117 protein-coding genes, 1 tRNA gene and 2 pseudogenes (1 of these 120 only partly in view) are annotated in these 107,553 nt (G+C 71.4%); 58 read left to right on the top strand and 62 right to left on the bottom strand.

From position 1 onward, the window contains the following. The 3 genes from JTN19_RS16375 to JTN19_RS16365 form a co-directional block, all read left to right on the top strand. Positions 1-263 carry the final stretch of a YifB family Mg chelatase-like AAA ATPase gene (locus tag JTN19_RS16375; protein WP_206934800.1) on the top strand. The gene continues 1,261 nt to the left of window position 1, outside the view, so only the last 263 of its 1,524 coding nucleotides appear in the window; its start codon lies off the left edge, out of view; its stop codon occupies positions 261-263. After that, positions 260-1,921 carry a gamma-glutamyltransferase family protein gene (locus tag JTN19_RS16370; RefSeq protein ID WP_206934798.1) on the top strand — a complete coding sequence of 554 codons (1,662 nt, stop codon included), beginning with the start codon at positions 260-262 and terminating at the stop codon, positions 1,919-1,921. Before JTN19_RS16375 ends, JTN19_RS16370 begins: the two co-directional genes overlap by 4 nt. Positions 1,922-2,057: 136 nt before the next feature. Then, complete coding sequence (locus JTN19_RS16365) at positions 2,058-2,525, top strand: peptidase S1 (RefSeq protein ID WP_206934797.1); 468 nt, start codon at positions 2,058-2,060, stop codon at positions 2,523-2,525. 49 nt (positions 2,526-2,574) lie between these two features. Here the strand turns inward: JTN19_RS16365 and JTN19_RS16360 are convergent, their stop codons facing one another. Then, complete coding sequence (locus JTN19_RS16360) at positions 2,575-2,907, bottom strand: DUF1491 family protein (RefSeq protein ID WP_206934795.1); 333 nt, start codon at positions 2,905-2,907, stop codon at positions 2,575-2,577. A gap of 86 nt (positions 2,908-2,993) precedes the next feature. Between JTN19_RS16360 and JTN19_RS16355 the strand changes: the two genes are divergently transcribed. After that, a complete protein-coding gene (locus JTN19_RS16355; protein ID WP_206934793.1) occupies positions 2,994-3,242 on the top strand; it encodes a hypothetical protein in 249 nt (82 codons plus the stop codon). Positions 3,243-3,291: 49 nt separating this feature from the next. Here JTN19_RS16355 and JTN19_RS16350 read toward each other — a convergent pair whose 3' ends face one another. From JTN19_RS16350 to tsaD, 7 genes are all read right to left on the bottom strand, one after another. Beyond that, positions 3,292-4,032, bottom strand: coding sequence for a metallophosphoesterase family protein (locus JTN19_RS16350; protein WP_206934790.1), 741 nt, complete (start codon positions 4,030-4,032; stop codon positions 3,292-3,294). 43 nt (positions 4,033-4,075) lie between these two features. Beyond that, complete coding sequence (locus JTN19_RS16345; RefSeq protein WP_340643348.1) at positions 4,076-5,482, bottom strand: sensor histidine kinase; 1,407 nt, start codon at positions 5,480-5,482, stop codon at positions 4,076-4,078. A gap of 51 nt (positions 5,483-5,533) precedes the next feature. After that, on the bottom strand, positions 5,534-6,214 hold the full coding sequence (locus JTN19_RS16340; protein ID WP_206934787.1) for a winged helix-turn-helix domain-containing protein: 681 nt from the start codon (positions 6,212-6,214) through the stop codon (positions 5,534-5,536). Positions 6,215-6,366: 152 nt separating this feature from the next. Further along, positions 6,367-7,425, bottom strand: a complete 1,059-nt coding sequence (locus JTN19_RS16335; protein WP_340643347.1) for a trypsin-like peptidase domain-containing protein — start codon at positions 7,423-7,425, stop codon at positions 6,367-6,369. A gap of 139 nt (positions 7,426-7,564) precedes the next feature. Then, positions 7,565-8,203 (bottom strand): trimeric intracellular cation channel family protein, encoded by a 639-nt coding sequence (locus tag JTN19_RS16330; RefSeq protein ID WP_206934782.1) that lies wholly within the window; start codon positions 8,201-8,203, stop codon positions 7,565-7,567. Between the two features lie 2 nt (positions 8,204-8,205). Beyond that, complete coding sequence (locus JTN19_RS16325; RefSeq protein WP_206934781.1) at positions 8,206-9,420, bottom strand: MFS transporter; 1,215 nt, start codon at positions 9,418-9,420, stop codon at positions 8,206-8,208. 32 nt (positions 9,421-9,452) lie between these two features. Next, complete coding sequence (gene tsaD, locus JTN19_RS16320) at positions 9,453-10,493, bottom strand: tRNA (adenosine(37)-N6)-threonylcarbamoyltransferase complex transferase subunit TsaD (protein ID WP_206934778.1); 1,041 nt, start codon at positions 10,491-10,493, stop codon at positions 9,453-9,455. Positions 10,494-10,518: 25 nt separating this feature from the next. On the opposite strand from tsaD, the gene hemC reads away from it, so the two are divergent. Genes hemC through JTN19_RS16300 form a run of 4 tightly spaced genes read left to right on the top strand, consistent with a single transcriptional unit; the run spans position 10,519 to position 14,418 of the window. Continuing rightward, positions 10,519-11,514, top strand: a complete 996-nt coding sequence (gene hemC / locus JTN19_RS16315) for a hydroxymethylbilane synthase (RefSeq protein ID WP_206934776.1) — start codon at positions 10,519-10,521, stop codon at positions 11,512-11,514. A gap of 19 nt (positions 11,515-11,533) precedes the next feature. Beyond that, on the top strand, positions 11,534-12,217 hold the full coding sequence (locus JTN19_RS16310; protein WP_206934774.1) for a uroporphyrinogen-III synthase: 684 nt from the start codon (positions 11,534-11,536) through the stop codon (positions 12,215-12,217). A gap of 53 nt (positions 12,218-12,270) precedes the next feature. Further along, positions 12,271-13,179 (top strand): COG4223 family protein, encoded by a 909-nt coding sequence (locus tag JTN19_RS16305; RefSeq protein WP_206934771.1) that lies wholly within the window; start codon positions 12,271-12,273, stop codon positions 13,177-13,179. Positions 13,180-13,182: 3 nt separating this feature from the next. After that, entirely contained in the window at positions 13,183-14,418 is a 1,236-nt protein-coding gene (locus JTN19_RS16300) for a heme biosynthesis HemY N-terminal domain-containing protein (protein ID WP_206934769.1), read from the top strand. Between the two features lie 15 nt (positions 14,419-14,433). Here the strand turns inward: JTN19_RS16300 and JTN19_RS16295 are convergent, their stop codons facing one another. The 3 genes from JTN19_RS16295 to JTN19_RS16285 are packed head-to-tail and all read right to left on the bottom strand — an operon-like array spanning position 14,434 to position 17,976. Further along, complete coding sequence (locus tag JTN19_RS16295) at positions 14,434-15,411, bottom strand: NAD(P)H-dependent glycerol-3-phosphate dehydrogenase (protein ID WP_206934766.1); 978 nt, start codon at positions 15,409-15,411, stop codon at positions 14,434-14,436. Then, positions 15,404-16,222 (bottom strand): 23S rRNA (adenine(2030)-N(6))-methyltransferase RlmJ, encoded by an 819-nt coding sequence (locus tag JTN19_RS16290; RefSeq protein ID WP_206934763.1) that lies wholly within the window; start codon positions 16,220-16,222, stop codon positions 15,404-15,406. Before JTN19_RS16290 ends, JTN19_RS16295 begins: the two co-directional genes overlap by 8 nt. Then, positions 16,219-17,976: a glucan ABC transporter ATP-binding protein/ permease gene (locus tag JTN19_RS16285; RefSeq protein ID WP_206934760.1), complete on the bottom strand. Its 1,758-nt coding sequence runs from the start codon at positions 17,974-17,976 to the stop codon at positions 16,219-16,221. The genes JTN19_RS16290 and JTN19_RS16285 overlap by 4 nt, the downstream gene beginning before the upstream one ends. A gap of 130 nt (positions 17,977-18,106) precedes the next feature. Here JTN19_RS16285 and JTN19_RS16280 point away from each other — a divergent pair, with 130 nt between their 5' ends. The 3 genes from JTN19_RS16280 (at position 18,107) to JTN19_RS16270 (ending at position 20,484) form a co-directional block, all read left to right on the top strand. Further along, positions 18,107-19,108, top strand: a complete 1,002-nt coding sequence (locus JTN19_RS16280) for a tripartite tricarboxylate transporter substrate binding protein (protein WP_206934757.1) — start codon at positions 18,107-18,109, stop codon at positions 19,106-19,108. Positions 19,109-19,193: 85 nt separating this feature from the next. Further along, the gene (locus JTN19_RS16275) at positions 19,194-20,177 is read left to right on the top strand and encodes a Bug family tripartite tricarboxylate transporter substrate binding protein (protein WP_206934753.1); all 984 of its coding nucleotides are present in this window, start codon (positions 19,194-19,196) and stop codon (positions 20,175-20,177) included. A 4-nt stretch (positions 20,178-20,181) separates the two neighbouring features. After that, positions 20,182-20,484: a hypothetical protein gene (locus JTN19_RS16270; RefSeq protein WP_206934752.1), complete on the top strand. Its 303-nt coding sequence runs from the start codon at positions 20,182-20,184 to the stop codon at positions 20,482-20,484. Positions 20,485-20,581: 97 nt separating this feature from the next. Here the strand turns inward: JTN19_RS16270 and JTN19_RS16265 are convergent, their stop codons facing one another. The 3 genes from JTN19_RS16265 to JTN19_RS16255 form a co-directional block, all read right to left on the bottom strand. Then, on the bottom strand, positions 20,582-22,036 hold the full coding sequence (locus JTN19_RS16265; protein WP_206934749.1) for a M81 family metallopeptidase: 1,455 nt from the start codon (positions 22,034-22,036) through the stop codon (positions 20,582-20,584). A 59-nt stretch (positions 22,037-22,095) separates the two neighbouring features. Continuing rightward, complete coding sequence (locus JTN19_RS16260) at positions 22,096-22,410, bottom strand: hypothetical protein (protein WP_206934746.1); 315 nt, start codon at positions 22,408-22,410, stop codon at positions 22,096-22,098. Positions 22,411-22,517: 107 nt separating this feature from the next. Further along, positions 22,518-23,648 (bottom strand): M20/M25/M40 family metallo-hydrolase, encoded by a 1,131-nt coding sequence (locus JTN19_RS16255; protein ID WP_206934743.1) that lies wholly within the window; start codon positions 23,646-23,648, stop codon positions 22,518-22,520. 27 nt (positions 23,649-23,675) lie between these two features. On the opposite strand from JTN19_RS16255, the gene JTN19_RS16250 reads away from it, so the two are divergent. Continuing rightward, a complete protein-coding gene (locus JTN19_RS16250; protein ID WP_242531209.1) occupies positions 23,676-24,407 on the top strand; it encodes an aspartate/glutamate racemase family protein in 732 nt (243 codons plus the stop codon). 230 nt (positions 24,408-24,637) lie between these two features. On the opposite strand, the gene JTN19_RS16245 is transcribed toward JTN19_RS16250, so the two are convergent. Then, a complete protein-coding gene (locus JTN19_RS16245) occupies positions 24,638-25,573 on the bottom strand; it encodes a tripartite tricarboxylate transporter substrate binding protein (protein WP_206934740.1) in 936 nt (311 codons plus the stop codon). Between the two features lie 52 nt (positions 25,574-25,625). Then, complete coding sequence (locus JTN19_RS16240) at positions 25,626-27,065, bottom strand: NAD(P)-binding domain-containing protein (protein WP_206934739.1); 1,440 nt, start codon at positions 27,063-27,065, stop codon at positions 25,626-25,628. 194 nt (positions 27,066-27,259) lie between these two features. Between JTN19_RS16240 and JTN19_RS16235 the strand changes: the two genes are divergently transcribed. Continuing rightward, entirely contained in the window at positions 27,260-27,541 is a 282-nt protein-coding gene (locus JTN19_RS16235; RefSeq protein ID WP_206934737.1) for a YbaN family protein, read from the top strand. Between the two features lie 111 nt (positions 27,542-27,652). On the opposite strand, the gene JTN19_RS20445 is transcribed toward JTN19_RS16235, so the two are convergent. From JTN19_RS20445 to JTN19_RS16215, 5 genes and pseudogenes are all read right to left on the bottom strand, one after another. Then, on the bottom strand, positions 27,653-28,432 hold the full coding sequence (locus tag JTN19_RS20445) for an NAD(P)/FAD-dependent oxidoreductase (protein ID WP_340643346.1): 780 nt from the start codon (positions 28,430-28,432) through the stop codon (positions 27,653-27,655). Positions 28,433-28,551: 119 nt separating this feature from the next. Then, positions 28,552-28,989: pseudogene (locus JTN19_RS20440) on the bottom strand (NAD(P)/FAD-dependent oxidoreductase); the annotation flags it as partial. 7 nt (positions 28,990-28,996) lie between these two features. Beyond that, positions 28,997-29,761 (bottom strand): short-chain dehydrogenase/reductase, encoded by a 765-nt coding sequence (locus tag JTN19_RS16225; protein WP_206934735.1) that lies wholly within the window; start codon positions 29,759-29,761, stop codon positions 28,997-28,999. Continuing rightward, positions 29,762-30,385, bottom strand: coding sequence for an FMN-binding negative transcriptional regulator (locus JTN19_RS16220; RefSeq protein ID WP_206934733.1), 624 nt, complete (start codon positions 30,383-30,385; stop codon positions 29,762-29,764). 22 nt (positions 30,386-30,407) lie between these two features. Further along, positions 30,408-31,328, bottom strand: coding sequence for a DUF429 domain-containing protein (locus tag JTN19_RS16215; protein WP_206934731.1), 921 nt, complete (start codon positions 31,326-31,328; stop codon positions 30,408-30,410). Positions 31,329-31,337: 9 nt separating this feature from the next. Between JTN19_RS16215 and JTN19_RS16210 the strand changes: the two genes are divergently transcribed. After that, positions 31,338-31,889, top strand: a complete 552-nt coding sequence (locus JTN19_RS16210; protein ID WP_206934729.1) for a cytochrome b — start codon at positions 31,338-31,340, stop codon at positions 31,887-31,889. A 10-nt stretch (positions 31,890-31,899) separates the two neighbouring features. Here the strand turns inward: JTN19_RS16210 and aat are convergent, their stop codons facing one another. From aat to aroQ, 5 genes are all read right to left on the bottom strand, one after another. Further along, positions 31,900-32,568, bottom strand: coding sequence for a leucyl/phenylalanyl-tRNA--protein transferase (aat, locus tag JTN19_RS16205; RefSeq protein ID WP_242531208.1), 669 nt, complete (start codon positions 32,566-32,568; stop codon positions 31,900-31,902). A gap of 91 nt (positions 32,569-32,659) precedes the next feature. Beyond that, on the bottom strand, positions 32,660-34,000 hold the full coding sequence (gene accC, locus JTN19_RS16200; protein WP_206934728.1) for an acetyl-CoA carboxylase biotin carboxylase subunit: 1,341 nt from the start codon (positions 33,998-34,000) through the stop codon (positions 32,660-32,662). 4 nt (positions 34,001-34,004) lie between these two features. Then, on the bottom strand, positions 34,005-34,151 hold the full coding sequence (locus tag JTN19_RS16195) for a hypothetical protein (RefSeq protein ID WP_206934725.1): 147 nt from the start codon (positions 34,149-34,151) through the stop codon (positions 34,005-34,007). 5 nt (positions 34,152-34,156) lie between these two features. Further along, a complete protein-coding gene (gene accB / locus JTN19_RS16190) occupies positions 34,157-34,636 on the bottom strand; it encodes an acetyl-CoA carboxylase biotin carboxyl carrier protein (protein ID WP_206934723.1) in 480 nt (159 codons plus the stop codon). Further along, positions 34,636-35,088, bottom strand: a complete 453-nt coding sequence (aroQ, locus tag JTN19_RS16185) for a type II 3-dehydroquinate dehydratase (RefSeq protein WP_184385604.1) — start codon at positions 35,086-35,088, stop codon at positions 34,636-34,638. The genes accB and aroQ overlap by 1 nt, the downstream gene beginning before the upstream one ends. Before the next feature lie 139 nt (positions 35,089-35,227). On the opposite strand from aroQ, the gene thiS reads away from it, so the two are divergent. Together thiS and JTN19_RS16175 are read left to right on the top strand one after the other, a co-directional pair. Next, positions 35,228-35,470, top strand: a complete 243-nt coding sequence (thiS, locus tag JTN19_RS16180; protein WP_206934722.1) for a sulfur carrier protein ThiS — start codon at positions 35,228-35,230, stop codon at positions 35,468-35,470. Between the two features lies 1 nt (position 35,471). Beyond that, entirely contained in the window at positions 35,472-36,263 is a 792-nt protein-coding gene (locus JTN19_RS16175; protein WP_206934721.1) for a HisA/HisF-related TIM barrel protein, read from the top strand. A 3-nt stretch (positions 36,264-36,266) separates the two neighbouring features. On the opposite strand, the gene JTN19_RS16170 is transcribed toward JTN19_RS16175, so the two are convergent. The 3 genes from JTN19_RS16170 to JTN19_RS16160 all read right to left on the bottom strand — a co-directional run bounded on the left by JTN19_RS16170 (position 36,267) and on the right by JTN19_RS16160 (position 39,159). Continuing rightward, positions 36,267-37,211 carry a Bug family tripartite tricarboxylate transporter substrate binding protein gene (locus JTN19_RS16170; RefSeq protein ID WP_206934720.1) on the bottom strand — a complete coding sequence of 315 codons (945 nt, stop codon included), beginning with the start codon at positions 37,209-37,211 and terminating at the stop codon, positions 36,267-36,269. Then, positions 37,208-38,056 (bottom strand): class A beta-lactamase, encoded by an 849-nt coding sequence (bla, locus tag JTN19_RS16165; RefSeq protein WP_408901888.1) that lies wholly within the window; start codon positions 38,054-38,056, stop codon positions 37,208-37,210. The genes JTN19_RS16170 and bla overlap by 4 nt, the downstream gene beginning before the upstream one ends. 146 nt (positions 38,057-38,202) lie before the next feature. Next, the gene (locus tag JTN19_RS16160; protein WP_206934718.1) at positions 38,203-39,159 is read right to left on the bottom strand and encodes a Bug family tripartite tricarboxylate transporter substrate binding protein; all 957 of its coding nucleotides are present in this window, start codon (positions 39,157-39,159) and stop codon (positions 38,203-38,205) included. A gap of 72 nt (positions 39,160-39,231) precedes the next feature. Here JTN19_RS16160 and JTN19_RS16155 point away from each other — a divergent pair, with 72 nt between their 5' ends. Continuing rightward, on the top strand, positions 39,232-40,518 hold the full coding sequence (locus JTN19_RS16155) for a replication-associated recombination protein A (protein WP_206934717.1): 1,287 nt from the start codon (positions 39,232-39,234) through the stop codon (positions 40,516-40,518). 19 nt (positions 40,519-40,537) lie between these two features. Here the strand turns inward: JTN19_RS16155 and JTN19_RS16150 are convergent, their stop codons facing one another. Continuing rightward, entirely contained in the window at positions 40,538-42,049 is a 1,512-nt protein-coding gene (locus tag JTN19_RS16150) for an aldehyde dehydrogenase family protein (protein WP_206934716.1), read from the bottom strand. A gap of 101 nt (positions 42,050-42,150) precedes the next feature. Here JTN19_RS16150 and JTN19_RS16145 point away from each other — a divergent pair, with 101 nt between their 5' ends. Then, entirely contained in the window at positions 42,151-42,654 is a 504-nt protein-coding gene (locus tag JTN19_RS16145) for a pyridoxamine 5'-phosphate oxidase family protein (RefSeq protein WP_206934714.1), read from the top strand. A 12-nt stretch (positions 42,655-42,666) separates the two neighbouring features. Here JTN19_RS16145 and JTN19_RS16140 read toward each other — a convergent pair whose 3' ends face one another. Then, positions 42,667-43,641: a Bug family tripartite tricarboxylate transporter substrate binding protein gene (locus JTN19_RS16140; RefSeq protein WP_206934712.1), complete on the bottom strand. Its 975-nt coding sequence runs from the start codon at positions 43,639-43,641 to the stop codon at positions 42,667-42,669. A 105-nt stretch (positions 43,642-43,746) separates the two neighbouring features. Here JTN19_RS16140 and JTN19_RS16135 point away from each other — a divergent pair, with 105 nt between their 5' ends. The 6 genes from JTN19_RS16135 to JTN19_RS16110 all read left to right on the top strand — a co-directional run bounded on the left by JTN19_RS16135 (position 43,747) and on the right by JTN19_RS16110 (position 48,795). Next, the gene (locus JTN19_RS16135) at positions 43,747-44,322 is read left to right on the top strand and encodes a YdeI/OmpD-associated family protein (RefSeq protein WP_206934710.1); all 576 of its coding nucleotides are present in this window, start codon (positions 43,747-43,749) and stop codon (positions 44,320-44,322) included. A gap of 45 nt (positions 44,323-44,367) precedes the next feature. After that, entirely contained in the window at positions 44,368-44,919 is a 552-nt protein-coding gene (locus tag JTN19_RS16130) for a P-loop NTPase family protein (RefSeq protein WP_206934708.1), read from the top strand. Next, positions 44,916-46,121, top strand: a complete 1,206-nt coding sequence (locus tag JTN19_RS16125) for a CaiB/BaiF CoA transferase family protein (protein WP_206934706.1) — start codon at positions 44,916-44,918, stop codon at positions 46,119-46,121. Before JTN19_RS16130 ends, JTN19_RS16125 begins: the two co-directional genes overlap by 4 nt. Then, positions 46,118-46,957: an alpha/beta fold hydrolase gene (locus JTN19_RS16120; protein ID WP_206934705.1), complete on the top strand. Its 840-nt coding sequence runs from the start codon at positions 46,118-46,120 to the stop codon at positions 46,955-46,957. The genes JTN19_RS16125 and JTN19_RS16120 overlap by 4 nt, the downstream gene beginning before the upstream one ends. A 149-nt stretch (positions 46,958-47,106) precedes the next feature. Beyond that, positions 47,107-48,432: an NAD(P)/FAD-dependent oxidoreductase gene (locus tag JTN19_RS16115; RefSeq protein ID WP_206934703.1), complete on the top strand. Its 1,326-nt coding sequence runs from the start codon at positions 47,107-47,109 to the stop codon at positions 48,430-48,432. A 15-nt stretch (positions 48,433-48,447) separates the two neighbouring features. Beyond that, on the top strand, positions 48,448-48,795 hold the full coding sequence (locus JTN19_RS16110) for a DUF5368 domain-containing protein (protein WP_191085716.1): 348 nt from the start codon (positions 48,448-48,450) through the stop codon (positions 48,793-48,795). 18 nt (positions 48,796-48,813) lie between these two features. Here JTN19_RS16110 and hemB read toward each other — a convergent pair whose 3' ends face one another. From hemB to JTN19_RS16085, 5 genes are all read right to left on the bottom strand, one after another. Continuing rightward, positions 48,814-49,824 carry a porphobilinogen synthase gene (hemB, locus tag JTN19_RS16105; RefSeq protein ID WP_206934700.1) on the bottom strand — a complete coding sequence of 337 codons (1,011 nt, stop codon included), beginning with the start codon at positions 49,822-49,824 and terminating at the stop codon, positions 48,814-48,816. Positions 49,825-49,882: 58 nt separating this feature from the next. Further along, positions 49,883-51,169: an O-acetylhomoserine aminocarboxypropyltransferase/cysteine synthase family protein gene (locus tag JTN19_RS16100; protein ID WP_206934698.1), complete on the bottom strand. Its 1,287-nt coding sequence runs from the start codon at positions 51,167-51,169 to the stop codon at positions 49,883-49,885. Between the two features lie 64 nt (positions 51,170-51,233). Next, a complete protein-coding gene (locus JTN19_RS16095; protein WP_206934696.1) occupies positions 51,234-51,665 on the bottom strand; it encodes a hypothetical protein in 432 nt (143 codons plus the stop codon). Positions 51,666-51,679: 14 nt separating this feature from the next. Further along, positions 51,680-53,116: a pyruvate kinase gene (gene pyk / locus JTN19_RS16090; protein ID WP_206934693.1), complete on the bottom strand. Its 1,437-nt coding sequence runs from the start codon at positions 53,114-53,116 to the stop codon at positions 51,680-51,682. A 10-nt stretch (positions 53,117-53,126) separates the two neighbouring features. After that, complete coding sequence (locus JTN19_RS16085; protein ID WP_206934690.1) at positions 53,127-54,428, bottom strand: glycerate kinase type-2 family protein; 1,302 nt, start codon at positions 54,426-54,428, stop codon at positions 53,127-53,129. Positions 54,429-54,526: 98 nt separating this feature from the next. Between JTN19_RS16085 and JTN19_RS16080 the strand changes: the two genes are divergently transcribed. From JTN19_RS16080 to JTN19_RS16055, 6 genes are all read left to right on the top strand, one after another. After that, entirely contained in the window at positions 54,527-55,843 is a 1,317-nt protein-coding gene (locus JTN19_RS16080; protein WP_206934686.1) for an LLM class flavin-dependent oxidoreductase, read from the top strand. A gap of 78 nt (positions 55,844-55,921) precedes the next feature. Further along, complete coding sequence (locus JTN19_RS16075; RefSeq protein WP_206934684.1) at positions 55,922-56,908, top strand: Bug family tripartite tricarboxylate transporter substrate binding protein; 987 nt, start codon at positions 55,922-55,924, stop codon at positions 56,906-56,908. Next, complete coding sequence (locus JTN19_RS16070) at positions 56,908-57,378, top strand: DUF427 domain-containing protein (protein ID WP_206934682.1); 471 nt, start codon at positions 56,908-56,910, stop codon at positions 57,376-57,378. The genes JTN19_RS16075 and JTN19_RS16070 overlap by 1 nt, the downstream gene beginning before the upstream one ends. A 51-nt stretch (positions 57,379-57,429) precedes the next feature. Then, complete coding sequence (locus JTN19_RS16065) at positions 57,430-58,509, top strand: tartrate dehydrogenase (RefSeq protein ID WP_206934680.1); 1,080 nt, start codon at positions 57,430-57,432, stop codon at positions 58,507-58,509. Between the two features lie 51 nt (positions 58,510-58,560). Continuing rightward, positions 58,561-58,911 (top strand): DUF1244 domain-containing protein, encoded by a 351-nt coding sequence (locus JTN19_RS16060; protein ID WP_191085706.1) that lies wholly within the window; start codon positions 58,561-58,563, stop codon positions 58,909-58,911. 64 nt (positions 58,912-58,975) lie between these two features. Then, positions 58,976-59,275, top strand: coding sequence for a DUF2312 domain-containing protein (locus JTN19_RS16055; RefSeq protein ID WP_184385649.1), 300 nt, complete (start codon positions 58,976-58,978; stop codon positions 59,273-59,275). A 7-nt stretch (positions 59,276-59,282) separates the two neighbouring features. On the opposite strand, the gene JTN19_RS16050 is transcribed toward JTN19_RS16055, so the two are convergent. The 4 genes from JTN19_RS16050 to JTN19_RS16035 form a co-directional block, all read right to left on the bottom strand. Next, positions 59,283-59,777: a response regulator gene (locus JTN19_RS16050; RefSeq protein ID WP_242531207.1), complete on the bottom strand. Its 495-nt coding sequence runs from the start codon at positions 59,775-59,777 to the stop codon at positions 59,283-59,285. 16 nt (positions 59,778-59,793) lie between these two features. Beyond that, positions 59,794-60,867 carry a sensor histidine kinase gene (locus JTN19_RS16045; protein ID WP_206934678.1) on the bottom strand — a complete coding sequence of 358 codons (1,074 nt, stop codon included), beginning with the start codon at positions 60,865-60,867 and terminating at the stop codon, positions 59,794-59,796. After that, complete coding sequence (locus tag JTN19_RS16040) at positions 60,854-61,411, bottom strand: methanogen output domain 1-containing protein (RefSeq protein ID WP_206934676.1); 558 nt, start codon at positions 61,409-61,411, stop codon at positions 60,854-60,856. The genes JTN19_RS16045 and JTN19_RS16040 overlap by 14 nt, the downstream gene beginning before the upstream one ends. A gap of 244 nt (positions 61,412-61,655) precedes the next feature. Continuing rightward, a complete protein-coding gene (locus tag JTN19_RS16035) occupies positions 61,656-62,201 on the bottom strand; it encodes a hypothetical protein (RefSeq protein ID WP_206934674.1) in 546 nt (181 codons plus the stop codon). A 121-nt stretch (positions 62,202-62,322) separates the two neighbouring features. Here JTN19_RS16035 and ispH point away from each other — a divergent pair, with 121 nt between their 5' ends. Genes ispH through rnhA form a run of 3 tightly spaced genes read left to right on the top strand, consistent with a single transcriptional unit; the run spans position 62,323 to position 64,771 of the window. Next, on the top strand, positions 62,323-63,318 hold the full coding sequence (gene ispH, locus JTN19_RS16030; protein ID WP_206934672.1) for a 4-hydroxy-3-methylbut-2-enyl diphosphate reductase: 996 nt from the start codon (positions 62,323-62,325) through the stop codon (positions 63,316-63,318). Between the two features lie 15 nt (positions 63,319-63,333). Next, on the top strand, positions 63,334-64,305 hold the full coding sequence (locus tag JTN19_RS16025; protein ID WP_206934670.1) for a homoserine kinase: 972 nt from the start codon (positions 63,334-63,336) through the stop codon (positions 64,303-64,305). Between the two features lies 1 nt (position 64,306). Continuing rightward, positions 64,307-64,771, top strand: a complete 465-nt coding sequence (rnhA, locus tag JTN19_RS16020; protein ID WP_206934668.1) for a ribonuclease HI — start codon at positions 64,307-64,309, stop codon at positions 64,769-64,771. A 62-nt stretch (positions 64,772-64,833) separates the two neighbouring features. On the opposite strand, the gene JTN19_RS16015 is transcribed toward rnhA, so the two are convergent. The 12 genes from JTN19_RS16015 to JTN19_RS15960 form a co-directional block, all read right to left on the bottom strand. Then, entirely contained in the window at positions 64,834-65,175 is a 342-nt protein-coding gene (locus JTN19_RS16015; protein ID WP_206934666.1) for a hypothetical protein, read from the bottom strand. Positions 65,176-65,177: 2 nt separating this feature from the next. Beyond that, positions 65,178-66,581, bottom strand: coding sequence for an amidase family protein (locus tag JTN19_RS16010; RefSeq protein WP_206934664.1), 1,404 nt, complete (start codon positions 66,579-66,581; stop codon positions 65,178-65,180). 56 nt (positions 66,582-66,637) lie between these two features. Beyond that, positions 66,638-67,009, bottom strand: coding sequence for a cupin domain-containing protein (locus JTN19_RS16005; protein WP_206934662.1), 372 nt, complete (start codon positions 67,007-67,009; stop codon positions 66,638-66,640). Beyond that, complete coding sequence (locus JTN19_RS16000; RefSeq protein WP_206934660.1) at positions 67,006-68,175, bottom strand: acyl-CoA dehydrogenase family protein; 1,170 nt, start codon at positions 68,173-68,175, stop codon at positions 67,006-67,008. The genes JTN19_RS16005 and JTN19_RS16000 overlap by 4 nt, the downstream gene beginning before the upstream one ends. A gap of 276 nt (positions 68,176-68,451) precedes the next feature. After that, complete coding sequence (locus JTN19_RS15995) at positions 68,452-69,228, bottom strand: enoyl-CoA hydratase/isomerase family protein (RefSeq protein ID WP_206934658.1); 777 nt, start codon at positions 69,226-69,228, stop codon at positions 68,452-68,454. A gap of 29 nt (positions 69,229-69,257) precedes the next feature. Beyond that, positions 69,258-70,367, bottom strand: coding sequence for an acyl-CoA dehydrogenase family protein (locus tag JTN19_RS15990; RefSeq protein ID WP_340643345.1), 1,110 nt, complete (start codon positions 70,365-70,367; stop codon positions 69,258-69,260). Beyond that, positions 70,364-71,008, bottom strand: coding sequence for a 3-oxoacid CoA-transferase subunit B (locus JTN19_RS15985; protein WP_191085698.1), 645 nt, complete (start codon positions 71,006-71,008; stop codon positions 70,364-70,366). The genes JTN19_RS15990 and JTN19_RS15985 overlap by 4 nt, the downstream gene beginning before the upstream one ends. A 46-nt stretch (positions 71,009-71,054) precedes the next feature. Further along, positions 71,055-71,735 (bottom strand): 3-oxoacid CoA-transferase subunit A, encoded by a 681-nt coding sequence (locus JTN19_RS15980; RefSeq protein WP_191085697.1) that lies wholly within the window; start codon positions 71,733-71,735, stop codon positions 71,055-71,057. Between the two features lie 135 nt (positions 71,736-71,870). After that, positions 71,871-72,686: an isocitrate lyase/PEP mutase family protein gene (locus tag JTN19_RS15975; protein WP_206934656.1), complete on the bottom strand. Its 816-nt coding sequence runs from the start codon at positions 72,684-72,686 to the stop codon at positions 71,871-71,873. A gap of 115 nt (positions 72,687-72,801) precedes the next feature. Further along, positions 72,802-74,163, bottom strand: a complete 1,362-nt coding sequence (gene der, locus JTN19_RS15970; protein WP_206934654.1) for a ribosome biogenesis GTPase Der — start codon at positions 74,161-74,163, stop codon at positions 72,802-72,804. After that, positions 74,160-75,545 carry a PQQ-like beta-propeller repeat protein gene (locus tag JTN19_RS15965; protein WP_206934652.1) on the bottom strand — a complete coding sequence of 462 codons (1,386 nt, stop codon included), beginning with the start codon at positions 75,543-75,545 and terminating at the stop codon, positions 74,160-74,162. The genes der and JTN19_RS15965 overlap by 4 nt, the downstream gene beginning before the upstream one ends. Beyond that, positions 75,545-76,195, bottom strand: coding sequence for a tetratricopeptide repeat protein (locus tag JTN19_RS15960; protein ID WP_206934649.1), 651 nt, complete (start codon positions 76,193-76,195; stop codon positions 75,545-75,547). The genes JTN19_RS15965 and JTN19_RS15960 overlap by 1 nt, the downstream gene beginning before the upstream one ends. A 93-nt stretch (positions 76,196-76,288) precedes the next feature. Between JTN19_RS15960 and JTN19_RS15955 the strand changes: the two genes are divergently transcribed. From JTN19_RS15955 to JTN19_RS15940, 4 genes are read left to right on the top strand one after another with little or no spacing between them, the layout of a single operon-like run. Beyond that, the gene (locus tag JTN19_RS15955) at positions 76,289-76,687 is read left to right on the top strand and encodes a hypothetical protein (protein WP_206934647.1); all 399 of its coding nucleotides are present in this window, start codon (positions 76,289-76,291) and stop codon (positions 76,685-76,687) included. A 43-nt stretch (positions 76,688-76,730) separates the two neighbouring features. Continuing rightward, a complete protein-coding gene (locus tag JTN19_RS15950; protein WP_206934645.1) occupies positions 76,731-77,306 on the top strand; it encodes a helix-turn-helix domain-containing protein in 576 nt (191 codons plus the stop codon). After that, the gene (locus JTN19_RS15945; protein WP_206934643.1) at positions 77,303-77,824 is read left to right on the top strand and encodes a GNAT family N-acetyltransferase; all 522 of its coding nucleotides are present in this window, start codon (positions 77,303-77,305) and stop codon (positions 77,822-77,824) included. Before JTN19_RS15950 ends, JTN19_RS15945 begins: the two co-directional genes overlap by 4 nt. Further along, positions 77,821-78,039 (top strand): hypothetical protein, encoded by a 219-nt coding sequence (locus tag JTN19_RS15940; protein WP_206934641.1) that lies wholly within the window; start codon positions 77,821-77,823, stop codon positions 78,037-78,039. Before JTN19_RS15945 ends, JTN19_RS15940 begins: the two co-directional genes overlap by 4 nt. Before the next feature lie 251 nt (positions 78,040-78,290). On the opposite strand, the gene JTN19_RS15935 is transcribed toward JTN19_RS15940, so the two are convergent. Next, a complete protein-coding gene (locus JTN19_RS15935; protein WP_206934640.1) occupies positions 78,291-79,607 on the bottom strand; it encodes a dihydroorotase in 1,317 nt (438 codons plus the stop codon). Between the two features lie 88 nt (positions 79,608-79,695). Between JTN19_RS15935 and JTN19_RS15930 the strand changes: the two genes are divergently transcribed. Next, complete coding sequence (locus JTN19_RS15930; RefSeq protein WP_206934638.1) at positions 79,696-79,899, top strand: DUF1289 domain-containing protein; 204 nt, start codon at positions 79,696-79,698, stop codon at positions 79,897-79,899. Between the two features lie 260 nt (positions 79,900-80,159). Here JTN19_RS15930 and JTN19_RS15925 read toward each other — a convergent pair whose 3' ends face one another. Continuing rightward, the gene (locus JTN19_RS15925) at positions 80,160-81,023 is read right to left on the bottom strand and encodes a tetratricopeptide repeat protein (protein WP_206934636.1); all 864 of its coding nucleotides are present in this window, start codon (positions 81,021-81,023) and stop codon (positions 80,160-80,162) included. A 78-nt stretch (positions 81,024-81,101) separates the two neighbouring features. Here JTN19_RS15925 and JTN19_RS15920 point away from each other — a divergent pair, with 78 nt between their 5' ends. Beyond that, positions 81,102-81,971, top strand: a complete 870-nt coding sequence (locus JTN19_RS15920; RefSeq protein ID WP_206934634.1) for an SDR family oxidoreductase — start codon at positions 81,102-81,104, stop codon at positions 81,969-81,971. Here the strand turns inward: JTN19_RS15920 and JTN19_RS15915 are convergent. Beyond that, positions 81,921-82,679, bottom strand: a complete 759-nt coding sequence (locus tag JTN19_RS15915; protein WP_206934632.1) for an alpha/beta hydrolase — start codon at positions 82,677-82,679, stop codon at positions 81,921-81,923. The genes JTN19_RS15920 and JTN19_RS15915 overlap by 51 nt on opposite strands. A gap of 83 nt (positions 82,680-82,762) precedes the next feature. On the opposite strand from JTN19_RS15915, the gene JTN19_RS15910 reads away from it, so the two are divergent. After that, positions 82,763-83,929, top strand: coding sequence for a glycosyltransferase family 4 protein (locus tag JTN19_RS15910; protein WP_206934630.1), 1,167 nt, complete (start codon positions 82,763-82,765; stop codon positions 83,927-83,929). Here the strand turns inward: JTN19_RS15910 and JTN19_RS15905 are convergent. After that, on the bottom strand, positions 83,860-84,705 hold the full coding sequence (locus JTN19_RS15905) for an NYN domain-containing protein (RefSeq protein ID WP_206934628.1): 846 nt from the start codon (positions 84,703-84,705) through the stop codon (positions 83,860-83,862). The genes JTN19_RS15910 and JTN19_RS15905 overlap by 70 nt on opposite strands. A gap of 128 nt (positions 84,706-84,833) precedes the next feature. Between JTN19_RS15905 and thrS the strand changes: the two genes are divergently transcribed. The 18 genes from thrS (at position 84,834) to JTN19_RS15815 (ending at position 101,059) form a co-directional block, all read left to right on the top strand. Further along, a complete protein-coding gene (thrS, locus tag JTN19_RS15900; RefSeq protein WP_206934627.1) occupies positions 84,834-86,786 on the top strand; it encodes a threonine--tRNA ligase in 1,953 nt (650 codons plus the stop codon). A gap of 68 nt (positions 86,787-86,854) precedes the next feature. Next, positions 86,855-87,379 (top strand): translation initiation factor IF-3, encoded by a 525-nt coding sequence (gene infC, locus JTN19_RS15895; protein WP_206934625.1) that lies wholly within the window; start codon positions 86,855-86,857, stop codon positions 87,377-87,379. A 342-nt stretch (positions 87,380-87,721) separates the two neighbouring features. After that, positions 87,722-89,092 (top strand): signal recognition particle protein, encoded by a 1,371-nt coding sequence (ffh, locus tag JTN19_RS15890; RefSeq protein ID WP_206935007.1) that lies wholly within the window; start codon positions 87,722-87,724, stop codon positions 89,090-89,092. A 21-nt stretch (positions 89,093-89,113) separates the two neighbouring features. Further along, the gene (rpsP, locus tag JTN19_RS15885) at positions 89,114-89,449 is read left to right on the top strand and encodes a 30S ribosomal protein S16 (protein ID WP_191085681.1); all 336 of its coding nucleotides are present in this window, start codon (positions 89,114-89,116) and stop codon (positions 89,447-89,449) included. A gap of 26 nt (positions 89,450-89,475) precedes the next feature. Then, complete coding sequence (gene rimM, locus JTN19_RS15880; protein WP_206934623.1) at positions 89,476-89,982, top strand: ribosome maturation factor RimM; 507 nt, start codon at positions 89,476-89,478, stop codon at positions 89,980-89,982. After that, positions 89,979-90,686: a tRNA (guanosine(37)-N1)-methyltransferase TrmD gene (trmD, locus tag JTN19_RS15875; RefSeq protein ID WP_206934621.1), complete on the top strand. Its 708-nt coding sequence runs from the start codon at positions 89,979-89,981 to the stop codon at positions 90,684-90,686. Before rimM ends, trmD begins: the two co-directional genes overlap by 4 nt. Positions 90,687-90,709: 23 nt before the next feature. Continuing rightward, positions 90,710-91,105 (top strand): 50S ribosomal protein L19, encoded by a 396-nt coding sequence (rplS, locus tag JTN19_RS15870; RefSeq protein WP_206934619.1) that lies wholly within the window; start codon positions 90,710-90,712, stop codon positions 91,103-91,105. A 68-nt stretch (positions 91,106-91,173) separates the two neighbouring features. Then, positions 91,174-92,604 (top strand): 3-isopropylmalate dehydratase large subunit, encoded by a 1,431-nt coding sequence (gene leuC, locus JTN19_RS15865; protein WP_206934617.1) that lies wholly within the window; start codon positions 91,174-91,176, stop codon positions 92,602-92,604. Between the two features lie 3 nt (positions 92,605-92,607). Next, positions 92,608-93,219: a 3-isopropylmalate dehydratase small subunit gene (leuD, locus tag JTN19_RS15860; protein ID WP_206934615.1), complete on the top strand. Its 612-nt coding sequence runs from the start codon at positions 92,608-92,610 to the stop codon at positions 93,217-93,219. Positions 93,220-93,301: 82 nt separating this feature from the next. Next, positions 93,302-94,414, top strand: coding sequence for a 3-isopropylmalate dehydrogenase (leuB, locus tag JTN19_RS15855; RefSeq protein WP_206934613.1), 1,113 nt, complete (start codon positions 93,302-93,304; stop codon positions 94,412-94,414). A 92-nt stretch (positions 94,415-94,506) separates the two neighbouring features. Then, a tRNA-Arg gene (locus JTN19_RS15850) sits at positions 94,507-94,582 on the top strand. 133 nt (positions 94,583-94,715) lie between these two features. Continuing rightward, positions 94,716-95,180, top strand: a complete 465-nt coding sequence (locus tag JTN19_RS15845) for an Rrf2 family transcriptional regulator (protein ID WP_206934611.1) — start codon at positions 94,716-94,718, stop codon at positions 95,178-95,180. After that, a complete protein-coding gene (locus JTN19_RS15840; protein ID WP_206934610.1) occupies positions 95,170-95,874 on the top strand; it encodes a class I SAM-dependent methyltransferase in 705 nt (234 codons plus the stop codon). Before JTN19_RS15845 ends, JTN19_RS15840 begins: the two co-directional genes overlap by 11 nt. A gap of 163 nt (positions 95,875-96,037) precedes the next feature. Beyond that, positions 96,038-97,489 carry an NAD(P)-binding domain-containing protein gene (locus JTN19_RS15835; protein ID WP_206934608.1) on the top strand — a complete coding sequence of 484 codons (1,452 nt, stop codon included), beginning with the start codon at positions 96,038-96,040 and terminating at the stop codon, positions 97,487-97,489. Then, positions 97,489-97,914, top strand: coding sequence for a carboxymuconolactone decarboxylase family protein (locus tag JTN19_RS15830; protein ID WP_206934607.1), 426 nt, complete (start codon positions 97,489-97,491; stop codon positions 97,912-97,914). The genes JTN19_RS15835 and JTN19_RS15830 overlap by 1 nt, the downstream gene beginning before the upstream one ends. Beyond that, positions 97,914-98,507, top strand: a complete 594-nt coding sequence (locus tag JTN19_RS15825; protein ID WP_206934605.1) for a peroxidase-related enzyme — start codon at positions 97,914-97,916, stop codon at positions 98,505-98,507. Before JTN19_RS15830 ends, JTN19_RS15825 begins: the two co-directional genes overlap by 1 nt. Beyond that, the gene (locus JTN19_RS15820) at positions 98,504-99,757 is read left to right on the top strand and encodes an aspartate aminotransferase family protein (RefSeq protein ID WP_206934603.1); all 1,254 of its coding nucleotides are present in this window, start codon (positions 98,504-98,506) and stop codon (positions 99,755-99,757) included. The genes JTN19_RS15825 and JTN19_RS15820 overlap by 4 nt, the downstream gene beginning before the upstream one ends. A 42-nt stretch (positions 99,758-99,799) precedes the next feature. Next, complete coding sequence (locus tag JTN19_RS15815; protein ID WP_206934602.1) at positions 99,800-101,059, top strand: FkbM family methyltransferase; 1,260 nt, start codon at positions 99,800-99,802, stop codon at positions 101,057-101,059. A 12-nt stretch (positions 101,060-101,071) separates the two neighbouring features. On the opposite strand, the gene JTN19_RS15810 is transcribed toward JTN19_RS15815, so the two are convergent. The 6 genes and pseudogenes from JTN19_RS15810 to JTN19_RS15785 form a co-directional block, all read right to left on the bottom strand. After that, positions 101,072-102,136 carry a mandelate racemase/muconate lactonizing enzyme family protein gene (locus JTN19_RS15810; protein WP_206934600.1) on the bottom strand — a complete coding sequence of 355 codons (1,065 nt, stop codon included), beginning with the start codon at positions 102,134-102,136 and terminating at the stop codon, positions 101,072-101,074. Continuing rightward, positions 102,136-103,125 (bottom strand): ABC transporter ATP-binding protein, encoded by a 990-nt coding sequence (locus JTN19_RS15805; protein ID WP_206934598.1) that lies wholly within the window; start codon positions 103,123-103,125, stop codon positions 102,136-102,138. Before JTN19_RS15805 ends, JTN19_RS15810 begins: the two co-directional genes overlap by 1 nt. Continuing rightward, complete coding sequence (locus JTN19_RS15800) at positions 103,122-104,120, bottom strand: ABC transporter ATP-binding protein (RefSeq protein WP_206934596.1); 999 nt, start codon at positions 104,118-104,120, stop codon at positions 103,122-103,124. The genes JTN19_RS15805 and JTN19_RS15800 overlap by 4 nt, the downstream gene beginning before the upstream one ends. 74 nt (positions 104,121-104,194) lie before the next feature. Beyond that, positions 104,195-105,004, bottom strand: a pseudogene (locus JTN19_RS15795) (ABC transporter permease); the annotation flags it as partial. A 1-nt stretch (position 105,005) separates the two neighbouring features. Beyond that, positions 105,006-105,923 (bottom strand): ABC transporter permease subunit, encoded by a 918-nt coding sequence (locus JTN19_RS15790; protein ID WP_206934592.1) that lies wholly within the window; start codon positions 105,921-105,923, stop codon positions 105,006-105,008. A 3-nt stretch (positions 105,924-105,926) separates the two neighbouring features. Beyond that, positions 105,927-107,447 (bottom strand): ABC transporter substrate-binding protein, encoded by a 1,521-nt coding sequence (locus JTN19_RS15785; protein ID WP_206934590.1) that lies wholly within the window; start codon positions 107,445-107,447, stop codon positions 105,927-105,929. Positions 107,448-107,553 lie beyond the last annotated feature (106 nt).

The following is a 107,553-nucleotide window of genomic DNA, read 5'->3' as shown; positions in this document are numbered from 1 at the left end:
CCCGCTATGGCGAGGGCGGGCCGCGCCACAACGCGGCGGCCGAGGGCGCGGCGCTGGAAGAAAAGCTCGTGCTGGACGAGATGGCCCGCCAGCTTCTGGAACAGGCGACGGAGCGGCTGGGCCTCTCCGCCCGCGGCCGCACCCGCATGCTGCGCGTGGCGCGCACCATCGCGGACTTGGCCGGGAGTGCGGCCGTCACCCGCGCCCATGTGGCCGAGGCTTTGGCCTATCGCGGCCGGCGCGGCATGCGGAGGATCGGATGAAGCGCTTCCTGCTGGCCCTGCTGCTCTGCGCCGCGCCCGCCTGGGCGCAACCGCAGCCGGCCAACATGGTCGTGGCGGGGCATCCGCTGGCCGCCGAGGCCGGCATGGCCATGCTGCGCTCGGGCGGCACGGCGCTGGATGCCGCCATCGCCGTGCAGGCGGTGCTGACGGTGGTGGAGCCGCAGGCCTCGGGCATCGGCGGCGGCGCCTTCCTGATGCATTGGGATGGGCGGGCCATTACCGCCTGGGATGGGCGCGAGGAAGCGCCCGCCGCCGCCACGGGCGAATTGTTCCTGCGCGACGGCCGCCCCATGCCCTTCCGCGAGGCGGTGGTGGGCGGCCGCGCCGTGGGCGTGCCCGGCGTGATGCGGATGCTGGAGGCGGCGCACCGCGAGCATGGCGCGCTGCCCTGGGCGCAGCTCTTCCAGCCGGCGATCCGGTTGGCGGAGGGGGGCTTCGTCGTCTCGCCCTACCTCGCCCGCGCGCTGGCGGCCACGGCCCCTGCGCTGCGGGGCGACCCCGGCGCGGCGGCCCTTTTCCTGACGCCCGAGGGCGCGCCCCTGCCGGCCGGCGCCACCCTGCGAAACCCCGCCCTGGCCGAGACCCTGCGCGCGCTGGCCACGCGCGGCGCGGACGCGCTGCACCGTGGCCCCATCGCGGAGGAGATTCTCCGCGTGGTGCGCGGCCACGCCAATCCTGGCCTGATGACGGCGGAGGACCTGGTGAACTACGCCCCGCGCCGCACCCGGGCGCTGTGCATGCCCTATCGCGCCTTCACGCTTTGCGGCCCGCCCCCGCCCTCGGGGGCCGCGGTGGTGCTGCAGATCATGGGGCTGCTCGCGCATTTCGACATGCCGGGCGTGCCCCCCGACAGCGCCGATGCGGCCATGCTGGTGGGCGAGGCCGGGCGGCTCGCCTTCGCCGACCGCAACATGTTCATGGCCGACCCCGCGCATGTGGCGGTGCCCGTCTCCGGCCTGCTGGACCCCGCCTACCTCACGCAGCGCGCGCAGCTGATGAACCGGGACCGCGCCATCGCGGCCGTGACCCACGGCAACCCACAGTTCGGCGGCCCGCCGATGGCCAGCCAGCCGCCCCAGCCCGAGGGCGGCACGGCGCAGATCTCCATCCTGGACGCGGCCGGGCGCGCGGTCAGCATGACGACCACCATTGAGGGTGTGATGGGCGCGCATGTCGTGGCCGCCGGCTTCCTGCTGAACAACCAGCTCACAGATTTCAGTTTCGCGCCGGAGCGCGACGGCCGGCCCATCGCCAACCGCGTGGCGGGCGGCAAGCGGCCGCGCTCCTCCATGGCGCCCATCCTGGCCTTCCGCGGCGGGCAGCTGGAGGCCATCACCGGCTCGCCCGGGGGTGCCCGCATCATCGGCTATGTGGCGCAGTCGCTGGTTGGGCTGCTCGACTGGGAGATGACGCCGGAGGAGGTGGCGGCCATGCCGCATGTCGGCCCGCTGAACGCCACGGTGGAACTGGAGGCAGGGACGCCCGCCGCCGCCCTGGCCCCGGCGCTGGCCGCGCGCGGCCTGGAGGTGGCGGTGCGTGAGATGCATTCGGGCCTGCACATCATCCGCCTGCGCCCTGGCCTGCCGCCGCTCGGCGGGGCCGACCCCCGCCGCGAGGGGGTGGTGGCCACGGAATAGGCGGGGTTGCCCTCTGGTTCACCCTGGCCCTAGCCTTCAACCACCGCGTGTTCCCCATAGGGGCGGCGGATGGGAGGTCCATGGGCGCGGGCGCCATCGGGGCGCACCGCGCGCCAGCAAGCGGAGAGAGGCAGCGATGAAGCAGGGTGTTTTGGCGGCGGTGGCCGTGCTCGCGGTGACGATGGGCCCTGTCGTGGCGCAGAACTACAATCTCCGCCCCTCCTTCGGCACGGTCTCGCTCAACGCCAATTTCTATCCGGACCCCTATGTGATCCGCGTCACGGCCGGCGGCTCCATCCCGGCCGAGCGGCTGGGCGGCTCGCAATGCGTCGGCACCATCGCGGAGGCGCCGGATGTGCGGCTGCACTACCGGGCCGGGCAGGGGTTGCCGCTCTACCTCTCGGCCACCGCGCGCGCCGACATCACCCTGGTGGTGAACCTGCCCAATGGCCGCTGGGCCTGCAATGACGACTTCATCGGGACCGACCCCGGCCTCGTCTTCCCCAACCCCATGTCGGGGCAGTACGACATCTGGATCGGCCATTACGGGCGCGGGGCGGGCGTGCCGGCGCAGCTGCGGATTTCCGAGATCCCGCCGCGCTGAAGAGCGACCGAGTCACCGCTTCGGCGATGCCGCCCCCGCGGCTCGGGCGCTACAACAACCGCGCCTCGAAGGGCGGCTGCAGATCGGGGGCGTCGAACTCGACCACCCACAGATCGGGGTCGCGCTTCACCTGCCGCGACACATAGGCATCGGCCGCGTCCTCGGCCACGGCGGCGTCGCCCGTGCCGCGCAGCCAGGCAAGCCGGCCCTCGGCGTCACGCGCCTGGGCCAGCACGACCATTCCCTCGCGGCCCCGAAGCACGCAGAGGATGCCGCCCGAATCAGGGTCGCCCTTGCGCAGCACCGCGGCGCCGCGGCCGGCCATGTCCGACATCCGCACCGCCATCGAAACCCAGATATGCGCCTTGACCTTCGCGTCCATGCGGCCTGTGTGGCGCGCCACCCCGCTTGCGGCAAGCCCCGCGCCCGGCCACATAGAGGGCTCTTCCCATACATGGACCCACGGGCATGGACTCGACGAAGGTGACGCGTGAGGCGCAGGGCCTAGCCTCTCTCACGCCCGGCCAGCGCGCCTATGAAGCGAAGCGCGCGGCCAAGGCCGGCATGACGCTGGAGGCCTGGATGCGCGACAAGGAACGCCGCGCCAAGGCCGAGGCCGCGGAAGCCGCCAAGGCGGCGCGGGTGGAGGTGTCGGCCCCGGCCAAGAAGCCAGGCTTCTTCTCCCGGCTGATGGAACGGGCGCAGCGTCCGTTGTGAAGGTGGACGCGTGTGATCGCCTTCGGCCAATACCGAAGGCGACCAGGCGCTATACGCCCACGAAAAGCCGCTCGGCCAGCAGTTCCGGCAGGCCGGCGGCGCGGATCTTGGTGGCGGCGCGCATCACGTCATAGGGCACGCGGCGTTGGGTGATGAGGCGCTCGGCCGGGTCGAGCAGCGCATAGCACGCCTCCGCCTGGCCGTTGCGCGGCTGGCCCACGGCGCCCACCACCGCCAGCCAGCGATGCGCCGCATCGAGGGCGAGGGACCGTTCCTCCTCGAAGGGCACCGGCGCCACATGCTCCGCCCCCGACAGCCGCCACAGGGCCGGCACATGGGTGTGGCCGCACAGTGTCAGCCAGGCGGGCGTGGCCAGAAGACTGCGCCGCGCGCTGCGGGCATCCGTCACATAGCGCCATTCGCCAGGGGCCGAGGCATCGGCATGGGTGAAGAGGATGCCCGCCTCCATATGGGTCAGCGGCAGGCCCAGCAACCATTCCCGCGCCTCCGGCGCCAGGTGGTCCATGGTCCAGCGCATGGCGGCGGCGGCCAGGGTGGAGAAGCCCTGCGGCCCGAGGCTCGCCGCCTCGTCATGGTTGCCGCGCAGCACCACGGCACCCTCGGATTGCAGGATGCGCGCGCGCGCCACCACCTCCCAGGGGTCGGCGCCATAGCCCACCAAATCACCCAGGAAGACGAGGCGCTCCGCCCCCGCCGCGCGCGCATCGGCGAGGCAGGCCTCCAGCGCTTCCAGATTGGCGTGGATATCGGTGAGGATCGCGACCCGCATGGGCCTCAGGCTTGCCCGGCCACGCGGGGCTGGCAAGCCCACGTCACCCCAGGCTGTCGGACAGGCGCAGGCTGACCCGCAGCCCGGGCGGCGCACCCCCGGGCCGCGCATCCTCCAGCAGCACCTCGCCGCCATGCAGCTGCGCCACCGCCCGGACCAGCGAGAGGCCGAGGCCCGAGCCCGGCGTGTTGCGCGAGGCGTCGGCACGGAAGAAGCGGTCGGTGGCGCGCGCCATTTCCTCGGGCGGCAGGCCCGGGCCGGTGTCGCTGACGGCCACCTCGATCCCGCCGTCATCCTGCCGCGCGGCCAGGCGCACCACCCCGCCGGGCGGTGTGAACTTGATGGCGTTGTCCAGGAGGTTCGCCACGGCCTGGAGCAGCAGGTCGCGGTCCCCCACCATCACCAGGTGTTCCGGCAGGGCGGTTTCCAGGCGCTGGTCGCGCGCCTCGGCCATCACCTCGTAGAATTCGGCGGCGTCGCGCAGCACCTCGGGCAGGTCCATGGGCGCGAAGGCGGCGCGACGCGCGCCGGCCTCGGCCTCCGCGATCCGCAGCAGCGCCTGGAAGACGCGGCTGATGTTGTCGAGGTCCTGGATGCCCTGTTCCACCGCGGCCCGCCAATCCTCCTCGGTGCGGGCGGTGGCGAGGCTTTCCTCCAGCTTCCCGCGCGCGCGGGCGATGGGCGTGCGCAGGTCATGGGCGATGGCGTCGGAGACGCTCCGCACGCCGGCCATCAGGGCCGCGATGCGGTCCAGCATGTCGTTCATGGTGGAGGCCAGGCGGTCGAACTCATCGCCATGGTCCGAAAGCGGCACGCGGCGCGACAGGTCGCCGCCCGCGATGCCCAGCGCCGTCACCACCGCCGGGCGCATCCGGTTCTGCAAGGAACGGCGGACGATGTTCGCCCCCAACAGCGCGAAGAGGAACATGCCGCCCAGCGACCAGGCCACGCCCTCGGTCAGCAGCAGCCGCAGCTGCACGCGCTCGCTCTCGTCGCGGCCCACGAGCAGGCGAAGGCCTGGCAGGTCGTGCCGATGGACGCGCGCCTCGGAGATGACGCCACCCTGGTCGAAGCGGGTGCGGAACCACAGCCCCTCCTCGCCGATGGCGGTGGGCCAGCGTTCCAGGTTGCCGGCAAGCTTGATGCCCTCGTCGTCCAGCAGGAGGTAGAGGGTCTCCGCCGCGGCATCGAGGGCGAGGCGTTCCTCGATGGCCTCGATCATCCCGTGCAGCCCCTCCTCGCGGTGGCGTTCGGCAAGGGCCGCCGCATCGGCGCGGATGGTCGCGATGGTCTGCCGGTCGAGCGCGCCCGCCGTCGCCCACCACAGCACCGCCACCAGCAGCCAGGCGGCGGCCGAGAAGGTGCCCATGAAGAGCAGCGCGATCCGGAATGCGGCCGATTGCAGCAGCCGCGGCGGCGCGCTGCGCGGGAGGCCCGGCGGCGCGGCCACAGGGAAGACAGGTGGGGGCGTGGGCGCGGGGCCCGGACCCTCCGCCAAGCCTCAGCCCTCGGCGCGGATCATGTAGCCGGCGTTGCGGACCGTGTGGATCAGCGGCTTGTCGAAGCCGCGGTCGAGCTTCTGCCGCAGGCGCGACACATGCACGTCAATCACGTTGGTCTGCGGGTCGAAATGGTAGTCCCAGACCTTCTCCAGCAGCATGGTGCGCGTGACCACCTGGCCGGCATGGCGCATCAGGTGCTCCAGCAGGCGGAATTCGCGCGGCTGCACGTCAATCTTGCGGCCCGCGCGCGTCACGGTGCGGCTGAGCAGGTCCAGCTCCAGGTCGGCCACCTTGAGGCGCGTGACGGGCGCCTCGCTGGAGGGGCGGCGGCCCAGGGCCTCGCAGCGGGCCAGAAGCTCGGCGAAGGCGAAGGGCTTCACCAGGTAGTCGTCGCCGCCGGCCTTGAGGCCGCGCACCCGCTCATCCACGCCCGAGAGCGCGGAGAGGAAGAGCACGGGCGTTCGGTTGTCCTGCTGGCGCAGCGTCTCCACGATGCGCACGCCGTCCACGCCGCCGGGCAGCATCCGGTCCAGCACCAGCAGGTCGAAGGCCTCTGACGCCGCGAGGAACAGGCCGTCGCGGCCATTGCCGGCCTGCTCGACGGTGTGTCCGGCCTCCTGAAGGCCCTTCTTCACGAAGCGGGCGACCTCGACATCGTCCTCCACCAGCAGGATCCGCATGGGCTGTTCCGTTTCCGTCCTTGTCGGGCGATGGGTCGCGGGCTGGGGCGGCCACGGGGCGAACCCGGGGTTGCGGCCCCGGCGGCCGCCTCATCAGGAAGATTCTAGCCGAAAAGCCCGGCGGGCGAAATCTCCCCGCGTGCGAGTCGGGTTCAGGCCGGGCCGCCGGGGCGGCGGCCCACTTGCAGGCGCAGCTCGATCTGCCGGCGGTCGCGCAGCACGGACAGGCGCACCGTCTGCCCGGGCGGCATGGCCGCGATGTTGCGGACCAGGGTGCGCGAGGTCTCGATCGTCTCGCCATTGATGCCGGTGACGATGTCCCCCGCGCGCAGCCCGCTGCGGGCGGCGGGGCCGGCGCGGTCCACGCCGGCCACCAGCACGGCGCGGCGGCCGGTGCGGGCATCCTCGGCCACCACGTCCTGCACCTGCACGCCGAGCCAGCCGCGTGCCACATGGCCATCCCGCCGCAGCGTCTCGATCACCGGCCGGGCGAGGTCCGACGGCGTGGCGAAGCCGATGCCCGCATTGGCGCCGGAGGGCGAGTAGATGGCGGTGTTGATGCCGATGACCTCGCCCGCCGTGTTGAACAGCGGCCCGCCGGAATTGCCCGGGTTGATGGCGGCATCGGTCTGGATGAAGTCGTCGAAGGGGCCCGCGCCCAGGTCCCGCCCCCGCGCCGAGACGATGCCCGTGGTGACGGTGCCGCCCAGGCCGAAGGGGTTGCCCGCCGCCATCACCCAGTTGCCCACCCGCATGGCGGCACTCGACCCCCAGGAGAGGGCGGTCAGGTCCGCGCGGCCCTCGATCCGCAGCAGGGCTAGGTCCGTCAGCTCATCCCCGCCGACCAGGGTGGCCTGCACCTCCTGCCCGCCCTGGAGCGAGACGGTCAGCCGCGAAGCCTGGCCCACCACGTGGTTGTTGGTGACCACGAGGCCCGAGGCATCAATGATGAAGCCTGAGCCCGCGCCCTGCACCCGCTCGCGCCGGTTGCGGAAATGGCGCTCCAGCGGGGTGCCGCGGAACTCGGGCGGGATGGCGGCCGCCTGTTCGCTCGTCACCGCGATGTTGACCACGGCGGGCAGCACGCGCTCGGCCAGGTCGGCGAAGTCGGGCAGGAGGCCGCGCTGCGCCACGGCCGAACGTGGCCCGCAGGCGGTCAGCAGGGCGGGCAGGGAGAGGCCGGCCAGCAGGGCGCGGCGACGCGGGAGCACGGAAGGATGGGCCGCCATGACGGGTCCGAATTCTCCTGGGGCGCCCGAAGAGGGCGCCTTGGGGTGGTGTGCAAGGGCCGGCGGAGTGCCGGCCCCGTGGAAGGTTGGTCGCGCGGGGCGCGGCGTCAACACAGGGCGCTCAGCGATCCGGGTGCTCGCGGCCCGGGCGGCCCTTGTAGGCGGGCAGGCTCCAGCCGCGCAGCAGGGCCAGGGCGCGGATGACGAAGCAGGTGAGAAGGCCCAGCGCGAAGGCCGGCTCGCGCCACAGCCCGGCCTGGGTCAGCACGACGAAGCCCGCGGCCCCCGCGGCGGCGGCGGTGACATAGATCTCGCGCCGCAGGATCAGCGGCACCTCGTTGCTGATCACGTCGCGGATGATGCCGCCGAAGGTGGCGGTGACCACGCCCAGCAGCACGGCGGCCCAGGGGGCGGCGCCGGCTTCCAGCGCGATCTCGGCGCCGGCTACGGCGAAGAGGGAGAGCCCCACCGCATCGGCCCAGAGCAGGGCGCGGAAGCGGTTCTCGACCCGGTGCGCGATGAAGAAGACCAGGAGCCCCGCGATGGCGGCCACCCCCACCACCTCCGGCGCGCGCAGCCAGAAGACCGGGGTGTTGCCCAGTAGCAGGTCTCGCAGGGTGCCGCCGCCGAAGCCTGTCACGCAGGCCAGCAGCACGAAGCCCACCGCGTCCATTTCCTTGCGCGAGGCGACCAGCGCGCCGGAGGCGGCGAAGACCGCGATGCCCGCCATGTCCAGCCATGGCAGCCATTGCTCCAGCATGGCTATTCGGCCGGCTGCATCCGGGGGGCGGGGGCGGACAGGCCCCGCGCCGCGCCGGCGCAGAGCAGGGAAAGCCCCAGCAGCACCGCGACCGTGGGCAGCATCGCCCAGGCGAAGCCCAGGTCAATCAGGAAGCCCATGGGCACCGGCATGATGGCCGAGCCCAGCGGTAGCCCGGCGCTCACGAAGCCGAAGACCTTGCCGACCTCGCCGGGGGGGCAGGCCTCCTTCAGCATCACGTCGCGCGGGGTGCGGGAGGCGCCGAGGCACAGCCCCGCGGCGAAGGCCACCGGCAGCAGCAGCCACTGGCCCCAATCCACCATGCCCATGGAGAGGATCAGCGCCATGGAGATTCCGGTCAGCACCACCACGAAGCCCAGCAGGTTGCCGCCCTTCTTGTCGGCCCACCAGCCGCCGACCAGCGTGCCGCCCGTCGCTCCCGCCATGTAGCCGGTGAGCGCCACCGAGGCGATGGCGACCGGCGTGGCCCACAGCACCCCCAGCACCGTGATGAGGAAGGCCGTCACCCCCGAGCCCGCCATGGCCGAGAGCAGGAAGAAGGCGAAGAAGGCCAGGATGGGCTTGGAGGTCAGCAGCCGCGCCCCGCCCTCGGGTTTCGGGCCGCGCGCCTTGGGCTGGTCGCTCAGGATGCGCGATTGCAGCAGGATGGCCCCCACCACGGGCACGCCCAGCAGCCCCACCAGCAGCAGTGCGCCGCGCCAATCCATCACCAGCAGCAGCGTGGCGATGACGGGCGGCGCCATGGCGAAACCCAGATTGCCCGTGAAGGTGTGCAGCGCGAAGGCGCGGCCCATGAACTCCTTGCGCACCGAGCCCGCCAGGATGGCGTAGTCGGCCGGGTGGATCACGGAATTGCCCACGCCCGACAGCACCGCCAGCACCAGGATCAGCCGGTAGTCGGTCACGAAGGCCATGGCGGCGATGGACAGCGCCATCAGCAGCGTGCCGCCCACCAGGTAGGGCCGCGCGCCGTGGCGGTCCACCAGGAAGCCCACGGGGGTCTGCAACAAGGCGGTGACGCCGCTCATCAGCGCCACGGAAAGGCCCAGCATGGCGAAGGAGACGTCGAACTCCGCCCGCCAGGCCAGGAACAGCGGCGGCAGGCAGAGTACGTAGAAATGGCTGAGGAAATGCCCGGTCCCGATCAGGGCGCAGATTTGCGCGTCGCGGCGGGGGGACAGGGTCGTTTCGGTCATGGTCCGTATGGTGCGCCCGCACCCCCGCAGGGTCAATGTGGGATGGCGAGTTCCCCGAGGGGCCAGCGCGGGCGCGGGGCGAGGTCCATCGGGTCGCGCTGCCCGGCGCGCAGCCGCTCCAGCCCGGCCCAGGCCACCATCACGGCATTGTCGGTGCAGAGCCGCAAAGGCGGCGCCAGCAGGGGAAGGGGGGTGGCGGCGGCCAGCGCGGCGCGCACCGCCTGGTTGGCGGCCACCCCGCCGGCCACCACCAGCGCCGTGGCTTCCGGCAGCATGGCATGGGCGTGGCGCGCGCGGTCGGCCAGCACGGCGGCGACGCTGGACTGGAAGCTGGCGGCGATGTCGGCATGGGCGAAGCCCTTGGCCACCGCCTGCGCCACGGCCGTCTTGAGGCCGGAGAAGGAGAAGTCGCACCCCGCCCGCCCCAGCAGCGGCCGGGGCAGGGGGACGGCGCGCGCATCGCCCGTGGCCGCCAGCCGCTCCAGATGTGGCCCGCCAGGCCAGGGCAGGCCCATCAGCTTGGCCGCCTTGTCGAAGGCCTCGCCCACCGCGTCGTCCAGCGTGGTGCCGAGGCGGCGGTAGCGCCCCAGCCCCTCCACCGCCACGCATTGGCAATGCCCGCCCGAGAGCAGCAGCAACAGGTAGGGATAGGCCGGGGGCTCCGGAAACAGGCCCGGCAGGCGCGCGGTCAGCGCATGGGCCTCCAGGTGGTTCACACCCAGGAAGGGCAGGCCGGCACCCATGGCCAGCCCCTTGCCATAGCTGGCGCCCACCACGAGGCCACCGATCAGCCCAGGCCCCGCCGTCGCGGCCACCCCGCCGAGATCGGCCACCGAAAGCCCCGCTTCTTCCAGCACGCGGCGCACCAGGCCGGGCAGGCGCGCCAAATGCGCGCGGGCCGCGATCTCGGGCACCACGCCGCCGAAGCGGGCATGTTCCTCCTGCTGGGTGAAGACCGCCTCGGCCAGGATGCGCCCTTCCGCGTCCAGCACGGCGGCGGCGGTTTCGTCGCAGCTCGCCTCAAGGCCGAGAATCGGGCGCGGCAGACCTGCATGTGGTCGGGTTTCGTTCATCGGATGCGACCTATATGACCCCTCCATGTCTTCCGCCATCTCCGGACCCCCGCGCGTGAACCACGCGCGGAAGCGAAGCCTGCCGCTGAGGGTGGGCACCCGTGCCTCGCCGCTCGCGCTCTGGCAGACGCGGCATTTCCTCGAGATCCTGACGCGCTTCTGCCCCGTGCTGCGCGCGATGGATGCCTTCGAGGAACATGCCATCACCACCACGGGTGACGCCATCCAGAACCGCCGCCTGGCCGAGATCGGCGGCAAGGGCCTGTTCGCCAAGGAAATCCATGAGGCCCTGGCCGATGGGCGGGTGGATTTCGCGGTCCATTCCCTGAAGGACCTGGAGACGGAGCTTCCCCCCGGCATCGTGCTCGCCTGCACGCTGCGGCGCGAGGATGCGCGCGACGCCCTGATCCTGGGCCAGAACACCAGCCAGCCGGACCCGGCCGAGCCCTATGCCTGCCTGCCGCATGGTGCCGTCATCGGCTCCTCCTCGCTGCGGCGCCAGGCGCAGATGCTGGCCGTGCGGCCGGACCTGCAGGTGGTGACCTTGCGCGGCAATGTGCAGACGCGCCTTTCCCGCGTGGCGGGCGGCGAGGTCGCGGGCAGCCTGCTGGCGCTGGCGGGCCTGCGTCGGCTGGGGCTGGAGGATCGCGCCTCGCTGGTCCTCGACCCCGAGGTGATGGTCCCGGCCGCCGGCCAGGGCATCGTGGGCATCACCACGCGGGCCGATGATGTGGAACTGCGCGAGATGCTCTCCGCCATCGAGGACCAGGAGGCCGCCGCCGTCTCCAAGGCGGAGCGCGCCCTGCTGGCGGCGCTGGACGGTTCCTGCCGCACGCCCATCGGCGGCCATGCCCGCCTGCTGCCCGACGGCACGTTGCGGCTGACGGGGCTGGTGGCGCGGGAGGATGGCTCCTTCCTGCTCAAGCGCGAGGTGCGTGGCGACGCGGGTGACGCCGCCCGCATCGGCCACGCCTTGGGCGAGGAATTGCGCGCCGACAGCCCGGTGGACATCTTTGGTTGAGGTGCCGCACGGGCGGGGCGTGCTCATCACCCGCCCCGAACCCGGCGCGGCCGAGACCGCCGCCCGCATCGCGGCACTCGGCTGGTGCCCGGTGCTGGCGCCGGCCCTGGTGCTGACGCCCGAGCCACCCGGCCCCCTGCCGCCCGCCCAGGCGCTGCTGCTGCCCAGCCGTGCGTCCGCCCGCGCGCTGACCTCCTGGCCCATCCCGGTCTATGCGGTGGGCGAGGGCACGGCCGAGGCCGCCCGCGCCCAGGGCTTCACCGATGTGGTGGCGGCCGAGGGGGATGCGGCCTCGCTCACCCGCCTTTGCGCTGCGCGGCTCGACCCCGCGGCGGGGCCGCTGCTGCTGGCGGTGGGGCGCGGCTATTCCATGGAGCTGGCCAACAACCTGAGGTCGCTCGGTTTCCGGGTGATCCGGCGCATCGCCTATGCGGCGCGCGAGGCGCCAACCCTGCCCCCCGCGGCCGCGTTAGCGATCGGGCAAGGGAAGGTCGGGCATGCGCTGTTCTTCTCGCCACGCAGTGCCGCGTGTAGCTTGCGCCACCTTGCCGAAGGCGGCCTGACGGGGGCAGCCCCCGGCATGGTCGCCATCGCGATCAGTCCACGCGTCGCGGCGGTGCTCTCCGCATGGCCCTGGCGCACCGTCCGGATCGCTTCGCGGTCTGATCAAGATCATATGCTGGAGTTGCTAGGTAGCCCATGACCCAGAGCACGAAGCCCTCGCCGGCGAACCCTCCTTCGAGCCCGGATGTGACCATGCAGACGCTTGCGACCGGACATGACCACCCCCCCAAGGGCGGCCTGCCCTTCGATCCGGCCTGGATGGCCATCGGCGTGGCCGCCGTCGTGCTGGTCGGCGCCAGCTTCTCCGTGATGCGCGGCGGCGATGCGCCCGCGCCCGCCACGCAGCCGCGCCAGGAGGCCCCCGCCGCCCCGGCGGAGCGTGCCACGCCGGCCACGCCCGCCCCCGTCTCGGCCGCGCCAGCACCGGCGCCGCAACCCGCGCCGGCCCCGGCCGCGGCACCTGCCCCGGCCGCCGCCCCCGCCGCCGACCTCTCCGACCTGCGCGCCCGGCTCGATGCCGCCGAGACGCAGGCGCGCGAGGCCGCCGAACGCCTGGCCGCCATGCAGAACAGCCTGACCCGCAGCGAGGCCGAGGCGCAGGCGCTGGCCGCCCGCATCGCCCCGCTCGCCGAGCGGCTGGAGGCGGCCGAGGCCAACACCGCCCGCCTCGTGCTGGTCGAGACCCTGCGCGCCCGCCTGGCGGCCGGGCAGCCGCTCGGCCCCGTGCTGGCGCGGCTGCCGGGCGAGGCGCCGCCCGCGCTGGCCCGCTTCGCCGACACTGCGCCGCCGACCGAGCCCGCCCTGCGCCTCTCCTTCGAGGAAAGCGTGCGCGCCGCCCGCGCCCAGGTGGCCGAGGGCCAGCCGCGCGGCATCGGCAGCCTCTTCACCATCCGCCGCGGCGAGGACGTGATCTGGGGCGATGCCAATGAGGCCATCCTGGAACGCGCCCGCAGGTCGCTCACCGCCGGTGACCTGGCCGGCGCGGTGCGGCACCTGAACCAGCTTCCCGACAGCCACCGCGCGCCCATGCAAGGCTGGATCGACCAGGCGGAAGCGCTGGTCGCGGCGCGCGCCGCGCTGCGCGACCTCGCGGGGGGCTGAGCCATGGCGCGCATCCTCAACTACGTCATCCTTATCGCGGTCGTCGTCGCGGTCGTGGCCTGGGCGCTGGGGCTGAGCGGCCAGATCGAGATCGCGGCCGGGGAATACTGGATCGGCGTCTCGCTGCCCGTGGCCGTGCTGTTGCTGTTGGGCGCCTTCGTGCTGTTCCACCTGGGGCTGAGGCTCTATTCCTGGATGATTCGCACGCCGGAGCGGCGGAAGCTACGCGTGGACCTGGACAACCGGGCCATGGCCGAGATCGCCGTCACCCGCGCCATGGTGGCCCTGGCCGCCGGCCAGCCCGCCACCGCACGGGCCGAGCTGGCCGAGGCCAAGCGCCTGGCCGGCGAAACCGCGCCCCTGCTGGCCATGGAGGCCGAGGCCGCCCGCGCCCAGGGCGACGAGGCCGGCGTCACCGCCGCCTATGAGGCGCTGGCCGCCCGCAGCGACGCCAAGTTCCTGGGCCTGCAAGGGCTGATGGAACAGGCCAAGGCCCGCGGCGATGCCGAGGCGCAGGAGCGTCTGGCGCGCGAGGCCGCGAAGGCCGAGCCCCGCGCGCAGTCGCTGCGCCTGGAGCAGGGTGAGGCCGCGATGCGCCGCCAGGATTGGCGCGAGGCGCTGGCCCTCGCGCCCGATGATGCGCCCATCGCGCCCCTGGCGCTGGCCGCCGCGCGTGATGCCGAGACGGCGGCCGAGGCCCGCGCCTTCGAGCGCCAAGCCTTCCAGGCCGACCCGGGCTTCGCCCCCGCGGCCCTGGCGCTGGCCGCCCGGCTCGGCGGCGATGCGGGCCTGTCCGTGCTGCGCCAGAGCTGGGAGGCGGCGCCGCATCCGGCCATCGCAAGCGCCTGGATCGGCCCGGAGACGGACCCCGCCGGCCGCCTGCGCCTGGTGGATGACCTGACGCGCACCCATGTCGCGCACCCCGAGAGCCGGGCGCTGCGCGCGCTGGTGGCGCTGGGCGCCGGCCAGACCGTGCGGGCCCGACAGGACCTGGTGGCCTGGGAACAGTCGGGCGACCTCGACCGCCGCTGGTATCATCTCATGGCCGCGCTGGAGCGGTCCGAGCAGGGCGCGGGCTTCTCCGAGGCCGCCCAGCACGAATGGGATCGCCGCGCCCAGGAAGCCGCGCCTCCGCCCGCCTGGGTGTGCGAGGCCTGCGGCCATATCCACGCCAACTGGGAGCCGGCCTGCTCCGCCTGCGGGACGGTGGGGCGGATCGTGTGGCGCCGGCCGGGTTGAGGCTGAGGCGTCTGACTATTCGGCCTTGAGCGGCCGCTCCAGCAGGGCGCGCACGGCGCCCTGAACGTCGAGCCGCCCCTCCAGCAGGGCGGCGACCGCGGCGCAGACGGGCAGCTCCACCCCGGCCTTCGCCGCGCGGGAAAGCAAGGCAGGGGCGGTGGCCACGCCCTCGGTCACGCTGCTGCGGGCGGCGAGGATATCGGCCAGGGCCTCGCCACGGCCCAGCGCGATGCCGAGCGAGGTGTTGCGGCTGCCCGGCCCCGTCGCGGTCAGCAGAAGATCGCCCAGGCCGGAGAGGCCCGCCGCCGTTTCTGCCTTGCCGCCCAGCCCGACCACCAGCCGCGACAATTCCGCCAGCCCGCGCGTGATCAGGGCCGCGCGGGCATTCTCGCCCAGCCCAGCCCCGGTGGCGACGCCGGCCGCGATGGCCAGCACGTTCTTCGCCGCCCCGCCGAGCTGCACGCCCAGCGCATCCTCGCTGGCATAGAGGCGCAGCGCGGCGCCCGAGAGCAGGGCCTGGGCGTCCTCGCGCAGCGCCGGATCCCCCGCCGCGACGACGCTGGCAGCCGGCAGCCCCGCCGCCACCTCATGCGCGAAGTTGGGGCCGGAGAGGATGCCGGTCGGGTGGCCGGGGCGGGCCTGTACCAGCACCTCCAGCGGCAACAGCCCGGTGCTGGCCTCAAGGCCTTTGCACGCCAGCAGCAGCGGCGGCAGGGCGGTGGGGAGGTTGGACAGCACCTGGCGCAGCGGCTGCATGGGCACGGCCAGGATTACCAATCGGGCCGACGCCACGGCGGCGGCGTCATGGGTGGCGCGCATGCCTTCGGGAAAGGGTTGGCCGGGCAGGCGGCGCGCGTTCACCCGCGCTTCGGCCATGGCCCGGGCGTGTTCCGCATCGCGCGCCCAGAGCGTCACGCGATGGCCGAGCCGCGCCGCGTGGATGGCCAGCGCGGTGCCCCAGGCGCCCGCGCCCATCACCGCCACCTCACTCATCGGCGATGCGGGTCAGGGCCCAGCCGCCCCCCGCCTCCCCGGTGGCGAGGCGCGCGTGTAGGGCGGCCAGGATGTCGCGCGCCGCATCCTCGAAGCCGAAGGGCGGGTTCACCACGACCAGCACGCACCCGTTCAGCCGCGCCGCATCGGTGGGTTCGCGCAGATGGAGTTCGGCGGCGAGGATGTCGCGCACCCCCGTCTCCGCCAGCGCCGCATGGAAGGCGCGCACGGGCGCGCGGCCCTTCACCGGATACCAGGCGGCCTGCACCAGGCCGCGGGCGCGGCGGTTCACCTCGGCGATGGCGGCGGTCAGGCGTTCGTATTCGCCGGGCTGCTCGAAGGGCGGGTCCATCAGCACCAGGCCGCGCTTCTGGGCGAAGGGGGTCAGCGCCCGCACCGCCTCCCAGGCGTCGCGGCGATGGGTGGCCACGCGCGGGTCCCGGCGGAAGGTGGCGCGGAGCGTGGCGTGGTCCGCCTCGTGCAGTTCCACCAGCGAAAGCCGGTCCTGTTCGCGCAGCAGCGCGGCGGCGAGCGCGGGCGAGCCGGGATAGCCGCCATCTTCCCGCACCAGCGCCACATAGTCGGCCAGCGGCCCCTCGGTGATGTCCATCAGCCGGCCGATGCCCGCGCGCCATTCGCCCGTGCGCTGCGCTTCCTCGCTGTCCAGGCGGTAGCGGCCGATGCCGGCATGGCTGTCCAGCACATGGAAGGCGGCCGGCTTGCGCGCCAGCGCCCGCAGCAGCCAGACCAGCAGGGCATGCTTCATGCAGTCGGCGAAATTGCCGGCGTGGAAGGCGTGGCGGTAGTTCACGAGGCCACACCCGTCAGCTGTGTCCGCACCAACTCGGCGAAGCGGCCCTCGGCCGCGACCAGTTGCTGGAAGCTGCCGCGCTCCATGATGCGGCCCTGGTCGAAGACCAGGATCTCATCGGCCTCGCGCACGGTGGAGAGGCGGTGCGCGATGATGAAGGTGGTCCGCCCCGCCATCAGCGCGCGCAGCGCCTTCTGCACCCGGGCTTCGGTCGCGGCATCCAGCGCGCTGGTGGCCTCGTCCAGGATCAGCACCGGCGGGTCCTTCAGCAGGGCGCGCGCGATGGCGAGGCGCTGCCGCTGTCCGCCCGAGAGAGAGGCGCCCCGCTCGCCCACCAGCGTGTCATAGCCCTTGGGCTGGCGGGTGATGAAGTCATGCGCCTCGGCCATGCGGCAGGCGCGCTCGATCTCCTCCTGCGTGGCGTCGGGGCGGCCCACCAGCAGGTTCTCGCGGATGGTGCGGTTGAACAGCATGCTCTCCTGGAAGACCACACCGATATTGGCGCGCAAACTGTCCTGCCGGATGTCGCGCAGATCCACGCCGTCCAGCGTGATGCGCCCGCCCGTGGGGTCCCACAGGCGTTGCAGAAGCTGCATTGAGGTGGTCTTGCCCGCGCCCGTGGCGCCCACCAGCGCGATGGTCTGTCCCGGGGCGGCCACGAAGTCGAGGCCGTGCAGCACCTGGCCGGAATTGGGGTAGGCGAAGTCCACGCCCTCGAAGGCCACGCGGCCCTCGGCGCGGCCCATCTCCCGCGCATCGGGGCGGTCGGGGACGGAGTTCTCCGCGTCCAGCACCGCCAGGAATTCCGCCATCGCGGGCGCCTGGAACAGCATGTAGGAGACGAAGGCCACGGCCGCCTCCAGCCGCGCCACCAGCAGCGTGGCGAAGCCCATGAAGCTCACGATCTCGCCCACGCTGGCCTGGCCCCGCAGGTGCAGCAGCGTGCCCAGCACGAAGATGAGGATCACGGTGATGGTGCTGGCCGCGCGCGTCAGCACATGCACCAGCGCCCACCAGTTCAGTACGGGGAACTGGTGGTCCAGCACCTGGCGGCTGATCTGCCCGAACTGCCGCGCCTCCATGTTCAGCCGCGTGAAGGACTGCACGACCATCACGTTGGACAGCGCATCCTGCGCCGAGCCGGCCATGCGCGTGTGGAAGCCCTCCACCGCCATCTGCGCCACCTGCGTCTTGCGGATGACGAAGGCCGTCAGCACGGTGAACACCACCACCAGCGCGATCAGCAACAGCCCGAGCCGCCAGTTCAGCATCAGCGTCAGCGGCAGCAGCACCATGGCGCCCACGAAGGTGATCAGGTGCTCGCGGAAGAAGCCGAGCCAGAGGCCGAACAGGTTGTCGCACCCCACCACCATGATCTTGAGCAGCCGGCCCGACTGCACATCGCCGTGGTAGGAGAGCGGCAGCGCCAGCACGTGCCGGAAGTAGCGCGACATCATGGCCAGCCGATTGCGGTGCGCCATGCGGTCGGCCAGCAGCGAGACGGCGACATTGGCCGCGATGGCCGTCAGCCCCACCGCCGCCCAGATGGCCAGCAGGGTGAAGGCTTCGGCCCAGACCGCGCTTTCGGCCATGCGTTCGGAGCGCGCCAGCAGGTCAATGACGCGGCCGAACAGCACCGGCTCCAGGAATTGCAGCCCGGCCAGCGCGACCGCCGCCGCCGCCAGCCCAAGGGCCAGGCGACGGTCGGGCGCGAGCAGGCCCAGAACGCGGGCATAGAGCCTCAGGAACGCCATGGGGGGTCCTTCATCGAAGGCTGCCGGGATACAGGGACCGTCACGGCGCGCAAGGCATTCCGGGCTTGAACACCACGGGGGGAGGCGGCAGTCTCCAGGCCGCAAGCAAAAAAACACTCTGGAGACGTCCATGCCTCATCCGATCGCACGCCGCCACCTGTTGGCCGGCGCCGCTACTCTTCCGCTCGCGGCGCCCGCGCTGGCCCAGGCGCAATGGTCGCCCAACCGGCCCATCCGCCTCGTCGTCGGCTTCCCGCCGGCGGGCACCACGGACATCGCGGCCCGCATCATCGCCGAGCCGCTGGGCCAGCGCCTGGGCCAGCCTGTGGTCATCGAGAACCGCGCGGGCGCCGGCGGCAATGTGGGCGCCGACGCGGTGGCGAAGGCGGAGCCCGATGGCTACACGCTGCTGATGCAGACGGTCAGTTCCGGCGCCATCAACTACCAGCTCTATGGCGGGCGGATGCCCTACAAGCCCGAGGATTTCGCGGGCGTCTCGCTGGTGGTGCGGGTGCCCAACGCCATCTTCGTGCACCCTTCGGTGCGGGCGAACACGCTGGCGGAGCTGATCGAGCTGGCACGGGCCAATCCCGGGCGGATGAACATCGGCAGCTCCGGCATCGGCACCTCACTGCACATGACGGGCGAACTGCTGAAGCTCGCCACCGGGATTGACCTGGTGCATGTCCCCTTCCGCGGCGCGGGCCCCATGCTGGCCGAATGCGTGGCCGGGCGAATCGAGGTGGCGGTGGACAACCTGCCCTCCGTCATCGGCCATTTCCGTGATGGCCGCCTGCGGCCGCTGGCGGTGACCACGGCCACCCGCTCGCCCCAGCTGCCCGACGTGCCGACCACGGCCGAGGCGGGGCAGCCCAGCGTCGAGGCGACGGCCTGGTTCGGCGTGATGGCGCCGGCCCGCGCCCCGCGCCCGGCCGTCGAGCGCATCGGCCGCGAGATCGAGGCGGTGCTCGCCAACCCCGCCATCTGGGCCCGCATGGCCGAGCTGGGCGGCATGCGGGCCGACCTGGTGGAAGGCGGGGGCTCGACGCCGGCGACCTTCGACCAGTTCGTCCGCGCCGAGGTGGCGAAATGGACCGAGGTGGTTCGGCGTTCGGGCGCGACCGTTTCATAACGGACCGCGCAACGAAGGGGACGGGAGGTGGATTTGTGGCGCCACCCCCGTTATCTCCCCCGGCAACATCAGCCGGAGGATTTCCATGCCGTCACGCCGTTCGATTCTCGCCGCGGGCACGCTGCTCGCGACACCCGCGCTGCTGCCTGTTTCGGCGCGCGCCCAGGGCTGGACGCCCTCGCGCGCCGTGCGGATCATCGTGCCCTTCACCGCGGGCGGCGCCACCGACGCCGCGGCCCGCATCATGGCCGAGCGGCTGAGCGCGGTCGTCGGCGGCTCCTTCGTGGTCGAGAACCGCGCCGGTGCCGGCGGCAATGTGGGCGCGGACGCGGTGGCCAAGGCCGAGCCCGATGGCCACACCCTGCTGATGGCCACCATCGGCACGGCCAGCATCAACCAGTTCCTCTATCCGAACATGCCGTTCAACTCGCGCACCGACTTCGCCTCGATCGCGATGGTGATGGGCGTGGCCAATGGCGTCATCGTCCATCCGGGCGTGCAGGCCGCCGACTTCCCGGCGCTGATGGCCCTGGCCCGCAGCCAGCCCGGCCGCCTGACCTATGCGACGCCGGGCAACGGCACCTCCGGCCACATGTCGGGCGAATACATGAAGTTCCGCGCCCAGGTGGACATCACCCACGTGCCCTATCGCGGCACCGGCACCATCCTGCCCGACCTGATGGCCGGCCGCGTGACCATGGCGGTGGACAACCTGCCGGCCTATCTGGGCGCGATCCGGGACGGTCGCCTCAAGATCCTGGCGGTGACGAGCGCGCAGCGCTGGTTCGCCGTCCCCGAGGTGCCGACCGTAGCTGAGAGCGGGATCCCGGGCTTCCAGGCCATTCCCTGGTTCGGCCTGCAGGCGCCCGCCCGCACCCCGGCGCCCGCGCTGAACCGCCTGCGCGAGGCGGTGGCCGCCATCCTGGCCGAGACCTCCGTCCAGGGCCGCATCCGCGAACTGGGTGCCGAGCCCATGCCGCTGATCGGTGCCGATTTCGACCGCTTCATCGCGGAAGAGAACGACAAGTGGCGCGAGGTGATCCGCGCCGCCAACATCAGCCTGGGCTGACGCCATGGCGATGCCCCGCGCGAACGAGCGCAAGCTGCTGGGCGAGGCCGATTTCGCCCTGGTGGCGCCCAGCCACTACCCGGAGGTGGGGCGGCTCGACCGTCCCGCCCTCATTGACCTCGCGCGGCGGCTGCGGGAGGCGCGGGATGCCTCCCGCGCCAACCTCGCCACCATGCGCCGCGCCAAGCGCGGCAAGGGTGATCCGCGCGGCGGGCTGAACGACACGGGCGTGGCGGCGAAGAAGCAGGTCTTCGCCGCGGCGCTCAAGCGCGTGAACAAGCTGTTGGACCGCGGCGAGCCGGCCTAGAGCAGGCTACGTTCACATGCGTTCACGCCGCCTGCTCTAACCTTTGTTGAGAGCGGGATTCAGCGTTCTCGGTGATTCCACCTCAACGCATCCCGCTCTAAGCCTGGCGCCACCCTTCCGGCACATGCCGGAAGGGCAGGCGTGCCAGGTCGAGCGCCGCGGGCCCCGGCGCGTCGCACTCGATGATGGCGCTGCACCGCCCGGCGAAGGCCGCGCGGAAGTGGTTCTTGGCCTTGTTGGCCAGCAGCCGCACCCCCTCAAGCGCGATGCCGTGCAGGGCGAAGAAGGCAGGGTCCACCACCGCTTCCTTGCGCGTGGTGAGCACCACCCGCAGATGGCCGCGCCGGACCACGGCCGTCGGGCCGAAATCCACCGGGGCGCCATGTTCCATGGGGCCGGTGTTGAGGAATTGCCCCGCCGTCAGCGTCTCCACCACCCCCTCGAAGGGCACGGGCGGGCCGAATTCCGCCGTGGTCTGCCCGCCCAGCGGCCGCGCGAAGGCGCCGCCCCGCCCGGCTACCTGCGCCGCGCGCACGGCCCCGGGGTCATGCAGGAAGCAGAACACCGTCTCGACTGCCGGCTCCGCCTCGACCAGGGTCCGCAGCAGGCCCGGCGTGTCCGCCACGCCGCCGGAGAGCGGGTTGTCCGCCGGGTCCAGCAGCGCGACCAGGCCGGGCGGCGCGGCCAGCGCCTGGCGCAGCGCCGCCTCGGGGGAGGGAAGGCTGACCGCGAAGCGGGCCTGGCGCGCGGCGATGGCATCCGCCAGGTCCCGGGCCAGCGCCCGTGCGGCGCCATGCTCGCGCGCCCAGACCATGGCCGAGGGGCCAGCCCAGGGGCTGTCGCCCCAGGCGAAGCCGCCGAAGAGCGAGGCGTCCTGGATCGCGCCGCCCTCGGCCGCCGCGGCCTCCGCCCAGACCTCGGCCATGGGGCCGGCCTCGTGACGCATGTGGAAGCTGTGCAGCACCATGGGTCGCTTCACCAGGGCGCCGTGGAAGGTCTCGCCATCCAGCGCGCGCTCCAGCATGGTCAACGCGCGGTTCGCGGCCCGGTCCATGTCAATGTGGGGATAGGTGCGGTAAACGGAGGCGCCATCCAGCAACCCCACCATGCGGGGCGAGGCATTGCCGTGGAAGTCGAAGCTGGCCGTCAGCCGGGCGTGCGGCCCGATGGCCGCGCGGATGCGGCGCAGGATGGTGAGGTCCGCCTCCGGGTCCTGCTCGGTCACGCAGGCGCCGTGCAGGGAGAGATAGACGCCGTCGAAGGTACCGCGCGCGAGGGGCCGTTCCACCTCGTCCAGCCAGGTGTCGAAGGCCTCCTGCGTCATGGGCCCGCCGGGCTGGGCCGAGGCGCAGCGCAGCAGCGTCAGGTCCCAATGCGGGCGGGCGGCGACGAAGGCGTCCAGCGCGCCGATCTCGGTCGCGGTGCCGCGATAGCGCTGCAACGCCTCGTCTCCCGCCACCCATTCGCGCCCCTGGAAGGCTGAGAGCCCGGTGGGGATGGGGGAGAAGCTGTTCCCCTCGAACCAGAGGCGGGCGGCGGCGATTTGCGGCATCGGGACCCTTGTGTGGTTGGGGGGGCCCTATCGGTGCGGGCAATCGTCCCGCGCGTCAATCAGCGCCGGGGCGGCGTGCTCCCGCCGGGCACATGGGTCAACGCGCTGGGCGGCGGCGGGGCCGCGTTGCGGGCGAGGCCGGAGCTGCTGAAGCCCTGGCCCTGGCGCTGCTGGATCTGCTGCCGCGTCAGCCGGTCCGCCGCGGTGGTGCCCGCGCGTGGCGCCAGTTCGGGGCGGGCGTTCAGCGCTTCGCCGGGAATCTGGCGCTGGGCGGCGGCGCGCGAATTGGCCACGCCACCCGAGGAAAAACCGCTCTGGGCCAAGGCAGGACCGGTGAGGAGGATGGAGGCCAGGAGGGCGAGGGGAAGGCGCATATCCGTTTCCACAGGAGAGGACACGCCTAAGGTAAACGCGCCCTCCCCCAACTGCATCAAAATAAACATTCATCTCGACAAAAAATGCGAGCAAGACATCTCAAAATTCAGACGTCCTGCAGCAGCCCGGCGAAGAGCTTGGCGCGCGGCACCATGGAACTGACCTGGACATGCTCCTGCAGGGTGTGCGCCAACGCGCCGACAATGCCGAGGCCGTCCAGCGTGGGAATGCCCATGGCCCCGGTGAAATTGCCGTCCGACCCGCCGCCCGAGCTTTCATGCGGCAGGTCGAAGCCAAGCCGCTTGGCCAGCGTCTCCGCCTTGGCGTGCAGGGCCAGCACCTTGTCGTCCGGCTCCCAGACCGGGCGCGTCACGCCGCGCGTGACCTCAAGCTGCACGTCATTGCCGGAGGGCTTCAGCGACAGCATCCGCTGCACCGCCGCGTCCAGGTCCTCCTGGCGCTTGGCCATGGAGAGCGCCTCGGCGTCGCAATAGGTGGCCACGCAGTTCACCCATTGCCCGCCATGGATCACGCCGACCGAGAAGGTGCAGGCGTCCGTCGTCATCTCCTCGATGGCGATGACCTGCTTGCACATCTCGCGGATGGCGCTGCGGCCTTCGCCCAGCCGTGCGCCGGCGTGGCTCGGCCGGCCGGTGGTGCGGAGGTTGAAGCGCGCGATGGCGTAGCGGCCGGAGACCACGCCGCCATTGGGCCGCGCGGGCTCCGGCACCAGCACGACGCTGTGGCGCGCGGCCTCGGCCTCGATCAGGTCGCGGGTGGAGGGGCTGCCCACCTCCTCGTCGCTGGTCAGCAGCACCGTCACGGGCTTGGAGGTCGGGATGCCGGCCTTGATGAGCTGGCCGATGGCCTCCACCGCCAGGTAGGTGCCGCCCTTCATGTCCTGGATGCCCGGCCCATAGGCCTTGTCGCCCACGCGCTTGAAGGGCAGGCCCTCGGCCAGCGTGCCCACGGGATGCACCGTGTCGAGATGCGCCAGCACCAGGATGCCCTTCTCCCGGCTCTCATGCGGGAAGCGGGCGCGGACGCAGTCGCCAAACCCCTTCCGGCCCGGGATGGTCTCGACGGTCGCGCCCATCAGTGCCAGGTGGCGGCCCGCCATTGCCATCATGCGGTTCACCGCCGCGGCGTCATGGGTGGGGCTTTCGCACTCCACCCAGCGCCGCAGGCCGGCGAGCATCTTGTCCGCGTCGAAGGGCAGGTCGAGCTTGGCTTCCATGGTGATTCCCTCTTGGATGGGAAAATCATGCGCCTGCTCATCGCCAACGCCAACACCACCGAGGCCATCACGCGGCGCTGCGCGGACGCCGCGCGCGCCGCCGCCGCGCCCGGCACCGAGGTCATTCCCGCCACGCCGCGCTTCGGCCCCGAGGTCATCTCCACCCGCGCCGAGAACATCATCGCGGGCCACGCGCTGCTCGAACTGCTGGCCCAGCACGCGGGCGCGGTGGAGGGCGTCCTTCTCGCAGTCAGCCACGACACTGCGCTCGAGGCCGCGCGCCAGCTCATGCCCTGCCCGGTGGTGGGCATGACCGAGGCCGCGCTGTTTGGCGCCTGCCTGGTGGGTGCGCGCTTCGGCCTGGTCACCTTCGGCGGCGTGGAGACCTATCGCGAACGCATCGCGGCCCATGGCCTGGCCTCGCGCTGCGCCTCCCTCGTCGGCCTCGACGTGACGCCGCAGGACAGCCTGCGTGACCCGGACGGCGTGGCCCGGCAGGTGTTGGGCGGCATCCAGCGCGCCGTGGCCGAAGGGGCGGATGCCGTCATCATGGGCGGCGCGGCCCTGGCCGGCTTCGGCCCGCAACTCCAGCCGCAAGCCCCGGTGCCGCTGCTCGACGGCATCGCCTGCGGGGTGAAGTTCCTGGAAGCCCTTGTCGCGCTGAACCTGCCCAAACCCACCCAGGGCAGCCTCGCCCCCCCGCACCGGAGAGCCAGCGTCAACCTGGACCCGAAGCTGGCCGCGCTGCTTCGGGGGTAGGGTGCGCCCTGCGAGGGGGCGCCGCCCCCTCGCACTCCCCCGCCAGGGGCCAGTGGGCCCCTGGACCCGATGCGTTTGTCGGGTTTGCGGGGAGGGGCATGGCGTGCGTGTGACAACCGGAGCGCCCGTGACGCCCCTCCCCGAAAACCCGACCAAGGTCTCAAGGGGTCCGGGGACCCAAAGTCCCCGGCGGGAGGGTCCGGGAGGGCGGCGCCCTCCCGCGGAGCCCCCTATCGCCCGATGCCGAGCGTCCGCATCAGTTCCTGGTTGGCCTGGCTTTCTTCCGTGAGGCGGGTGCGGAAGGCGGCGCCCGGGGTGAAGGCCGGTTCGGCGTTGAGGCGGCGTGCGGCGGCCTGGAAGGGCTCGCTGTTCACCGCTGTCTGGCAGGCCTGTTCCAGGCGCTGGGCGATGGCGTCGGGCAGCCCGGCCGGGGCGATGAGGCCGCCATAGGTCGAGCCGCGCATGGGCAGGCCGAGTTCCGCCACCGAGGGCACGTCGGGCAGGCTCGGCATGCGCTGGTGGTCAATGGCGGCGAGGATGCCGAGGCCCGTGGTGGCCGGGATGGTGGCGGCCTCGGCGAAGACCATGATGTCACCGGCCAGCGCGGCCTGGGCCATGGGGCCCGAGCCTTGATAGGGCACGAAGAGGCCCGTCACGCCCGCGCGTTGCAGAAGCTGCGCCATGACGAGGTGCGGCGTGCTGCCCTGGCCCGGCCCGCCATAGACCAGCGCCTCGGGGCCGGTCCGGGCATGCGCGATCATCCCCGCGAAGTCGCGGAAAGGCGCGTTGCGGGCGAGGACCACGACATAGGGGTTCTCATAGACGCCGCAGATGTAGCGGAACTGGTCCACGGCATAGGTGCCGGGCTGGAGGTGCGGCTGCGTGGTCAGCGCGTTGTTGGGCGAAAGGCCGATGGTGTGGCCGTCGGGGGCCGCGCGATGCACTTCGCGGTTGCCGATGGTGCCGGCGGCGCCGCCACGGTTCACGGCGACCACGGTGCCGCCCAGGATGCGGGACATCTCCTGCTGCAGCGCGCGGGCCATGAGGTCCGTGTTCCCGCCGGCGGGGAAGGGGATGATCATCTGCACGGGGCGGCTGGGATAGTCCTGCGCCGCGGCCGGCAGGGCGAGGCCAAGCGCCAGGATCAGCGCGCAAAAGCGTTTCATCGTTTCTCTCCCGATCTCTGCCGGGGAGGGTAGGCGGGGCGGATGCCGATGGCTACTCCGCGGCGTGGCGCACCAGGCGGGCGGGGTCCAGCTCCACCTGCTTCTGCTCATAGGCGCGCAGGTCGGCATAGAGGCGCGGCAGGTCGGCCTGGAACAGGCCGCGCGTGACGCCGGCCGCCACGCGGGGCGCCGAGATGGACATGGCGTTGATGGAGCTGCCGGCCGGGCCGAAGCTCATCGTCGTGCCGATGCCGAAGAGGTGGATGTCCGCGATCCAGGGCGTCTCGCCGGGGCGGCGTTCGAGGAAGGCGCTGTCCGCGTTCAGGTAGGGGAATTGGCCGAGGCGCGGATTGGCTTCCTCGGGCGGGGGCGAGTAGCGGTCGGCCCAGAGGGCGATGTTGTCCGCGCAATGGACCAGTTCGGGGCAGAGGCCCGGGTCCATCCGCGTGCCCGTGCCGGTGATGAGGAAGTCGGCCGTGAAGGGGCCGGTGGGCGTGTCCAGCGCCACGCGCCCGTCGCGGATGGCGGCGGCGGTCCAGTCCCGTCCCACATGCATGTGGAAATTGGTGTGCTTCATCACCCGGTCGTAGTGGTCCTGGGCGAAGCCCTCGCGCAGGCCCAGGATGTAGGACATGAAGCGCCAGCGCCATTCATCGGGCATCTCACCCATGTGGCGCAGGAAGCCCGCGAAGGTGAGCCAGCGATAGGGCTGCACCACCATGGGCTCGGCGCGGCGGCAGAAGAGGTGAACCTCGGCCGCGCCCTGTTCCAGCGCCACGGCGGCGTTGTCGAAGGCGCTGGCGCCGGCGCCCAGCACGGCCACGACCTTCCCGCGGAGGGCGGCGAAGTCGATCATCTCATTGGTGTGGGCGCGGAAGGGGCGGGGCAGGGCCTCGATCTGCGGCGGCATCCACCAGCCACCGACACCCTCCTGCCCCGTGGCCAGCACCACCTTGCGGGCGCGCATCACCCCCGCGCTGGTGGCGACCTCCAGCGCCGGCAGGCCGCAATCGGTGCGGATGGGGCGGATGGGGCCGGCCTCGACGCCGTTGCGGACGGGAATGCCGGTGACGCGGCGGAACCACAGCAGGTAGTCGTTCCAGAATTCCTTCGGGATCCAGCGCATGCGGTCCCAGTCGTCGCGGCCGAAGCTCGCCTCGTGCCAGGCCTGGTAGGTGAGGGAGGGCAGCTTGAGGTCCGGCCCCGTCTGATCCTTCAGGCTGCGCAGGGCGCGCATCCGCGCATAGGTGACCCAGGGGCCTTCCTGGCCATAGCCGGCGCGGTCCACCACCAGGATGTTCTCGACCTTGTCGCGCCGCAGCGCATGGGCCACCGCCAGCCCGCATTGCCCGCCGCCGATGATCAGCACGTCCAGGATGTCCTGGCCCCCCACCTGGCGCGGCACGAGCCAGGGCGCGCGGGGGTGGGCCGTCAGCTCCAGGTCCCGCGCCACATCGGCTTCCAGTTCGGCGAGGTTTCGCGGTGCGGGCATGGGGTCCTCGATGGGCGACGGCGCATGGAAGCCGGGCGATGGGCGCGCTGCAATGCCCCGTTGCGAAGCTGTGGCCGGCTGCACGGAGACGCTGCCGGCAAAAGCGCCAGATGCGCATGGAACTGGCCAAAGCCGCCGCATTCCAGGCGGCGCCTCGCTTGAAGGGGGGAGGGGCAGGGGCCACCTCTGCCGCCATGGTCGTGCTTCGCCCTTCCCTGACCCGCAAGCTGCTGGGCTTCGGCGCCCTGTTCCTGGGCGTGATCGGGCTGATCCTGCCCATCATGCCGGGCTGGATCTTCCTGGCCCTCGCCGTGTGGATGCTGCGCGACCAGTATGTCTGGGCGGCGCGGGGCGTGGACAAGATCCGTACCCGCTGGCCCCAGGCCATCCCCGCCATCGAGGAGCGCGAGCGCCGGGCGCTCGCCTGGTACGCCAGGCGCAGCCGGCCGATCCGGCGCATGTTCCGCCGGGCCTGAGCTTTGTTGAGCGGCTGATTCACGCCTTTGGCGATTTCGCCAAAGACGATCAGACGCTTTGCCGCGCGGCTGATTCACGCCTTTGGCGATTCCGCCAAAGACGATCAGACGCTAGATCCCCGCCGGCGCCCTCAACTTCGACCCATCATGGAAGCGCGACAGCGCGAAGGCCGCCGGGTCCACCACGGGCGGCGCGCCCGTGGCGAGGTCCGCGGCCAGCCGCCCCGCACCCGGCCCGATGCCGAAGCCATGCCCGCTGAACCCCGCCGCCACGACCAGCCCCGGCAGCGTTGCCACGGGCGAGATGACGGGCACCGCATCGGGCGTCGAATCGATCCAGCCCGCCCAGAGCCGCGCGGGTTTCAGTTCGGCCAGTTGCGGGAGGGCGGCGGCGATGGCGTCCAGCGCCGGCTGGACGATGCTCGCCTTGGGCTTGGCCTCCAGCACGCGCATCCGCTGGAAGACGGTGGGTTGGTCGAAGGACCATTTGCCATGCCAGGCATCCGGCCCCTCGAAGAAGGAGCGGCCGAAGCGCAGCTCCACCAGCTTCCAGTTCTTGCGCAGGCTGGGCAGGAATTGGCGGGCGTAGCGGATGCCGGCCGGCGTCAGTTCCAGCCGCCCGCGCGCCTTGGCCGCCACCAGGTAGCCGCCATCGAGCAACGGCGTGAGGATGACCTCGGGCGTGTAGATCGGCCCCTCGCTGACGCGCGGCCCCGGCGTGGTGGCGAAGATGGTCGAGTGGACCGAGGATTGGGGCATGTCCACGCCATGCCGTCGCAGGAACATGGACGCCCAGGCGCCCGCCGCCAGCACCACCGCCCGGGTGCGGATGAAGCCCTTCTCGGTGAAGACGCCGCTGATGCGCCCGCCCGTGGTGTCCAGGCCCCGCACCGCGCAGTTCTGGTGCAGCGTGGCGCCGCGTGCGCGGGCGGCGCGGGCCAGGGCGGGGCGGCCAGGGCCGGCTCGGCCCGCCCATCGCGCGGCGAGACGACGCCGCCCACCCAGTCCTCGCCGGGGCAGGGGGCAAGGCGGCGGGCTTCCTCGGCATCAATCATGCGCGCGCCCACCTGGTAGGGCCGCGCCATGTCGAGCCAGGCCTCCCAGGATGCGAGCTGCGCGGGGTCCTTCGTGACATAGACCAGACCGTTGCGCCGAAAGCCCATCTCCGCGCCGATCTCGCCGGGCAGCGCGTCCCAGAGCGTCTGGCTGTGCTGCATGAGCGGGATTTCCCGCTCGTCGCGGTTCATGGTGCGGCACCAGCCCCAGTTGCGGCTGGATTGCTCGCCCGCCACGACGCCCTTCTCCAGCAGGGCCACCGAATGCCCGGCCTTGGCGAGGTGGACGGCGGCGGAGACGCCGATGATGCCGGCGCCGACCACCACCACATCGGCGGATGGCGGCAGCGGGTCCTCGCCCTCCACGAGGTCGAGCGCGCGGGTCGCGACCATCAGCCCATCAACCCTTGAACTGGCCGGCGCCGTCAATGTCCACCACGGTGCCGTTCAGGTAGCCGGCGCGGGCGGAACTGCCGAAGACGGCCATGTCCGCGATCTCCCGCGGCTCGATGGGCCGGTCATAGGGCAGGCCCGTCACCATCTCGCGCCACCGCTCCGGGTCGCCCAGCGCCTGTTCGGCGCGGAAGCGGGCCTGCGTCTCCATCCTTTCGGTGCGCGTCACGGCCGGGTTGATGCCGAAGACGCGCACGCCATCCTTCTGCGCGTCGAAGCCCACCGCGGAGGTGAAGGCGATCAGCGCCGCATTGCCCGCCGTCCCCGCGATGTAGCCCGGCTTCCAGGCCCGCCCCGCCATGCCGATGATGTTGCAGATCACGCCGGCCCGCCGTGCCCGCATGGAGGCCAGGAACAGCTGCGTCAGGTGGAAATAGCCGAAGACCTTGAGGTTCCAGGCCTCCATCCAGCGGTCCATGGAGATGTCCGCGATCCCGCCCGAGGGGATGGCGCCGGCATTGTTCACCAGGATGTCGGCCTCGGCCGCCACCTCGTGCAGGCGGGCGCGGTCCTCGGGGCGCGAGAGGTCGGCCGTCACCGCCTCGATGCGGAGCTGGAAGCGGGCGCGCAGCCTGGCCGCCGCCTCCTCCGGCTGGCGGGCGGCCAGCACCAGGTCGCAGCCCTCCGCCGCGAAGGCCTCGGCGCAGGCGAGGCCGATGCCCTTGGAGGCGCCCGTGATGACGACGCGCTTGCCGCTCAGGCCCAGTTCCATTCACTCGCCCCCTTGCTGCGCGCGCATGGCATGGGCCAGCGCCGCCTGTTCCTCGGTCAGCCCGGCCAGCGCCCCCTCGCGGTCCGCCGCGTTGCGGTTCTGCGAGAGCTTGCGCTTGCCGGTCAGTGTCTCGACGCGCAGCACCGTGCCGACAATGCCCTTGAGCTGGCCCTGGATGAAGTCTTCGGGCGCGTCGGTCACGCGCCACGGGTTCGCGCGCGGCGCCTCGTGCAGGTCGGTCAGGCTGCTCACGATCTCGTGCAGGCGCGCCGTGTCCTCCACGATTTCCACCGGGCCCTCGGCATGCACGGCCTCGTAGTTCCAGGTGGGGACCACGCGGTGATGCTCGGCCTTGGAGGGGTAGGAGGAGGGCGAGATATAGCCCTCCGCCCCCTGGAAGATGGCGATGGCCCGGCCCGCCGCGCGCAGCGCCTTCCAGTGCGGGTTGGCGCGCGCCAGGTGGCCGATGATGAGGCCTTGCGCCGGGCTGTGCATCAGCGGCAGGTGGCTGACATCGGGCACGCCCCCCGCGCCATTGGACACCAGCACGGCCAGGCGGGCCTGGGCCATGAGCCGGTGCAGGATCTCGGGGCGGTCCTCACGGAAGGCGGGCGGATTGTACATCACGCCAAGGTTGCCGCAGCCGTCACGCCAGCGGAAGGGCCTGGCCGAGCACCCAACCTTCCCAGCGTCGCACCATGGGGTCGTCGGGGATGGTGTCGGGCCGCACCCCGTCCAGCACGGCGATGAGGCAAAGCAGGCCCAGCGTGCAGTCTAGCCGATCCTCGCCCGCCGCATCGGCGCCGAAGCCCGCGCGCGCCATGGCGGCGAGCGCCGGGGTCGCTTCCACGCCCAGCGCGGCCATGCAGGCCAGCAGCGCTTCGGCCAGGGCACGGCGCGGGCCCTCGGCGCGCTTGCTGCCGAGAAGGCGCAGCCCCAGTTGCCGCAGCGCCTCGGCCGGATAGACCTCGGCCAACGCGAGCCGCCCCGGCCGCAACAGCCCGTGCAGCGGCCCGGCGAAGGGCCAGAGGTCATAGGGCGCCCCCGCCGCCAGCGCCGGCGCCAGCCAGTCGCGCCAGGCGGTGATGGCGGCCTTGCCCGACTGGTTCGCGCCCAGCGTCCAGAAGACCGGCGCGCCGGCCGGGCGCGTGGAGGTGGCGCGGTCGCACCAGCGGTTCAGCGCGGCCGGGCCATCCAGCCCCAGCGCCGCCGCATGCGCCGCCCGTGTCATGCCCTTCACCCCCCGCGCCGGATAGAAGGGGGCATCCGGCCCCACGCCATCCAGCCCCGGGTTCACCGTGAAGAAGCGCGCATCCCCCGCGCGCCCGGCCAGGAATTCCACGAAGCCGTTTTCGGGCCGCCCGGCGGCGAAGCCGCGTGGCACGCCGAGCGGCAGGTCGAGCCCCAGCACCGCCGGCATGCCCTCCGCCAGCAGCGCGGCGGCGAGGCGCGCGGGCTCGCCCACCGGCACGGGCGCCTCCATCCGCCAACCCCCCGCGCCCCGCCGCGCCACCGCCACCCAGCGCTTGCGCGGCTCCATGGACCAATCGGCGTGCGCCGCGATCATGGCCATGGCATGATGCGGTTGACGGGGCAGGAGGCGCGCATGGGCTACACTTCCACGGCGAAATGGTTCCACTGGGTCACGGCCGGGCTGATGGCCGTGGCATTGCCGCTGGGCTTCGTCATCCCGCACGTGAAGGAGGAGAGCAAGATGGCCTTCTACGCCATCCATGAAAGCGCGGGCTTCACCCTGTTCTTCGTGGCGCTGGCGCGGCTGGCCTGGCGGCTGCGGAACCCCGTGCCGCCCAACCCCGCCGTGCCCGATGGCATGCGCCGCGTGGCGGACGGCGTGCACCACGCGCTCTATGCCGCCATCATCCTGCAGCCGCTGCTAGGCTTCTTCGCCACCAACGCCTTCGGCTTTCCGATGCAGGGCGCCACGGCCTATATGGGCCTGATAGATCTGCCGAAATTCATGGAGGCCAATGTGCCCCTGGCCGAGTGGCTGCTGATGTTCCACCGCTGGCTGGGCTGGACCATCGCGGCGCTGCTGGTGCTGCACATCGGCGCCGCCATCCACCACCAGGCCATCCGCAAGGACGGGACGCTGCTGCGGATGGTGTAGCGCTCGATCCTCACCCCGGCTTCTGCCGCATCCGCTCCAGCTCGGCCGCCAGGATCGCGGGCTCCGGCGCCGCCTGGAATTCGGCGGGCTTCTCCACCGCATCGGCCAGCAACTGCTTGTAGAGATTGCGCGGCACCTCCCGCGTGCCGAACTGCGCCAGGTGCTCGGTCTGGAATTGCGCGTCCAGCAGGGTGAAGCCACCCAGCCTGAGCCGCGCCACCAGATGCACCAGCGCGATCTTGGAGGCATCATCGGCGCGGCTGAACATGCTCTCGCCGAAGAAGGCCGCGCCCAGCGCCACGCCATAGAGCCCGCCCACCAGCTCCCCCTCCCGCCAGGCCTCCAGCGAATGGGCGTGCCCTTGGGCGTGCAGGGCGAGGAAGAGGCGCCTGATTTCCTCGTTGATCCAGCTGTCATTGCTGTTCGGGCGCGGCGCGGCGCAGGCGTCGATGACGGCCTCGAAGGCCGTGTCGGCGGTGACGGCATAGGGGGATTGCCGCACCCGCCGCGCCAAGCGCCGCGGCAGGTGAAACTCCTCCAGCGGGATCACCCCGCGCTGCTCGGGGTCCAGCCAGTAGAGGGTTTGCGCGTCACGGCTTTCCGCCATCGGGAAAAGCCCGATGCGGTAGGCGCGGAGCATCAGCTCCGGCGTGATTTCCATCTGGCGGCGGGTGGACATGCGTGATGCTCAGCCCGCCCGGCGCGCTGGGACAGCCTTGGGCATGCACGGGATGATGCCACAACCGCGCCGGGAAGGCACGGGCTTCGCGTCAGCCGTTCCGGCCCACGAACCGTTCCAGCCAATGGATCGTGTAGTCGCCGGCCTGGAATTCCGGGTCTTCCATGATGCGCTTGTGCAGCGGCAACGTGGTCTCGATGCCGTCCACCACCATCTCGTCCAGCGCGCGCCGGGTGCGGGCGATGGCCTGGGCGCGAGTGGGCGCATGGACGATCAGCTTGGCCACCAGGCTGTCGTAATGCGGCGGCACCGAATAGCCGGAATAGAGCGCGCTATCCACCCGCACGCCGAGGCCCCCCGGCGCGTGATAGGTCGTGACGCGGCCGGGCGAGGGCGCGAAGGTCTCGGGGTGCTCGGCCGTCACGCGACATTCGATGGCGTGGCCCGAGAAGCGCACATCCTCCTGGCCATAGCCCAGCTTCTCGCCGGCGGCGACGCGGATCTGCTCGCGCACCAAATCCACGCCGCAGACCATCTCGGTGACGGGATGTTCCACCTGCAGGCGGGTGTTCATCTCGATGAAGGCGAACTGCCCATCCTGCCACAGGAATTCCAGCGTGCCGGCGTTGCGGTAGCCCAGCTGCCGCAGGCCGGCCGTCACCTGGGCGCCCAGCGCGTCGCGCTCGGCGGGTGTCAGCACGGGGCTGCCGGCCTCTTCGACCAGCTTCTGGTGGCGCCGTTGCAGCGAGCAGTCGCGCTCGCCGAAATGCACGACATTGCCGTGGGTGTCGGCCAGCACCTGCAATTCGATGTGGCGCGGGCGGTCGAGGTATTTCTCGAGATAGACCTCGTCATTGCCGAAGGCGGCCTTGGCCTCGGTGCGGGCCACGCGCCAGGCCTCCTCGATCTCGGAGGCATCGCGGGCCACCTTCATGCCGCGCCCGCCGCCGCCCGCCGCGGCCTTGATCAGCACGGGGTACATGACCTCCTCGGCCACGGAACGCGCCTCCTCCAGCGAGGAGAGCGCGCCCTTGGAGCCGGGCACCAGCGGCACCCCCAGGCGGCGCATGGTGTCCTTGGCGGTGATCTTGTCGCCCATCATGCGGATGTGGTCCGCGGTGGGGCCGATGAAGGTGAAGCCGTGCGCCTCCACCATCTCCGCGAACTTGGCGTTCTCGCTGAGGAAGCCATAGCCCGGATGGATGGCGTCCGCTCCGGTAATCGCAGCCGCCGAAAGGATGTTGGCGACGTTGAGGTAGCTCTCCCGCGCGGAAGGCGGGCCGATGCACACGCTCTCATCGGCGAGGCGCACATGCATGGCCGTCTCGTCAGCCGTGCTGTGGACCGCGACGGTGCGGATGCCCATTTCCTGGCAGGCGCGGTGGACGCGCAGCGCGATCTCGCCACGATTGGCGATCAGAACCTTTTTCATGCCCTCAGGCGCCGGGCGCGCGCTGCGCGCGCTTGGCTGCGCCGCGCGACGGGTGCGCGGGCAGGGAGGTCAGGTGGGCGGCGCCGGCCGCGTTGCGGCCGGATTCTCGGAGGGCGGTGACGGGCCGGTGGGGTTGCGCGCGGGTGGCCATGGGCATCACTCCACCAGCACCAGCGGCTCCCCGTACTCCACGGGGGTGCCGGCCTCGACCAGGATGCGCGTGACGGTGCCGGCGCGCGTGGCCTTGATCTGGTTGAAGGTCTTCATCGCCTCGATCAGCAGCAGGGTCTGGCCCACCGCCACCTTGCTGCCCAGGCTCACGAAGGGCGCCGCACCCGGCTCGGGCGCCAGGTAGGCCACGCCCACCATCGGCGACGTCACCAGGCCGGGGTGCTTCGGGTCGAGCGAATCAACGGCCGCCGCCGCGGCGGCGACGGGCGCCACCGGCACCGGGGCCGGGGCGGGCGCCTGGGGCGCCGGATAGTAGGCGGGGGCCGCCGGCGCCACCGTCACCACCCGCGCCACGCGGATGCGCGCATCCTTCTCGGACAGCTCGATCTCGGTCAGGTCGGTTTCACGCAGGATGTCCGCGAGGCGACGGATCGCCTCCGGGTCGAACTGGATGCCGCTGGTCATTATTCCTCGTCCTCACCATCCGCGATCAGCCCCGCCATGGCCTGGAGCGCGAGCGCATAGCCCGCCACCCCCAGCCCGGCGATGACCCCCGTCGCCGCCTTCGAGACCAGGCTGTGCTGACGGAATTCCTCGCGTCGGTGGATGTTCGTGATGTGCACCTCGATCACCGGCAGGCCCACGGCCAACAGCGCGTCCAGCACGGCCACCGAGGTGGTGGTGTAGCCCGCCGGGTTGATGACGATGCCCTGCGCGTGGCCCCGGCATTCCTGGATCCAGGTGACGAGCTCGCCCTCGGAATTGGTCTGGCGGAAATCAATGGCCAGCCCCAGCTCCTCCGCGGCCTCGGCGCAGAGGGCCTCCACATCATCCAGCGTGGCGGTGCCGTATTTCTCCGGCTCCCGCGTGCCGAGCATGTTGATGTTGGGGCCGTTCAGGACGGCGACGAGCTGCATGGCTTGATCCGGACCGGTGACAAAAGGCGCGAGCGGTGCGGCTAGCACGCGCGCCCGCAGAGCGGCAAGCGGCCCGAGGGGAGGGCAGGGGCGCGGGGGCGTCCTTGCCCTGATGGCGGGGCCTCGCCATGTTCCCCCCATGACGGACACCTCCCTGGCCGGGACGCGCACGGCCCCCACCCTCCGCCTCACGGTGAATGGCGAGGCCCTCTCGCTGCCCGCGGGCGTGAGCGTGGCCGGGCTGCTGGACCATCTGGGCCTGCCCCGCCGCAAGATCGCGGTGGAACGCAACCTCGAGATCGTCCCGCGCTCCCTCTACGACGAGACGTCGCTGAGCGACGGTGACCAGATCGAGATCGTCCATTTCATCGGGGGCGGCTGACATGAACGCGACCACGCTGGAGGATGACGGCTGGACCGTGGCCGGGCGGCGCTTCCGCTCGCGCCTCGTGGTCGGCACGGGTCGCTACAAGTCGCTGGAGGAGACGGCGGCCAGCATCGCCGCCAGCGGCGCCGAGATGGTGACGGTGGCCGTGCGCCGGGTGAACCTGAGCGACCCCAATGCGCCCATGCTGCAGGACTTCGTCCCGCCCACGCAGTACACCTATCTGCCCAACACCGCCGGCTGCCACACCGCGCAGGACGCCGTACGCACCCTGCGCCTGGCGCGCGAGGCCGGTGGCTGGAACCTGGTCAAGCTGGAGGTTCTGGGCCCGCCGCCCTTCCTCTACCCGGACATGGCCGCGACCTTCGAGGCCGCCGCCGCCCTGCTGGCCGACAATTTCGAGGTGATGGTCTATTGCGCCGATGACCCCGTGGCGGCCAAGCGCCTGGAGGAGATGGGCTGCGTCGCCATCATGCCGCTGGGTGCCCCCATCGGCTCCGGCATGGGGGTGGTGAACCCCTATATGATCCGCGCCATCAAGGCGCAGGCGAAGGTGCCGGTGCTGGTGGATGCGGGCATCGGCACGGCCAGCGAGGCCGCCCAGGCCATGGAACTGGGCTGCGACGCGGTGCTGCTGAACAGCGCCATCGCCCATGCCCAGGATCCGGTGCGGATGGCGGCGGCCATGAAGCATGCGGTCATCGCAGGGCGCCATGCATATCTGGCGGGGCGGATGCCGCGCGACTACCGGGCGGACCCCTCCAGCCCCACCACCGGGACCATCCGCTGAGCCTCAGTCGAGGCGGATCCCCTCCTCGGCAATGATGCGCGCCATCAGCGCGCGCTCCTCCGCCAGGAATGCCGCGAGATGGGTGGGGCCGCGCGCCTCGGGCTGAAGGCCGAGGGCGGCCAAGCGGGGCGCGATCTCGGCCTCGCCCATCGCTTCGATGGCAGCTTCCGCCACGCGCGCGACCACCCCCTCCGGCGTGCCCGCCGGCACCAGCAGCGCCACCCAGTCGCCATGGGCGAAGCCGGGGAGGCCCTGTTCGGCGATGGTCTTGACCTCGGGCAGCGCCGCCGCGCGGGTGGCGGTGGAAACGCCCAGCGCCCGCAGCCGCCCGTCGGCCAGCAGCGGCGCGGCCAACGCCAGCGAGGTGAAGCCGAAGGGCACATCGCCCCGCAGCATCCCCTGCACCTGGTCCGCACCGCCCCGATACGGCACGTGCTCGCCCGCGATGCCGGCCCGGCGCAGCAGGGCGGCGGCCGCGATATGGGTGCGCGAGCCCACGCCCACGCTGCCATAGCGCGCGTGGCGCGGATCGGCCCGCAGGCGCTCGACCAGGGCCGGCACATCCCCCACGCCGAAGCCGGGCCGCGCCACCAGCACGAGGGGCAGGGTGGCCAGCAGCGTGACCGGCGCCAGGTCCCGCGCATAGTCGAGGCCGAGGCCGCGCATCAGGAAGGGGTTCACCGCCTGGCCGCCAGAATCCAGCAGCAGCGTGCCGCCATCGGGCGCCGAATGCGCCACATGGCCCGAGGCCACGGCCCCGCCCGCGCCGCTTCGGTTCTCGGGCGTCACCAGCGCCCCCAGGCGCGCCGCCATGCGCGGCGCCAGCATCCGGCCCAGGATGTCGGTGGATCCTCCGGGCGGAAAGGCGATGACGAGGCGGATGTTGGCGGGCTGCGCCTGCGCCACCGCCGGCAGCAGCGGCAGGGCGAGCAGCGCCCGGCGCCTCATGCCGCGGCGGCCACCACCGCCGCGCCCAGCTCGGCCAGCGCTGCGTCCCGGGCCGCCATCGCCGCCGGGCCCTCGGTCAGGTAGGCCGTGACCAGGATGGGGGGCCGCCCGCCTGGCGGCCAGAGCAGGCCGACCACCGAACGGCTGTTGAAGCCCCCCGCCCCGGTGCGGTCCCCCGCCGCCCAACCGGCGGGCAGGCTGGCGCGCAACAACGGGCCGCCCGTGCGGTTCGCGCGCATCCAGGCCAGCAGCCGGGCGCGGCTGGCCGGGGACAGCGCTTCGCCCAGCGTCAGCGCCCGCATGGTGGCCAGCATGGCGAGCGGCGTGGTGGTGTCGCGCGGGTCGCCGGGGCGGGCCTCGTTCAGTTCCGTCTCGCAACGGTCCAGGCGGGACTGCGCGTCGCCGATGCCGCGCAGGAAGGCGGTCAGCGCCGCCGGGCCGCCCAGCGCGTCGAGCAGCAGGTTGGCGGCGGTGTTGTCGCTGATGGTCATGCAGGCCTCGGCCAGGGCCTCGACCGTCAGCCCGGGCCCGCCCGCCGCGCCCTCGGTCACGGGCGACCAGGTGACCAGCGCCTCGCGTCCGAACGGGATGCGGCGGTCCAGGCTTTCCTGCCCCGCCTCCACCCGCGCCAGCACGGCCGCGGCCAGTGGCAGCTTGAAGGTGCTGGTGAGGGGAAAGCGCTCCTCGCCCCGGTGGGCCACGGCCTGGCCGGTGGCGAGATCCAGCACCGCCGCGCCCAGCCGCCCGCCATGCCGCCGTTCGATGCGGGCGAAGGCTTCGGGCAGGGCGGTCCAGCCCTGGGCGCGGGCGGGGGACGCGGCCAGGGCCGCCGCCCCGACCGCCATGGTGCGTCGTGTGATCATGCGCCCGCCCCATAGACCAACATGGGGGCGGGCGGTATTGGCGCGGCCGCGTTTTTCGCCACTGGCGCCACGGCGTTGCCGAACGGCTGGTTCATGGCTTCGGTGATTCCACCGAAGCCGATCAGACGCTAGCCTTCGAGGCGGATGCCCTCGGCCTGGATCAACGTGCCCATTTCCTCGCGCCGCTGGCGCAGGAAGGTGGCGAAGGCCTCCGGCCCATGGGCGGCGGGTTCCAGGCCGAGGCTGAGGAAGCGCTGCTGCAGTTCCGGGTCGTTCATCGCCCCCCGCACCGCGGAAGCCATGCGCGACACCGCCTCGCTCGGCGTGTTGGCAGGCGCGTAGATCGCGTGGAAGTCGTAGATGGAAAAGCCAGGGAAGCCGCTTTCCGCCACCGTCGGCACGTCGGGATAGGCCCGCGCCCGCTGCGGCGTGGACGCCACCAGCGGCCGGATCGCCCCGTCGCGGATCAGCCCCGCGATGGTCGGGATGGTGCTGAAGGTGGTGATGGTGTCGCCGCGGCGGATGGAGGTCAGCTGGTCCGCGCCCCCCCGATAGGGCACATGCGTGGCCTGGAGCTGCGCCCGGCGCATCAGCAGCGCCCCCGCCAGGTGCGAGCCGGTGCCGACGCCCGAGCTGCCATAGCTGACCTGACCCGGGTTGGCGCGCGCATGGGCCACGAAGCCCTGGAAGTCGCGGATGGGGCTGTCCCCGCGCACGATCAGCAGCGCGGGCAGGATGGTGGCCTGCGTCACGGGCGCGAAGGCCGTGGCGTAGTCGAAGCCGAGGCCGCGCATGAGGTGCGGGTTGGTCGTGGCCCCGCCCGCGTCGAGGGCGAAGGTGCTGCCATCGGCCGGCGCGCTGGCCAGGGCCGCCATGGCCACCGCGCCATTGGCCCCGCCGCGATTGTCCACCACCACGGTGTGGCCCAACTGCCGCTCGATCGCGGGTGCGATGATGCGGCCCAGGATGTCGGTGGACCCACCCGGCGGGAAGGTGACGAGAAGGCGGGTGACACGCTGCTGCGCGATGGCGGGCGCGGCGAGCAGGCCAGCGCCGGCGATGAGAAGGCCACGTTTCGTGGGCATCGGTTTCCTCCGGTGTTGATCGGCGTAGGATGCGCCGATGCCCGTCCTTCGCAAGCCCGATCAGAGGTCGCCATGAGCCTGTTCGCCGGCCAGGCGCCGCGTCCGCTCGCGGACCGGATGCGGCCCGCCCATTTGCATGAGGTGGTGGGGCAGGACCACCTGCTGGGGCCGGAGGGCCCGCTCGGCCGCATGGTGGCGGCCGGCGCCTTGTCCTCGCTGATCCTCTGGGGGCCACCGGGCACGGGCAAGACCACCATCGCGCGCCTGCTGGCCGAGGTGTCGGACCTGCATTTCGAGGCGATCAGCGCCATCCAGTCGGGCGTGGTGGAATTGCGGAAAATCTTCGAGGCCGCGCGGCGCCGGCGCGAGGGCGGGCAGGGCACCCTGCTGTTCTGCGACGAGATCCACCGCTTCAACCGCGCCCAGCAGGATGCCTTCCTGCCCGTGGTCGAGGACGGCACGGTGACGCTGGTCGGCGCGACCACCGAAAACCCCTCCTTCGAGCTGAACGGCGCGCTGCTCTCGCGCTGCCGGGTGCTGGTGCTGCAGGCCCTGGACGAGGCGGCACTCGGCGCGCTGGTGGCGCGGGCGGAGGCGGCGCTGGGCGCACCCCTGCGCCTGACGGACGAAGCGCGGGCCGCCCTGCTTTCACTGGCCGGCGGCGATGGGCGCTACCTGCTGAACCTGGTCGAGCAGGTGGCCACCCTGCCGGGCGAGGAGGTGCTGGACCCGGCCGGCCTCGGCCGCGTGCTCCAGCGCCGCATGGCGACGCATGACAAGGCGGGCGATGGCCATTACGACCTGCTGAGCGCCTTCCATAAGTCGCTTCGCGGCTCGGACGTGCAGGCGGCGCTGTACTACGCCGCGCGGATGATGGTGGGGGGCGAGGCGCCGGAAGTGGTATTCCGCCGCCTGCTATGCGCCGCCAGCGAGGATGTGGGCACGGCCGACCCCCAGGCCATGGTGCAGGTGATCGCGGCCTGGGATGCCTATGAGCGCGTGGGCTGGCCCGAGGCCAAGCTCTTCATGGCCCAGGCCATCACCTATGTGGCGACGGCGCCCAAGTCGAACGCGGCCTATATGGGCTTCACCCGCGCCCTGGCCGCCGCCGAGCGCAGCGCGCACCTGCCGCCGCCGCTGTCCGTGCTGAACGCGCCCACGAAGATGATGAAGGAGCTGGGCTACCACGCCGGCTACCAATACGACCACGACGCGCCGGAAGCCTATGCGGGGCAGGAATTCCTGCCCGAGGCGCTGCGCGCGGAGGAATTCTTCACGCCCAACGAGCGTGGCTTCGAGCGGGAAATCCGAAAGCGCCTGGACTACTGGTCCGGGCTGAAGGCGCGGCGCGGGGGTTGAGGCCGCGCCGCCCGGCCCATCAGGCCATGTTCACCATGATGGTCTTCTTGTGGGTGAAGTGCTCCAGCATGGCCTCCAGCGAGGCCTCCTTGCCCAGGCCGGACGACTTCACGCCGCCGTAGCTGAGGTTCGCCTGCACCACCAGGTTCTGGTTGATCTGCACCAGCCCCGCCTCCAGCCGGTGCGCGAGATCGAGGCCCACCTTGAGGTTGTTGGTCCAGAGCGAGGCGGCCAGCCCGTATTCGCTGTCATTGGCCTCGGCCAGCACCGCCTCGGCGTCGTCGAAGGGCTGGATGACGGTGACGGGGCCGAAGATCTCCTCGCGCACCAGGCGGGAATTGCCGTCCAGGCCCGTGAAGATCACGGGGCGCAGGAACAGCCCCTTCTTCAGCGCGGGATCGGTCGGCATGGCGCTGCACTCATGCGCGGTGGCGCCGGCGGTGCGCTTGCCCTCTTCGATGAAGCCCTGGACCTTCTCGAACTGGCCCTCGCTGATGATGGTGCCGATGTCGGTCTTCTCGTCCAGCGGGTCGCCCATCACCATGGCGTCCACGGCCTTCTTCATCTCGGCCACGAAGGCCTCGAAGATGGGGCGCTCCACATAGATGCGGCTGGCCGCCGTGCAGCTCTGCCCCTGGCGGGTGAAGCGCATGGAGGTGATGGCGCCGGCCACCGTCTTCTCGAAGTCGCAATCGGCGAAGACGATCATGGGCGACTTGCCGCCCAGCTCCAGCGTGACGGGCACGAGCTTGTCGGCGGCCGCCTTGGCCACGATCTTGCCGGTCTCGACGCTGCCGGTGAAGGTCACCTTCCGCACCTTGGGGTGCGTGACCAGCGGCGCGCCGCATTCCGGGCCGAAGCCGCTCAGCATGTTGAAGCAGCCCGGCGGCAGGATGCGGTTCATCAGTTCGCAGATGCGCAGCACGGTCAGCGGCGCCTCCTCGGCCGACTTCACCACCACCGTGTTGCCGGCGACCAGCGCGGGCGCGATCTTCAGCGCCATCAGCAGCAGCGGCACGTTCCAGGGGATGATGGCGCCGACCACGCCCAGCGGCTCGCGCACGGTTACGGACAGCACATTGGGGGCGAAGGGCACGCTTTCGCCCTTCAGCTCGGAACCCAGGCCGCCGAAGAATTCGAAGACGTCCGCCACCACGCCGGCCTCGACGCGGCTTTCGGTGCGCAGGGCCTTGCCGGTTTCGAGCGCGATGAGGCGCGAAAGCTCCTCCTGGTGCGCCTTCAGCAGGGCCGCGCACTGGTGCACCAGCGCGCCGCGCTTGCGGGCGGGCACCTTGGCCCATTCCTTCTGGGCGCGGGCGGCATCCTGCACGGCGGCGTCCACATCGGCGGCGTCACCCTCGGCGGCGCGGGCCACTTCCTCGCCGGTCGCGGGGTTCACCACCGCGAAGGTCTTGCCGGAACGGGCCGGCACATAGCGCCCACCCACGAAATGCAGGCCGGACAGCGCCTTGGCCAGCGCGCGGCAATCCGTGGTGGGGTCGGCCGGGGTGGGGTGCGGCGTGTCGAGCATGGGCGATATCCTCCGTAGGCCGGCGACCATGCGACGGATGGGGGGCGCCGGGCAACCCTGGCGGGCCGCCGCCGTTGCTTGGTCAACAGAGGAGACCCCCGATGACCGAGCCCACCACCCCCGATGCCATGTCGCGCGAGAAGGCCCGCGCCCTGCTGGACGACATCCGCATTGTCATGCTGGCCACCCATTCGCCCGATGGCGGGCTGCACGCGCGGCCCATGCAGATCGTGGGTTTGGAGGGCAGCACCATCTGGTTCTTCACCGATGTGAACAGCCCGAAATCCATGGAGATCGGCCGCGAGCATGACGTGCTGGTCGCGGCCTCCTGCCCCGAGCGGAAGGAATACGTCTCGGTGGCCGGCACCGCGCGCGTAGTGCAGGACGTGGCGAAGCAAGCGGACCTCTGGACCGAGGATGCCCGTCCCTGGTTCCCGGAAGGCGCCCGCAGCGAGGACCTGGCGCTGATCTCCGTCACCATGCGCTCGGCCGAATACTGGGACAGCAAGCCCACCGGCGGCTTCCTCGCCTTCAGCTACATCCAGGCGATGCACGAGGGCGAGGAAGGCGAGGCCCAGCACGGGAAGGCCCGCTTCGGGGGCTGACGCCCCCTGCCGTCAGCTCCGCGTGATCGTCAGCCCGGCGGCTTCCACCACGCTGCGCCAACGGGCGATCTCGTCGCGGATATGGGCGGCGGCACTCTCCGGCGTGCTGTCGGCCACCACCTCGGTGCCGATTTCGGCCATGCGGCGGGCCACCTCGGGGTCCGACACCGCCCGGCCGAAGGCGGCGTTGAGGCGCAGCAGGGTCTCCGCCGGCGTTCCCGGCGGCGCCACCGCCATGGTCCAGGAGCCGGCGTTGAAGCCCGTGAGACCCTCCTCATGCAGGGTGGGCAGCTCGGGGAAGGCGCGGGAGCGTGCGCGCGTGGCCACCGCCAGACCCCGCACGCGCCCGTCCCGCAGCGCGGCGGCCAGGGTGGCGGTGGTCTCGATGGTGAAGGTCACCTCCCCGCTGGCGACGGCCTGCAGGGCCGGGCCGCCGCCGCGATAGGGCACATGGGTGGCGCGCAGTCCACCCGCCGCCTGCAGGAACCACTCGCAGGCCAGATGCGTGATGGAACCCACCCCCGCCGAGGCATAGTTGTGCCGCCCAGGCTCGGCCCGCAGCAGGGCGATGAGGTGCGCCGTCTCGCGCAGCGGCAGGCCAGGATTCACCGCCAGCGCCTGGGGCGTGACGCCGAACAGCGCGATGGGCGCGAAGTCGCGCTCGGCGTCATAGGGCAGGTCGGGGAAGACGGCCGGGTTGACGCCGTGGGTGGAGGCGGTGGCCAGGAGCAGGGTGCGGCCATCGGGTGCCGCGCGTCGCACCGCCTCGGCGGCCACCGCTCCGCCTGCGCCCGGCCGGTTTTCGATGACCACGAGATTTTCCAGCGCACGGCTTAGCGCCTCCTGGATCAACCGCGCGGCGATGTCGGTGGTGCCGCCGGGCGCGAAGGGCACCAGCAGCGTGACGGGGCGTCCCCCCTGGGCGCGGGCGATGCCAGGGGCGAGAAGCCCCCCGAGAAAAAGCGCGCGGCGGCCGGTGCGGGGCATGGGCGTCTCCTTGTGCAAGGCCGCTCGGGTAGCGCCGGCAGATGACCGTGGCGCGGCGCGGGGATGACGCGGTAGTGAAAGCGCCGCCGCCCGGCCGGAGGCCCGATGCCCGACCACCCCCTTCTCGACCTTCCCGATCGCGCCGCCTGGCGCGCCTGGCTCGCGGAGAATCACGGTGCTTCGGGCAGCGTGTGGCTCGTGATCCCGCGCAAGGGCCATGGCGCGCTGACCAGCGAGGACGCGGTGCTGGAGGCGCTGTGCTTCGGCTGGATCGACAGCCGCCCGCGCAAGCTCGACGCCACGCGCTCCCTGCTGCTGATGTCACCGCGCCGGCCGGGCAGCGCCTGGTCGGGCGTGAACAAGGCGCGGGTGGAGCGGCTGGCGGCCGCCGGCCTGATGGCCGCCCCGGGTGAGGCCGCCATCCGGCGCAGCATGCAGGATGGTGGCTGGACGCGCCTCGACGCCGCGACGGCGCTGACCGAGCCGGAGGCCCTGCTGGACGCGCTGCGCGCCACGCCTGGCGCCTTGGAGGCCTGGCAGGGTTTTCCGGCCTCGCACCGCCGGGCGAACCTCGAATGGGTGGCGCAGGCCAGGCGCCCCGCCACGCGGGCCGTCCGGATCGCCGAGATCGCGACGCGGGCGGCGCGGGGTGAGCGTGCCAATACTTGGAAGCGTCCCTGATTTCGCGCTTGCGCCGGCCATGCTGCAAGTGCGAAGGCGGTTTCCATGCGGGAAGGCGTTCACATCACCGGCGCGGCGGGGGCGGGGACTTCGACATTGGGGGCCCGCATCGCCCAGCGGCGCGGCTGGGCCTATGCCGAAACGGATGACGCGCTGTGGCTGCCGACCGAGCCGCCCTACCAGCAGCTCCGCCCGGCGCCGGAGCGAATCCCCTTCCTCCGCGCGCGGATCCCGGAAGGACAGCCCTATGTGCTCTCGGGCGCCGTGCTGGGCTGGGGCGAGGCGCTGACCTCCGAATTCCGCATGGTCGTGTTTCTCGACACCCCGCGGGAGGTGCGGCTGGCGCGCCTCAGGCTGCGCGAGGCGGCGCGCTTCGGCGCGGCGGTGGCGCCGGGCGGCGCGCGGCGGGCGGAATACCTCGAATTCCTGGCCTGGGCCGCCGCCTATGACGCCGGCACCGAGCCGGGGCGCAGTCGGGCCCGGCATGAGGCCTGGTTCAGCACCCTCCCTTGCCCCCTGCTGCGCCTCGAAGGCACTCTGCCGCCGGATGAACTGGTGCGCCGCACGGAAGCGGCGCTGGAGAAGATATTCGCATGACCAATCCTTCCGGCCCGCTCAAGGGGCTTCGCGTGCTCGACCTCACCCGCGTCCTCGCGGGGCCCACCTGCACCCAGATGCTGGGGGACCTCGGCGCCGAGGTCATCAAGATCGAACGGCCCGAGGCGGGCGACGACACGCGCGGCTTTGCCCCCCCCTTCTGGCCGGAGACGAAGGAAAGCGCCTATTTCTTGGGGGTGAACCGCAACAAGCTCTCGGTCACGGTGGACATCGCCAAGCCCGAGGGCCAGGCCGTGATCCACAAGCTGCTGGAGCATTGCGACATCCTGGCCGAGAACTTCAAGGTCGGCGCGCTGGCCAAGTATGGCCTGGGCTGGGAGCAGTTGAAGGAGAAGTATCCCCGGCTGATCTATTGCTCCATCACGGGCTTCGGCCAGACCGGCCCCTATGCGCCGCGCCCAGGCTATGACGCGCTGATCCAGGCGATGGGCGGCGTCATGTCCCTCACCGGCGAGCCCAATGGCAGCCCGCAGAAGGTGGGCGTGCCGGTGGCGGACCTGTTTGCCGGCCTCTATGGCTGCATCGGCATCCTGGCCGCGCTGAACCACCGCAACGCCACCGGCCAGGGCCAGCAAATTGATATCGGCATGCTGGACACGCATGTGGCCTGGCTGGCCAACCAGGGCATGAACTACATCGCGACCGGCGAGAACCCGCCGCGCCTGGGCAACCAGCACCCCAACATCAGCCCCTACCAGGAATTCCCGACCAAGGACGGCTACATGATCCTGGCCGTGGGCAACGACCCCACCTTCGAACGCTTCTGCAAGGCCTTCGGCCAGGAGGCGCTGCTGGCCGACCCGCGCTTCGCCACCAACCCCCAGCGCGTGGCCAATCGCGATCTCGTGACGCAGACGCTGACGCCGCTCACCAAGTCCAAGACCACCACCGAATGGGTGGAGGCGCTGGAGGCGCTGAAGATCGCCTGCGGGCCGATCAACACGCTGGAGCAGGTCTTCGCCGACCCGCACGTGCAGGCGCGCGGCATGCGGGTGAAGATGCCCCATGCCTCGGGGCAGGAGATCGAGGTCATCGCCAACCCGGTGAAGCTCTCGGCCACGCCGCCCGACTACCGCGTGCCGCCGCCGGTGCTGGGCCAGCACACGGAGGAGGTGCTGCGCGGGCTGCTCGGCATGGAGGCGGCCGAGGTGGCCGCGCTGAAGGAAAAGGGCATCCTGTGACGCCGCGCGCGGGACAGCTTGAGGCGCAGACGCCCGCCGGCAGCGTGCTGCTGCGCTGGGTGGAGTGGGGGCCGGCCGATGGCCGACCCGTGCTCTGCGTCCATGGGCTGACCCGCAACGGGCGGGACTTCGACGCACTGGCCATGGCGCTGGCCGAGCAGGGCCGGCGCGTGGTCTGCCCCGACATGCCGGGCCGCGGCATGTCGGGCTGGCTGTCCGATGGCATGGCCTATGCGGTGCCGACCTACCTGGCCGCCCTCGCGCCCCTTCTGGAAGGGCTGGGCGAGGTGGACTGGGTGGGCACCTCCATGGGCGGGCTCATCGCCATGGGGCAATGCACGCTGCCCGGCACGCGCATCCGCCGCCTGGTGCTGAACGACATCGGCCCCTTCGTGCCGGTGGCGGCGCTGGAACGCATCCGCGCCTATTTGGGCGTGCCGGTGGAATTCGCCGATGTGGCGGGGCTGGAGGCGCATCTGCGCCGCGTCCATGCCCCCTTCGGGCCGCTGACCGACGCGCAATGGGCGCATCTGGCCGCGCATTCCGCGCGCATGACGCCCACGGGCCGGGTGGTGCCGCACCAGGACCCCGCCATCCTGACGCCCATGCAGGGGGCACTTTCGGACCTGGACCTCTGGGCGCTCTGGCCCGCCGCGGCGCAGCGGCCCGTGCTGGTGCTGTGGGGCGAGACCTCGGACCTGCTGCTCCCTGAGACCGCGGCGCGAATGGCCGAAAGCCCGGGCGTGCGGGTCGAGACCATCGCGGGCTGTGGCCATGCCCCGGCCCTGATGGACCCGGCGCAGATGGCCTTGGTGGCCGGCTTCCTGGCCGGTTGAACCTCTCCGCCCGCGGCGCGTCGAAATCCACCCTGCATTGATCTGGATCAAGGGGCCGCCTGCCCCTGATGGCATAGTTTCAGCCCGTTCTTAAGCATCGAAAGATATACCGGATCGCTGACATAGCGCGGCCGGAACGAGGAGGCGGCATGCCAGTTTCCCCCGACATCCTTCGCGCGGCGCTGGGCCGGCGTGGCCTGCTGCTGGGCGCGGGCGCCCTGGCCGGGGTGGGCGCCGTGGCGCGCGCGCCCCAGGCGGCGGTCGCCACCTCGGCCCGGATCATCGTGATCGGCGCCGGCGCGGCCGGCCTCGCCACCGCCTCGCGCCTCGCCATGGGGTTGTCGGGGGCCAGCATCACGATGCTCGACAAGCGGCGGGAGCATCACTACCAGCCGGGCTACACCCTCGTGGCGGCGGGGCTGAAAAGCCCGGACTATGTGCTCTCTTCCACGCGCGAGTGGGTGGCGCGCGGCGTGAACTGGGTGGAGGAGGCCGCGGCCGAGATAGACCCGGTGGGCAAGACCGTCACCACCGATGCCGGCCAGCGCCTGCCCTACGACTTCCTGGTGGTGGCCACGGGCCTCACGCTCGACTACGGCGCCATCGAGGGCATGGATGTCTCCCGCATCGGCCAGAACGGGTTGGGCAGCGTCTATGCCGGCCCCGCCCAGGCGGCGGCCACCTGGCGCGCCATGTCGGACTTCGCGGACAAGGGCGGGCAGGGCGTCTTCCTGCGCCCGGCCACCGAGATGAAATGCGCCGGCGCGCCCCTGAAATACGCCTTCCTGACCGATGACTACCTGCGCCGCCGCGGCAACCGGGGCCGCGCGGAACTCACCTACAACGCGCAGAACCGCGTGCTGTTCAGCGTGCCGATCGTGGCCGAGCGGGTGCGGATGCTCTACGCCGAGCGCAACATCCGGGTCACGCATGACCATGTGCTGCGTAAGATCGACCTAGACCGCCGCATCGCCACCTTCCGCACGCCGCAGGGCGATGCCGAGCAGGCCTATGACTTCATCAACGTGATCCCGCCCATGCGCGCACCGGAGGTGGTGCGCAACTCGCCGCTGCCCTGGCAGACCGGGCCCTGGGCCGCCGATGGCTGGGCCGAGGTGGACCGCCACACGCTGCGCCATGTCCGCTTCCCCGAGGTGTTCTGCGTGGGCGACGTGGCGGGCGTGCCCAAGGGCAAGACGGCGGCCAGCGTGAAGTGGCAGGTGCCGGTGGCGGTGGACCACCTCATCGCCACCATCCAGGGCCGCGAGAGCGCCGAGCGCTACAACGGCTACACCTCCTGCCCGCTCATCACGCGGGTGGGGCGCGCGATGCTGGTGGAGTTCGACTACAACGACAACCTGGTGCCCTCCTTCCCCGGCGTGATCGCGCCGCTGGAGGAGCTCTGGATTTCCTGGATCATGAAGGAGGTGGGGCTGAAGCCCACCTACCTCGCCATGCTGCGCGGCCGCGCCTGAGGAGGGGAGGACATCATGAAGGAACTCGATCTCGCCACGCTGGTGGCCGTCTTCCAGGAAATGCTGGGCTGGACCTTCTGGCCGCTGGTGGCGCTGGCGGCATTGGCCACGCTCGCCTTCCTGCGCGTGCTGCTGCGCGACCGTTCGCTCATTCCCCAGCGGCTGGTCTGGGCCGAGGCGCTGGGCGTCATGGGCGGCGTGGTCGCGGTGCTGGTGATGTTCACCGTGACCAGCTCGGGCTTCGCCGATTTGGGCGGGCCGATTGATTGGCTGCTGGTGCTGGCCATCTTCGGCTTCGGCACGGTGGGCACGGCGTTGGGGCTCTACGCGGCGCTCGGGCTGTTCCGGCGCCGCGTGGCATAGCGTCCGATCGGGTGAAGGTCAGCCCGCCTTGATCAGCCGCGCCGCCTGCACCGCGAAATAGGTCAGGATGCCGTTGGCGCCGGCGCGCTTGAAGCACATCAGGCTTTCCATCATGGCGCGGTCATGGTCCAGCCAGCCGCGCTCGATGGCTGCCATCAGCATCGAATACTCGCCGCTCACCTGATAGACGAAGGTGGGCGCGCCGAACTCCCGCCGCACCCGGTGCACAACATCCAGATAGGGCAGGCCGGGCTTCACCATCACCATGTCCGCCCCCTCCGCGAGGTCCAGCGCCACTTCGCGCAGCGCCTCGTCGGTGTTGGCGGGATCCATCTGGTAGGTCTTCTTGTCCTTCGGACCCGCGCGGTCCGGTCCGGTGAGGGAGCCGATGGCGTCGCGGAAGGGGGCGTAGAAGCCCGAGGCATACTTGGCCGCATAGGACATGATGCGCGTGCGCTGCAGCCCCTCGGCGTCCAGGGCCGCGCGGATGGTGCCGATGCGCCCGTCCATCATGTCGCTGGGCGCGACGATGTCCACGCCCGCCTTCGCGTAGTTGATGGACATGGTGACGAGCGCCTTCACGCTCTCCTCGTTGTCCACCTCGCCATTCCGCACCACGCCGTCATGGGCGTGGCTGGTATAGGTGTCGAGCGCCACGTCGCCGATGACGCCAAGCCCGGGATGCGCGGCCTTCAGCGCGCGCGCGGCGCGGCAGGTGAGGTTGTCGGGATCGAGCGCACCGGTCCCGTCCTCGTCGCGCGCCTCCATGGGCGTGTAGGGGAACAGCGCCACCGCGGGGATGCCCAGCGCGGCGGCCTCGGCCACATGCTCGGCCACCACATCGGGGCTGACACGCAGCACGCCGGGCATGGAAGGCACCTCGACTCGCTGGCCCGTGCCTTCCGTCAGGAAGATGGGCCAGATCAAATCGCCCACATGCAGCGCGTTCTCGGCCACCAGGGCGCGCGTCCAGGCGTCCTGGCGGTTGCGCCGCATGCGGGTGGTGGGGAAGGAACCTGCGTAGTGCATCACGCCTCCGATGGCTGAAGCGCCGGCAGGGCGCGGAAGGCTGAATCGGCGGCGCGCATCAGTTCAGCGCCTGTTCGAGATCCGCGATGATGTCGTCAATGTGCTCGATGCCGATGGACAGGCGCACATAGCCCGGTGTCACCCCGCTCATCGCCTGCTCGCTCTCATCGAGCTGGCTGTGGGTGGTGGTGGCCGGATGGATGGCGAGGCTGCGCGCATCGCCGATGTTCGCCACATGGTAGAACATCTTGAGCTTCTCGATGAAGGCCTGCCCCGCCTCCTTCCCGCCCGCGAGCTCGATGCCCATCAGGCTGCCCATGCCGCCCTTGAGGTGCGCGTCGGCGCGCTTACGTGCCTCGCCCTCGGCCAGGGAGGGGTGGATCACCTTCGTCACCTTGGGGTGCGCCGCCAGATACGCGGCCGCCTTGATGGCGTTGCTGCAATGGCGTTCCATGCGCAGCGGCAGCGTCTCCAGCCCCTGCAGAAACATGAAGGCGTTGAAGGGCGACATGGGCGCGCCGATGTCGCGCAGCAGGCAGGTCCGCATCCGCAGGATATAGGCGATGGGCCCGAGCGGCTTGGCCGCCTGCGACCACACCGCGCCGTGATAGCTGGGGTCGGGCTTGTTCAGCGTGGGGAAGCGGTCCCCGCCCGCCTCCCAGTCGAAATTGCCGCCATCCACCACGATGCCGCCGATGGAGGTGCCATGCCCGCCAATCCACTTGGTGGTGGAGTGCATGACGATGGCCGCGCCATGCTGGAAGGGCTTGCAGATGATGGGCGCCGCTGTGTTGTCCATGATCAGCGGCACGCCCAGCCGCCGGCCGATGGCCGCCACCTCTGCGATGGGGAAGACCTGCAGCTTCGGGTTGGGCAGCGTCTCGGCGTAATAGGCGCGGGTGCGGGCGTCGGTGGCGCGGGCGAAGCCCTCGGGGTCGGCGGGGTCCACGAAGCGGACCTCGATGCCGAACTGCTTCAGCGTGTTGGCGAAGAGGTTCCAGGTGCCGCCATAGAGGTCGGTGGAACTCACGATGTTGTCGCCGGCCTCGCAGAGGTTCATCACGCAGAAGGTGGTCGCCGCCTGGCCCGAGCCCACCGCGAGTGCGGCCGCGCCCCCCTCCATGGCCGCGATGCGCGTCTCCAGCGCGTCGCAGGTGGGGTTCATGATGCGGGTGTAAATGTTGCCCAGCTCCGCCAGGCCGAACAGGCGGGCGGCATGCCCCGTGTCCTGGAACTGGAAGCTGGTGGTCTGGTGGATGGGCACCGCGACGGAGCCGGTGTTCGGGTCCGCGCGGTGGCTGCCGCCATGCAGGGCGATGGTCTCGGGGTTGGTGTACTGGCTCATCCTGGCATCCCTCGCATTTGCGGCGAGGGTGCCACCAGTTGCCCGCCGGCGAAAGGGTTGCGGCTCAGGGGCGGGCGGGGGCCTGGGTGCCGGGGGTGACGCCCGGGACGATGCCTGGCGGCGGCGTCTCGGTGGCCGGGCGCAGCGTCTCGGTGCCGTTGCCCTGGGCGCCCATCAGCGTCCAGCTGCCCTCCATCACATCGCCGTCGCGCAGCTCATAGACGCCCATGCCGGTCATGTTGCCGGCGGTGAAGGCGGTGGCGAAGGTGCGGCCGGAGACCATGGCCACGCCCTCGATCGTCTCGCGCCCGATGGTCCAGACCAGGTGGAAGCTCGACAGCCCCACCTGCCGCAGCTCCAGCAGGCCCCGGTATTCGGAACCATCGAGGTTGCGGCCCGTCACCTCGTAGACGCCGCTGCGCTGGGCGGCGGCGGGGGAGGCGGCGCCCCAGGACAGGGCGGGGGCCAGCAGCGCGGCCAGGAAAAGGCGCTTCATCGGGGCGGGTATCCTCATTTCACCAGGGCGACACGGAGGGAGTTGGTCGTCCCCGGGGTGCCGAAGGGAACGCCCGCGGTGACGACGATCTCCTCGCCCGTCCTCGCGAACCCTTCCTGCATCGCGGCCCGGGTGGCGCGCGCCACCATCTCCGTCATGGAGTGGATATCCTGGACCACGAGCGGATGCACCCCCCACACCACGGCCAGGCGCCGGGCGGATTCCGTGCGCGGCGTCAGGCCCAGGATGGGGCAGTCCGGCCGCTCCCGCGCCACCCGCAGCGTGGTGCTGGCGGTGGAGGTGAAGGTCGCCACCACCTGCGCGCCGATGGTGCGGGCCACCTGGGCGGCCGCGGCGGCGATGGCGCCGGCGCTGCTGCGCTCGGCCTCGGGGCGGCTCTGGTCGGTCTGGGCGCGCCAGCCGGCATCTTGCTCGGTGCGGGCCACGATGCGGTCCATGATGGAGACGGCCTCCAGCGGGTATTGCCCCGCCGCCGTCTCGGCCGAGAGCATCACCGCATCCGCCCCGTCGAACACCGCCGTCGCCACGTCGGAGGCCTCGGCGCGGGTGGGGGAGGGGGCGGAGATCATGCTCTCCAGCATCTGCGTCGCCACCACGACGGGCTTGCCCAGGGCGCGCGCGGCACGCACCAGGCGCTTCTGCACCAGCGGCACCTCCTCGGGCGGAAGTTCCACGCCGAGGTCGCCGCGCGCCACCATCACCGCATCCGCCAGCGCCAGGATGCCGTCCATGTTCTCGACGGCCTGGGGCTTCTCCATCTTCACCATGATCCAGGCGCGCCCGCCCGCGATCTCCTGCGCCTCGGCCACGTCCTCGGGGCGCTGCACGAAGCTGAGGCCCACATATTCGATGCCGAGCGGCAGCACGAAGTCGAGGTCGGCGCGGTCCTTGGCGGTGAGGGCCGGGATGGGCAGGGCCACGTCGGGCACGTTCACGCCCTTGCGGTCGGAGAGCGGGCCGCCCACCACCACCTCGGTCTCCAGGTGGTCGCCCTCCACCTGGCGCGTCACGCGCAGCTTCAGCTTGCCGTCATCCAGCAGCAGGGAGGTGCCGATGCGCGCGGCCGCGATGATCTCGGGGTGGGGCAATTGCGCGCGTCGCACATCGCCCGGCGTGGGGCTGAGGTCGAGGCGGAAGGGCTTGCCGGGGGTGAGCTGCACGCGCCCGGCGGCGAACTTGCCCACGCGCAGCTTGGGGCCTTGCACATCGGCCAGGATGCCGATGGGCCGGCCCAGGCGCTTCTCCACGTCGCGGATCATCTCGATGCGCTGGGCGTGGTCCTCGTGGCTGCCATGGCTGAAGTTCAGCCGGAACACGTCGGCGCCCGCGCGGAACAGCTTCTCGATGACCTCGACGGTGCTGCTCGCTGGGCCGAGGGTGGCGATGATCTTGGTGCGCCGGTGGCGCCGCATGGGAATGCGAGGGGGCATCGACTCTCCTTTAGGCGCCGACCAGGATGGCGCGGACGTCGTTCACATTGGTGAGGGTGGGGCCGGTCCGCAGCGCGGTCCCCGCGGCCTCGAAGACGTCGAGGCTGCGATGCTCTTCGAGACAGGCGCGCGGGTCGAGGCCTTTCTGGCGGGCGGCGGCCAGCGTGCCCGGCCCCGCGATGGCGCCCGCCGCCTCCGACCTTCCGTCAATCCCGTCGGTGTCGGCGGCCAGGGCCCAGGTGTTGGCGGCCCCGTTCAGCGTCAGCGCCATGGCCAGCAGGCAAGCGGTGTTGCGCCCGCCGCTGCCCTTGGTGCCGGCAGGGAGGGTGACGGTGGTCTCCCCGCCCGAGAGCAGCACGCAGGGGGCGGGCAGGGGGCGGCCATGGGCCGCGACACTGCGCGCGATGCCGGCCAGGGCCGTGCCGACATGCCGCGCCTCGCCCTCCAGCGCATCGCCAAGGATCAGCGGGGTGAGGCCCTCCGCCCGCGCGGCCTCCGCCATGGCCCGCAGCGCCATCATGGGGGTCGCGACCATGCGGAATTCGGCGGTGGCAAGGCGCGGGTCGCCGGGCTTGGGGCTTTCCTCCGCACCCGCTTCCAGATGCGCCACCACGGCCGGCGGCAGCTCCATGCGGTGATGCGCCACCAGGGCGCGCGCGTCGGCGAAGGTGGTGGGGTCGGCGACGGTGGGGCCGGAGGCGATCACTTCCGGGTCATCCCCCGGCACGTCGGAGATGGCGAGCGTCACCACCCGCGCCGGATGGGCCGCCGCCGCCAGCCGCCCGCCCGAGAAGGCAGAGAGATGCTTGCGGATCGCGTTCATGGCGTGGATGGAGGCACCCGAGGCCAGCAGCGCCCGGTTGGTGGCGATCAGGTCCTCCAGCGTCAGCCCCGGCGCGGGCAGGGTGGCCAGCGCCGAACCCCCGCCCGAGATCAGGGCCAGCACCAGGTCGCGCTCGGTGAGGCCGTCCAGCATGGCCAGGATCTCGGCCGCGGCCGCCGCCCCCCCGGCATCGGGCACCGGATGGGCGCCGAAGCGCAGCGCGATGCGCGACAGCGGCAGCCCGGCCCCGTGCGGCGCGATGACCAGGCCGGTCAGCGGCACCTCCGGCCAGGCGGCCTCCACCGCCTGGGCCATCTTGGCCGCGGCCTTGCCCAGGCCGACCACGATCACGCGGCCCTCGCGCGGGGGCTCGGGCAAATGGGCGGCCAGGACGGAAAGCGGATCGGCCGCGCGCACGCCGGCCGCGAACATCGCCCGCAGCGCGGCCTCGGCGCGTTCGTCATCCCAGGCGCCTTCGCGCGATGCCATGCCTTGCCCTCCTCTTTCTCCCAATATGGACAAGGATGCGCGCCACGGCCACCGGGCGCTGATTGACAGGGCAGGGCCGTGGCTTTTCAGTCGCTTCCATGAACGCCACCGACCGCCCCATGCGCCTTGGCCTCTTCCTGCAGGGCGCGGGCCACCACGTCGCCGGCTGGCGCCATCCGGAGGCGGAATTCGGCGGCGAGAATCTCGGCCTGATCCAACGCATCGCCGCCACCGCCGAGGCGGGGCATTTCGACATGCTGTTTCTCGCGGACGGGCTGACCACCAGCGCCGACGCCCACCCCTCCTTCGTGGCCCGGCTGGAGCCGGTGGCGCTGCTTTCGGCCCTGGCCATGGGGACGCGGCACATCGGCCTGGCCGCCACCATGTCCACCACCTACACCGAGCCCTTCCACCTGGCCCGCGCCTTCGCGAGCCTGGACCACCTCAGCGGCGGGCGGGCGGCGTGGAATGCCGTCACCACCTCCTATGCGCGGTCCTCGGCCAATTTCATGCGGGGCGCCCATCCTTCGCATGATGACCGCTACGCCATAGCCGAAGAGTTCATTGATGTCGTGCGGGGCCTCTGGGACAGCTTCGCCGATGACGCCTTCGTGAAGGACAAGGCGCGCGGCGTCTATGTCGAGCCCGGGCGCGTCCACACGCTGAACCACCAGGGCCGATTCTTCACCGTGGGCGGGCCGCTGAATGTCTCGCGCCCGCCGCAGGGGCATCCGGTCATCATCCAGTCGGGCTCCTCCGGGCCCGGGCAGCGGCTGGCGGCGCGGGTGGGCGAGATCATCTTCACCGCCCAGCAGACCGAGGCCGAGGGCCGCGCCTTCCGCGAGGGCCTGCATGCCCAGGTGCGCGAAGCGGGCCGCGACCCCGACCATGTGATGGTGCTGCCCGGCGTCTGCCCCGTGATTGGGGGCACCGAAGCGGAAGCCAAGGCGCTCTACGCCCAGCTCCAGGGCGGGATCGACCCCGCCGCCGCCATCCTGCTGCTGAATGACCGGCTGGGGCATGACATCTCGGGCTATGACCTCGATGGCCCGCTGCCCGACCTGCCGCAATCCGACCAGCTGCAAAGCCGCGCCCGGCTGCTGACGGACCTCGCCCGGCGCGAGAACCTGACCCTGCGGGAACTCTACTACCTGGTGGCCGGCGCGCGGGGGCACCGCATCGTCTGGGGTACGCCCGAACAGGTGGCGGATGCGCTGGAGGAATGGTTCCGCGGCGGCGCGGCCGATGGCTTCAACATCATGCCGCCCTTCTTCCCCACGCAGTTCGAGCGTTTCGTCGGGGATGTGGTGCCCATTCTGCGTCGGCGCGGCCTGGTGCGGGGTGAATACACGGGGGCGACGCTCCGCGAGAATCTGGGCCTGCCCCGCCCGCCCAACCGCTTCTTCCCCGGCTGAGGCGCCCGCAAGCCGTTCCCTTGCGGCCGATGGCCGGCCTAACCTCCTCCCCAACAACAAGCTGGAGGAGACAACACCATGGCGATCGTCACATCGCGCCGCGTGGCGCTGGGCCTGATGGGGGCGGCGCTGCCCGCCGCCGCGTCCCGCGCGCAGTCGGCCTTCCCCGAGCGGCCCATCACCATCATCGTTCCCTTCGCGCCCGGCGGCTCGCCCGACATCGCGGCCCGCCTCATGGCGCCGCGCATGGCCGAACTGCTGGGCCGCCCGGTGAATGTGGACAACCGCCCCGGGGCCGGTTCCACCATCGGCTCGCGCGCCGTCATGCAGGCGCAGCCCGATGGCTATACCATCATGATGGCGCCCATCTCCTTCCTGACCGCGCCGCTCACCATGGACCCGCCGCCCTTCGACACGGCGGCCAGCTTCCGCGTGATCAGCCATATCGCGACCGTGCCCTACATCCTGGTGGTGCGGAACGACTTCCCGGCGCGGGACATGGCCGAGTTCCACCGTTACGTGGCGGCCAACCCAGGGCGTCTCAACTATGGTTCGTCCGGCAACGGCACGCCGCTGCACCTGGGCGGCGAGATGTACCGGATGATGATGGGCGCCGACATCGTGCATGTCGCCTATCGCGGATCGGGCCCGGCCATCGCGGCGCTGATGGGCGGGCAGGTGCAGATGGTCTTCGCCGACCTGCCCGGGGCCGGCGCGCAGATGCGGGCGGGCACCATCCGGCCCCTGGCCTCGCTGGTGCAGTCGCGCATCCCGGGATACCCCGACGTGCCCACCATGGCCGAGACCGACCAGCGCCTGGCGGAATATGAGGTCTACACCTGGGTCATGCTGGTGGCGCCCAAGGCCACGCCCGATGCGGTGGTGAACCGGCTGAACGAGGTGGCGCTGGCCGCCGCCCGCGCGCCGGAGATCGCGCCGCGCCTCGCGGAGCTCGGCTTCGCGCCGATCCACTCCACCCCCGCGGATGGCGACGCCTTCCTGGCGCGGGAGCAGGCGAAATGGGGCGCGCTGATCCGCAGCGCCGGCATCCGCTCCACCTTCTGATGCCCGCCCGCGAACGCGCCCCCGACTACCCCCGCCCGCCCCGGCTGGAGCCCAGCACCCGGCGGGTGCGAGTCATCCTGGGCGGGGAGGTGATCGTGGACAGCCGCGAATGCTGGCGCGTGCTGGAAACCTGGCACCCGCCTTCCTGGTACATCCCCGCTTCCGCCTTCGCCCCCGGCGCGCTGCGCCCCGCCCAGGGGTCGAGCTTCTGCGAATGGAAGGGCAGCGCGCGCTATTTCGACCTGCTGGGCGGTGGACGGGTCGCGGAGCGCGCCGCCTGGTCCTACCCCGACCCCACACCGGCATTCGCCGCCATCGCCGGGCATGTCGCGCTCTATGCCGGCCGGGTGGACGCCTGCTGGGTGGACGAGGACCGCGTCGAGCCCCAACCCGGCGGTTTCTATGGCGGTTGGATCACCCCCGATGTGGAAGGGCCCTTCAAGGGCGCGCCCGGCACCCGGGGCTGGTAGGCCCCGTCCGGCCATGGCAATGCGGCGGGGAAGGCAAGGAGGCACCCCCCAATGCGGACCCACAAGATCGCGGCCATTCCGGGCGATGGCATCGGCCAGGAGGTCATTCCCGCCGGCCTCGCCGTGCTGCGGGCCCTGACCGAGCGCGTTGGCGATTTTCGCCTGGACGTGACCGAGTTTCCCTGGGGCAGCGACTACTACCGCGCCAACGGGCGCATGATGCCCGAGGACGGGCTGAACCAGCTCAAGCGCTTCGACGCCATCTATTTCGGCGCGGTGGGCGACCCGCATCTGCCCGATGACCTGACGCTGTGGGGCCTGCGCCTGGCCATCTGCCAGGGTTTCGACCAGTTCGCGAACATCCGCCCCACCCGTGTGCTGCCCGGCCTAGAAAGCCCGCTGCGGGGCCTCGCGCCCGGCGCGATCGACTGGGTGATCGTGCGCGAGAACAGCGAGGGCGAATATGCCGGCCATGGCGGCCGCGCCCATCGCGGCCACGCCATCGAGGTGGCGACCGAGACCTCCATCTTCACCCGTGCCGGCGTGGAACGCATCATGCGCGCCGCCTTCGCCATCGCCGCCTCACGCCCGCGCAAGCTGCTGACGGTGGTGACCAAGTCCAACGCGCAGCGCCACGGCATGGTCTTCTGGGACGAGGTGGCGGCCAAGGTGGCCGAGGACTTCCCCGAGGTCCGCTGGGAGAAGGAGCTGGTGGACGCCATGGCGGCCCGCATGGTCCGCAAGCCCGCTGGCATTGATACCGTCGTGGCCACCAACCTCCACGCCGACATCCTGAGCGACCTGGCGGGCGCGCTGGCCGGTTCGCTGGGCGTGGCCCCCACGGCCAACCTGGACCCGACGCGGCAATACCCTTCGATGTTCGAGCCCATCCATGGCTCGGCCTTCGACATCATGGGGCAGGGGGTGGCCAACCCCATCGCCACCTTCTGGACCGCCTGCATGATGCTGGAGCACCTGGGCGAGGGCGCCGGCGCCCGCCGCCTGATGCGCGCCATCGAGGCCGCGACGGCCCAGGGCGTGCTGACGGCCGATCTCGGCGGCACGGCGCGGATGGATGACGTGACCCAAGCCGTCATCGCCGCCATCCGGGGCGACAACGCGCCGGATTGAAGCCTGGCCCCTTCGGGCGCATCTGGGGCGGGAGAGCAGAGGAGAAACGCCATGCCCGCCCCCCAGCCCGAAGCCGACCTGGCCCTCGGCGCCGCCACCAGCCTGGACCAGGCCACCCGCGACCGCATCGAGGCCGCGGCCTTCCGCAAGCTGGTCGCCCATCTGCGCGACCGGACGGATGTGCAGAACATCGACATGATGAACCTGACGGGGTTCTGCCGGAACTGCCTCAGCCGCTGGTACCAGGAAGCCGCCGGCGAGGTCGGGCTGCCGCTGGAAACCCCCGCCGCGCGCGAAATCGTCTACGGCATGGACTACAAGGCCTGGCAGGCCGCCCACCAGAAGGAGGCCAGCCCCACCCAACAGGCCGCCTTCAAGGACGCCATGGCCAAGCACGGCTGACGGCTTCCGTGAGGGGGGATTTGGGGCTAGACCCAGCCCCCCTGAACGGCCCAAGGAGGCGCCCATGTCCGACACGCCCGACACCGCCGCCGAGAGCCGCGCCCGCCAGGCCAAGGCCGCCGAATCCGAGGTGGGTGGCATCGCGCCCGAGCGGCTGCGCTCCATCATTGACCGGATCGAGCGGCTGGAGGAGGAGCGCAAGGCGCTCGCCTCCGACATCAAGGACATCTACGCCGAGGCGAAGAGCGCGGGCTTCGAGCCCAAGGTGATCCGCCAGCTCATCATGCTGCGCCGCAAGGAGCCGGCCGAGGTGGAGGAGCAGGAGACCCTGCTCGACCTCTACAAGCGCGCGCTGGGGATGTAGCGGCGCCTCAGCCGCGTTCCTGCCGGTAGCGCAGCAGCGCCCGGCCGAGGGCATTGGTGACCTCGGCACGGGTATAGGGCTTGGACAGCCAGCCCAGCGGCGCCGCCGCCACCTCCGCCCGGTGGCGGGTGGTGGGGTCCGAATGGGCCGTGGCGAAGACGCAGGGAATGCCGAAGCGGTCGCGGATTTCGGCCGCGGCATCAATGCCGTCCCGGCGGCCCACCAGGCGGATGTCCATCAGGACGATGTCGGGCGATTGCGATTCGGCCAGCGACACGGCCGCCTCCGCCGTCGCGGCGATGCCGATGACGGTGAAGCCGGCGGCCGTCAGGCTGTCCTCGGCATCCATGGCGACGAAGAATTCATCCTCGACAATCAGCACACGCCCGCGCGGAAGCTCGAGGCCGCCCTGGCGGTCATCGGCCGCGCGCACCAGGCGCCCGGGCCGTTCGGCATCGCCCCGCGCCATGACGGTTTCGCCGCGATCCTTCACCTGCGACATGTCCGTCGCACTCCTTTCATTCCTTCGGCGGGTCAGCCGGCGCCGGAAAGCGCAGGACCACGCAGGTCCCTCCCACCGCGCCAGGCCCCACCGACAGCTCACCATTCAGCTGCCGGGCCAGCCCGAGCACCAGTTTCAACCCGGTAGCGCCCGTGCGGGTTGCCGCATCAAGGGTGAAGCCGGGTCCATCATCCTCGACGCGCAGTTCCGCCATCTCCTCGGGCAGCCGCCGAAGGGAGATACGGATGCAGTCGGTCGAGGTTCCATCAGGGCAGCCATGCTTCACGGCATTGACCAGCAATTCGTGCAGCACCAGGCCGAGCGGCACGGCGGCGTCGTTGGAAATCTCCACCGGGTCGGCCAGGAGGCTGACGCCGTGTGGCACGCCCAGGCTGGCCAGCACCCCGCCGGCGACGGGCTGGAGGAAGGTCTCGCCCGGGACCCCACGCAGGTTGTCGCCCAAATAGAGCATCTGGTGCACCGTGCCGACCGCGGCGAGGCGGCGCGAGGCCTCGGCCAGGACCGCCTGGGGGTCCGTGGCCCAGGCCGCGGCCCGGCGGCTCATGCCCAGCATGCCCACCAGCATCTGGATGTTGTTCTTCACCCGGTGGTGCAGCTCGTTCAGCAGCACGTCGCGGTCGCGCACCGCGGCCTCGAGGGCGAGCTGGGCGCGGCGGCGGCGGCTGATCTCGACGTTCAGCTCGTCGAGCTTGCGGCCCAGCAGGGGGAAGCGGTCATCCTCCCGGTCCACGAGGCGCAGCAGCAGCCTGGCCCGGGTTTCGCCGCCCGCGGGGGTCATCACCGCGCCGAAGCCCCGGAAGCGCGTGACGCGCCCATCGGCGCCGCGCAGCTGCAGCGCGCCCGGAAGGGCGGTGCGGCTGCCCGAGCAGCGCCGCAGCCATAGCCGCAGCCGATCGGCCGCCTGCTCGTCGGGGCCCAGCGCGGCGAGGTCGGCACCCGTCTCCACACCCGCGCCGAATCGCGCCCGCGCCGCCCGGTTCGCGAAACCGATCCGCGCATCGGTGCCCAGGACGAGCGCGGGTTCGGGAAGGGTCTGGAGCACCTGGGCCGCGCCTTCAGCCAACGTCATCTCGACGAAAGTACTCCCGGGCCCCTGGCGTTGCAGCCTCGTCGGGGCGGAGCAGCACGACCACCCGGCAGGCGGGGTCCCCGGCCGCGATGGTCCGCTCCAGCCGAATGGCCGCATAGCCCTGGCTTTCGGCCGCGATGGCGCCGAAGACGTTCGAGGTCATCATGCACAGCGAAGGCCGCCCTTGGACGAATTGGCCAAAGGGGCAGGCGGTGTTGCCGAAGACGATCTGGTTCTCATCCTCCTCGAGGATCGAAAAGTCGCCCTGGATGCGCCGCTTGAGGTCCACCAGCACCTCGCCCAGCTGACGGCGGTCGAGGCGATCCACCGCCAGGGCGCGGCGATACTCGTGATGGATGTGCTCGCCCATGGCGGCGCCGACCAGGCTGATATAGCCCGAGGCCTCCTCCAGCCCGACGACATCCTCGAGGGCGCCCGAAAGCTCCCGCAGCAGGCGGCGAAGAAACACGTCCCGCTCCAGCGGCACGGCGAGCCCCGCGACACTCTCCCCCGGGGGTGAGACGGGAGAGTGATGGTCGGACATGTCCACATCCCCCATCGAGAGAGGCCAAAGGTACGGGAATCGCACCGATGCGTGCCGTGCCGCGGAACAGGTCAATGTCCCGTGGAACAAATAAGTTTGCACGGACCAATTATGGCGGCCGGAAAGCATCCGGGTCAAGGAAGTATCCAGAGCTTTCCATGGTGGATAGCTTTGGAATTTCGACCATCCGCCTCTGCCGCTCAACGCCCGGATGATTTCACCGGGCGGGCTGGCGGCTTGCCTGTCAGCGCGGCCCGCGCGTCCGATTGAGCGCCAGTTCCTCCGGCGTCAGCAGGAAGCCCACCATGATGCGGTGATCCTGGATGCGACGCTCGGCGCGCAGGGGGAAGACCAGCTCGACCCGGGGAGATGTCACGGTCGTGACGGTGGTGTTGGGGGCGAAGGTCACGCGCTGGACGAAGGTCTGGCGGTTCAGGATGGTCTCCGTCCCGTCCTCGACGATGGCGATGAACCATGGCAGTTCCGCGCCGCGCTCCGTGCCCGCGGGGCCGCGTTCCACCTGGAAGCGGGCGGCGAGCGAGACGGCCACCCCCTGGCCGCGCCGCGCGCCGCGGCAGGCGCCGTCCAGCGCCTGGATGCGGGCGTCGAGCACCAGCGTGGAAAGGTCCGGCGGCGTGCCGGGGCGGTGGCGCGACAAATCCGCCACGTCCGAGGGCAGGCTCAGCGTCGGGCAGGCGATCAACAGGTTTTCCACACGGGATTGCGAGCATCCGGCCAGCCCCAGCGCGGCCAGAAGAACCATCCCCACACCCCAGAACTTGCCCCGCATCGCCACTCCCTCTCTCCCGCGCGCAACCCGGCGCCCCGCATGACTTGTCGCGGCGCCGCGGCGGCGCCATGTGTCCGGCGCCTCACGTCTGGCACCGATCGCGCCGAAGCGGTAGTCTCGGATGCTCGAACACGCGCTGGGAATACAACCATCCATGGACCAAAAGCCCACCCTGAAGGTTCTGCTCGCCGGTCCGCGCGGCTTCTGCGCCGGGGTGGATCGCGCCATCAAGATCGTGGAGGAGGCGCTGAAACGCTACGGCGCGCCGGTCTATGTGCGGCACGAGATCGTCCACAACCGCTTCGTGGTGCAGTCGCTGGAGGCGCAGGGCGCGGTCTTCGTGGAGGAACTCGACGAAATCCCCGATGATGGCCAGCCCGTGGTGTTCAGCGCCCATGGCGTGCCCAAGTCCATCCCGGCCGAGGCCGAGCGCCGGCAGATGTTCTTCCTGGACGCCACCTGCCCGCTGGTCAGCAAGGTGCACCGGGAGGCCGAGCACCATTTCACCCGCAACCGCCACATCTTCCTGATCGGCCATGCGGGCCATCCGGAGGTGATCGGCACCATGGGCCAGCTGCCGCCCGGCGCCATCACCCTGGTCGAGGACGAGGCCCAGGCCCGCAGCGTGGAGCCCCCGGTGGGCCACGACCTCTCCTTCATCACGCAGACCACGCTCTCGGTGGATGACACGGCCGAGATCGTGGACATCCTGCGCGAGCGCTTCCCGCAGATCTCCGCCCCCGCTAAGGAGGACATCTGCTACGCCACGACCAACCGCCAGGCCGCCGTGAAGGAGATCGCGCCGCGCGTCGAGATGATGATCGTGGTGGGCGCGCCCAATTCCTCCAACTCGCTGCGCCTAGTCGAGGTGGCCAGCCGCTCGGGCTGCAAGGCCGCGGTGATGGTGCAGCGCGGCCGGGAATTGGACCTCGATCAGGTCGCGGCCTTCGCCAGCGTGGGCATCACCGCCGGCGCCAGCGCGCCCGAATTGCTGGTGGAGGAGGTCCTGGCCAAGCTGCGCGAGCGCTACAGCCTCGACATCGAGGAAGTGGTGGTGGCCGAGGAGAAGATCATCTTCAAGCTGCCCGCCGCCCTCGCCACCGCCCCCGCCGCCTGACGCCCATCCCGTTCAGTGGCGGTCTACACCGAGGTCACGGATGAGGCGCTGCGCGCCTTCCTGGCCGAATATGGCATCGGCGACCTCCTGGCCTATCGCGGCATCGCGGAGGGCGTCGAGAATTCCAACTACGCGCTGAAGACGACGCAAGGCGACTACATCCTGACCCTGTATGAGAAGCGGGTGGACCCGGCGGAACTGCCCTGGTTCCTCGGCCTCATGCGGCATCTGGCGGCGGGCGGCATCTCCTGCCCCGAGCCGGTGCCGGGGCGGGATGGCGCGGCGCTGCGGCAGCTGGCCGGCCGGCCGGCGGCCATCTGCACCTTCCTGCCCGGCTTTTGGCCGCGCCGGGTGCGGCCCTCGCATTGCGCGCCGCTGGGCGATGCGCTGGCCGGGCTGCACGCCGCCGGCATGGGCTTCCCGGCCACGCGGAAGAACGGGCTGGGCGCCGATTCCTGGGCGCCGCTGCTGGACCGCTGCCGTGCGGATGGGGAGCCTGCGCTGATCGGGGAGCTGGACGCGGCGCTCGCCGCCATCCTCGCCGAATGGCCCACCCCCGGCGCCCTGCCCATCGGCCACATCCATGCTGACCTGTTCCCGGACAATGTCTTCTTCCTGGAGGATGCGGGGCGGCGGCCGCGCATCTCGGGGCTGATCGACTTCTACTTCGCCTGCACGGACATGCTGGCCTATGACATCGCCATCGTGCTGAACGCCTGGTGCTTCGAGAGCGACTACCAGTTCAATGTCACCAAGGCGCGGGCCATCCTTTCCGCCTATGGCGCGCGGCGGCCGCTGACACCGGCCGAATGGGCGGCGCTTCCGGTCCTGTGCCGGGGGGCGGCGATGCGCTTCCTGCTGACCCGCCTCTATGACTGGGTGAACACACCCCCGGGTGCGATGGTCACGCGCAAGGACCCGCTGGAATACCTGCACCGCCTGCGCTTCTTCGCCCATGCGCGCGACGCCGCCGCGATCGGGGGCTGAGATGTTGGAGACGCCGGAGAACACGCCAGGCGGCGTGGTCGAGATCTGGACCGATGGCGGCTGCAAGCCCAATCCGGGCCCTGGCGGCTGGGCGGCCATCCTGCGCTTCGGCGCGGCCGAGCGCGAATTGACGGGCGCCGAGCCGGCCACCACCAACAACCGGATGGAACTTTCGGCCGCCATCGCCGCGCTGGAAGCGCTGAAACGCCCTTGCCGCGTGGTGCTGCACACCGACAGCGAATATGTCCGTAACGGCATGGAGCGCTGGATCAAGGGCTGGGTGCGCAACAACTGGCGCAACGCGGCGCGCGAACCCGTGAAGAATTACGAGCTGTGGCAGCGCCTGCTGGCCGCCGCCAAGCCGCATCAGGTCGAGTGGAAATGGGTGCGCGGCCATGCCGGCGACGTCATGAACGAGCGCGCCGATGTGCTGGCGACCCAGGCGCGGGAAAGCCTGGGCCGGTAGCGCGCGATCGGCTTCGGTGGTCTTCACCGAAGCCGTGAATCAGCGCCCGGCCATTGCCCGTCTTAGCGCTCCGGCTGCAGGCTACGCGGCCCCACTCGCAGCACCGGCGTCGCGCAGACCTCCAGCCCCGCCATCTCGATGGCGCTGCCATCCACGAAGACGACGCGAACCGCCTGCGGCTCGGCCCCCGTCGGCGTCTGGAAGGTGCCGCCGGGGGGCAGGATGTTCGGCGCCAGCCGGTCACGCCCCCAGCCGGCCGGGCCGGTGCCGCTGACATAGAGCTGTTCGATGGCCTGGCCCGCGCCATTGCTCACGCGCAGCACGGCGTCGCAGCGGCCCATGGGCGTGCCGCCGCCGGCCGCCACGCAGCCGGCCAAAAGAAAGAGGGGAAGAACGCGCCACATGGTCAGCTCCAATTCGGGTCAATGGCGGGGATGGCGCCGCCGCCGGTGATGGCCTCGCCGGCCGCCAACAGCACATCCTCGCGGTAGCGGGGCCCGGCGAGCTGCACGCCCACCGGCCGGTCGCCCACCATCCCGGTGGTGATGGCGAGCGCCGGCACACCGATGAAGGGCAGGCCCACCTGGGTCAACTGCGCTTCCAGCAGTTCCCGGAAGCGGTCGAAGCCGTTGGTGTCCTCCTCGTTGTCGAAGGGCAGTTCACCACAGACCGGCAGCAGCACCACCGGGTAGCGGGTGAAGAATTGCATCCATTGCCGCACGAAGCCGGCGCGCGCCGTCAGCGCGTCCTGCAATTCCGCGAGGTCGGCGGGCGGCGGGGTGAGCTTGGCCAAATGCTGGTAGACGGCGAGCGAGGCGGGCTCGTTCTCCTGCTCCACCGCGGCCATCACGCCGCGGTGCAGCAGCTCCATCCAGAGCATGCCCTGCAGGCGCGCGGGCTCGCGCAGGGGGGGCAGGGCGTCCACCTCCTCCACCAACCAGCCGCCGTCCTTCAGGCGGGAAGCGGCCTCACGCAGGGCTTTTTCGACGGCAGGGTCCACCTTCATCCCCTCCGGCGCCACGCAGAGCGCGGCGCGGCGCGGCAGCTCGGGGCCTTCATGGGGCACGGGCACATACCAGGGGTCGCGGTGGTCGGGCAGGCTCATCGCGTGCAGACCGAGGCGCACATCCGCCACGCTGCGCGCCAGCGGCCCGCTGACCGACATCAGCTGCGGGCCGATGTCGCGTTCGGGCAGCGAGGGGTTCCAGACGGGAATCCGCCCCAGCGTCGGCCGCAGCCCATGGATGCCGCAGACATAGGCGGGGTAGCGCACGGACCCGCCGATATCCGTCCCATGCCCGATGGCGCCGATGCCCGCCGCCGTGGCCGCGCCGGCCCCGCCCGAGGACCCGCCCGGTGTGATGTGCCGGCCCAGCGGGTTGTAGGTCGCGCCATGGATCAGGTTCGAGCAGAACCAGCGCACCGAGAAGGCGGGCGTATTGGTCCGCCCGATGATGACGGCGCCGGCCTTCTTGAGGTTCGCCACCACCGGGTTGTCCTCGGTGGCGCGGTGGCCGGCCTGGGCGCGCAGCCCATTGGTGGTGGCGAAGCCCGCCTGGTCCACATTCACCTTGATGGTGACGGGCACGCCGGCCAGCAGGCCCGGCGCCTCGCCGCGGGCCAGGGCGGCGTCCACGGCATCGGCGGCGGCCAGGGCCTGTTCGGGCATGGTCTGGACGACGGCGTTGAGGCGGGGGTTCACGGCATCGAGCCGCGCCAGCGCCGATTGCGCCACCTCCCGCGCCGAAACCTTGCGCGCGGCGATGGCCGCCACCGTTTCGCTGGCCGTCCAGCCCCAGATCTCCGTCATCGCCGCCCCCGTGCTCGGTTCTCCCGGCATCATCGCCGGGAGGGGGCGGGCGTCAATCAGCCGGTGCCGAAGCCCGAGCCCGGCTTGCGGTATTCCGGCCGCGGCGGGCTGAAGATGTCCAGCACGCGGCACCCCTCCGGCCCCGCGCGCATGGTATGCGGCACGCCGCCGGGCGTGCGCCAGAAATCGCCCTTCTTCACCTCGATGGCCTCATCGCCCTGGAATCGGATCGCGCTGCCTTCCAGCAGCACGCCCCATTGCTCCTCCGGGTGGTGGTGCATGACGCCCTCGGCGTTGGGCGCGATCTCCACCACCGAGAGCATGGCCTGCTCGCCCGCGAAGATGCGGGTGGTGACGCCCGGCGCGAGTTCGCGGAACAGCCCCGCCGCCGTGTCGTCCAGGCGGTGAAATTCCTCGCGCTGGCTCATCCCGGCAGTTCCAGCACGTTCTTGCTCAGGATGTTCCGCTGGATCTCGTTGGTGCCGCCATAGATCGTGGTGGGCCGCGCCTGGATGTAGAGCGCACCGGGGTTGAGGTTCCGGTTGCCCTCCATGGGGCCGAACAGCCCGGCATTCTCGCCCGCGACTTCCAGCGCCGTCTCGGTGATGCGCTGGAACAGCTCCGACTGCACGATCTTGAGCTGGGAGACGTCGGCGCCCAGCGGGCGGCCCTGCTTCAGCACCTCCACATAGCGGGCGTAGAGGGCCTTGAGGTCCTCCAGATCCGTGCGGTGGCGGCCGTAGCGGTCGGCGAAGAGGGGGTCTTCCGCCAGGCCCATCCGCTCCGCCAGTTGCCGCAGCCGGGTCAGCGCATAGGCGGATTGGCGGGGCGAGCCCAGGTAGATGCGCTCGAAGCTCAGCAACGCCTTGGCCATGTCCCAGCCCTTGTTGAGCTGGCCGACCAGATTCTCCTTCGGCACCTTCACATTGTCGAAGAAGACCTCGCAGAACTCGTCATGCATCTCGAGGTTGATGATGGGCCGCACGGTGATGCCGGGCGTGTTCATGTCCACCAGCAGGAAGGAAATGCCCTCCTGCTTCTTCGCCGCCTTGTCGGTGCGGACCAGCAGGAAGATCCAGTTCGCGTCCTGCGCCAGCGTCGTCCAGGTCTTCTGGCCGTTCACGACATAATGGTCGCCCATGTCCACCGCCTCGGTGCGGAGGCTGGCGAGGTCCGAGCCGCTGTTGGGCTCGGAATAGCCCTGGCACCAGATATGCTCGCCATTCAGGATCTTGGGCAGGAAGTGCTGCTTCTGCGCCTCGGTCCCGTAGCGGATCACGAGCGGGCCCAGCATGATGATACCGTGGTCGTTGCAGCGGGCGCAGCCCCAGCGCTCCAGCTCCTCGGTGAAGATGATCTGCTTCGCGGGCGACAGGCCAAGCCCGCCATATTCCCGCGGCCAGCCGGGGCAGAGCCAGCCCTTCTCGGCCAGCCTGAAATACCAGACCTTGTTCTCCTCCCAGTGGAGGCGCTTCTCGGGGTTCCGCAGCTCGGCCGGATAATTGGCCTCGATCCAGGACCGGATGTGCAGGCGGAAGGCCTCGTCCGGCAGGGCGTTCAGATCATCCGGCTCACGCGGCGTGATGGCATTCATGGGGCTTCTCCCGGGAGATGATGGGGGCGGTGCGGGTGGTCTTGCGGGAGGGCGCTGCCCTCCCGGACCCACCCGCCAGGGGCCAGTGGGCCCCTGGACCCGTTCACTTGGATTGGGTTTGGAGGGAGGGGCATGGCCCGCCCTGGATCAAGGTCGTGACGGTGACGCCCCTCCCTCCAAACCCAACAGGGGAAAGAGGGGTCCGGGGACCCAAAGTCCCCGGCGGAAGGGGCCCGGGGAAGGCAGAGCCTTCCCCGCACACCGCCCGCGCCACCCTCATCGCCCCTGGAAGCTGGGCTTGCGCTTGCCCAGGAAGGCGGCGCGGCCTTCGCGGAAATCGGCCGTGGTGAAGAGGGTGGCCTGGAAGTCGGATTCACGGGCGAGTGCGGTTTCGAGCTGGTCCGCGAACCACTGCTTGGTGAAGGCGATGGGCAGGGGGGCTTCCTGCGCCAGCGTCTGGGCCCGCTCCAGGGCCACTTCCAGGGCCCTGCCCTTGGGCACCACATGGTCCACGAGGCCGATGGCCTTCGCCTCGGTGCCGAGATACTGCGTGTGGAACAGCAGCATGTCGCGCGCGCGGCCCACGCCGATGCGGGCGGGCAGGGTGGCGGGCATGCCCATGTCCGACATCAGGCCGATCTTGTGGAAGCCGGCCATGAAGCGCGCATCCTCGGCGGCCACGATGTGGTCGCAGAGCAAAGCGAGCGAGAGACCCGCGCCCACCGCCCAGCCTTCGACGGCTGCCACGATGGGCAGGTTGCCGCGCGCCAGCAGCCGCACCAGGCGGTGGGTGCGGCGCATCCGCTCCCGCCCGTCATAGGCGCTTTCGATGTCCATGCCCGAGATGTCGCCCCCGGCCGAGAACACGCCTTCGCTGCCCGTCAGGACCAGGGCGCGCGTCTGCCCATCGGCCGAGGCGCGTTCGAGGGCCTGTTCGAGTTCCACGCGCAGCGGCACCGCCAGGGCGTTGCGGCGCGCGGGGTAGTCCAGCGTCAGCACCACCACCGCGCCATGGCGCTCGTCGGTGATGCGCATGCGGGTCTTGGGGTCCATGCCGTCCATTGTTTCCTCCCGCGCGGCGCTCAGGCCGCTTCGTCCTCGGTCTCGGGTGCCAGCTCCATGAAGCGGCGGCGGTGCAGGTTCGCGCCGCCATAGGCCGGCGCCAGCACCATGGTCCGCCGCAGATGCAGCCCCACATCGTACTGGTCGGTGTAGCCGATGCCGCCATGTAGCTGGACGCAGGCCTGCTGCACCGCCATGCCGGCCTCGCTCGCGCGGGCCTTGGCGCGGCTGACGAGCGCGCGGGCGGCGTCACCGGTCAGGCCGTCATCCAGTGCGGCGGCCGCCTGCTCGACGGCGGCGCGGGTCAGCGCCACCTGGATCTTGGCGTCGGCGGCCTTGTGCTGCAGCGCCTGGAAGGTGCCGATGATCTTGCCGAACTGCTGGCGGGTGCGGAGGTAGTCCAGCGTCATGGTGAACGCCGCCTCCATGCCGCCGAGCAGCGAGGCCGCGGTCAGCAGCGCCGCGCGGTCCAGCCCCTCGGCAAGCGCCACGCCCACATCATCGGCGATGTGTGTGCCCGGCCCGTGCCCCGTGAAGGGCAGGGGGCGGACGGTGCCATAGTGGCCGCCATCCTGGGTCTGTTCGGTCGTGATCTCGACCTGGTCGCGCGTCAGGAGGTGCAGCGCCACGCGCCCGCCCTCGGCCACGGGCCAGAGAATGTGCGTGGCCCCCGCCGCCATGGGCACGAAGCGCCGCGAGCCGTCCGCCGAGGTGGCGGGCGAGAGCGTGTGCGCGCGGTCCTGCCAGGCGGTCAGCACCACCGCCTCGCCGACCAGGAGTTGTGGCAGGACGGTGGATTCCCCCGCGGCCGCCAGCAGATGGGCCGAGAGCATCAGCGCCACGACGGGTTCCGGGGCCGAGGCGCGGCCCACTTCCTCGGCCAGCGCCACGCCTTCGCCGAGGCCGAGCCCCGTGCCGCCGGCTTCCTCGGGGACGGAGAGGCCGATCCAGCCCGCCTCGCCCATGGCGCGCAGCAGGGCAGGGTCGAAGCCCGGCTCCTGGAAGCGCAGGGCGCGCACGCGCGCCATGTCGGCGCCGAGCAGCCCGCGCGCGCTGTCGCGGATCATCTCGATGCTTTCGGCGCGGTCGCCCTCGAAGGGCGCCACGCCGGCGGCGAGTGCGGCGCTCACGAACGGGTGTGCAGCTTGGCCGCACTCTTCGCCTGGAGTTCCTCGAGGCTGATCCCGGGCGCGATGTCCCGCACCACGAAGCCAAGCCCCGGCTCGATGTCGAGCACCGCCAGGTTCGTATAGACCCTCCGCACATTGCCGGGCGCGGTCAGCGGATAACCGCAGCGCTCCACGATCTTGGGGCGGCCATCCTTGGTGGTGTGCTCCATCACCACCCAGAGCTGCTTGGCGCCCACGCCGAGGTCCATCGCCCCGCCCACGGCGGGTGCGGTGTCGTTCTCGGAGGTGGCCCAGTTGGCGAGGTCGCCATTTTCCGCCACCTCGAAGCCGCCCAGCACGCAAAGGTCAATATGCCCGCCGCGGATCATGGCGAAGCTGTCGGCGTGGTGGCAGAAGCTGCCGCCCGGCCGCAGCGTGATCATCTGCTTGCCGGCATTGATCAGCCAGGGGTCCTCCTTGCCCTTCTCGGGCGCCGGACCCATGCCCAGCACGCCATTCTCGGACTGGAAGATGACCTCGCGCTCCAGCGGCACATGGTCGGCGATCAGCGTGGGAATGCCGATGCCGAGATTGACGACCCAGCCTTCGGGAATGTCGGCGGCGGCCTTGGCGGCCATCTGGGCGCGGGAAAAGGGCTGCATGGCGTTTCTCCTCGTTGGGGAGGTTAAGACATGAATTGGCAGATGGTCACGCCCAGGGCGCGCCGCGATCCACGCGCACCACGCGCTTCACATAGATGCCGGGGGTCGCGATCATCTCGGGGTTCAGTTCGCCCAGTTCGCGGATGTGCTGCACCTGCGCGATGGTGAGGTCGGCGGCCATGGCCATCACCGGGTTAAAGTTCCGGCCCGACTGGTTGTAGGTGATGTTGCCCCAGCGGTCGGCCTCCCAGCCCTCGATGAGGGCCACGTCGGCCTTCAGCGCGTGCTCCATCACGTATTTGCGGCCATTGAACTCGCGCTCCTCCTTGCCCTTGGCCAGCAGCGTGCCGGTGGAGGTGGCGGTGTAGAAGGCCGGGATGCCCGCACCCGCGGCGCGCATGCGCTCGGCCATGGTGCCCTGGGGGACGATCTCCAGCTCGATCTTGCCCTCGCGGTACAGCTCCTCGAAGACGACGCTGCCGGCGCTGCGCGGGAAGGAGCAGATGATCTTCCGCACCCGGCCCAGCTCCATGAGCCGCGCCAGGCCCACATGCCCCGTGCCCGCATTGTTGGCGACGCAGGTGAGGTCGGTGGCGCCCTGTTCGATCAGCCCCTCGATGAGTTCATCGGGCTGGCCCACGCTGCCGAAGCCGCCGATCAGGACGGTGCTGCCATCCTTCACGCCCGCCAGCGCTTCCGCCACCGAATTCACGATCTTGTTGATCATCCGCTTTCCTGCCCTCAAGCCCCGGGCGCGAGGCACGCCGCAGCCCGGTGGGCGGCGCACCGCGCGCCGCCGCTACTCTGTCGGCGCGGATTGTGCGGGCAGGGGCCGCGTTCTCCAAGGGGGCGCGGCGGAATTTCAGCCTTTCGCGGTTGGTAGCAGCGCCGTGACCTCGGGCGTCGTCACCGCGCCCCGCATGAAGGCGAAGCGGCCGGCGCGGAGTTCGCGCGCCGCCCCCACCAGCGCCCCCATGGCGTGGCGGTAGAGCGCGCCGCCGAGCGAGACGCGCCGCACGCCCGCCGCCGCCAGTTCCTCCAGCGGCACGGGGCCGGAGCGCGGCCCGAACACCACGTTCACCGGGCGCGGCGCCACGGCGCGGACCACGGCGCGGATGCTGTCCATGTCGGGAAGGCCGGGGGCATAGAGCACATCCGCCCCCACCTCGGCGAAGGCGACCAGGCGGCGGATGGTGTCGTCCAGGTCGGGCCGCCCGTGCAGGAAATTGTCGCAGCGCGCGGTCAGCACGATGCGCCCGCGCGCGGCCTTCGCCGCGGCGGCGATGCGCGCCACCGCGTGGTCGAAATCATGGATCGGGCGGGCGGGGTCGGCGGTGATATCCTCGATGCCCAGCCCCGCCAGGCCGGCGGCGATGGCCGCTTCCACCGTCGCCACGACATCCTCGGGCGCGGGGCCGAAGCCATCCTCCAGGTCGCCATTCACCGGCAGGCCGGTCAGGCGCGCGATCAGCGCCGCATTGGCGATGGCGGCCTCACGGCTGATGGCCGCCCGCGCGTCCGGCAGCCCGGCCGCGAAGGCGATGCCGAGAGAGGTGGAAGCGAGTGCGGCAAACCCCTCCCGCGCCAGCAGCACCGCGGATGCGCCATCCCAGGGGTTGGGCATGACGAAGCAGGGGCCCTGGTGCAGGGCGTGGAAGGCCTCATAGGCGGCGGACATGGCGGCGTCTCCTCGGCGCGGGCGACAAGCCTGCACCGGAAGGGCGCGGGAACGCTTCGGCGTTGTGCGAAACCCAGCCATCTTCCCGGGCGGGACCGGCCATGGTCGCTGCGACCTACTCCGCCTCGGCGTAGGGGTTCTCGGTTCCGCGCAGTTGCAGCCGGATGGGCACGCCCGGCATGTCGAATTCCGCACGGAAGCCGTTCAGCAGGTAGCGCTGGTATTCCAGCGGCAATTGCTCGGCCCGCGTGCCGAAGATGACGATGGTGGGCGGCCGTGCCTTCGGCATGGTGGCGTAGCGGAGCTTGAGGCGCCGCCCATCCACCAGCGGCGGCTGGTGCTTCTCCAACATGTGCTCGAACCAGCGGTTCAGGGCGCCCGTGCCGATGCGGCGGTTCCAGCGTTCATGGGTGCGGCGCACCGCGGGCATCAGCTTGTCCACGCCCGCGCCCGTGGCGGCGGACATGGTCACGACCTCGATGCCGCGCAGCTGGTTCAGCGAGGTCTCCAGCGTGTCCGCCACGCGGCCGCGCGCCGCCGCACGGTCCTCCACCGCATCCCACTTGTTCAGCGCGATGACCACGGCGCGGCCCTCGCGCTCCGCCAGGCGCGCGATGCGGATATCCTGCTCCTCCAGCCCCAGCAGGGCGTCGAGGACCAGCACCACCACCTCCGCCTCGCGCAGCGCGTTGATGGAGGCCGCGACGCTCATCTCCTCCAGCCGGTGGGTGATGCGGGCGCGCTTGCGCATGCCCGCCGTGTCCACCACCCGGATGCGCCCGACCTCATCCTCGAACTCGGAGGCGATGGCGTCGCGCGTCAGGCCTGGCTCCGGCCCCGTGATCATGCGCTCCTCGCCGATCAGCGTGTTCAGCAAAGTGGACTTGCCGGCGTTCGGCCGGCCCAGGATGGCCAGGCGCAGCGGGCGATTGTCATCGTCCTGCGCGGCGTCCTCGGGCGGCGCGGGCAGGTGCTCCGCGATCTCGTCCATGAGGGTGCCGATGCCCTCGCCATGCTCGGCCGAGACGGCGATGGGGTCGCCCAGGCCCAGCTCATAGGCCTCCATGGCGGCGGAGGCGCCGCCGCGCCCCTCGGCCTTGTTGGCCACCAGGATCACGGGGCGGCGGGCGCGGCGCAGCCAGTTGGCGAAGGCGCGGTCGGCCGCCGTGATGCCGGCGCGGACGTCCACCACGAAGATGGCGACGTCGGCCATCTCCAGCGCCGCCTCGCTGCTCGCCCGCATGCGGCCGAACAGCGTCTCGGGCGCCGCTTCCTCCAGCCCCGCCGTGTCCACCAGCATGACGTCGCGGCCGGCGATCATCGTCTCGGCTTCCTTGCGGTCGCGCGTGACGCCGGGCGTGTCGTCCACGATGGCGATGCGCCGCCCGACCAGCCGGTTGAACAGGGAGGACTTCCCGACATTCGGGCGGCCCAGGATCGCGACGACGGGCAGCCCGCCGGCTTCGGCCGTGCTCATCCCACGCCGCGCAGGGCGACGACGCTGCCGCTGTCCACCAGCAGATAGGCGCCTTCCAGCGCCAGCGCCGGCTGGAGGGTGCAGCCCGAGGGCAGGCGGGAGCGCGCGAGGATCTCACCCGAATCCGCGTCCACCTCGATGGCCTGGCCGGTGCTGCTGGTCAGCAGCAGGCGGGCCCCGCCGATCACCGGCGGGCCGTAGAGGATGGGGTCGCGCCGCCGGTCGGGGTCGCCGAAGGCGGGGAGGGAGGTGATCCAGCGGATGCGCCCATCCTCGCGCCCCATGCAGAGCAGCTCGGCCTCGCGGGAGAGCAGCCACACCCAGTCGCCGGCCGCCGCCACCGTCACCGGGCCGCCCACGTCGCGCTCCCACACGCGCCTTCCGGAGCGCAGGTCGAGCGAGGCGCTGGTGCCGCCCACGCTGGTGACGTGCACCCGCCCGCGGTCAATGACGGGCATGGCCGTGATGGCGCTGATGTCGGAAAGCGAGGGGGCGCCGGAACGCGCCATGCCCAGGCTCTCGGTCCAGACGGTGCGGCCATCGGCCACGCGCAGCGCCACGATCTCGCCCGAGGCCAGGCCCACCACCGCGAGGTCTCCCTCGATGGCGGGGCTGGGCTGACCCAGCATCAGGGCCTGCACGGGGATGCCGCGGAAGGACCAGGCCCGGCTGCCATCCTCGGTCGAGAAGGCGAGCACGTGGTTTTCCACATTGGGCACCAGGATGCGCCCGCCCGCCACCGCGATGCCGCCGCGCGCGGCGGAGGGCATGGGCGCGCGCCAGCGGATGGCGCCCGTGGCGGGGTCCAGCGCCATGACCTCCGCGAGGCCGGTCACGACGTAGAGGCTGCCTTCGTGCAGCGCCATGGCGCCACCCAGCGCGCCGCCGCGCGAATCCTCGGGGCGTGTGTCGCGCTGCCAGCGGCGGCTGCCGCGCGCGATGTCCAGCGCGGAGACACGCCCCATGGCGTCCATGGCATAGACCGTCTCGCCCTCGACCAGGGGCGGCGCGGTCATGCGCTGGCGATAGCCGGTGCCGGTGCCGATGGAGCTGCGCCAGACCTCGCCCAGCGGGCGGGCCAGGGCGAGGTGCCCCGGCGCGTGGTTGGCGGTGCCGCCGGGCGTGGCCCAGGCGGTGTTGACCACCGGCGGGGGCAGGGCGAAGGGCCGGGCCTGGGCCGAGGCATCCACCCCCAGCGTGCGCTGGGCCGAGAGCACGGGCGCGCGGGTGCCGGGCAGCGGCTCCTTGCGGGTGCCGAGCAGCCGGTCGGTCGCGTCGGTGATGGTGTCGCAGCCGGCGACCAGCGCGGCGGCGCCCATCAGGGCGGCGCGGCGGCCCCAAACGCGGCCACCCTGGGGGGCGGCATTCACGGGCTTGTCCATCAGCTTCCCATTCCTTGCATCAGGCGGTTCGCGCGTTCCCGGATCCCGGGCGGCGTCGCCGCATCGGCCAGCAGGGCCTGAAGATGTCCCCGCGCCTCGGCATTACGGCCGGCGCGGAGGGCAACCAGCGCCAGCACCTCCCGCGCGGAGGCACGCCAGGGCGCGGCATCGCCCGCCAGCGGGGTGAGGCGGGCCGTGATCTCGCCCGCATCCGCCACGTCCACCGCGTGCAGGCCCCACAGCACGGTGGCGAGGTCACGGTAGAGGCTGTCCACCCCGCCATCGCCCGCCAGGGCGTTGTAGGCGGCCAGGGCCTCGCCCTGCTGGCCCGTCTCGGCCAGCAGGGCGGCGGCGCGCAGCCGGGCCAGGGTGCGATAGCCGGGGGGGGCCTCCGCGGCGATGGCATTGAAGCGTTCGGCGGCGGCGCGCATGTCCGCGCCCTCGGCCGCGGCCTGCTGCGCCACGGTCAGGAATTGCGCGGCGGCCTGGCCGGCCTGGCGGTTCTCATACCAGCGCCAGCCCTGCCAGCCGGCCACGCCCGCCAGCACCAGCAGCAGCGCCCCGGCCAGCAGGCTGCCATAGCGCATGGCCAGCCGCTTGGCGCGTTCGGCGCGCAGTTCCTCATCAACTTCGTCAACAAGATCGGGCAAGGCTCTGGGCTTTTCCGGATGTGGGCCGCGTGGGAGGAGGGGGTATAGCTTGCGCTTCGCCTTGCGTTAAGGCTGGCCGTGCTGGAAGGGGGCATGCCCTCCTTTCCCCGGCCTTTCCTCCCCCTGCTGCTGGCCCTGGCGCTGCCCGCCTGCGACGGCCCCTCCCTGGTCGGGCTGGGGGCCGCGACCGTCGTCTCCCTGCCTCTGACCGGCCGCGCGCCGCCGGATTTGCTGGTGAGCGCCGTCACCGGCCGGGACTGCTCCATCGTCCGGCTCGACCGCGGCATGAGCTATTGCGCCGCCCCCGAACCCGCGCCCGGCAACGCCCCCTATTGCACGCGCAGCCTGGGCCAGACGGATTGCTGGGTGACCCGTCCGCCCATGCTGGGCCCGCCGCTCTCCACCGGCCCGCGCGGCGTGGTGGATGGCCCGACCGGGCTGACCCCGGCCCAGGAGGCGGACCGAACTTCGCGCTGGCCCGGCCTGTTTTGATGCGTGCTTGACGCGACATCTTGCTGGTGAGAAATTTTCTCACATGCAAGAAGCCGCTTTGCTGGATGACCCGCTTGAACGCCGCATCGCCGCGCGCCTGGCCGCGCTGCGCGCCGAATCCGGCCTGTCGCTGGAGGAACTGGCCCAGCGCAGCGGCATTTCCCGCGCCACCCTCTCCCGCCTCGAACGTGGCCAAACCAGCCCCACCGCCGCCATGCTGGGCCGGCTTTGCGCCGTGCATGGCTGGACCCTGTCGCGCCTGATGGCCGAGGCCGAGGGCGCCGCCCCCGCCCTGGTGCGCCTCGCCGACCAGCCCCGCTGGACCGACCCGGAGACGGGCTTCCGCCGCCGCGCCGCCTCGCCCCCCGGGGCGGGGCTGCGGATGGAGATGGTGCTGGGCGAATTGCCTGCGGGGGCGGTCATCGCCTATCCGGCCCCGCCTGTGCCGCGGATGGAACAGCACCTGCTCCTCACCACCGGCGCGCTGCGCTTCGAGCATGAGGCACAGGGCTGGGACCTGGCACCGGGGGATTGCCTGCGCCTCATCCTCACCGGACCCACCCGGCTGGCGGCGGGGCGCGATGGGGCCGCCTACATGATCGTGATCGCGGCGCCATGACCATCGAGGAACTGGACGCCCCCGCCGCCGAGGCCGCGCTGCCGGCCCTGTCCGACATCCTGCATGGCTGCGTCCATGGCGGGGCCAGCGTGGGGTTCATCCTGCCCTTCGCCCCGGAGGATGCCGCCCATTGGTGGCGCGCCAAGGTGCTGCCCGCCGTGGCGGCGGGCGAACGCCGGCTGTTGGTGGCAAGCCGCGCGGGGCGCATCCTGGGCACCGCCCAGCTCGACCTCGGCACTCCGCCCAACCAGCGCCACCGCGCCGAGGTCTGCAAGGTGCTGGTCCACCCCGATTCCCGCCGCCAAGGGCTCGGCCGGGCGCTGATGGAGGCGGTCGAGCCCATTGCCCGCGCCGAGGGGCGCAGCCTGCTCACGCTCGACACCGTGGCGGGCAGCGCGGCGCAGCCTCTCTACGAATCGCTGGGGTATGTTCTGGTGGGCGTGCTTCCGGGCTGGGCGCGCGCGGCGCGGGAGGACCGACTGGAGGGCACCGCCATCATGTACAAGCGCCTCGCGTGACGGCCCCTCTCGGCCACAATGGCGGCCCGCCGCTGGAGGAGGAGGACCCCGGCGGCGCCTCATGGCGGCAATGGGCCTGGCGGCGCGCGCACCGCCGCGCCTGGAAGACGCCGCCGCCCGAGATCGCGCTGCGGCGCCTCGCCCGCGCCGAGGAACTGGGCATGACCTACCGCGAATACACGCTCGAAATCCTGGAGCGCGGGCGGCACCTCTAGAGCGGGATGCGTTGAGGTGGAATCACCGAGAACGCTGAATCCCGCTCTCAACAAAGGTTAGAGCAGGCTGCGTGAACGCATGTGAACGCAGCACGCTCTAGGCGGGCGCCACCCGCCAGGACAAAGGCCGCCCCACGAGAACCCGGCCGCAAGGCAGCCGGCGCGCCCAGACCAACCCGCCCTCCCGCGCCCCCGATGCGGTGCGCAAGCCAAGCGCGCGGAGCGCGCGCCCGGCGATCGAGGGCGAAAAACTACCGGAAGCTCACCGGCTTGCCGACCGGGCTGCCCAGCACCTCGCCCTCGCGCATCACCACATTCCCGCGCACGATGGTGCCCACCGGCCAGCCCTGGCAGCGATAGCCGGCGAAGGGCGTCCAGCCGCAGGGGCTCGCGATCCAGTCCTCGGTGATCTCGCGGCTGGCGGCCATGTCCACCAGGGTGAAGTCGGCGTCGTAGCCGACCGCGAGCCGCCCCTTGTTCACCGCGCCATAGACGCGCGCCGGGCCCGCGCACATCAGGTCCACGAGCCGCATGAGGCTCAGGCGCCCCTGGCTCACATGGTCCAGCATCACGGGGACGATGGTCTGCACGCCGGTCAGGCCGGCCGCGGTGTCGGGCCAGGGGCGTTCCTTGGCGGCGCGGGAATGGGGCGCGTGGTCGCTGCCCACCACGTCCACGGTGCCGTTGCGGACCGCCTCCCAGGCGGCCTCCAGGTGGCGGCGGTCGCGGATGGGGGGGTTCATCACGGCGTAGCCGCCGAGGCGGTCATAGGCCTCGTCGGTCTGGGTCAGGTGGTTCATCAGCACCTCGACGGTGCAGAGGTCGCGGAAGCCGGCCAGGTATTCCAGCTCCTCCGCGCTGCTGACGTGCAGGATATGGGCGGGACGGCCGGTCTTGCGGGCGAGCGCCATGAGGCGCTTCGTGCCCAGCATGGCCGTTTCCACGTCGCGCCATTCCATGTGGTTGCGGTGGGGCATGCCCGTGGTGAAGAGCTTCTTGCGCTCCTGCAGCCGGTACTCATCCTCGGAGTGGTAGCAGATGCGCCGGCGGCCGGAGCGCATCACGGCCTCCAGCGTCGCGTCATCCTCGATCAGCAGGTCGCCGGTGGAGGAGCCGGCGAAGACCTTCACCGCGCAGACATTGTCTTCGGTTTCCAGTGCGGCGAGATCGGCGATGTTCTTCTTCGAGGCGCCAACATAGAGGCCCATGTCGCACCAGGCCTGTTCGGCGACATAGCCGCGCTTCCAGGCCAGCTGTTCGCTGTTGGTGATGGAGGGCGCGGTGTTGGGCATGTCGAACACCGCCGCCAGCCCGCCCAGCACGGCGGCCTTGGTGCCGGTGGCGATGGTTTCCACCTTGGGATCGCCCGGCTCGCGCAGGTGGACATGGGCATCAATCAGCCCGGGCAGGACGTGCAGGCGGGCGCAGTCCAGGACCTGATCCGCCTCGGCCTTGCGCAGATCGCCCATGGCGGCGATGCGCCCGTCGCGCACGCCGATGTCCAAAGGCTCGATGCCCCAGGGCAGGACGGCCTGGCCGCCGCGCAAGATCATGTCGTAATGGGGCATTCCACTCTCCGGTCTGAAACGGCGCGCAAGCTATCCCGTGCATCCCGGATGGACGCAAGCCATGGACAGGGGGCGCCTGGCAGGGCACATGCAGCGCCCCATGGCCACGCCCTCGCCCTGCACCGGAGAATGCCGCGTCGGCGCCCAGGGCATCTGCCGCGGCTGCGGGCGGACGCTGGAGGAGATCGCGGCCTGGTCCACCGCCACCGAGGCGCAGCGCGCGGCGATCGTGAAGGCCGCGATGGCGCGGCGGCCGGCGCCTGATCCGCGGAAGGGGTCGCCGGAGCGGTGAATCAGGCGCCCAACTGGCGCCTGATCCGCGAAGGCGGCAGCCGGAGCGGTGAATCAGCCGCCCAACTGGCGCCTGATCCGCGAAGGCGGCAGCCGGAGCGGTGAATCAGCCGCCCAAGCTGGCGCCTGATCCGCGGAGGCGGCAGCCGGAGCGGTGAATCAGCCGCCCAAGCTGGCGCCTGATCCGCGGAGGCGGCAGCCGGAGCGGTGAAACAGCCGCCCAAACGACGTAGGGCGTGATGCACCAGAGGCGGTCGCGCCCTACCGCGCCGCCGGCCCCACCTCGCTGAGGGCGATGTTCTGCGCGGCCAGGCTCGCCGCCATGCTCTCGGGGGCCACGGTGATCACCCGCTCCCAGTCCTGCCGGGCGCCCGCCGCGTCGCCGCGCAGCTGCCTCAGGATGCCGCGTTCCAGCAGCGCCTCGGCGTTGTCGGGGGCAAGGTTCAGCGCGCGCTGGATCATGTTCACGGCCTCGGTCGCGCGGTCGAGGTGACGCAGGGCGGCGGCGCGGAAGACCATGGCCTCCACCCGGTCGGGCTCCAGGGCCAGGGCGCGGTCCAGGTCGTCCAGCGCATCGCCGTAGCGGGCCAGGGCCGCCTGGATCACGGCGCGGTCCACCAGAAGGTCGGCATCATTGGGGGCCAGGGTCAGCGCCATGGTGGCGGCGGCGAAGGCGCGGTTGGGGTCGCCCGCCATCATCCAGGCCTGGGAGGCCTGGCCATAGACCGCGGCGCGCGCGAGCCCGCCGGCGCGGCTGCCGGTCCCCAACCGCTCCAGCCGCTCGGCCGCCGTGTCGGGGCGGCCCAGGCCGATCATGGCGAGCGCCGCGCAATGCAGGGCGCCCTCGCCACCGCCCGTCGCCTCCCAGGCCTGGGCGAAGCGCATCGCCTCCTCCGGGTCGTCGCGCAGCAGGGCGAGGCAGTTGTCGTAATCGGGTCCGTCGCTCAGCCGCGGCAATTCGGGCGGCAGGGGCAGGGGAAGCTCCTGCGCGGGGCTGGGGGGCGCGGGGGGCGGCGGGGCGGCGGCGTTCACCATCGGTGCTGGCTCACGCCACCAGAGCGCGCCGAGCGCGAGGAGCACGAGCAGCGCGGCGAGGCTGAGCAGCAGGGGGAGGCGGCGATTCACGTGCGGAACATAGGGCGTGATCTGCCGCTGCGGAATCGGCCGTTGCCGAATTTGCCACGATCCTCCCAGATGGGTGGCATGACACAGACCCTGACCCTGATCGGCCTCGGCTATGCCGGGCGTGCCCTGGCGGAACTCGCCGTGCGCGGCGGCTGGCGCGTGGTGGCCACCGCCCGCGACCCGGCGCGGGTGGCCGCCCCGCGGGGGGTGGAGGTGGTGCCCTTCGCCGATGACGCGGCCATGCGGGCGGCCACGCACCTCGTCGCCACCGCCCCGCCCGGCCCGGAGGGCGACCCCGTCTGGGCCGCGCATGGGGAGGCGTTGCGCGCCGCGCCCCTGCGCTGGGTGGGCTATATCTCGACCACCGGCGTCTATGGCGACCGTGGCGGCGCCTGGGTGGACGAGACGACGCCCCCCGCCCCCACCCAGGACCGCAGCCGCCGGCGCGTGGCGGCCGAGGGGCAATGGGCCGAGCTGGCCGGGCGCGCGGCGGTGGACCTGTTCCGCACCGGCGGCATCTATGGCCCGGCCCGCAGCCCGCTGGACGAGATGCGGGCCGGCACGGCCAGGCGGGTGGTGCGGCCCGGCCATCGCTTCAGCCGCATCCACCGCGACGACATCGCCCGCGCCCTCTTCGCCGCCGCCAGCCGCCCGCCCGCACCCGGGGTGCGGGTGTTGCACCTGGTGGATGACGAGCCCTGCACCGGCGCCGAGGTGGTGGAGGAAGCCGCGCGCCTGCTGGGCATGACCCCCCCGCCCGAAATCCCCTATGCCGAGGCCGCGCCGCGCATGAGCGAGATGGGCCGCAGCTTCTGGGCGGAGAGCCGCCTGGTTTCCAGCGCCCGCACGAAGGTGGCGCTGGGGATCGAATGGGCCTATCCGACCTTCCGCGAGGGGCTACGCGCGATCCTGGCGGAGGAGCGCCTCCAGGGTGCGGCCCAGCAATGACAGGTCATCCGGGGCGGAGAGGCGGTGGTCGCCGCCCTTCACCAGCGTGACCTGCACGTCCTGCCCCGTCACCTGCTCGGCGATGCGAAGCGAATGCTGCCAGGGCACGTCCGCATCGGCCTGGCCGTGCAGCAGGCGGATGGGCATGTCGAGGGCGATGGGGGTGCGGAGCAGCAGATGGCGCCGCCCCTCCTCGATCAGCGCGCGGGTGATGGGGTAGGGCTCGCCATAGGCGCTGGGGCGCAGCCATTGGCCTTCCGCCAGGATGGCCTGGCGCACCGGCTCGGGCATCTCGGCCCACATGAGGTCCTCGGTGAAGTCGGGCGCGGGGGCGATGCCGACCAGCGCCCGCACCCGCGTGGGGTGGCGCAGGGCCAGCAGCAGCGCGATCCAGCCGCCCATGGAGGAGCCCACCAGGATCTGCGGCCCCCGGGTCAGCGCCAGCAGCGCGGCCTCGGCATCGGCGGCCCAGCGGCCGATGGTGCCCTCCTCGAAGCGCCCGCCCGAGGCGCCGTGGCCGCTGTAGTCCAGGCGCAGATAGGCCTGGCCGCGCGCGGCGCACCATTCGGCCAGGAACTGCGCCTTGCTGCCCGTCATGTCGCTGTGGAAGCCGCCCAGGAAGACGATGCCCGGCCCGGACCCTTCCAGGCGCCGGAAGGCGATGGGGGTGCCATCTGGGGCGGGGAGGGTGCCGGTGATCTCGTCCATGGGGCCCGGCATGGCACCGGGGCGGGCGGGCGGCAAGCGGGGTGCCCTTGCGGCGCCGGGGGCGGCCGCCCTACCACCACGCGATGGAATCTCCCGCCACGATACTGCAGGTGCTGCCGGCGCTCGATGCAGGCGGCGTCGAACGCGGCACGCTCGAGATCGCGGCCGCGCTGGTGGCGGCGGGCCACCGGGCCGTCGTGGCCTCGGCCGGCGGCCGGCTGGTGCCGGCGCTGGAGGCGCTGGGGGCGCGGCATGTGACGCTGCCGCTGGCCACCAAGTCCCCCTGGGGCGTCTGGCGCAACGCGGCGCGGCTCACGGGGCTGATCGCGGCCGAGGGTGTGGCGCTGGTCCATGCGCGCTCCCGCGCCCCCGCCTGGTCGGCGCTATGGGCGGCGCGGCGGGCCGGGGTGCCCTTCGTCACCACCTACCACGCCACCTATTCCGAGAATTTCCCGGGCAAGCGCGCCTACAACGCCGTCATGGCCAAGGGTGACCGCGTCATCGCCATCAGCCACCACATCGCTGACCATATCCGCGCGCGGCATGGCGTGGGGGAGGACCGGCTGCGGATCATCCCGCGCGGGGCGGATTTGTCGCTGTTCGACCCGGCACGGGTGGAGCCGGCGCGGGTTGCGGCGCTGCGGACGGCCTGGGGGGTGCCGGAGGGCGCGCCGCTCATCCTGTTGCCCGGCCGCCTCACCCGCTGGAAGGGCCAGGCGGTGCTGGTGGAGGCCCTGGCCCGCCTGCCCGGCGCCCATGCGGTGCTGGCGGGCGATGCCCAGGGGCGGGAGGGCTTCGTGGCCGAGCTTCAGGCCCTGGCCGGGCGCCTGGGCGCTTCGGACCGCACCCATGTCGTGGGCCATGTGGCCGACATGTCCGCCGCCCTGCTGGCCGCCAATGTGGTGGTCCATGCCAGCATCCAGCCCGAGGGGTTCGGGCGCACGGTGGTGGAGGCCCAGGCCATGGGCCGCCCCGTCATCGCCTCCGACCTCGGCGCCCCGCGCGAGACGGTGGAACAGGGGGTGACGGGCTGGCGCGTCCCGCCTGGGGATGCGGCGGCGCTGGCGGGCGCCATCGCCCATGTCCTGGCGCTGGACGGCGCGGCCCTGGCGCGGCTGGGGCAGGCGGCGCGGGCCGCCGCGCCGAGTGTGGCCGCGATGCAGGCGGCCACGCTCGCGGTCTATTCGGAAATGCTCTCGGGCGCCGCGGCGGGTTCGCGCGGGGGCAGCCATTCGGGGCGGAGCACATAGCCGCCGCCCGTGCCGTCCTGGCGGACATAGCCGCCCGCCGCCTCCAACATCGCATCCACGGAGCCGAAGCCCGCGTAATCGCTGCCGCGCAGGGTCTCGCCCGTGCGGTCGCGGACGATCTGGCCGAGGTCGGGCAGATGCAGGGGCTCCGCCGCGCCTTCCATGGTCTCGCGGATCACGGTGAGGATGGCCTGGTTCAGGTCGGGGCCGAACAACTGGTCCCGGTTGGCCTCGCGCTGCCAACCCAGCGCCTCGGCCAGGGCGTCGAGGCCCAGCACCTCATCGGCCGCGGCGCGCACCACCCGGCCCAGCTCCGGATGGGCGACCAGCCGCGTGGTGCGGTCGGCCGCGCGCAGCCGCAGCAGCAGGGGCACGAAGTCGCTGTCGGAGGAGAGCAGGGTGAATTCATCAATGCGGGCGAGCGGGGAGACCAGCGCGTCCATGACGTCCAGGGCGATCCGCAGATCCGCGCCGTTCTTCATGCGGGTCAGGCGGGGGCAGTCCACCACCTCGAAGCCCGCCGCCTGGAAGGCGTAGCGGAAGGAACTGAAATAGCGGCGCATCCCGTCGGCTTCCTCGAGGTAGCCGGCCGGGTTCATGTAGCAGCGCCGCAGCAGGAAGCGGCGGGGCACGCCCTGGCTGAGCCAGGCGAGCCACTCCTCCGGCGCCTCCGCGAAGTGGCGCGCCACCTCGACCCCCGCGCCCTCGCGCAGCCCAGACAGGACATTGTCGAAATCGACATAGATCGCGCTGCGCCGCGCATGGGTTTCGCTCATGCCCCCAATCTGCGCGCGGGCGGGGGGCGCCGCAAGCGCCGGCCGCGAATGGCCGCCCTTGACCGCGGGGCGGGGGGTGCCCATGGTCCCGCCCCTTCGCGCAACCCCTGTTCTATCGTGAGTCCCCGATGCCCGTGATCACCCTGCCCGACGGTTCCACCCGCCCCTTCGACGGCGCGGTGACGGGCACGACGGTGGCCGCCAGCATCGGGCCGGGCCTGGCCAAGGCCGCGCTCGCGATGGAGGTGGATGGGCGGCTGATGGACCTCTCCGCCGAGATCGCCGCCGACGCGAAGCTGCGCTTCATCACCCGCCGCGACCCCGAGGCGCTGGAGATGATCCGCCACGACTGCGCCCATGTGCTGGCGGAAGCCGTGCAGGAACTGTTCCCCGGCACCCAGGTGACGATCGGCCCCTCGATCGAGAACGGCTTCTACTACGACTTCCACCGCAACGAGCCCTTCACCCCCGAGGATTTCCCCGCCATCGAGGCCAAGATGCGCGAGATCATCGCGCGCGGCGCCCGCTTCGAGCGGCGCGTGGTCACCCGCGCCGAGGCCGTGGACGTCTTCGTGAAGAAAGGCGAGCGCTTCAAGGTGGAGCTGATCCGCGACCTGCCGGCGGACCAGGTGATCACCCTCTACAGCCAGGGCGAGTGGACCGATCTCTGTCGCGGGCCGCACATGCGGACCACGGGCGATGTCGGCCCCGCCTTCAAGCTGATGAAGGTCGCTGGCGCCTATTGGCGCGGCAAGCCTGAAAACCCGGTGCTGTCCCGCATCTACGGCACCGCCTGGCGCGACCAGAAGGAACTCGACGCCTACCTCACCATGCTGGAGGAGGCGGAGAAGCGCGACCACCGCAAGATCGGCCGCGAGATGCATCTCTTCCACCTCCAGGAGGAGGCGACGGGCAGCGTCTTCTGGCACCCCAAGGGCTGGAAGCTCTACCGCACCGTCGAGGACTACATGCGCCGCCGCCTGGACGCGGCCGACTACGAGGAGGTGAAGACCCCCCAGCTGGTGGACCGCCGCCTGTGGGAGGCCTCAGGCCACTGGGAAAAGTTCCGCCACGCCATGTTCCTCGCCAAGGTCGAGGACAAGGACGAGGCCGACCGCACCTATGCGCTGAAGCCCATGAATTGCCCATGCCATGTGCAGATCTTCAACCAGGGCATCCGTTCCTACCGCGACCTGCCGATGCGGATGGCGGAGTTCGGCGCCTGCCACCGCTTCGAGCCCTCGGGCGCGCTGCACGGCATCATGCGGGTGCGGGCCTTCACCCAGGATGATGCGCATATCTTCTGCGAGGAGCACCAGATCGCCTCGGAGACAGTGCGCTTCGTGGACCTGCTTTCCGCCATCTACCGTGACCTGGGCTTCACCGATTTCCGCGTGAAGTTCAGCGACCGGCCCGAGGTGCGCGCCGGCGAGGACGCCGTCTGGGACCGTGCCGAGGGCGCCTTGAAGGAAGCCTGTGTCACCGCCGGCGTGGAATACGAGCTGAACCCGGGCGAGGGCGCCTTCTATGGCCCCAAGCTGGAATTCGTGCTGCGCGACGCCATCGGCCGCGACTGGCAATGCGGCACGCTCCAGGTGGATTTCGTGCTGCCCGAGCGGCTGGACGCGACCTATGTGGCCGAGGACGGTACGCGCAAGCGCCCCGTGATGCTGCACCGCGCCATCCTGGGCAGTTTCGAGCGCTTCCTGGGCATCCTGATCGAGCAGCATGCCGGCCGCTTCCCGCTCTGGCTGGCGCCCGTGCAGGTGGTGGTGGCGACCATCGTGGACGACGCCACGCCCTTCGCCGAACAGGCCGCCGCCGCCCTGCGCGCGGCCGGGCTGCGCGTGGAGACCGACCTGCGGAACGAGAAGATCAACCGCAAGGTCGTGGACCATATCGAACAGCGCGTGCCGGTGCTGGCCGTGGTCGGAAGGCGCGAGGCGGAGGAGGGCAAGCTGGTTCTCCGCCGCCTGCCAGGCCGCGAGCAGGAGGTCTTGCCGCTCGCGGAGGCGGTGGCCCTGCTGCGCCGCGAGGGCATGGCGCCCGATTTGTCAAGCACCCCCGTTGCAGCGGAATGAACGCCGCCCCATAAGATTGCCCAATTGCCTCGCAACAGACACAGGAGCAGACCATAGCCCGTGGCCCCATGCCGCCTTCGCCGCCCTCGCGCGAAGGCCCCCGCGTCAATGAAGAAATCCGCGTCCCGCAGGTGCGCCTGATCGACGAAAACGGCGAGATGATCGGGGTGCTGAGCATCCGCGACGCGCTGTATCGCGCCTACCAGTCTGGCCTGGACCTGCTGGAGATCAGCCCCAACGCGGTTCCGCCCGTCTGCAAGATCACCGACTACGGCAAGTTCAAGTACGAACAGCAGAAGAAGGCCAATGAGGCCCGGAAGAAGCAGAAGGTCGTCGAGATCAAGGAAATCAAGGTTCGCCCGAACATTGATGACCATGACTACGACGTGAAGATGAAGCAGGCGAAAGGCTTCATTGGCGAGGGTGACAAGGTGAAGGTCACGCTGCGGTTCCGCGGACGCGAGATGGCGCACCAGGAACTGGGCGTGAAGCTGCTGGAGCGGATTCGGACCGAGTTGGCCGAGATCGTGAAGGTGGAATCCATGCCCCGCCTGGAAAACCGCCAGATGATCATGGTGCTGGCGCCCAAATAACGGCGAAGCCGTTATTTGGTGTTTTTGCCGCGCTCAAACGCCGGGCGCGCGCTCCGCGCGCTTGGCTTGCGCGCCGCCGCTGGCGCGCGGGCTACGAGGTTGGTTTGGGCGCGCCGGCCGCCTTGCGGCCGGATCCTTGCAGGGCGGCCCTGATCGCCTCCTTGGGTCGCTCATCATCAGGCCTGGCTGGCCGGTTCCGCTCCCCGCCATTGACTCTGCTGGCCCCGGCGCCTATTCGCCACTCTCCGGCCTAAGGCCAACCCCGGTCCCGCCCCATGCGGGATCACCGTCGCTCCGCGAGATTCGCGCAGCGGCGCATTTTCGTTTGGAGGCGTGTTCACCTTGTTCGAGGCGTTGGGTTCCAAGCTCCAGGGCGTTTTCGACCGCCTGCGCGGCCGTGGCGCCCTGTCCGAAGCCGATGTGAACGACGCCCTGCGCGAGGTGCGCGTGGCCTTGCTGGAGGCCGATGTCGCGCTTCCGGTCGTGAAGGACATCACCGCCAAGGTGCGTGAGCGCGCGGTGGGGCAGGAGGTGATCCGCTCCATCCAGCCCGGCCAGATGGTGGTCAAGATCGTCCATGACGCGCTGGTGGACGCGCTGGGCGGGAAGGACAGCGCCAAGGGCATTGACCTCGCGGCCGCCGCCCCGGTGCCCATCCTGATGGTGGGCCTGCAGGGCTCGGGCAAGACGACCACCTCCGGCAAGATCGCGCTGCGCCTGCGTGGCCGGGAGCGCAAGAAGGTGCTGCTGGCCAGCCTGGACGTGCACCGCCCCGCCGCGCAGCTCCAGCTCGAGACGCTGGCGCGCCAGGCCGAAGTCACCTCGCTGCCCATCATCGCCGGCCAGACCCCACTGCAGATCGCGCAGCGGGCCATGGAGACGGCCCGCGGCGAACTCTATGACGTGGTCATCCTCGACACCGCAGGCCGCCTCGCCATTGACGAGGCGCTGATGGACGAGGTGGCGGCCGTGAAGGCCGCCGTGAAGCCGCACGAGACGCTGCTGGTCGTGGACGCCATGACCGGCCAGGACGCGGTGAACACCGCCCGGGCCTTCAACGAGAAGGTGGGCGTCACCGGCATCGTCATGACGCGCGTGGATGGCGATGCGCGCGGTGGCGCCGCACTCTCCATGCGCGCCGTCACGGGTGCCCCCATCAAGCTGCTGGGTGCCGGCGAGAAGCTGGACGCGCTCGAAGATTTCCACCCCGACCGCATCGCCGGCCGCATCCTGGGCATGGGCGACATCGTCTCGCTCGTGGAGCGCGCGGCCGAGACCATTGACCAGGCCGAGGCGGAGAAGCTCGCGGCCCGGATGCAGAAGGGCCAGTTCACGCTGGAGGACTACGCCTCCCAGCTCAAGCAGATCAACAAGATGGGCTCCCTCTCGGGCATGCTCGGCATGCTGCCGGGCATCGGCAAGCTGAAGTCGCAGCTTGAGGGCGCCAATCTCGACCAGACGATTTTGAAGAAGCAGGCGGCCATCATCTCGTCCATGACGGTGAAGGAACGCCGCGCCCCCGACCTCATCAAGGCGTCGCGCAAGCGGCGCATCGCGGCCGGTTCGGGTTCCTCCGTGCAGGAGGTGAACCGGCTGCTCAAGCAATTCGAGGACATGCGCGACATGATGAAGCGCATGAACAAGATGGGCCAGAAGGGCTTGATGCGCGGCGGGCTCGCCGCGCTCATGCCCCAAGGCAAGCGTCCATTCTAGACCGACAGGAGAAGTGAGTTCATGGGCCTGAAGATCCGCCTCGCCCGCGCCGGCGCCAAGAAGCGCCCCTACTACCACATCGTGGTGGCCGACAGCCGCAGCCCGCGCGACGGCCGCTTCATCGAGAAGCTGGGCAGCTACAACCCCATGCTGCCGGCCGAGCACGCCGACCGCGTGCGGCTGCAGAACGAGAAGATCGCCGAATGGGTGGGCAAGGGCGCCCTGCCGACCGAGCGCGTGGCGAAGTTCCTGGGCAAGGCCGGCATCATCCCCATGCCCGTCTACAAGGAGCAGCCCATCCAGTCCGCGCCGAAGAAGAAGGCGCAGGAACGCGCCGCCGCGGCCGCGCGCGGCTGAGGCACGGGGGCGCATAGGGCGGCACCATGGGCGCGGGAATGATCCTGCTGGGCGAAATCGGGCGGCCGCACGGCGTGCGGGGCCTGGTGCGCGTCCGCAGCTTCGCCGCGGCGCCCGAGGGGCTCACCGCCTATGGCCCGCTGGTGGATGAGGCCGGCCGCACCCTCGTGCTGACGCTGGTCGCCGCCGATCTCGCCCGCGTGGAAGGCATCACCGACCGCGACGCCGCCGCGCGCCTGACGGGCACGAAGCTCTACGTTCCCCGCGAGGCGCTGCCGCCGCCGGAGGAGGAGGAGTTCTACCTCGCCGACCTCCAGGGCATGGCCGCTGTCACCGAGGCGGGCGACAGCCTGGGCGAGGTGCGCGCGGTCGAGGACCACGGCGGTGGCGCCTTCCTGGTGCTCTCCGGCCCGCCCGAGCGCCTCATCCCCTTCACCCGCGCCGCGGTGCCGGTGGTGGATGTGGCGGCGCGGCGCCTCGTCATCGTCCCGCCCGCCGAAAGCGTGGCGGGCGGTGCGGAGGACGCGGCATGAGCTTCCACGCGACGGCGCTCACCCTCTTCCCCGAGATGTTCCCGGGCCCGCTCGGCATTTCCCTCGCCGGGCGTGCCCTGCGCGAGGGGATCTGGCGGCTCGACGCCCAGGACATCCGCGCCCAGGCGCGTGACCGCCACCGCACGGTGGACGATACGCCCTTCGGCGGCGGGGCAGGGATGGTGATGCGGCCCGATGTGGTGGACGCGGCCATCGCGGCCGCCATGCCGGAGGGGGACGCGCGCCCGCTCATCTACCTCACCCCGCGCGGGCGCCTGCTCGACCAGGCGCTGGTGCGGGAGATCGCGGCGGGGCCTGGCGTGGTGCTGCTCTGCGGCCGCTATGAGGGCGTGGACCAGCGCGTGATCGAGGCGCGCGCCATGCGCGAGATCTCGCTCGGCGACTATGTGCTGAGCGGGGGTGAGATGGCCGCGCTGACCTTGCTCGATGCCTGCGTGCGGCTGCTGCCCGGCGTGATGGGCGGCGCCGAGAGCGCGCTGGAGGAAAGCCACTCCGCCGGCCTGCTGGAATACCCGCACTACACCCGGCCCGCCGAATGGCAGGGCCGCGCCGTGCCGCCCGTGCTGCTCTCCGGCCACCACGCCGAGGTGGCCCGCTGGCGCCGCGAACAAGCCGAGGCCGCGACGCGTGAGCGGCGGCCTGATCTGTGGAACCGCATTGCCGCCGGCGCCGCCGCGGCCTAGATGAATTGAGAAAGGACTGACCGATGAACCTGTTGCAGCAGTTCGACGCCGAGCAGAAGGCCAAGCTCGTCGCCGCCCGCCCCGTGCCGGAATTCGACGCCGGTGACACGGTGCGCGTGATGGTGAAGGTGGTGGAGGGCGAGCGCGTCCGCACCCAGGCCTATGAGGGCGTGGTGATCGCGCGCTCCAACCGCGGCCTGCACAGCAACTTCACCGTGCGCAAGCTCTCCTATGGCGAGGGTGTGGAGCGCGTGTTCCCGCTGCATTCGCCCGCCATCGCCGAGATCACGGTGGTGCGGCGCGGCAAGGTGCGGCGCGCGAAGCTCTATTACCTGCGCGGCCGCACGGGCAAGTCGGCCCGCATCGCCGAGAAGCTGGGGCTGCGCGGCGCCAAGGACACGCCGGCCACCGAGGGCTGAGCCTTCCAAGGCCGCGCCGCAAGGCGCGGCCTTTTTTGACTGTGACGATCACTTCCGGGGGAAGCACCATGGCCGAGAACAGGCCCCGCACACTCTTCGACAAGATCTGGGCGCACCACGTCGTCGAGACGCTGCCCGATGGCACGGCGCTTCTCTACATCGACCGCCACCTCGTCCATGAAGTGACCAGCCCCCAGGCCTTCGAAGGGCTGCGCGTCGCCGGCCGCCCCGTGCGCCGGCCGGATGCCACCATCGCCGTGGTGGACCACAACATCGCGACCGACAGCAGCCGCCGCACCGGCATCACCGACCCCGAGAGCCGCGTGCAGGTCGAGACGCTGGAGAAGAACGTCGTCGAGTTCGGCGTGCCCTATATCCCGCTGCTCGATGCGCGGCAGGGCATCGTGCATGTCATCGGGCCGGAGCAGGGGCTCTCGCTCCCGGGCATGACGATCGTGTGCGGGGACAGCCACACCTCCACCCATGGCGCGATGGGCGCGCTGGCCTTCGGCATCGGCACCAGCGAGGTGGAGCATGTGCTGGCCACGCAGACGCTGCTGCAGAAGCCGGCCAAGAACATGCGGGTGACGGTGGACGGCAAGCTGCCGCTCGGCTGCACCGCCAAGGACATCGTGCTCGCCATCATCGGCAAGATCGGCACCGCGGGCGGCACGGGGCATGTCATCGAATTCGCCGGCGAGGCCATCCGCGCCCTCGACATGGCCGGCCGCATGACCGTCTGCAACATGTCCATCGAGGCCGGGGCCCGCGCCGGCATGGTGGCCCCCGATCAGACGACCTTCGACTATGTGAAGGGCCGCCCCCACGCGCCCAAGGGCGAGGCCTTCGACCGCGCCGTCGCCTGGTGGTCCACCCTGCCGTCCGACCCCGGCGCGGTGTTCGACAAGGAAGTGTTCCTCGACGCGGCCGAGATTGCGCCCATGGTCTCCTGGGGCACCAGCCCCGAGGATGTGGCGCCCATCACCGCCACCGTCCCCAACCCCGCCGAGGCGCCCAATGAGACGCGCCGCGCCCAGCTTGAGCGCATGATCCAGTACATGGGTCTGACGCCCGGCCAGAAGCTGACGGACCTCAAGGTGGACGTGGTCTTTATCGGCAGCTGCACCAACAGCCGCATCGAGGACATCCGCGTCGCCGCCGCCATCGCCAAGGGCCGCAAGGTGGCGGACGGCGTGCGCGCCATGGTGGTGCCGGGCTCCGGCCTTATCAAGCAGCAGGCCGAGGCGGAGGGGCTGGACCGCATCCTGACCGAGGCCGGTTTCGAATGGCGCGAGGCCGGGTGCTCGATGTGCCTCGGCATGAACCCGGACAAGCTGACGCCGGGGCAGCGCTGCGCCTCCACCTCCAACCGCAATTTCGAGGGGCGGCAGGGGCCGGGCGGGCGCACGCACCTGCTCTCGCCCGCCATGGCCACCGCCGCCGCTTTGGCCGGCCATCTGGCCGATGTGCGCGACTACCAGCCGCAGGGGAGCCACTGAGCCATGAAGCCCTTCACGACGCTGACCGGGGTGGCGGCACCGCTGCCCAAGGCCAATGTGGACACGGACCAGATCATCCCCGCGCGCTTCCTCAAGACCATCGCGCGCACGGGGCTGGGCAAGAGCCTCTTCGCCAATTTCCGCTATGACGAGAAGGGGAACGAGAACCCCGACTTCGTGCTGAACCAGGCCCCTTACCGGCACGCCGAAATCCTCATCGCCTTCGAGAATTTCGGCTGCGGTTCTTCGCGCGAACACGCGCCCTGGGCGCTGCTCGACTTCGGAATCCGCTGCGTGATCGCGCCCGACTTCGCGGACATCTTCCACAACAACAGCTTCAAGAACGGCATCCTGCCCGTGAAGCTGCCGCGCGAAATCTGCGCGGCGCTGATGGAGGACGCCAAGCTGGGCGGCAACGCCCGCATCACAGTGGATTTGGAGCGCCAGGTGGTGGTGCGCCCGAGCGGCGAGGAAATCCCCTTCGAGGTGGACCCCTTCCGCAAGCACCTGCTGCTGAACGGCCTCGACGACATCGGCCAGACCATGCAGCACAAGCCCGCCATCGATGATTTCGAGGCCCGCCAGCGGGCGGCCCAGCCCTGGCTCTACGCCTAACCTGAAGCCCGCCCGGGCCTCGGCCCCCACCGCCCGGCGTCAGGGTTGGTGTGGCGGCTGATGCAGGGCGGTGGAGAAAGAAATGTCCGCGAACAAGAAGCTTCTCGTCCTGCCTGGTGACGGCATCGGCCCCGAGGTGATGCGCGAGGTCCGCCGCGTCATCGACTGGATGGAGCACCGCCGCGCCGCCCGCTTCAGCATTGATGAGGGCCTGGTCGGCGGCGCCGCGATTGACGCCACCGGCCAGCCCTGCCCGGATGCCACCCTCGAAGCCGCGCGCGAGGCGGATGCCGTGCTCTTCGGCAGCGTGGGCGGCCCGAAATGGGATGGCCTGCCCTTCGAGCAGCGGCCGGAACTCGGCATCCTGCGGCTGCGCAAGGAGCTGGGTCTCTTCGCCAACCTCCGCCCCGCCGTGGTGCTGGACCCCTTGGTGGATGCCTCCAGCCTCAAGCCCGATGTGGTGCGCGGCCTCGACATCATGATCGTGCGCGAGAGCACGGGCGGCATCTATTTCGGCGAGCCGCGCGGCATCCACACCGACAGCGCCGGCAAGCGCGTGGGCATTGATACCGAGGTCTATTCCGAGGACGAGATCGCCCGGGTGGCCCGCGTGGCCTTCGACCTGGCCCGCCAGCGCCGCAACAAGGTGACCAGCACCGAGAAGGCCAACGTCATGCAGTCGGGCCGCCTCTGGCGCGCCGTGGTGAGCGAGGTGCACAAGGCTGAATATCCGGACGTGCAGCTCGAACACATGTATGCCGACAACGCGGCCATGCAGCTCTGCTCGCGCCCCAAGCAGTTCGACGTGATCCTGGGTTCGAACCTGTTCGGCGATGTGCTGTCGGATCTGGCGGCGGCGCTGACGGGTTCGCTCGGCATGCTGCCCTCGGCGACGCTGGGGGCGGTGCAGCCCTCGGGCAAGCGGCATGCGCTGTATGAACCCATCCATGGCTCGGCGCCGGACATCGCGGGGAAGGGGGTCGCGAATCCTTCCGCGCAGATCCTTTCCTTTGCCATGCTGCTGCGAATCTCCTTCGGCATGGAGGAGGACGCGAAGCTGATCGAGACGGCGGTGGAAAAGGTGCTGGGCGGCGGCCTGCGTACGGCCGACATCATGCAGCCCGGTATGGCCCGCGTCAGCACCAGCGTGATGGGCGAGAGCGTGGTGCGCGAGCTGGAGAAGCTCGCCAACTGAAACAGCGCGAAACCCGGGCCTGATGCGCAGAAAGCGCGGGGCCCGGGGCTTGCACTTCCGCACGAGGGACGGTAACTCCCCCGTCACGGCCAGCGCCCGTAGCTCAATGGATAGAGCATCAGACTACGGATCTGAGGGTTGGGAGTTCGAATCTTCCCGGGCGCGCCATTTCACACCGCTTCAGGCCATCCCGTGCCGATGGCCGTGTCTTGATCATCCCTGCGAAACGCCGCCGAACGCTTTATCGCCCCGTTGCGGCGGTGCGTTGCCTTTTGCGAAGTCATATAATATATCATATTACATGAGGCGCGACAGTCGACTTTCGGGCCTGCTGCATGTGCTCCTGCACATGGCCGAGCAGGACGGCCCCACGACATCCGAAGTGCTGGCAAAGGCCATGCAAACCAATCCGGTGGTGATTCGCCGCATCATGGCCGGCTTGCGTGAGCGCGGTTATGTCCGGTCGGAGAAGGGGCACGGGGGCGGCTGGACCCTTGCCTGCGATCTCTCGCAGCTCACCTTGCGCGACGTTCACGAGGCACTGGGAGAGCCTGTGCTTCTGGCTATCGGGAATCGGACCGAAGCACCCGGCTGCCTGGTGGAGCAGGCGGTCAACGACGCCTTGGGGCGCGCCTTCGAGGAGGCCGAGGCGATGCTGCTGGCGCGGTTCGCGTCGGTGACGCTGGCTCAGCTCCGCGCCGACCTCCGCGCCCGGTTGGCCGCGCACCCGCAATCCTGCGATCTGGAGACGGTTCATGGCGCATGACAACATCACGAAGCAGGCGCTGCTGGCTTCCTTCAACGCGCCTGACCACGCAAGGCTATATGGCGACGGGGTATCGCGCTTCGTGCCGGGCATGGCCGACCTCCACCGCATGATGGCGATCCTGGTCGCGGAGCGGGCCGCCGCGGATGCGCGTGTGCTGGTGCTCGGCGCGGGCGGCGGTCTCGAGCTGCGGGCCATGGCGCAGGCGCATCCCGGCTGGACCTTCGTGGGCGTGGATCCGGCGGCCGCCATGCTGGACGAGGCGCGGCGCGTGCTCGGTCCGGACGCGTCACGCGTCACCTTCTGCGAAGGCTATATCGAGAATGCGCCCGAGGGGCCGTTCGACGCAGCCACCTGTCTCCTGACCCTGCATTTCCTGGAAGCCGGGGAACGCGTGCGAACGCTGCGTGAGCTTCGCCGGCGTCTCAAGCCCGGCGCGCCCTTCGTGGTGGCGCACATCAGTTTTCCGCAGGACGGAAGCGCGCGCCGCCTCTGGCTGTCCCGATATGCCGCTTTCGCTCTCGCATCGGGGACTGACCCCGAGCAAGTCAAGAAGATGAGCAATTCGGTTGACGCGCATCTGCCGATGCTGAGCCCCGGGCAGGACGAAGCCATCCTGCGCGATGCTGGCTTCTCTGACATCGCCCTCTTCTATGCGGCGTTCACCTGGCGTGGCTGGATTTCCTATGCCTGACCGCGTGACAATCCTACGCCGCCGTGATGGCGGGCGGTCGTCTCCGCCACGCCCCTGAGACGCTGGTCCCCACCCTGACCGTACCCCGTCGCATGGACAGGGCAGGGGGGCGGTGACAGAGTGCCGCGATGCAGCAATTCCGCCCCTGGCCCGAGGACGCCGCATGAACCAGACCACACGCCTGGCCGAAGGGGCGCTGGAGGCACGGGTTCGCCGGGACCTCGAATTCCTGAACCTGCCCCCCCGCAACTGGGTGCCGCCGCGCGCCCGCCAAGGCGAGGCCGTGCTGGACGTGGTGGTGGTGGGTGCGGGCATGAACGGCATCGCCGCCGCGGGCGCACTGACCCATCGCGGCATCCGCAACATCGCGGTGCTGGAGGCGCGGGAGCCGGGGCGCGAGGGCCCCTGGATGACGACGGCGCGCATGGACACGCTGCGCTCACCCAAGACGCTGCCGGGTCCTTGCCTGGGCATTCCCTCGCTCACCTTCCGCGCCTGGCACGAGGACCGCTTCGGGCCGGAGGCGTGGGAGGCGCTCTACAAGATCCCCAACGCCATGTGGCAGGACTACCTCTCCTGGCTGCAGCGTGTGCTGGAACTGCCCGTGCGCCATGGCGTGCGCGTGTCCGATGTGGCGCCGGAGGACGGGCTGCTGCGGGTGGCCGTCGAGACACCCGCGGGGCCGCAGACGCTGCTGGCGCGGCATGTCGTGCTGGCGACTGGCCGCGCGGGCGCGGGCGGGCTGGTCTGGCCCTCCTTCGTGCCGCTCTCCCTGGTGCCCGACCTCGCCATCCAGGCCTGCGAGCCGCTGGACTTCGCGCCGCTGGTGGGCAAGTCGCTGGGCGTGATCGGCGCCGGCGCCTCGGCCTGGGACAATGCGGCGACGGCGCTGGAACGCGGCGCGGCCTCCGCCACGCTCTATGTGCGCGCGAAGTCGCTGCCGCAGATCAACAAGGGCCGCGGCAGCACCGGCCCGCACTATTTCCACGGCTGGGACGCGCTGACGCCCGAGCAGCGCTGGGAGCTGATGGGCTACATGCTCGACGTGCGCTCCCCGCCGCCGCACGAGACGGTGCATCGCGCGCTGCGGCTGAAGGGTTTCTCCATCGTCTTCGGCGCGCCCACGCTGGGCGCGCGGCGCGAGGGTGACCAGGTCGTGCTGTCGCTGGGCGGCGAGACCCCGCGCGAGGTGGCGCATGACTACCTGGTGGTCGCCACGGGCTATCGCGTGGATCTGGACCATGTGCCTGAACTCGCCCGCTTCGCCCCGCACGCGCGGCGCTTCGGCGACGTGGTCGCGGGTGCCGAGGCGCGGCCGGACCTCGCGGCCTTCCCCTTCCTCGGCCCGGGCTTCGAATTGCTGCCGCGCGGCGAGGGCGCGCCCGCGGAACTGGGCCGCATCCATCTGATGAACCATGGCGCCATCGCGTCGCTGGGCGCCATCTCCAGCGACATTCCGGGCGTCATGGTGGCGGGTGAGCGGGTGGCCCAGGCCATCTTGCGCGCGCTGATGCAGGCGGAATGGCCCACGATCCGCGAGGCGCTCCAGGCATTTGACGAACCCGAACTGGAAAGCACACCCTTCTATGTGCCGCGAGGAATGGAACCCAAGTGATGCGTGACCTGCTGGACGAACTCGCCGGCATCCAGCCCGGCAGCCGCCTCGACGGGCTCCGCGCCCTGCGCCCCGATGTGCGTGCCGCCGTGGCCGGCAGCGAGGCCGCGATCTTCGAAGGCGAGAGCGGGCTTTCGGCCGCCGAGCGCCACGCCATCGCCCAGGCCGTCGCCGAGTGGAACAACGAGCCCGCCTTGGCCGCGCACCACGCCGCCCGCGCCGCGGCCTCGCCCCGCCTGCCCGCGCTGCTCGCCCATGCCGAGATGCTGACGAAGCGCCCCGACCGGGCCACGCCCGCCGCCGTGCAGGCGCTGGCCGAGGCGGGCCTCGCGCCGCGCGACGTGGTGATGCTGTCGCAGCTCGTGGCGCACATGAACTTCATGGCCCGGATGCTGGCCACCTTCCGCCTGCTGGAGCGCGCCTGATGCCGTCCACCCATGATTTCGGCTTCCCCATGCAAAGCCTGGACTGGGCCTCCTGGGTGCCCGTCCTCGACCTCGCCAAGGCGACGCCCGACGAGATCAAGGTGCTGGAGGAAAGCCACCCCAAGGCCAAGGAAAACCCCTACTACCTGCTGCTGGTGCAGGAGGCTGAGGTGCTGCGCCAGCGCTCCAAGCTGTTCAACACCATCATGTACGGGCCGCGCGGCGCCTCGCGCGCCGAGCGCGAACTGGCCGCGACCGCCGAATCGCGCCTGAACGGCTGCCCCTACTGCGCCTCCGTCCATGCGCTGCGCTATGTGCAGATGAAGGGCGATCCGGCGCTGATGGCCCGGCTGATGGAAGATGGCGTGGACACGCCCATGGAGGCCCGCCCCCGCGCCATCGTGGATTTCGCGGTGAAGCTGGCCGCCACCCCCTCCGCCGCCACCGACGCCGATGTGGCCCGGCTGCGCGAACAGGGGCTGGAGGACGCGCAGATCCTGGACATTGCCATGTCGGTCGCGATGTTCGCCAATGCCAACCGCCTCATGCAGACCCTGGGCGAGGCCGTGATGCCAAAGGACGCCGCCCCATGAACGAGCTGGTCCAGCTGGCCCACCGCGTCCTGCCCGGCGGGCATTTCGGGAACATGGCCTCCGACATCGCGCTGGTGCGCGGCGAGGGCGGGCATGTCTGGGACAGCGAGGGCCGCGAATACATTGACTACCTGCTGGGCTCCGGCCCCATGTTCATCGGCCACGCGCACCCCGAGGTGACGGCGGCGGTGCTGGAGCAGATCCCCCGCGGCACCACCTTCTTCGCCAACAACCCGGCCGGCATCGAACTCGCCGCGGCCATCGTGGACGCCATGCCCTGCGCCGAGCAGGTGCGCTTCCTGGCCTCGGGCACCGAGGCCGACATGTACGCGATGCGCGTCGTCCGCGCCTTCCGGGGCCGGGAAAAGATCCTGAAGTTCGAGGGCGGCTACCACGGCATGAGCGACCACGCGCTGATGTCGCTGGCGCCGAAGCGTCCCTCCAACTTTCCCCACCCCGTCCCGGACAGCGCCGGCATTCCCGCCCGAGTCCAGGACGAGGTGCTGGTCGCGCCCTTCAACGACGCCGATGCGGCCGTGGCCTTGATCGAGGCGCACCAGGACGAACTGGCGGGCGTGATCCTGGAGCCCTTCCAGCGCCTCATCCCGCCCGTGCCGGGCTTCCTCCAGGCCATCCGCGACGTCACCGCGCGCCTCGGCATCCCGCTGATCTTCGACGAGGTCGTCTGCGGCTTCCGCTTCGGCTACAGCGGCGCGCAGGGCTATTACGGCGTGACGCCCGATCTCTGCACGCTGGGCAAGATCATCGGCGGCGGCTTCCCGCTGGCGGCCCTCTGCGGCCGCGCCGACATCATGGCGCATTTCGACCGCGCGAAGGTGGGCGAGGAGCGGTTCCTCATGCAGGTGGGCACCCTCTCCGGCAATCCGGTGGCGGCGGTGGCGGGGCTTGCCACCCTCTCCGTGCTGCGCCGCCCCGGCGCCTATGACGACGTCTTCGCGCGCGGGCGCCGCATGATGGCGGGGCTGACCGAGGCGCTGCGCCGCCGCGGCATTCCAGGCCAGGTGGTGGGCGAGCCGGTGCTGTTCGACGTGGTCTATGCCACCGGCGAAATCCGCGGCCACCGCGACACGCTGCGCGCCGACGGCGCCGTGCAGGCCGCGGTGAACCGCCATCTGCGCGCGGGCGGCATCATGAAGGGCGACAGCAAGTACTACCTCTCCACCGCGCATACCGATGCCGATGTGGACCGCACCCTCTCGCTCTTCGACGAGGCGCTGGGCGCGCTGTGACGCGCGCTTGACCAGTCCCGCCGCGCCAGGGATACGGGTTGCATGAACGCCGCCAGCCAGACCCCCGTGGCGCAGACCGACATGGTGGCCGCCGTGCGCTGGGCCTACCGGCTGGTGCTCGGCCGCGATCCGGAGAACGACAAGGTCATCGCCAACTGGGCCTCCCTGCGCGACCCCCAGGCCGTGCTGAGGCACCTGGCGCGCTCGGGCGAGGCGGCGGAGGTGGCGGCCACGAACCGTCCGCTGCTGGGCAGCTGGCCCGACAGGCCTCTTGAGGCCGAGGCCGTTCGCGCCGCCGGATTGCTGCTGCATGGGGTGCTGCCGCCGGAGGAGGAGGTCGAGGCCACCCTCGTGCTCTGCTCGACCGGCGCGGCCTTGCGCGAGGCCTTCCTTGAAAGTCCCGCCTATGTGGCGGTGCGCGACGGGCGGGAGATGCCTGCCCCGGTCGTGGCCGAGCCCCTGCCCCGCCCACCCTCCGGTGAGGCGGAGGTGATGCTGGACGGGCGCCCCCTGCGGATTCGCGGCCAGGAGGAAGATGCCTATTGGCGCGCCTTGCGGCATGGGGTGGTGGAAAGCTCCGTCACCTCCTTGCTGCGTGTCACCCGGGCCCATCTGGCCGGGGGCGGGCAGGGCGCGGTGCTGATGGATGTGGGGGCCAATATCGGCCTTGCCTCGCTGGCCATGGCGCAGGCCGCACCCGGCCACGCGGTGCTGCTGGCGGTCGAACCCAATGCCGTCAACGCGGAGCATCTGCGCCACAACCTCGCCGCGAACGGCCTGCCCCGCGCCCGGGTGGAGGAGATGGCGGTGGGCGCGCGCGACGGCGTCGCTGAGTTCATGGCGGATGCCCGCAACTCCGCGACGGGCCATCTGCTCGGTGGCGAGGGCGCCGCCGCCGGCGCCGGGCGCTCGGTCCTGCGCGTGCCGGTGCAGCGGCTCGACCGGCTGCTGGCGGACCATGGCTGCGAGCGGCTGGACGTGCTGAAGGTGGATGTGGAGGGCGGCGAGGACGCGGTGCTGGCCGGCGCCGGAGACCTGCTGGCGCGCTACCGCACCCTGGTGCACATCGAGTTCAACCTCTGGACCATCATGGCCATGGCCGGCGCCAATCCGCGCCGCGTGCTGGAGAACTGGGCCGCCGCCTTCCCGCACATCGTGGCCTTCGGCGATGACGGCAATCCCGCGCCGCTGAAGGATGCGGAGCTGCTGATGTGGTTCCTCTACGTCACCACCACGAAGCGCGGCGGCATGGGCGACATCGTGCTCTGCCACGACCTTGGCTGGCTGAAGCGCTGGAAGTAGGCCCGCCTCCGCTCAGCGGAAGGCGAAGCCAATCCCCGGGCGTTCGGGCAGGCGCATGACGCCGCCCTCGGCCACCAGATCCTCCGCCAGCATGGCGCGCAACGAGGCCTGGGCGCCGTGCATCTCCAGCCACCCGCCCGCGCCATGCCCCGCCAGCGCGGCTGCATTGGCGATGTCCCAGCCGCCCGCATGGGCCACGGGCACGCCATGCGCCTCGGCCAGCGCCAGCACGCGCTGCAACCCGGTGATGCCGCCGCAGAAGGCCGCGTTGGGCTGCACCCAGTCCAGCGCCCCGCGCGAAAGCGCCTCACGAAACCACGCCAGCGAGTGCATCATCTGCCCGGCCCCCAGCGGCACGCGCACGCTTCGGCGCAGCGCCACCAGCCCCTCGATGTCATTGTCGCGCAGCGGTTCCTCGAACCAGGCGATGTCGCATTCCTCGACCATGCGGGCGAGGCGCTTCGCATCCGCCAGATGCATCCCGCAATTGGCGTCCAGGATGAGGCGCGCATCGGGGCCGATGGCCGCCCGCACGGCGCGCACCCGCGCCGCGTCCTCCGCAACCGACCGCCCGCCGGCGGCCACCAGCATCTTCACGCCGACATAGCCGCCCGCGATGGCGTCGCGGCACACCTGCACCAGCTGTTCCTCGCTGTAGCCGGGCAGGCCCACCGTCGCGTAGCAGGGCACCTCCGTGCGCGCGCCGCCCAGCAGCCGCCACAGCGGCTCGCCCAGCGCGCGGGCGCGCAGGTCCCACAGCGCCATGTCGAGGGCGGAGATGGCGGCCGTCAGCACCGTGCCCAGGCCGCGCGGGTTGAAGCGCGCGGCGAGCATGGGCCCCACCGCCTCGATGCGCCGGGCATCCTGCCCGGCCAGCGCCTCGGCGATGCCGGTGTTGAGCAGTTCTGCCACTTGCGGCGCCAGGAAGCGGCCCGTGACGCCCTGGCCCACCAGCCCGTCCTCGCCCTCCACGCGGCAAAGCACGAAGGCGGGCGCATCCAGCGCCGCATAACCGCGCGCGGCGGTGCCGAGCTTGGCGAGGTACCGAATCTCGGCGGTGACGGCGCCAATCCGCATCAGGCCGGGATCATCGCGGCGGCATCTCGTTCGGCGGCGTGGCAGGCTGCGCGTGATGCGCCCTGGTGGTTCCGCAGCCGCGGCGCCTCCACCTTGCAACGGTCGAAGACCAGCGGGCAGCGCGGGTGGAAGGCGCAGCCGGGCGGCGGCGCCAGCGGGTCCGGGAACACGCTGCCCAGCCGGGTGTCCGGCAGGCCAAGCCGCGGGTCGGGCGTCAGCACCGAGGCCAGGAGGCCGCGGCTGTAGGGGTGCTGGGCCCGGACCATGACCTCGGCGGTCGGGCCTTCCTCCACCACGCGGCCCAGATACATGACCGCCACGCGGGTCGCGAGCATCTGCACGACGGCCAGGTTGTGGCTGATGAAGAGGCTGGTCAGCCCCAGCCGCGACTGCAGGTCCATCAGCAGGTTCAGGATCTGCGCCTGCACCGACACGTCGAGCGCGGAGGTAGGTTCGTCGCAGATGAGAAGCTGCGGCTTCAGGATCAGCGCGCGCGCGATGGCGACGCGCTGCCGCTGCCCGCCCGAGAGCTGCGAGGGATAGGCCGCGGCATGGCGGGGGGAGAGGCCCACCAGGGCCAGCATCTCCGCGACGCGCGTCTCGCGTTCGGCCGCACTTCCCTCGCCATGCACCGCCAGCGGCAGGCCGACGATGGAGGCGATGGTCTTGCGCGGGTTCAGCGAGGAATAGGGGTCCTGGAAGACCGGCTGCACCAGCCGCGCCCGTTCCAGGCGGCCGAGCTGCGCGATGGGGCGGCCGTCAATCAGCACCTCGCCCTCGGTGGGGGTTTCGAGGCCCAGCACCATCTTGGCCAGCGTGCTCTTGCCGCAGCCGCTCTCGCCCACCAGGCCCAGCACTTGGCCGCGCGGGACGGAGAGCGAGACGCCACCCACCGCCATCAGCGGCCGCTTGGGCGCGAACATGCCACGCCCCACGGAATAGCGCTTCACCACGTTCCGCAGTTCGAGGATGGGCTGTTGGTCGCTCATGCCGGGTTCTCCAGCAGGGAGGGCACCGCGGCGGGCAGGATGCAGCGCCAGGCATGGTCCTCCGCGCCGGTGACCACCGGCACGGGGCGGGCGCAGGGTTCGGTCGCGAAGGCGCAGCGCTCGCGGAAGGCGCAGCCCTCGATGCCGCCCACCAGGCTCGGCACCAGGCCCGGAATGGTGCCGAGCGGCACGCCCGGCCTGCTGCGCGCGGGGATGGGGATGCAGTCAATCAGCCCGCGCGTGTAGGGGTGGCGGGGCTCGTCGAAGACGGTGACCGTGGGCCCGCTTTCCACCACCTCGCCCGCATACATGACGGCGACGCGGTGGGCGACGCGCGCCACGATGCCGAGGTCGTGCGTCACCAGCAGCAGGCCCATCCCGAACTCCTGCTGGAGCTCGGCCAGAAGATGCAGGATTTCCGCCTGGATGGTGACGTCGAGCGCGGTGGTGGGCTCATCGGCCAGGATCAGGTCGGGGCCGCACATCAGCGCCATCGCGATCATCACGCGCTGGCGCAGCCCGCCCGAGAGTTCATGCGGATATTGCACGAGGCGGCGCCCGGCGGCGGCGATGCCCACGCGCTCCAGTAGGAAGACGGCGCGGTCGGTGGCTTCCCGGCGGTTGCCCTTGCCGTGGCGCAGGAAGGGCTCGGTCAGCTGGTCGCCGATGGTCCAGGCCGGGTTCAGGCTGGTCATCGGCTCCTGGAAGATCATGGCCATGCGGTTGCCGCGCAATTCGCGCAGGCGCCGCGGCGTCATGTCCAGCAGGTCTTCGCCGGCAAAGCGCATATGGGCCGCGGTGCGCCGTGCCGAGCTGGGCAGCAGCCCCATGACGGCGAGCGAGGTGAGCGACTTGCCGCAGCCGCTCTCCCCCACCACGCAGAGCGTCTCGCCGCGCGCCACGGTCAGCGTCACGTCACGCACCGCGTGCAGGATGCCATCCGCCACGGGGATCTGGACGGCGAGCTGCTTCACATCGAGGACGGGCGTGGTCATGAGCGGCCCTCCGGCGCCGTGACGTCACGGATGCCGTCGCCCAGCATGTTGATGGCCAGCACCAGCACGCAGATGGCAAGGCCCGGCAGCAGGATGACCCAGGGGTCGAAGAGCATGACCTCCTTCGCCTCCGCCACCATCAGCCCCCAGGAGGGCAGGGGCGGCTGCACGCCGAGGCCGAGGAAGGACAGCGCCGCCTCCAGCAGGATGGCCTGCGCCATCTCGTAGCTGGCCACCACCACCAGCGCCGGGATCAGGTTGGGCAGGATCTCACCCACCAGGATGCGTGGCGTGGAACAGCCCACCGACTGCGCGGCCGCCACGTATTCGAGGTTGCGCAGCTGCATGGTGGCACTTCGCATCACCACCGCGAAGCGGTCCCACAGCAGCAGCCCGAGCACGAGGACCACCACCTGCAACGAGCCGCCCGCCACGGCCACGACGGCCAGCGCCACCATCACCACCGGCAGCGAGAGCCGCGTGGTGATGAGGAAGGACACCACCGTGTCCACCCGCCCGCCGAAATACCCCGCCGCGACCCCCAGCACCGTGCCGATGACGCCCGAGACCAGCATGGTCAGCAGGCCGATGAGCAGGGAGATGCGCGCGCCATAGATCAACCGCGAGAGGTAGTCGCGCCCGAGATTGTCCGTGCCCAGGAGGTAGCGTGGGTCCGCCATCTCGGCATCGATGAAGGCGGGCGGGATCAGCCGGTCGTCCAGGGTCTGCGCGTAGGGGTCGTGCGGCGCGATGAAGGGCGCGAAGATCGCCATGAGTGTGATCAGGCCGAGCACGGTGGCGGCCACGATCAGCCCGGAATTGCCCAGGATGCGGCCGCGCTTCTTGCGAAGCTTCGGGCCGGTGGGTGCGGTGATGTCGCTCATGTCAGCCCCTGCGGATGCGCGGATCGAGCCAGGCGTTCAGGATGTCCGCCAGCAGCGTCAGGATCACGTAGAACAGCGCCACCAGCAGCAGGATGCCCTGGACCACGGGGAAGTCGCGGCGGGAAATCGCCTCCCAGGCGAGGTAGCCGATGCCCTGCAACGCGAAGACTGTCTCGATGATGACCGAGCCCGAGAGCATGTTCCCGAACTGCACGGAGCACAGCGCCACCACCGGGATGATGGCGTTCCGCAGCGCGTGCTTCAGCACCACGACGCGGCCGGGAAGCCCCTTGGCGCGCGCGGTGCGGATGTAGTCCGACGTCATCACCTCCACCATGCCGCCGCGCGTGAGGCGCATCAGCACCGGGGCGGAGAACCAGCCCAGCGTGATGGCCGGCATGACGAAGTGCATCCAGGTGTCGGACCCCGAGATCGGCAGCCAGCCGAGCGAGAGGCCGAAGAAGAAGATCATCAGCAGGCCGAACCAGAAATTCGGCATGGCCTGTCCGACGACCGCGATGCCCAGCGCGCCTCGGTCCACCCAGGTGTTGCGTCTGAGGGCCGCGATGATGCCGAGCGGCAGCGAGATCAGCAGCGCGATGACGAGGCCCAGCCCCGCCAGCGTCAGCGTCACCGGCAGGCGCGACATGATGAGGTTGGCGACGCTCTCCGGATAGAAGAGCGAACGCCCGAGATCACCCTGCACCGCCCGCCACAGCCATTCCGCGTATTGCACGATGATCGGGCGGTTCAGGCCATATTGCTCGCGGATGCGTTCGACTTCCGCGGGGCTGGCATCCTCTCCGGCGAGGGCGATGGCCAGGTCGCCGGAGACGCGCAGCAGCATGAAGGCGATGGCGGAGACGGCGATGCCGACCACCAGCGCCAGCAGCAGCCGGCGTAGGGTGAAACGCAGCACCGATCAGCGCCGCCAGCGGGCCGAGTAGAAGCGCGGCACCTCATCCGCCGTCGGCGAGAATTCCAGCTGCGAATTGAAGGCGTAGGTCAGCGGGAAGGTCCACAACGGGGCCCAGTAGGCCTGCTCGGTGATGCGGCGCATGGCGGCCGTATAGGCCTCAAGCCGGGCGGCGGGGTCGGTGTTGTTGTCGCCGCGCTCCAGCAGGGCGATCACCTCCGGGTCCCGCGTCATGTCGTCGGTGGAACCGCGGAAGAAGTAGGAGGTGGAGTTCGCCACGTCGAAGAGCGAGGTCGAGCCCCAGGACCCATAGGCCAGCCGCACCTGCCCCTCGCGCGTCGCGCGCTGGTAGGCGTCGTACTGCTGCCATTGCAGGTTCGCGGTGATGCCCACGGCGCGCAGATTGCCGATGATGGCCTCGGCCCAGGGGCGTTCGCGATAGCCCATGATGTTCACGGTGAAGCCGTTGGCGAAGCCCGCCTCGGCCAGCAGCTGGCGGGCGCGCTCGGGGTTGTAGTCGTAGCGCGTGATGCCGTCCTGCACGCAGCCGAACTGGTCCGGATGGCAAGGGGTGTGCAGCGGGTCGGAGCCTTCGCCCACCAGGTTCCGCACGATGCCCGCGCGGTCGATCGCGTGGTTGATGGCCTGGCGCACCCGGATGTCGCGCATCGGGTTGTCTTGCTCGCCGGTGCGGCCGGCGGCGTCCATCTGCAGATAGTGGAAGCGCACCGTGCCGCCCGAGGCCACGGTCACGCCGCGGCGGCGCTGCAGGTTGCGCGCCTGGTCGGGTGTGACCCGCCACACCCAGTCCACGCCGCCGGTCAGCAGCTCGGCCACGCGGGTGTTCGCTTCGGGCACGCGGCGGAACACCAGGCGCTCCACCTCGGGCTGGCCCTTCGCGCCGCCGAAATAGCGGTCGAAACGCTCGAACACGATGCGCTGGCCGGCGCTGAGTTCCGTCACGCGGTAGGGACCGGTGCCGATCGGGTTGCGGCCCATGCCCTCGCGCCCGGTGGCGAGCGAGGCGCGCGGGATGATCAGCAGCGTGGTGAGGTATTCCTGCCAGGGGCCGAAGGCGGCCGGGGTGCGCAGGCGGACCGTGTGGTTGTCCACCAGCTCCGCGCCCGCGAGCCAGCGGGCGCGGCCGCCATTGGTCACCTGGTTGGCGGGGTCGAGGGCGAACTCGACGGTGGCCACCACGTCGCGCGCATCCACCGTGTCGCCATTGTGCGCGACGATGCCCTGGCGGATGCGAAGCTCGATCGTGGTGTCATCCACGATGCGAACCGACTCCGCCAGGTGGTTCTCATACTCGCCGGTGCGGAGGTTGCGGTAGAGCGGCGCGTCCCAGACATGGAAGCCGAAGATCACGCCCTCGCGCGTCGAGTTGAAGTAGGGCGACATGTTCGCCGGCTCCGTGTCGGAGAACCAGCGAATGGTGTTCTGCGCCGGCTGCGCCAGCACGGCGGGTGCGCCGAACGTCACCGCGGCGGCCATGGCCACGGCCCCCAGAAGATACCTTCTCATGCTTGTGCCTCCTTGTTGTTCTCGACGATAAGGGCCTCGCCCGCAGGGTCAACCGCGAAGGCGGGTGCGTGCCGTGCTCAGCCGAGTTCCGCGCGCACGATCGCCG

Origin of the sequence: Roseococcus thiosulfatophilus (assembly GCF_017311575.1) — a bacterium.
GTDB classification, from domain to species: domain Bacteria; phylum Pseudomonadota; class Alphaproteobacteria; order Acetobacterales; family Acetobacteraceae; genus Roseococcus; species Roseococcus thiosulfatophilus.
Note: the sequence above shows the minus strand (reverse complement) of the source record. Positions and strands in the feature narration are given on the sequence as shown.

Bases quoted from the DNA above. Each gene is read 5' to 3' on its own strand.
- JTN19_RS16370 (WP_206934798.1), top strand. From the start codon at position 260: ATGAAGCGCTTCCTGCTGGCCCTGCTGCTCTGCGCCGCGCCCGCCTGG.
- JTN19_RS16365 (WP_206934797.1), top strand. From the start codon at position 2,058: ATGAAGCAGGGTGTTTTGGCGGCGGTGGCCGTGCTCGCGGTGACGATG.
- JTN19_RS16360 (WP_206934795.1), bottom strand. From the start codon at position 2,907: ATGGACGCGAAGGTCAAGGCGCATATCTGGGTTTCGATGGCGGTGCGG.
- JTN19_RS16355 (WP_206934793.1), top strand. From the start codon at position 2,994: ATGGACTCGACGAAGGTGACGCGTGAGGCGCAGGGCCTAGCCTCTCTC.
- JTN19_RS16350 (WP_206934790.1), bottom strand. From the start codon at position 4,032: ATGCGGGTCGCGATCCTCACCGATATCCACGCCAATCTGGAAGCGCTG.
- JTN19_RS16340 (WP_206934787.1), bottom strand. From the start codon at position 6,214: ATGCGGATCCTGCTGGTGGAGGACGATGTCGAGGTCGCCCGCTTCGTG.
- JTN19_RS16330 (WP_206934782.1), bottom strand. From the start codon at position 8,203: ATGCTGGAGCAATGGCTGCCATGGCTGGACATGGCGGGCATCGCGGTC.
- JTN19_RS16325 (WP_206934781.1), bottom strand. From the start codon at position 9,420: ATGACCGAAACGACCCTGTCCCCCCGCCGCGACGCGCAAATCTGCGCC.
- tsaD (WP_206934778.1), bottom strand. From the start codon at position 10,493: ATGAACGAAACCCGACCACATGCAGGTCTGCCGCGCCCGATTCTCGGC.
- hemC (WP_206934776.1), top strand. From the start codon at position 10,519: ATGTCTTCCGCCATCTCCGGACCCCCGCGCGTGAACCACGCGCGGAAG.
- JTN19_RS16305 (WP_206934771.1), top strand. From the start codon at position 12,271: ATGCAGACGCTTGCGACCGGACATGACCACCCCCCCAAGGGCGGCCTG.
- JTN19_RS16300 (WP_206934769.1), top strand. From the start codon at position 13,183: ATGGCGCGCATCCTCAACTACGTCATCCTTATCGCGGTCGTCGTCGCG.
- JTN19_RS16295 (WP_206934766.1), bottom strand. From the start codon at position 15,411: ATGAGTGAGGTGGCGGTGATGGGCGCGGGCGCCTGGGGCACCGCGCTG.
- JTN19_RS16285 (WP_206934760.1), bottom strand. From the start codon at position 17,976: ATGGCGTTCCTGAGGCTCTATGCCCGCGTTCTGGGCCTGCTCGCGCCC.
- JTN19_RS16280 (WP_206934757.1), top strand. From the start codon at position 18,107: ATGCCTCATCCGATCGCACGCCGCCACCTGTTGGCCGGCGCCGCTACT.
- JTN19_RS16275 (WP_206934753.1), top strand. From the start codon at position 19,194: ATGCCGTCACGCCGTTCGATTCTCGCCGCGGGCACGCTGCTCGCGACA.
- JTN19_RS16270 (WP_206934752.1), top strand. From the start codon at position 20,182: ATGGCGATGCCCCGCGCGAACGAGCGCAAGCTGCTGGGCGAGGCCGAT.
- JTN19_RS16265 (WP_206934749.1), bottom strand. From the start codon at position 22,036: ATGCCGCAAATCGCCGCCGCCCGCCTCTGGTTCGAGGGGAACAGCTTC.
- JTN19_RS16260 (WP_206934746.1), bottom strand. From the start codon at position 22,410: ATGCGCCTTCCCCTCGCCCTCCTGGCCTCCATCCTCCTCACCGGTCCT.
- JTN19_RS16255 (WP_206934743.1), bottom strand. From the start codon at position 23,648: ATGGAAGCCAAGCTCGACCTGCCCTTCGACGCGGACAAGATGCTCGCC.
- JTN19_RS16250 (WP_242531209.1), top strand. From the start codon at position 23,676: ATGCGCCTGCTCATCGCCAACGCCAACACCACCGAGGCCATCACGCGG.
- JTN19_RS16245 (WP_206934740.1), bottom strand. From the start codon at position 25,573: ATGAAACGCTTTTGCGCGCTGATCCTGGCGCTTGGCCTCGCCCTGCCG.
- JTN19_RS16240 (WP_206934739.1), bottom strand. From the start codon at position 27,065: ATGCCCGCACCGCGAAACCTCGCCGAACTGGAAGCCGATGTGGCGCGG.
- JTN19_RS16235 (WP_206934737.1), top strand. From the start codon at position 27,260: ATGGTCGTGCTTCGCCCTTCCCTGACCCGCAAGCTGCTGGGCTTCGGC.
- JTN19_RS16225 (WP_206934735.1), bottom strand. From the start codon at position 29,761: ATGGAACTGGGCCTGAGCGGCAAGCGCGTCGTCATCACGGGCGCCTCC.
- JTN19_RS16220 (WP_206934733.1), bottom strand. From the start codon at position 30,385: ATGTACAATCCGCCCGCCTTCCGTGAGGACCGCCCCGAGATCCTGCAC.
- JTN19_RS16215 (WP_206934731.1), bottom strand. From the start codon at position 31,328: ATGATCGCGGCGCACGCCGATTGGTCCATGGAGCCGCGCAAGCGCTGG.
- JTN19_RS16210 (WP_206934729.1), top strand. From the start codon at position 31,338: ATGATGCGGTTGACGGGGCAGGAGGCGCGCATGGGCTACACTTCCACG.
- aat (WP_242531208.1), bottom strand. From the start codon at position 32,568: ATGTCCACCCGCCGCCAGATGGAAATCACGCCGGAGCTGATGCTCCGC.
- accC (WP_206934728.1), bottom strand. From the start codon at position 34,000: ATGAAAAAGGTTCTGATCGCCAATCGTGGCGAGATCGCGCTGCGCGTC.
- JTN19_RS16195 (WP_206934725.1), bottom strand. From the start codon at position 34,151: ATGGCCACCCGCGCGCAACCCCACCGGCCCGTCACCGCCCTCCGAGAA.
- accB (WP_206934723.1), bottom strand. From the start codon at position 34,636: ATGACCAGCGGCATCCAGTTCGACCCGGAGGCGATCCGTCGCCTCGCG.
- aroQ (WP_184385604.1), bottom strand. From the start codon at position 35,088: ATGCAGCTCGTCGCCGTCCTGAACGGCCCCAACATCAACATGCTCGGC.
- thiS (WP_206934722.1), top strand. From the start codon at position 35,228: ATGACGGACACCTCCCTGGCCGGGACGCGCACGGCCCCCACCCTCCGC.
- JTN19_RS16175 (WP_206934721.1), top strand. From the start codon at position 35,472: ATGAACGCGACCACGCTGGAGGATGACGGCTGGACCGTGGCCGGGCGG.
- JTN19_RS16170 (WP_206934720.1), bottom strand. From the start codon at position 37,211: ATGAGGCGCCGGGCGCTGCTCGCCCTGCCGCTGCTGCCGGCGGTGGCG.
- bla (WP_408901888.1), bottom strand. From the start codon at position 38,056: ATGGCGGTCGGGGCGGCGGCCCTGGCCGCGTCCCCCGCCCGCGCCCAG.
- JTN19_RS16160 (WP_206934718.1), bottom strand. From the start codon at position 39,159: ATGCCCACGAAACGTGGCCTTCTCATCGCCGGCGCTGGCCTGCTCGCC.
- JTN19_RS16155 (WP_206934717.1), top strand. From the start codon at position 39,232: ATGAGCCTGTTCGCCGGCCAGGCGCCGCGTCCGCTCGCGGACCGGATG.
- JTN19_RS16150 (WP_206934716.1), bottom strand. From the start codon at position 42,049: ATGCTCGACACGCCGCACCCCACCCCGGCCGACCCCACCACGGATTGC.
- JTN19_RS16145 (WP_206934714.1), top strand. From the start codon at position 42,151: ATGACCGAGCCCACCACCCCCGATGCCATGTCGCGCGAGAAGGCCCGC.
- JTN19_RS16140 (WP_206934712.1), bottom strand. From the start codon at position 43,641: ATGCCCCGCACCGGCCGCCGCGCGCTTTTTCTCGGGGGGCTTCTCGCC.
- JTN19_RS16135 (WP_206934710.1), top strand. From the start codon at position 43,747: ATGCCCGACCACCCCCTTCTCGACCTTCCCGATCGCGCCGCCTGGCGC.
- JTN19_RS16130 (WP_206934708.1), top strand. From the start codon at position 44,368: ATGCGGGAAGGCGTTCACATCACCGGCGCGGCGGGGGCGGGGACTTCG.
- JTN19_RS16125 (WP_206934706.1), top strand. From the start codon at position 44,916: ATGACCAATCCTTCCGGCCCGCTCAAGGGGCTTCGCGTGCTCGACCTC.
- JTN19_RS16115 (WP_206934703.1), top strand. From the start codon at position 47,107: ATGCCAGTTTCCCCCGACATCCTTCGCGCGGCGCTGGGCCGGCGTGGC.
- JTN19_RS16110 (WP_191085716.1), top strand. From the start codon at position 48,448: ATGAAGGAACTCGATCTCGCCACGCTGGTGGCCGTCTTCCAGGAAATG.
- hemB (WP_206934700.1), bottom strand. From the start codon at position 49,824: ATGCACTACGCAGGTTCCTTCCCCACCACCCGCATGCGGCGCAACCGC.
- JTN19_RS16100 (WP_206934698.1), bottom strand. From the start codon at position 51,169: ATGAGCCAGTACACCAACCCCGAGACCATCGCCCTGCATGGCGGCAGC.
- JTN19_RS16095 (WP_206934696.1), bottom strand. From the start codon at position 51,665: ATGAAGCGCCTTTTCCTGGCCGCGCTGCTGGCCCCCGCCCTGTCCTGG.
- pyk (WP_206934693.1), bottom strand. From the start codon at position 53,116: ATGCCCCCTCGCATTCCCATGCGGCGCCACCGGCGCACCAAGATCATC.
- JTN19_RS16085 (WP_206934690.1), bottom strand. From the start codon at position 54,428: ATGGCATCGCGCGAAGGCGCCTGGGATGACGAACGCGCCGAGGCCGCG.
- JTN19_RS16080 (WP_206934686.1), top strand. From the start codon at position 54,527: ATGAACGCCACCGACCGCCCCATGCGCCTTGGCCTCTTCCTGCAGGGC.
- JTN19_RS16075 (WP_206934684.1), top strand. From the start codon at position 55,922: ATGGCGATCGTCACATCGCGCCGCGTGGCGCTGGGCCTGATGGGGGCG.
- JTN19_RS16070 (WP_206934682.1), top strand. From the start codon at position 56,908: ATGCCCGCCCGCGAACGCGCCCCCGACTACCCCCGCCCGCCCCGGCTG.
- JTN19_RS16065 (WP_206934680.1), top strand. From the start codon at position 57,430: ATGCGGACCCACAAGATCGCGGCCATTCCGGGCGATGGCATCGGCCAG.
- JTN19_RS16060 (WP_191085706.1), top strand. From the start codon at position 58,561: ATGCCCGCCCCCCAGCCCGAAGCCGACCTGGCCCTCGGCGCCGCCACC.
- JTN19_RS16055 (WP_184385649.1), top strand. From the start codon at position 58,976: ATGTCCGACACGCCCGACACCGCCGCCGAGAGCCGCGCCCGCCAGGCC.
- JTN19_RS16050 (WP_242531207.1), bottom strand. From the start codon at position 59,777: ATGTCGCAGGTGAAGGATCGCGGCGAAACCGTCATGGCGCGGGGCGAT.
- JTN19_RS16045 (WP_206934678.1), bottom strand. From the start codon at position 60,867: ATGACGTTGGCTGAAGGCGCGGCCCAGGTGCTCCAGACCCTTCCCGAA.
- JTN19_RS16040 (WP_206934676.1), bottom strand. From the start codon at position 61,411: ATGTCCGACCATCACTCTCCCGTCTCACCCCCGGGGGAGAGTGTCGCG.
- JTN19_RS16035 (WP_206934674.1), bottom strand. From the start codon at position 62,201: ATGCGGGGCAAGTTCTGGGGTGTGGGGATGGTTCTTCTGGCCGCGCTG.
- ispH (WP_206934672.1), top strand. From the start codon at position 62,323: ATGCTCGAACACGCGCTGGGAATACAACCATCCATGGACCAAAAGCCC.
- rnhA (WP_206934668.1), top strand. From the start codon at position 64,307: ATGTTGGAGACGCCGGAGAACACGCCAGGCGGCGTGGTCGAGATCTGG.
- JTN19_RS16015 (WP_206934666.1), bottom strand. From the start codon at position 65,175: ATGTGGCGCGTTCTTCCCCTCTTTCTTTTGGCCGGCTGCGTGGCGGCC.
- JTN19_RS16010 (WP_206934664.1), bottom strand. From the start codon at position 66,581: ATGACGGAGATCTGGGGCTGGACGGCCAGCGAAACGGTGGCGGCCATC.
- JTN19_RS16005 (WP_206934662.1), bottom strand. From the start codon at position 67,009: ATGAGCCAGCGCGAGGAATTTCACCGCCTGGACGACACGGCGGCGGGG.
- JTN19_RS16000 (WP_206934660.1), bottom strand. From the start codon at position 68,175: ATGAATGCCATCACGCCGCGTGAGCCGGATGATCTGAACGCCCTGCCG.
- JTN19_RS15995 (WP_206934658.1), bottom strand. From the start codon at position 69,228: ATGGACCCCAAGACCCGCATGCGCATCACCGACGAGCGCCATGGCGCG.
- JTN19_RS15985 (WP_191085698.1), bottom strand. From the start codon at position 71,008: ATGCAGCCCTTTTCCCGCGCCCAGATGGCCGCCAAGGCCGCCGCCGAC.
- JTN19_RS15980 (WP_191085697.1), bottom strand. From the start codon at position 71,735: ATGATCAACAAGATCGTGAATTCGGTGGCGGAAGCGCTGGCGGGCGTG.
- JTN19_RS15975 (WP_206934656.1), bottom strand. From the start codon at position 72,686: ATGTCCGCCGCCTATGAGGCCTTCCACGCCCTGCACCAGGGCCCCTGC.
- der (WP_206934654.1), bottom strand. From the start codon at position 74,163: ATGAGCACGGCCGAAGCCGGCGGGCTGCCCGTCGTCGCGATCCTGGGC.
- JTN19_RS15965 (WP_206934652.1), bottom strand. From the start codon at position 75,545: ATGGACAAGCCCGTGAATGCCGCCCCCCAGGGTGGCCGCGTTTGGGGC.
- JTN19_RS15955 (WP_206934647.1), top strand. From the start codon at position 76,289: ATGCCCTCCTTTCCCCGGCCTTTCCTCCCCCTGCTGCTGGCCCTGGCG.
- JTN19_RS15950 (WP_206934645.1), top strand. From the start codon at position 76,731: ATGCAAGAAGCCGCTTTGCTGGATGACCCGCTTGAACGCCGCATCGCC.
- JTN19_RS15945 (WP_206934643.1), top strand. From the start codon at position 77,303: ATGACCATCGAGGAACTGGACGCCCCCGCCGCCGAGGCCGCGCTGCCG.
- JTN19_RS15935 (WP_206934640.1), bottom strand. From the start codon at position 79,607: ATGCCCCATTACGACATGATCTTGCGCGGCGGCCAGGCCGTCCTGCCC.
- JTN19_RS15930 (WP_206934638.1), top strand. From the start codon at position 79,696: ATGCAGCGCCCCATGGCCACGCCCTCGCCCTGCACCGGAGAATGCCGC.
- JTN19_RS15920 (WP_206934634.1), top strand. From the start codon at position 81,102: ATGACACAGACCCTGACCCTGATCGGCCTCGGCTATGCCGGGCGTGCC.
- JTN19_RS15915 (WP_206934632.1), bottom strand. From the start codon at position 82,679: ATGGACGAGATCACCGGCACCCTCCCCGCCCCAGATGGCACCCCCATC.
- JTN19_RS15910 (WP_206934630.1), top strand. From the start codon at position 82,763: ATGGAATCTCCCGCCACGATACTGCAGGTGCTGCCGGCGCTCGATGCA.
- JTN19_RS15905 (WP_206934628.1), bottom strand. From the start codon at position 84,705: ATGAGCGAAACCCATGCGCGGCGCAGCGCGATCTATGTCGATTTCGAC.
- thrS (WP_206934627.1), top strand. From the start codon at position 84,834: ATGCCCGTGATCACCCTGCCCGACGGTTCCACCCGCCCCTTCGACGGC.
- infC (WP_206934625.1), top strand. From the start codon at position 86,855: ATGCCGCCTTCGCCGCCCTCGCGCGAAGGCCCCCGCGTCAATGAAGAA.
- rpsP (WP_191085681.1), top strand. From the start codon at position 89,114: ATGGGCCTGAAGATCCGCCTCGCCCGCGCCGGCGCCAAGAAGCGCCCC.
- rimM (WP_206934623.1), top strand. From the start codon at position 89,476: ATGGGCGCGGGAATGATCCTGCTGGGCGAAATCGGGCGGCCGCACGGC.
- trmD (WP_206934621.1), top strand. From the start codon at position 89,979: ATGAGCTTCCACGCGACGGCGCTCACCCTCTTCCCCGAGATGTTCCCG.
- rplS (WP_206934619.1), top strand. From the start codon at position 90,710: ATGAACCTGTTGCAGCAGTTCGACGCCGAGCAGAAGGCCAAGCTCGTC.
- leuC (WP_206934617.1), top strand. From the start codon at position 91,174: ATGGCCGAGAACAGGCCCCGCACACTCTTCGACAAGATCTGGGCGCAC.
- leuD (WP_206934615.1), top strand. From the start codon at position 92,608: ATGAAGCCCTTCACGACGCTGACCGGGGTGGCGGCACCGCTGCCCAAG.
- leuB (WP_206934613.1), top strand. From the start codon at position 93,302: ATGTCCGCGAACAAGAAGCTTCTCGTCCTGCCTGGTGACGGCATCGGC.
- JTN19_RS15845 (WP_206934611.1), top strand. From the start codon at position 94,716: ATGAGGCGCGACAGTCGACTTTCGGGCCTGCTGCATGTGCTCCTGCAC.
- JTN19_RS15840 (WP_206934610.1), top strand. From the start codon at position 95,170: ATGGCGCATGACAACATCACGAAGCAGGCGCTGCTGGCTTCCTTCAAC.
- JTN19_RS15835 (WP_206934608.1), top strand. From the start codon at position 96,038: ATGAACCAGACCACACGCCTGGCCGAAGGGGCGCTGGAGGCACGGGTT.
- JTN19_RS15830 (WP_206934607.1), top strand. From the start codon at position 97,489: ATGCGTGACCTGCTGGACGAACTCGCCGGCATCCAGCCCGGCAGCCGC.
- JTN19_RS15825 (WP_206934605.1), top strand. From the start codon at position 97,914: ATGCCGTCCACCCATGATTTCGGCTTCCCCATGCAAAGCCTGGACTGG.
- JTN19_RS15820 (WP_206934603.1), top strand. From the start codon at position 98,504: ATGAACGAGCTGGTCCAGCTGGCCCACCGCGTCCTGCCCGGCGGGCAT.
- JTN19_RS15815 (WP_206934602.1), top strand. From the start codon at position 99,800: ATGAACGCCGCCAGCCAGACCCCCGTGGCGCAGACCGACATGGTGGCC.
- JTN19_RS15810 (WP_206934600.1), bottom strand. From the start codon at position 102,136: ATGCGGATTGGCGCCGTCACCGCCGAGATTCGGTACCTCGCCAAGCTC.
- JTN19_RS15805 (WP_206934598.1), bottom strand. From the start codon at position 103,125: ATGAGCGACCAACAGCCCATCCTCGAACTGCGGAACGTGGTGAAGCGC.
- JTN19_RS15800 (WP_206934596.1), bottom strand. From the start codon at position 104,120: ATGACCACGCCCGTCCTCGATGTGAAGCAGCTCGCCGTCCAGATCCCC.
- JTN19_RS15785 (WP_206934590.1), bottom strand. From the start codon at position 107,447: ATGAGAAGGTATCTTCTGGGGGCCGTGGCCATGGCCGCCGCGGTGACG.